Origin of the sequence: Agromyces sp. Root1464 (genome assembly GCF_001427265.1) — a bacterium.
GTDB classification, from domain to species: Bacteria; Actinomycetota; Actinomycetes; order Actinomycetales; family Microbacteriaceae; genus Agromyces; species Agromyces fucosus.
In genome coordinates this window covers 57,251-168,172 of the sequence record NZ_LMFU01000003.1, presented here as the reverse complement: position 1 = coordinate 168,172, position 110,922 = coordinate 57,251, and the positions used below count along the sequence as shown (strand labels likewise).

At 70.5% G+C, this 110,922-nt stretch carries 112 protein-coding genes (2 of these 112 only partly in view); 66 read left to right on the top strand and 46 right to left on the bottom strand.

The features are described 5' to 3' along the window. The 10 genes from ASD23_RS16440 to ASD23_RS16395 form a co-directional block, all read left to right on the top strand. Nucleotides 1–753, top strand: partial view of an MFS transporter gene (locus tag ASD23_RS16440; protein WP_056013897.1) — the 3' portion only. Its footprint begins 462 nt before the window's first position; 753 of the gene's 1,215 nt are visible here — the last part of the coding sequence; the start codon falls outside the window, past its left edge; its stop codon occupies nt 751–753. Between the two features lie 63 nt (nt 754–816). Next, nucleotides 817–1,236, top strand: coding sequence for a hypothetical protein (locus ASD23_RS16435; RefSeq protein WP_056013894.1), 420 nt, complete (start codon nt 817–819; stop codon nt 1,234–1,236). Between the two features lie 160 nt (nt 1,237–1,396). Then, nucleotides 1,397–2,341 carry a sugar-binding transcriptional regulator gene (locus tag ASD23_RS16430; RefSeq protein WP_056013891.1) on the top strand — a complete coding sequence of 315 codons (945 nt, stop codon included), beginning with the start codon at nt 1,397–1,399 and terminating at the stop codon, nt 2,339–2,341. Nucleotides 2,342–2,383: 42 nt separating this feature from the next. After that, a complete protein-coding gene (gene deoC, locus ASD23_RS16425) occupies nt 2,384–3,391 on the top strand; it encodes a deoxyribose-phosphate aldolase (protein ID WP_056013888.1) in 1,008 nt (335 codons plus the stop codon). A gap of 10 nt (nt 3,392–3,401) precedes the next feature. Then, a complete protein-coding gene (locus ASD23_RS16420; protein ID WP_082571610.1) occupies nt 3,402–4,988 on the top strand; it encodes an aldehyde dehydrogenase family protein in 1,587 nt (528 codons plus the stop codon). Beyond that, nucleotides 4,985–5,845: an aldehyde dehydrogenase family protein gene (locus ASD23_RS16415; RefSeq protein WP_056013884.1), complete on the top strand. Its 861-nt coding sequence runs from the start codon at nt 4,985–4,987 to the stop codon at nt 5,843–5,845. The genes ASD23_RS16420 and ASD23_RS16415 overlap by 4 nt, the downstream gene beginning before the upstream one ends. Nucleotides 5,846–5,852: 7 nt before the next feature. Continuing rightward, nucleotides 5,853–6,092, top strand: a complete 240-nt coding sequence (locus ASD23_RS16410) for a hypothetical protein (RefSeq protein WP_056013881.1) — start codon at nt 5,853–5,855, stop codon at nt 6,090–6,092. A 30-nt stretch (nt 6,093–6,122) separates the two neighbouring features. Then, on the top strand, nt 6,123–7,625 hold the full coding sequence (locus ASD23_RS16405; protein WP_200941745.1) for an SDR family oxidoreductase: 1,503 nt from the start codon (nt 6,123–6,125) through the stop codon (nt 7,623–7,625). Between the two features lie 180 nt (nt 7,626–7,805). Further along, entirely contained in the window at nt 7,806–9,002 is a 1,197-nt protein-coding gene (locus tag ASD23_RS16400) for a N(5)-(carboxyethyl)ornithine synthase (RefSeq protein WP_056013871.1), read from the top strand. Nucleotides 9,003–9,183: 181 nt separating this feature from the next. After that, nucleotides 9,184–10,062 (top strand): glycerophosphodiester phosphodiesterase, encoded by an 879-nt coding sequence (locus ASD23_RS16395; protein WP_129232281.1) that lies wholly within the window; start codon nt 9,184–9,186, stop codon nt 10,060–10,062. A 17-nt stretch (nt 10,063–10,079) separates the two neighbouring features. Here ASD23_RS16395 and ASD23_RS16390 read toward each other — a convergent pair whose 3' ends face one another. Together ASD23_RS16390 and ASD23_RS16385 are read right to left on the bottom strand one after the other, a co-directional pair. Continuing rightward, on the bottom strand, nt 10,080–10,628 hold the full coding sequence (locus ASD23_RS16390; protein WP_056013863.1) for an O-acetyl-ADP-ribose deacetylase: 549 nt from the start codon (nt 10,626–10,628) through the stop codon (nt 10,080–10,082). Nucleotides 10,629–10,636: 8 nt separating this feature from the next. Next, nucleotides 10,637–10,915: a metal-sensitive transcriptional regulator gene (locus ASD23_RS16385; protein ID WP_022893547.1), complete on the bottom strand. Its 279-nt coding sequence runs from the start codon at nt 10,913–10,915 to the stop codon at nt 10,637–10,639. Between the two features lie 71 nt (nt 10,916–10,986). Here ASD23_RS16385 and ASD23_RS16380 point away from each other — a divergent pair, with 71 nt between their 5' ends. Together ASD23_RS16380 and ASD23_RS16375 are read left to right on the top strand one after the other, a co-directional pair. After that, nucleotides 10,987–13,350 carry a heavy metal translocating P-type ATPase gene (locus ASD23_RS16380; protein WP_056013860.1) on the top strand — a complete coding sequence of 788 codons (2,364 nt, stop codon included), beginning with the start codon at nt 10,987–10,989 and terminating at the stop codon, nt 13,348–13,350. A 62-nt stretch (nt 13,351–13,412) separates the two neighbouring features. After that, the gene (locus tag ASD23_RS16375) at nt 13,413–15,386 is read left to right on the top strand and encodes a DUF2207 domain-containing protein (RefSeq protein ID WP_056013857.1); all 1,974 of its coding nucleotides are present in this window, start codon (nt 13,413–13,415) and stop codon (nt 15,384–15,386) included. Nucleotides 15,387–15,435: 49 nt separating this feature from the next. On the opposite strand, the gene ASD23_RS16370 is transcribed toward ASD23_RS16375, so the two are convergent. Next, on the bottom strand, nt 15,436–15,642 hold the full coding sequence (locus ASD23_RS16370; RefSeq protein ID WP_056013854.1) for a hypothetical protein: 207 nt from the start codon (nt 15,640–15,642) through the stop codon (nt 15,436–15,438). A 258-nt stretch (nt 15,643–15,900) separates the two neighbouring features. Here ASD23_RS16370 and ASD23_RS16365 point away from each other — a divergent pair, with 258 nt between their 5' ends. From ASD23_RS16365 to ASD23_RS16340, 6 genes are all read left to right on the top strand, one after another. Beyond that, nucleotides 15,901–18,024 (top strand): DEAD/DEAH box helicase, encoded by a 2,124-nt coding sequence (locus ASD23_RS16365; protein ID WP_056013851.1) that lies wholly within the window; start codon nt 15,901–15,903, stop codon nt 18,022–18,024. 171 nt (nt 18,025–18,195) lie between these two features. Next, nucleotides 18,196–19,227 (top strand): 6-phosphofructokinase, encoded by a 1,032-nt coding sequence (locus tag ASD23_RS16360; RefSeq protein WP_056013848.1) that lies wholly within the window; start codon nt 18,196–18,198, stop codon nt 19,225–19,227. Between the two features lie 2 nt (nt 19,228–19,229). Next, nucleotides 19,230–19,712 (top strand): 8-oxo-dGTP diphosphatase, encoded by a 483-nt coding sequence (locus ASD23_RS16355; RefSeq protein WP_056013845.1) that lies wholly within the window; start codon nt 19,230–19,232, stop codon nt 19,710–19,712. A gap of 91 nt (nt 19,713–19,803) precedes the next feature. Next, nucleotides 19,804–20,982, top strand: a complete 1,179-nt coding sequence (locus ASD23_RS16350) for an inorganic phosphate transporter (protein WP_056013843.1) — start codon at nt 19,804–19,806, stop codon at nt 20,980–20,982. 5 nt (nt 20,983–20,987) lie between these two features. Continuing rightward, nucleotides 20,988–21,323, top strand: a complete 336-nt coding sequence (locus ASD23_RS16345) for a hypothetical protein (protein ID WP_056014928.1) — start codon at nt 20,988–20,990, stop codon at nt 21,321–21,323. Between the two features lie 59 nt (nt 21,324–21,382). Beyond that, complete coding sequence (locus ASD23_RS16340; RefSeq protein ID WP_082571607.1) at nt 21,383–22,894, top strand: NCS2 family permease; 1,512 nt, start codon at nt 21,383–21,385, stop codon at nt 22,892–22,894. Nucleotides 22,895–22,979: 85 nt separating this feature from the next. Here ASD23_RS16340 and ASD23_RS16335 read toward each other — a convergent pair whose 3' ends face one another. Beyond that, the gene (locus ASD23_RS16335; protein ID WP_056013840.1) at nt 22,980–24,266 is read right to left on the bottom strand and encodes a uracil-xanthine permease family protein; all 1,287 of its coding nucleotides are present in this window, start codon (nt 24,264–24,266) and stop codon (nt 22,980–22,982) included. 139 nt (nt 24,267–24,405) lie between these two features. On the opposite strand from ASD23_RS16335, the gene ASD23_RS16330 reads away from it, so the two are divergent. Then, nucleotides 24,406–24,723, top strand: a complete 318-nt coding sequence (locus tag ASD23_RS16330; RefSeq protein WP_115962442.1) for a DUF4190 domain-containing protein — start codon at nt 24,406–24,408, stop codon at nt 24,721–24,723. Between the two features lie 115 nt (nt 24,724–24,838). On the opposite strand, the gene ASD23_RS16325 is transcribed toward ASD23_RS16330, so the two are convergent. The 5 genes from ASD23_RS16325 to ASD23_RS16305 are packed head-to-tail and all read right to left on the bottom strand — an operon-like array spanning nt 24,839 to nt 30,016. Then, nucleotides 24,839–25,645: a FadR/GntR family transcriptional regulator gene (locus tag ASD23_RS16325; protein WP_082571606.1), complete on the bottom strand. Its 807-nt coding sequence runs from the start codon at nt 25,643–25,645 to the stop codon at nt 24,839–24,841. A gap of 9 nt (nt 25,646–25,654) precedes the next feature. Continuing rightward, nucleotides 25,655–26,446 carry a 3-oxoacyl-ACP reductase gene (locus tag ASD23_RS16320; protein WP_200941744.1) on the bottom strand — a complete coding sequence of 264 codons (792 nt, stop codon included), beginning with the start codon at nt 26,444–26,446 and terminating at the stop codon, nt 25,655–25,657. Nucleotides 26,447–26,485: 39 nt separating this feature from the next. Next, a complete protein-coding gene (locus tag ASD23_RS16315; protein ID WP_056013837.1) occupies nt 26,486–27,856 on the bottom strand; it encodes an aldehyde dehydrogenase family protein in 1,371 nt (456 codons plus the stop codon). Next, nucleotides 27,853–28,668 (bottom strand): gamma-glutamyl-gamma-aminobutyrate hydrolase family protein, encoded by an 816-nt coding sequence (locus ASD23_RS16310; RefSeq protein WP_082571605.1) that lies wholly within the window; start codon nt 28,666–28,668, stop codon nt 27,853–27,855. Before ASD23_RS16310 ends, ASD23_RS16315 begins: the two co-directional genes overlap by 4 nt. Then, complete coding sequence (locus ASD23_RS16305) at nt 28,649–30,016, bottom strand: glutamine synthetase family protein (protein ID WP_056013834.1); 1,368 nt, start codon at nt 30,014–30,016, stop codon at nt 28,649–28,651. Before ASD23_RS16305 ends, ASD23_RS16310 begins: the two co-directional genes overlap by 20 nt. A gap of 223 nt (nt 30,017–30,239) precedes the next feature. On the opposite strand from ASD23_RS16305, the gene ASD23_RS16300 reads away from it, so the two are divergent. Both ASD23_RS16300 and ASD23_RS16295 read left to right on the top strand, forming a co-directional pair. Continuing rightward, a complete protein-coding gene (locus tag ASD23_RS16300; protein ID WP_056013828.1) occupies nt 30,240–31,802 on the top strand; it encodes an amino acid permease in 1,563 nt (520 codons plus the stop codon). A gap of 185 nt (nt 31,803–31,987) precedes the next feature. Beyond that, nucleotides 31,988–33,511 carry an aspartate ammonia-lyase gene (locus ASD23_RS16295; RefSeq protein ID WP_056013823.1) on the top strand — a complete coding sequence of 508 codons (1,524 nt, stop codon included), beginning with the start codon at nt 31,988–31,990 and terminating at the stop codon, nt 33,509–33,511. Nucleotides 33,512–33,521: 10 nt separating this feature from the next. Here the strand turns inward: ASD23_RS16295 and ASD23_RS16290 are convergent, their stop codons facing one another. The 3 genes from ASD23_RS16290 to ASD23_RS16280 form a co-directional block, all read right to left on the bottom strand. Further along, the gene (locus tag ASD23_RS16290; protein WP_056013820.1) at nt 33,522–34,397 is read right to left on the bottom strand and encodes a fumarylacetoacetate hydrolase family protein; all 876 of its coding nucleotides are present in this window, start codon (nt 34,395–34,397) and stop codon (nt 33,522–33,524) included. 125 nt (nt 34,398–34,522) lie between these two features. Beyond that, nucleotides 34,523–35,281: an SDR family NAD(P)-dependent oxidoreductase gene (locus tag ASD23_RS16285; protein ID WP_056013817.1), complete on the bottom strand. Its 759-nt coding sequence runs from the start codon at nt 35,279–35,281 to the stop codon at nt 34,523–34,525. A 31-nt stretch (nt 35,282–35,312) separates the two neighbouring features. Next, nucleotides 35,313–36,161: a fumarylacetoacetate hydrolase family protein gene (locus tag ASD23_RS16280; protein WP_056013814.1), complete on the bottom strand. Its 849-nt coding sequence runs from the start codon at nt 36,159–36,161 to the stop codon at nt 35,313–35,315. A gap of 128 nt (nt 36,162–36,289) precedes the next feature. Here ASD23_RS16280 and ASD23_RS16275 point away from each other — a divergent pair, with 128 nt between their 5' ends. Together ASD23_RS16275 and ASD23_RS16270 are read left to right on the top strand one after the other, a co-directional pair. Continuing rightward, nucleotides 36,290–37,588 (top strand): L-fuconate dehydratase, encoded by a 1,299-nt coding sequence (locus ASD23_RS16275; protein ID WP_056013811.1) that lies wholly within the window; start codon nt 36,290–36,292, stop codon nt 37,586–37,588. After that, on the top strand, nt 37,585–38,568 hold the full coding sequence (locus ASD23_RS16270; protein ID WP_056014917.1) for an aldo/keto reductase: 984 nt from the start codon (nt 37,585–37,587) through the stop codon (nt 38,566–38,568). The genes ASD23_RS16275 and ASD23_RS16270 overlap by 4 nt, the downstream gene beginning before the upstream one ends. 27 nt (nt 38,569–38,595) lie before the next feature. Here the strand turns inward: ASD23_RS16270 and ASD23_RS16265 are convergent, their stop codons facing one another. From ASD23_RS16265 to ASD23_RS16220, 10 genes are all read right to left on the bottom strand, one after another. Next, entirely contained in the window at nt 38,596–39,366 is a 771-nt protein-coding gene (locus ASD23_RS16265; RefSeq protein ID WP_056013808.1) for a GntR family transcriptional regulator, read from the bottom strand. Beyond that, nucleotides 39,363–40,235 (bottom strand): amidohydrolase family protein, encoded by an 873-nt coding sequence (locus tag ASD23_RS16260; protein WP_056013804.1) that lies wholly within the window; start codon nt 40,233–40,235, stop codon nt 39,363–39,365. The genes ASD23_RS16265 and ASD23_RS16260 overlap by 4 nt, the downstream gene beginning before the upstream one ends. Continuing rightward, nucleotides 40,232–40,573, bottom strand: a complete 342-nt coding sequence (locus tag ASD23_RS16255; RefSeq protein WP_056013796.1) for an L-rhamnose mutarotase — start codon at nt 40,571–40,573, stop codon at nt 40,232–40,234. Before ASD23_RS16255 ends, ASD23_RS16260 begins: the two co-directional genes overlap by 4 nt. After that, nucleotides 40,573–42,108, bottom strand: a complete 1,536-nt coding sequence (locus tag ASD23_RS16250) for a sugar ABC transporter ATP-binding protein (protein WP_056013793.1) — start codon at nt 42,106–42,108, stop codon at nt 40,573–40,575. The genes ASD23_RS16255 and ASD23_RS16250 overlap by 1 nt, the downstream gene beginning before the upstream one ends. Next, nucleotides 42,105–43,142, bottom strand: a complete 1,038-nt coding sequence (locus tag ASD23_RS16245; protein ID WP_056013790.1) for an ABC transporter permease — start codon at nt 43,140–43,142, stop codon at nt 42,105–42,107. Before ASD23_RS16245 ends, ASD23_RS16250 begins: the two co-directional genes overlap by 4 nt. Further along, nucleotides 43,139–44,212 (bottom strand): ABC transporter permease, encoded by a 1,074-nt coding sequence (locus tag ASD23_RS16240; protein WP_082571604.1) that lies wholly within the window; start codon nt 44,210–44,212, stop codon nt 43,139–43,141. Before ASD23_RS16240 ends, ASD23_RS16245 begins: the two co-directional genes overlap by 4 nt. Continuing rightward, the gene (locus tag ASD23_RS16235; protein ID WP_056013787.1) at nt 44,209–45,297 is read right to left on the bottom strand and encodes a mandelate racemase/muconate lactonizing enzyme family protein; all 1,089 of its coding nucleotides are present in this window, start codon (nt 45,295–45,297) and stop codon (nt 44,209–44,211) included. Before ASD23_RS16235 ends, ASD23_RS16240 begins: the two co-directional genes overlap by 4 nt. Before the next feature lie 20 nt (nt 45,298–45,317). Next, nucleotides 45,318–46,379 carry a sugar ABC transporter substrate-binding protein gene (locus tag ASD23_RS16230; protein WP_056013780.1) on the bottom strand — a complete coding sequence of 354 codons (1,062 nt, stop codon included), beginning with the start codon at nt 46,377–46,379 and terminating at the stop codon, nt 45,318–45,320. A gap of 153 nt (nt 46,380–46,532) precedes the next feature. Continuing rightward, a complete protein-coding gene (locus tag ASD23_RS16225) occupies nt 46,533–47,204 on the bottom strand; it encodes a FadR/GntR family transcriptional regulator (protein ID WP_056013777.1) in 672 nt (223 codons plus the stop codon). Between the two features lie 33 nt (nt 47,205–47,237). Beyond that, nucleotides 47,238–48,845, bottom strand: a complete 1,608-nt coding sequence (locus tag ASD23_RS16220) for a DNA-3-methyladenine glycosylase 2 family protein (RefSeq protein WP_082571603.1) — start codon at nt 48,843–48,845, stop codon at nt 47,238–47,240. 75 nt (nt 48,846–48,920) lie between these two features. Between ASD23_RS16220 and ASD23_RS16215 the strand changes: the two genes are divergently transcribed. The 4 genes from ASD23_RS16215 to ASD23_RS16200 all read left to right on the top strand — a co-directional run bounded on the left by ASD23_RS16215 (nt 48,921) and on the right by ASD23_RS16200 (nt 52,865). Further along, nucleotides 48,921–50,348, top strand: coding sequence for an FAD-binding oxidoreductase (locus ASD23_RS16215; protein WP_056013774.1), 1,428 nt, complete (start codon nt 48,921–48,923; stop codon nt 50,346–50,348). Nucleotides 50,349–50,357: 9 nt separating this feature from the next. Further along, a complete protein-coding gene (locus ASD23_RS16210; protein ID WP_082571602.1) occupies nt 50,358–51,527 on the top strand; it encodes a PrsW family intramembrane metalloprotease in 1,170 nt (389 codons plus the stop codon). 198 nt (nt 51,528–51,725) lie between these two features. Then, the gene (locus ASD23_RS16205) at nt 51,726–52,097 is read left to right on the top strand and encodes an FKBP-type peptidyl-prolyl cis-trans isomerase (RefSeq protein WP_056013771.1); all 372 of its coding nucleotides are present in this window, start codon (nt 51,726–51,728) and stop codon (nt 52,095–52,097) included. 75 nt (nt 52,098–52,172) lie between these two features. Continuing rightward, entirely contained in the window at nt 52,173–52,865 is a 693-nt protein-coding gene (locus tag ASD23_RS16200) for a lysoplasmalogenase (RefSeq protein ID WP_157377144.1), read from the top strand. Here ASD23_RS16200 and ASD23_RS18690 read toward each other — a convergent pair. Together ASD23_RS18690 and ASD23_RS16195 are read right to left on the bottom strand one after the other, a co-directional pair. Then, entirely contained in the window at nt 52,765–53,076 is a 312-nt protein-coding gene (locus tag ASD23_RS18690) for a protealysin inhibitor emfourin (RefSeq protein ID WP_082571601.1), read from the bottom strand. The two genes, ASD23_RS16200 and ASD23_RS18690, sit on opposite strands and share 101 nt — an antisense overlap. A gap of 43 nt (nt 53,077–53,119) precedes the next feature. Then, entirely contained in the window at nt 53,120–54,166 is a 1,047-nt protein-coding gene (locus tag ASD23_RS16195; protein ID WP_056013765.1) for a M4 family metallopeptidase, read from the bottom strand. Between the two features lie 72 nt (nt 54,167–54,238). On the opposite strand from ASD23_RS16195, the gene ASD23_RS16190 reads away from it, so the two are divergent. Next, complete coding sequence (locus tag ASD23_RS16190; RefSeq protein WP_056013762.1) at nt 54,239–55,129, top strand: hypothetical protein; 891 nt, start codon at nt 54,239–54,241, stop codon at nt 55,127–55,129. Between the two features lie 10 nt (nt 55,130–55,139). After that, complete coding sequence (locus ASD23_RS16185; RefSeq protein ID WP_056013758.1) at nt 55,140–55,991, top strand: CPBP family intramembrane glutamic endopeptidase; 852 nt, start codon at nt 55,140–55,142, stop codon at nt 55,989–55,991. Between the two features lie 18 nt (nt 55,992–56,009). Here the strand turns inward: ASD23_RS16185 and ASD23_RS16180 are convergent, their stop codons facing one another. Together ASD23_RS16180 and ASD23_RS16175 are read right to left on the bottom strand one after the other, a co-directional pair. Beyond that, complete coding sequence (locus ASD23_RS16180) at nt 56,010–56,381, bottom strand: DUF488 domain-containing protein (RefSeq protein ID WP_056013754.1); 372 nt, start codon at nt 56,379–56,381, stop codon at nt 56,010–56,012. 60 nt (nt 56,382–56,441) lie between these two features. Continuing rightward, complete coding sequence (locus ASD23_RS16175; RefSeq protein WP_056014911.1) at nt 56,442–56,636, bottom strand: hypothetical protein; 195 nt, start codon at nt 56,634–56,636, stop codon at nt 56,442–56,444. Nucleotides 56,637–56,753: 117 nt separating this feature from the next. Between ASD23_RS16175 and ASD23_RS16170 the strand changes: the two genes are divergently transcribed. After that, the gene (locus ASD23_RS16170) at nt 56,754–57,788 is read left to right on the top strand and encodes an NAD(P)-dependent alcohol dehydrogenase (protein ID WP_162248761.1); all 1,035 of its coding nucleotides are present in this window, start codon (nt 56,754–56,756) and stop codon (nt 57,786–57,788) included. Nucleotides 57,789–57,937: 149 nt separating this feature from the next. Further along, nucleotides 57,938–58,207, top strand: coding sequence for a 30S ribosomal protein S15 (rpsO, locus tag ASD23_RS16165; protein WP_056013748.1), 270 nt, complete (start codon nt 57,938–57,940; stop codon nt 58,205–58,207). Between the two features lie 246 nt (nt 58,208–58,453). Here the strand turns inward: rpsO and ASD23_RS16160 are convergent, their stop codons facing one another. Continuing rightward, nucleotides 58,454–58,999, bottom strand: coding sequence for a CGNR zinc finger domain-containing protein (locus ASD23_RS16160; RefSeq protein ID WP_056013747.1), 546 nt, complete (start codon nt 58,997–58,999; stop codon nt 58,454–58,456). 93 nt (nt 59,000–59,092) lie between these two features. On the opposite strand from ASD23_RS16160, the gene ASD23_RS16155 reads away from it, so the two are divergent. From ASD23_RS16155 to ASD23_RS16140, 4 genes are all read left to right on the top strand, one after another. Beyond that, on the top strand, nt 59,093–60,058 hold the full coding sequence (locus tag ASD23_RS16155; protein WP_056013741.1) for an EamA family transporter: 966 nt from the start codon (nt 59,093–59,095) through the stop codon (nt 60,056–60,058). A gap of 43 nt (nt 60,059–60,101) precedes the next feature. Further along, a complete protein-coding gene (locus tag ASD23_RS16150) occupies nt 60,102–61,304 on the top strand; it encodes a trans-sulfuration enzyme family protein (RefSeq protein WP_056013738.1) in 1,203 nt (400 codons plus the stop codon). 31 nt (nt 61,305–61,335) lie between these two features. Continuing rightward, nucleotides 61,336–62,223, top strand: coding sequence for an LLM class flavin-dependent oxidoreductase (locus ASD23_RS16145; protein ID WP_056013735.1), 888 nt, complete (start codon nt 61,336–61,338; stop codon nt 62,221–62,223). A 75-nt stretch (nt 62,224–62,298) separates the two neighbouring features. After that, nucleotides 62,299–62,913, top strand: a complete 615-nt coding sequence (locus ASD23_RS16140; RefSeq protein ID WP_056013730.1) for a hypothetical protein — start codon at nt 62,299–62,301, stop codon at nt 62,911–62,913. A gap of 24 nt (nt 62,914–62,937) precedes the next feature. Here the strand turns inward: ASD23_RS16140 and ASD23_RS16135 are convergent, their stop codons facing one another. Then, nucleotides 62,938–63,315 carry a thioredoxin family protein gene (locus ASD23_RS16135; protein WP_056013724.1) on the bottom strand — a complete coding sequence of 126 codons (378 nt, stop codon included), beginning with the start codon at nt 63,313–63,315 and terminating at the stop codon, nt 62,938–62,940. A 229-nt stretch (nt 63,316–63,544) separates the two neighbouring features. Here ASD23_RS16135 and ASD23_RS16130 point away from each other — a divergent pair, with 229 nt between their 5' ends. Beyond that, nucleotides 63,545–64,456, top strand: coding sequence for an alpha/beta fold hydrolase (locus ASD23_RS16130; protein ID WP_056014909.1), 912 nt, complete (start codon nt 63,545–63,547; stop codon nt 64,454–64,456). 27 nt (nt 64,457–64,483) lie between these two features. Here the strand turns inward: ASD23_RS16130 and ASD23_RS16125 are convergent, their stop codons facing one another. Next, nucleotides 64,484–65,299: a glycosyltransferase family 2 protein gene (locus ASD23_RS16125; RefSeq protein ID WP_082571658.1), complete on the bottom strand. Its 816-nt coding sequence runs from the start codon at nt 65,297–65,299 to the stop codon at nt 64,484–64,486. A gap of 196 nt (nt 65,300–65,495) precedes the next feature. Here ASD23_RS16125 and ASD23_RS16120 point away from each other — a divergent pair, with 196 nt between their 5' ends. From ASD23_RS16120 to ASD23_RS16110, 3 genes are all read left to right on the top strand, one after another. Then, nucleotides 65,496–67,073: a M28 family peptidase gene (locus tag ASD23_RS16120; RefSeq protein WP_235507790.1), complete on the top strand. Its 1,578-nt coding sequence runs from the start codon at nt 65,496–65,498 to the stop codon at nt 67,071–67,073. Between the two features lie 197 nt (nt 67,074–67,270). Then, entirely contained in the window at nt 67,271–68,419 is a 1,149-nt protein-coding gene (locus tag ASD23_RS16115; RefSeq protein ID WP_082571600.1) for an LLM class flavin-dependent oxidoreductase, read from the top strand. Between the two features lie 2 nt (nt 68,420–68,421). Continuing rightward, nucleotides 68,422–69,051 (top strand): FMN reductase, encoded by a 630-nt coding sequence (locus tag ASD23_RS16110; RefSeq protein WP_056013718.1) that lies wholly within the window; start codon nt 68,422–68,424, stop codon nt 69,049–69,051. Here the strand turns inward: ASD23_RS16110 and ASD23_RS16105 are convergent. Then, the gene (locus ASD23_RS16105; RefSeq protein WP_082571599.1) at nt 68,977–69,654 is read right to left on the bottom strand and encodes a DedA family protein; all 678 of its coding nucleotides are present in this window, start codon (nt 69,652–69,654) and stop codon (nt 68,977–68,979) included. The two genes, ASD23_RS16110 and ASD23_RS16105, sit on opposite strands and share 75 nt — an antisense overlap. A gap of 238 nt (nt 69,655–69,892) precedes the next feature. Here ASD23_RS16105 and ASD23_RS16100 point away from each other — a divergent pair, with 238 nt between their 5' ends. Next, nucleotides 69,893–70,378 carry a hypothetical protein gene (locus tag ASD23_RS16100; RefSeq protein WP_056013715.1) on the top strand — a complete coding sequence of 162 codons (486 nt, stop codon included), beginning with the start codon at nt 69,893–69,895 and terminating at the stop codon, nt 70,376–70,378. 75 nt (nt 70,379–70,453) lie between these two features. Here ASD23_RS16100 and ASD23_RS16095 read toward each other — a convergent pair whose 3' ends face one another. After that, nucleotides 70,454–71,971, bottom strand: a complete 1,518-nt coding sequence (locus tag ASD23_RS16095; RefSeq protein WP_056013709.1) for a DUF5979 domain-containing protein — start codon at nt 71,969–71,971, stop codon at nt 70,454–70,456. Nucleotides 71,972–72,200: 229 nt separating this feature from the next. Continuing rightward, complete coding sequence (locus ASD23_RS16090) at nt 72,201–72,407, bottom strand: dodecin family protein (protein ID WP_056013706.1); 207 nt, start codon at nt 72,405–72,407, stop codon at nt 72,201–72,203. Between the two features lie 198 nt (nt 72,408–72,605). Between ASD23_RS16090 and ASD23_RS16085 the strand changes: the two genes are divergently transcribed. Continuing rightward, on the top strand, nt 72,606–74,642 hold the full coding sequence (locus tag ASD23_RS16085) for a glycosyltransferase (RefSeq protein ID WP_082571598.1): 2,037 nt from the start codon (nt 72,606–72,608) through the stop codon (nt 74,640–74,642). Between the two features lie 6 nt (nt 74,643–74,648). Here ASD23_RS16085 and ASD23_RS16080 read toward each other — a convergent pair whose 3' ends face one another. Further along, nucleotides 74,649–74,840, bottom strand: coding sequence for a DUF5302 domain-containing protein (locus tag ASD23_RS16080; protein ID WP_056013701.1), 192 nt, complete (start codon nt 74,838–74,840; stop codon nt 74,649–74,651). Between the two features lie 363 nt (nt 74,841–75,203). On the opposite strand from ASD23_RS16080, the gene ASD23_RS16075 reads away from it, so the two are divergent. After that, the gene (locus tag ASD23_RS16075; RefSeq protein ID WP_056013698.1) at nt 75,204–77,486 is read left to right on the top strand and encodes a polyribonucleotide nucleotidyltransferase; all 2,283 of its coding nucleotides are present in this window, start codon (nt 75,204–75,206) and stop codon (nt 77,484–77,486) included. Nucleotides 77,487–77,665: 179 nt separating this feature from the next. Here ASD23_RS16075 and ASD23_RS16070 read toward each other — a convergent pair whose 3' ends face one another. The 4 genes from ASD23_RS16070 to ASD23_RS16055 form a co-directional block, all read right to left on the bottom strand. Continuing rightward, entirely contained in the window at nt 77,666–77,875 is a 210-nt protein-coding gene (locus ASD23_RS16070) for a hypothetical protein (RefSeq protein WP_056013695.1), read from the bottom strand. Continuing rightward, on the bottom strand, nt 77,872–78,549 hold the full coding sequence (locus tag ASD23_RS16065) for an ArsR/SmtB family transcription factor (RefSeq protein WP_056013692.1): 678 nt from the start codon (nt 78,547–78,549) through the stop codon (nt 77,872–77,874). Before ASD23_RS16065 ends, ASD23_RS16070 begins: the two co-directional genes overlap by 4 nt. A 50-nt stretch (nt 78,550–78,599) precedes the next feature. Further along, nucleotides 78,600–79,547, bottom strand: coding sequence for an ATP-grasp domain-containing protein (locus tag ASD23_RS16060; RefSeq protein ID WP_056013689.1), 948 nt, complete (start codon nt 79,545–79,547; stop codon nt 78,600–78,602). A 90-nt stretch (nt 79,548–79,637) separates the two neighbouring features. Continuing rightward, a complete protein-coding gene (locus tag ASD23_RS16055) occupies nt 79,638–80,663 on the bottom strand; it encodes a LacI family DNA-binding transcriptional regulator (RefSeq protein WP_056013686.1) in 1,026 nt (341 codons plus the stop codon). 210 nt (nt 80,664–80,873) lie between these two features. Between ASD23_RS16055 and ASD23_RS16050 the strand changes: the two genes are divergently transcribed. The 4 genes from ASD23_RS16050 (at nt 80,874) to ASD23_RS16035 (ending at nt 85,946) form a co-directional block, all read left to right on the top strand. Then, complete coding sequence (locus ASD23_RS16050) at nt 80,874–82,166, top strand: ABC transporter substrate-binding protein (RefSeq protein WP_056014907.1); 1,293 nt, start codon at nt 80,874–80,876, stop codon at nt 82,164–82,166. 98 nt (nt 82,167–82,264) lie between these two features. Then, nucleotides 82,265–83,179, top strand: a complete 915-nt coding sequence (locus ASD23_RS16045) for a carbohydrate ABC transporter permease (protein ID WP_056013683.1) — start codon at nt 82,265–82,267, stop codon at nt 83,177–83,179. Continuing rightward, nucleotides 83,176–84,051 (top strand): carbohydrate ABC transporter permease, encoded by an 876-nt coding sequence (locus ASD23_RS16040; protein ID WP_056013678.1) that lies wholly within the window; start codon nt 83,176–83,178, stop codon nt 84,049–84,051. The genes ASD23_RS16045 and ASD23_RS16040 overlap by 4 nt, the downstream gene beginning before the upstream one ends. Then, nucleotides 84,048–85,946 (top strand): glycoside hydrolase family 35 protein, encoded by a 1,899-nt coding sequence (locus ASD23_RS16035; RefSeq protein ID WP_235507789.1) that lies wholly within the window; start codon nt 84,048–84,050, stop codon nt 85,944–85,946. The genes ASD23_RS16040 and ASD23_RS16035 overlap by 4 nt, the downstream gene beginning before the upstream one ends. Nucleotides 85,947–85,987: 41 nt before the next feature. On the opposite strand, the gene ASD23_RS16030 is transcribed toward ASD23_RS16035, so the two are convergent. Beyond that, nucleotides 85,988–86,446, bottom strand: a complete 459-nt coding sequence (locus ASD23_RS16030; protein WP_056013675.1) for an Lrp/AsnC family transcriptional regulator — start codon at nt 86,444–86,446, stop codon at nt 85,988–85,990. A gap of 166 nt (nt 86,447–86,612) precedes the next feature. Here ASD23_RS16030 and pdhA point away from each other — a divergent pair, with 166 nt between their 5' ends. The 4 genes from pdhA to ASD23_RS16010 all read left to right on the top strand — a co-directional run bounded on the left by pdhA (nt 86,613) and on the right by ASD23_RS16010 (nt 90,627). After that, nucleotides 86,613–87,800 carry a pyruvate dehydrogenase (acetyl-transferring) E1 component subunit alpha gene (gene pdhA / locus ASD23_RS16025; protein WP_082571596.1) on the top strand — a complete coding sequence of 396 codons (1,188 nt, stop codon included), beginning with the start codon at nt 86,613–86,615 and terminating at the stop codon, nt 87,798–87,800. Continuing rightward, a complete protein-coding gene (locus ASD23_RS16020; RefSeq protein ID WP_056013672.1) occupies nt 87,797–88,807 on the top strand; it encodes an alpha-ketoacid dehydrogenase subunit beta in 1,011 nt (336 codons plus the stop codon). The genes pdhA and ASD23_RS16020 overlap by 4 nt, the downstream gene beginning before the upstream one ends. A 2-nt stretch (nt 88,808–88,809) precedes the next feature. Further along, nucleotides 88,810–90,249 carry a dihydrolipoamide acetyltransferase family protein gene (locus tag ASD23_RS16015; protein WP_056013669.1) on the top strand — a complete coding sequence of 480 codons (1,440 nt, stop codon included), beginning with the start codon at nt 88,810–88,812 and terminating at the stop codon, nt 90,247–90,249. Nucleotides 90,250–90,315: 66 nt separating this feature from the next. Then, entirely contained in the window at nt 90,316–90,627 is a 312-nt protein-coding gene (locus tag ASD23_RS16010) for a 4a-hydroxytetrahydrobiopterin dehydratase (protein ID WP_056013666.1), read from the top strand. A 64-nt stretch (nt 90,628–90,691) separates the two neighbouring features. On the opposite strand, the gene ASD23_RS16005 is transcribed toward ASD23_RS16010, so the two are convergent. Further along, nucleotides 90,692–91,174 (bottom strand): GNAT family N-acetyltransferase, encoded by a 483-nt coding sequence (locus ASD23_RS16005; protein WP_056013663.1) that lies wholly within the window; start codon nt 91,172–91,174, stop codon nt 90,692–90,694. Further along, nucleotides 91,153–91,821, bottom strand: a complete 669-nt coding sequence (locus ASD23_RS16000; RefSeq protein ID WP_082571594.1) for a TetR/AcrR family transcriptional regulator — start codon at nt 91,819–91,821, stop codon at nt 91,153–91,155. The genes ASD23_RS16005 and ASD23_RS16000 overlap by 22 nt, the downstream gene beginning before the upstream one ends. Before the next feature lie 104 nt (nt 91,822–91,925). Between ASD23_RS16000 and ASD23_RS15995 the strand changes: the two genes are divergently transcribed. From ASD23_RS15995 to ASD23_RS19355, 3 genes are all read left to right on the top strand, one after another. Further along, on the top strand, nt 91,926–93,533 hold the full coding sequence (locus ASD23_RS15995) for a carboxyl transferase domain-containing protein (protein WP_082571593.1): 1,608 nt from the start codon (nt 91,926–91,928) through the stop codon (nt 93,531–93,533). A gap of 217 nt (nt 93,534–93,750) precedes the next feature. Continuing rightward, nucleotides 93,751–94,278 (top strand): hypothetical protein, encoded by a 528-nt coding sequence (locus tag ASD23_RS19360; RefSeq protein WP_235507788.1) that lies wholly within the window; start codon nt 93,751–93,753, stop codon nt 94,276–94,278. Nucleotides 94,279–94,335: 57 nt separating this feature from the next. Further along, the gene (locus ASD23_RS19355) at nt 94,336–94,650 is read left to right on the top strand and encodes an endonuclease domain-containing protein (protein WP_235507787.1); all 315 of its coding nucleotides are present in this window, start codon (nt 94,336–94,338) and stop codon (nt 94,648–94,650) included. Nucleotides 94,651–94,866: 216 nt separating this feature from the next. On the opposite strand, the gene ASD23_RS15985 is transcribed toward ASD23_RS19355, so the two are convergent. After that, nucleotides 94,867–95,589: an MBL fold metallo-hydrolase gene (locus ASD23_RS15985; protein WP_056013660.1), complete on the bottom strand. Its 723-nt coding sequence runs from the start codon at nt 95,587–95,589 to the stop codon at nt 94,867–94,869. Between the two features lie 104 nt (nt 95,590–95,693). Between ASD23_RS15985 and ASD23_RS15980 the strand changes: the two genes are divergently transcribed. The 8 genes from ASD23_RS15980 to ASD23_RS15945 all read left to right on the top strand — a co-directional run bounded on the left by ASD23_RS15980 (nt 95,694) and on the right by ASD23_RS15945 (nt 104,367). Further along, the gene (locus ASD23_RS15980) at nt 95,694–96,335 is read left to right on the top strand and encodes a TetR/AcrR family transcriptional regulator (RefSeq protein ID WP_056013654.1); all 642 of its coding nucleotides are present in this window, start codon (nt 95,694–95,696) and stop codon (nt 96,333–96,335) included. A gap of 121 nt (nt 96,336–96,456) precedes the next feature. Further along, nucleotides 96,457–98,496 carry an ATP-binding protein gene (locus ASD23_RS15975; protein ID WP_056013651.1) on the top strand — a complete coding sequence of 680 codons (2,040 nt, stop codon included), beginning with the start codon at nt 96,457–96,459 and terminating at the stop codon, nt 98,494–98,496. Continuing rightward, entirely contained in the window at nt 98,493–99,671 is a 1,179-nt protein-coding gene (locus ASD23_RS15970; RefSeq protein WP_056013649.1) for an acyl-CoA dehydrogenase family protein, read from the top strand. Before ASD23_RS15975 ends, ASD23_RS15970 begins: the two co-directional genes overlap by 4 nt. Nucleotides 99,672–99,684: 13 nt before the next feature. Next, entirely contained in the window at nt 99,685–100,260 is a 576-nt protein-coding gene (locus ASD23_RS15965) for a MaoC family dehydratase (RefSeq protein ID WP_082571592.1), read from the top strand. After that, the gene (locus ASD23_RS15960; protein WP_056013646.1) at nt 100,257–101,072 is read left to right on the top strand and encodes an HpcH/HpaI aldolase/citrate lyase family protein; all 816 of its coding nucleotides are present in this window, start codon (nt 100,257–100,259) and stop codon (nt 101,070–101,072) included. Before ASD23_RS15965 ends, ASD23_RS15960 begins: the two co-directional genes overlap by 4 nt. Before the next feature lie 102 nt (nt 101,073–101,174). Then, nucleotides 101,175–102,260 (top strand): aldo/keto reductase, encoded by a 1,086-nt coding sequence (locus ASD23_RS15955; RefSeq protein ID WP_235507786.1) that lies wholly within the window; start codon nt 101,175–101,177, stop codon nt 102,258–102,260. Nucleotides 102,261–102,341: 81 nt separating this feature from the next. Beyond that, a complete protein-coding gene (locus ASD23_RS15950) occupies nt 102,342–103,727 on the top strand; it encodes a M16 family metallopeptidase (protein WP_056013642.1) in 1,386 nt (461 codons plus the stop codon). A gap of 37 nt (nt 103,728–103,764) precedes the next feature. Further along, nucleotides 103,765–104,367: a histidine phosphatase family protein gene (locus tag ASD23_RS15945; protein WP_056013639.1), complete on the top strand. Its 603-nt coding sequence runs from the start codon at nt 103,765–103,767 to the stop codon at nt 104,365–104,367. A 38-nt stretch (nt 104,368–104,405) separates the two neighbouring features. Here ASD23_RS15945 and ASD23_RS15940 read toward each other — a convergent pair whose 3' ends face one another. Beyond that, entirely contained in the window at nt 104,406–104,888 is a 483-nt protein-coding gene (locus ASD23_RS15940) for a GNAT family N-acetyltransferase (protein WP_056013634.1), read from the bottom strand. Between the two features lie 92 nt (nt 104,889–104,980). On the opposite strand from ASD23_RS15940, the gene dapB reads away from it, so the two are divergent. Next, nucleotides 104,981–105,724: a 4-hydroxy-tetrahydrodipicolinate reductase gene (gene dapB / locus ASD23_RS15935; protein WP_082571591.1), complete on the top strand. Its 744-nt coding sequence runs from the start codon at nt 104,981–104,983 to the stop codon at nt 105,722–105,724. Next, the gene (locus ASD23_RS15930; RefSeq protein WP_056013627.1) at nt 105,721–106,161 is read left to right on the top strand and encodes a hypothetical protein; all 441 of its coding nucleotides are present in this window, start codon (nt 105,721–105,723) and stop codon (nt 106,159–106,161) included. The genes dapB and ASD23_RS15930 overlap by 4 nt, the downstream gene beginning before the upstream one ends. 13 nt (nt 106,162–106,174) lie before the next feature. On the opposite strand, the gene ASD23_RS15925 is transcribed toward ASD23_RS15930, so the two are convergent. The 4 genes from ASD23_RS15925 to ASD23_RS15910 are packed head-to-tail and all read right to left on the bottom strand — an operon-like array spanning nt 106,175 to nt 108,475. Next, complete coding sequence (locus tag ASD23_RS15925; protein ID WP_056013624.1) at nt 106,175–107,080, bottom strand: TIGR01777 family oxidoreductase; 906 nt, start codon at nt 107,078–107,080, stop codon at nt 106,175–106,177. Nucleotides 107,081–107,083: 3 nt separating this feature from the next. After that, a complete protein-coding gene (locus ASD23_RS15920) occupies nt 107,084–107,509 on the bottom strand; it encodes an OsmC family peroxiredoxin (RefSeq protein ID WP_056013621.1) in 426 nt (141 codons plus the stop codon). A 53-nt stretch (nt 107,510–107,562) separates the two neighbouring features. Further along, nucleotides 107,563–108,051 carry a DUF4395 domain-containing protein gene (locus ASD23_RS15915; protein WP_056013618.1) on the bottom strand — a complete coding sequence of 163 codons (489 nt, stop codon included), beginning with the start codon at nt 108,049–108,051 and terminating at the stop codon, nt 107,563–107,565. Continuing rightward, nucleotides 108,035–108,475, bottom strand: coding sequence for a thioredoxin family protein (locus ASD23_RS15910; RefSeq protein WP_056013613.1), 441 nt, complete (start codon nt 108,473–108,475; stop codon nt 108,035–108,037). The genes ASD23_RS15915 and ASD23_RS15910 overlap by 17 nt, the downstream gene beginning before the upstream one ends. Nucleotides 108,476–108,595: 120 nt before the next feature. On the opposite strand from ASD23_RS15910, the gene ASD23_RS15905 reads away from it, so the two are divergent. The 3 genes from ASD23_RS15905 to ASD23_RS19350 all read left to right on the top strand — a co-directional run. Next, the gene (locus ASD23_RS15905; RefSeq protein WP_056013605.1) at nt 108,596–109,405 is read left to right on the top strand and encodes a thymidylate synthase; all 810 of its coding nucleotides are present in this window, start codon (nt 108,596–108,598) and stop codon (nt 109,403–109,405) included. Further along, a complete protein-coding gene (locus ASD23_RS15900) occupies nt 109,402–109,995 on the top strand; it encodes a dihydrofolate reductase (protein ID WP_082571590.1) in 594 nt (197 codons plus the stop codon). The genes ASD23_RS15905 and ASD23_RS15900 overlap by 4 nt, the downstream gene beginning before the upstream one ends. A 598-nt stretch (nt 109,996–110,593) precedes the next feature. Next, nucleotides 110,594–110,922: the 5' portion of a DUF559 domain-containing protein gene (locus ASD23_RS19350; protein ID WP_235507785.1), read on the top strand. 175 nt of this gene lie beyond the right edge of the window; the window shows 329 of its 504 coding nt (coding positions 1–329); it begins with the start codon at nt 110,594–110,596; the stop codon falls past the right edge of the window.

The following is a 110,922-nucleotide window of genomic DNA, read 5'->3' as shown; positions in this document are numbered from 1 at the left end:
CCGCTCATCGCCGTGCCGGTGGCGGAGGCCGCGGGCTGGCGGGTCTCCCTCGGCGAGTGGGCGTTCGTCGCGGCGATCTCGCTCGTGCCGTGGATCGCCGTGCTCGTGCATCCGAAGGCTCGCGCGATCGAGGCGCTGCCCGAGGAGGCCGATCCGGGCCTGCTCCGGTACGCAGTGCGCTCGCCGCTGGCCTGGTCGCTCATGATCGTCTTCGCCGTCTCGGGCTTCAACGCCTACGCGATATTCGCCTGGCTGCCGACGATCCTGCAGGACATCGCGGGCGTCTCGCCCGGTGAGGCAGGGGTGCTGCTCTCGCTGTACGCCGCCATGGGCCTGCCCGCCGGGCTGCTCGTGCCGCTCCTCGCCGCCCGCTACGGCAAGGTGGGGCTGCTCGTGGTCGTCTCGGTCGTGACGCTCGTGGTCGGGTACCTCGGCCTACTGCTCGTTCCGGGCACGCTGACGTGGCTGTGGGTCGCGCTGGCCGGCACCGGGCCGCTGCTCTTCCCCCTCGCCCTCGTGCTCATCAACCTGCGCACGCGAACCCATGCGGGTTCCGTCGCCCTCTCGGGCTTCGTGCAGTCCGGCGGCTACCTGATCGTCGCCATCGGGCCGCTCGTCGTCGGGCTCCTGCACGAGGCGACGGGCGGGTGGACCTGGCCGATCGTCTTCCTGCTCGCCTCCGCCGTGCCTGCGGCCATCGCCGGTGCGGTCGTCGCTCGCCCCGGCTACCTCGAGGACGAGCACACCGCCTGAGCGGCGGGCCTCCTCGGCTGCACCATTGCCGCGGTCGCGGTGCGGTCGTAGTATCCGGGTGCCATGGACACCTTCCTGCAACTCGCCGAGGTCGCCGCCGCACCGAAGGCACCGAACCTCTGGGGTGCGCTCGGCTGCGCATTGGCCTACAGCGGCGCGCTGTTCGCGACGATCGACTCGTTCGCCGACATCCTGCTCGCCGACGGTGACGGCCCGGGCGGCCGATTCTCGCCGGCGCTGAAGCTCAAGAGCGGGTCGAAGCTCGCCGCAGCCGGCATCACGGTCGTCTCGGCGGGCATCGTGCTCGGGCTCGACGCGAACTGGTTCGCGCTCGGCGCCCTCTCGATCGCCTTCCTGGTGCTCGTCGGCATCAGTGCCCTCGTGCTCGTGCGGCATCGCGGACGGGCGACGGCGTCCGCGAACGCGGTGGCGGCAGCGACGGCCGCGCGCGTGCAGGGGGAGCCGCCGCTGCTCGGCGGCTGAGGCCCGGATCGGACACCGTTCCGGCACCGTCGCGAGGTGCTCGCCTCGGTGTCGCTCGGGCGCGCGCGACATCCGCTCGTCTGCTCATATGAGCACGATCGCCTGCGAGTGTTGCTGATGCGCATCCACGTGCCTACGCTGGAGGGGAACGAGGAGGCGCATGGACGAGATCGACGAACTGCTCTCGATCAGGGCGGCTGAGCTCTACTACGAAGAGAACAAGACCCAAGACGAGATCGGGCAGGCGCTGCGCCTCACCCGGTGGAAGGTCGGGCGTCTCCTCGCACAGGCGAAGCAGCGCGGGTTCATCCGCATCGAGATCCTGCATCCGCGGGCCAGGCGCCTGCCGATCGAGCGGCGCCTCCGCGACGAGCGCGGGCTCGCCGACGCGATCGTCGTGTCGACGGCCGGGGTCACCTCGCCCGAAGAGCTCCAGGCTCGCACCGCCCAGGCGGCGGCCGACTACCTGACTGCGCTGCGGCCGGTGCCGCGCACCCTCGGCGTGAGCTGGGGCCGCACGCTCTTCGAGATCTCGCAGCACCTCCGTCAGGGCTGGGCGACGGGCGTCAACGTCGTGCAGATCAACGGCGGCGTGAGCCTCAACCGCCGGCCGGGCACCGCAGCGGCCACCGCGGTCGGCATCGCCCAGAAGGGCGGCGGCAGTGCCACGCTGCTGCCGAGTCCCGCGATCCTCGAGCGGCTCGAGACGAAAGAGGCGATCGAGTCCGACCGCGTCGTCGCCGGCGTCATCGAACTCGCCCGCTCGGCCGACGCGTACCTGTTCAGTGCCGGCGCCGCCGATCACTCCTCGGTGCACGTCGAGAGCGGGTACCTCTCGGCGCCCGACGTCGACCTGCTCGTGCAGAAAGGCGCCGTCGGCGACGTCGTGGGCCGCTACATCGACTCCGACGGCAACATCGTCGACCCGGCGCTCGACGCGCGCACCGTGGGCCTCACGCTCGACGAACTGCGCAAGGCGCACCTCGCGATCGCCGTGATCTCGGGGCCGGGCAAGCTCGCCGTCGCCGACGCGGTCGTGCGCAGCAGTCTCTGCTCGGTGCTCGTCACCGACGAGGCCACCGCCCTCCACCTCCTCGACGGCTGACGCCGTCCCATCGCACCTCTCACGAAAGCCAGGTCACCTCTCATGTCAGGCACCTCCCTCGTCTCAGCCCGCGAGCGGGCCATCGCCGTGCTCGGCGGCGAGCCCGACGATGCGACCCTGCGGCGCTACCTGCACGGCATCGCGGGCGTCGACGCCGTCGGCCTCGAGCAGCGCGCTGCCGGGCTCGGCACGCGTTCGATCAAGACGAGCTCCAAGAAGTGGGCGCTCGACCGCATCATCGAGCTCATCGACCTCACGACGCTCGAAGGCGCCGACACTCCCGGCAAGGTGCGCTCCCTCGTCGCGAAGGCGGTCAACCCCGACCCGTCGGATGCCTCGACGCCTCGCGTCGCAGCCGTCTGCGTCTACGGCGACATGGTGCCATTCGCGGTCGACGCCCTCGGCGCCGCGCACGGCGACCCCGACGACGGCCTCATCTCCGTCGCCGCGGTGGCGACGGCCTTCCCGAGCGGCCGCGCCTCGCTCGACATCAAGCTCGCCGACACGGCCGAGGCCGTCGCAGCGGGTGCCGACGAGATCGACATGGTCATCGACCGCGGGGCGTTCCTCGCCGGTCGCTACGGCCTCGTCTTCGACCAGATCGCCGCGGTGAAGGCGGCGTGCGCCCGTCCAGACGGCACGAGCGCGAGCCTCAAGGTGATCCTCGAGACCGGCGAGCTCGTGACCTACGACAACGTGCGCCGCGCGTCGTGGCTCTCGATCCTCGCGGGCGGCGACTTCATCAAGACCTCGACCGGCAAGGTGGCCCCCGCGGCGACGCTGCCGGTCACGCTCCTCATGCTCGAGGTCGTGCGCGACTGGCACCTCGCGACGGGCCAGCGCATCGGGGTCAAGCCCGCCGGCGGCATCCGCTCGTCGAAGGACGCCATCAAGTACCTCGTGACGGTCGCGGAGACCGTCGGCGAAGACTGGCTGCAGCCGCACCTCTTCCGCTTCGGAGCCTCGAGCCTCCTGAACGACGTGCTGCTGCAGCGGCAGAAGATCGCGACCGGGCACTACTCCGGCGCCGACTACGTGACGATCGACTGAGACGGACAACATGAGCTTCCTCGACTACGCACCCGCACCCGAGTCGCGCGCGATCCTCTCGCTCCGCGACAGCTACGGCCTCTTCATCGACGGCGAGTTCGTCGACGGCCGCGGCGAACCGTTCCAGACCATCAGCCCGGCGACCGAAGAGCGCATCGCGATGATCGCGAACGCGAACCCCGCCGACGTCGACGCTGCGGTGGCCGCCGCCCGTCGCGCCTACGACCGCACCTGGTCGAAGATGAGCGGGCGCGACCGCGGCAAGTACCTCTTCCGCATCGCCCGCCTCGTGCAGGAGCGCGCCCGCGAGCTCGCCGTCGCCGAGTCCCTCGACAACGGCAAGCCGATCAAGGAGTCGCGCGACGTCGACGTGCCCCTCGTGGCAGCGTGGTTCTTCTACTACGCGGGCTGGGCCGACAAGCTCGATCACGCCGGCCTCGGCGCGAACCCGCGCTCCCTCGGCGTCGCCGCGCAGGTGATCCCGTGGAACTTCCCGCTGCTCATGCTCGCGTGGAAGATCGCCCCGGCACTCGCCGCCGGCAACACCGTCGTGCTGAAGCCCGCCGAGACCACGCCGCTGACGGCGCTCATCTTCGCCGAGATCCTGCAGCAGGCCGAGCTTCCGGCCGGCGTCGTGAACATCATCACGGGCGCGGGCGACACCGGTGCTGCCCTCGTCTCGCACGAGGGCGTCGACAAGGTCGCGTTCACCGGATCGACCGGCGTCGGCCGGGCGATCGCCAAGCAGGTCGCCGGCACCGACAAGAAGGTCACCCTCGAGCTCGGCGGCAAGGCCGCGAACATCGTCTTCGACGACGCGCCCATCGACCAGGCCGTCGAGGGCATCGTCAACGGCATCTTCTTCAACCAGGGGCACGTCTGCTGCGCCGGCTCGCGCCTCCTCGTGCAGGAGAACATCCACGACGAGGTCGTCGAGCGGTTGAAGCTGCGCCTGTCGACGCTCCGCCTCGGCGACCCGCTCGACAAGAACACCGACATCGGAGCCATCAACTCGAAGGAGCAGCTCGAGCGCATCCGCACGCTCTCCGACATCGGCGAGGCCGAGGGCGCCGAGCGCTGGACCGCGCCCTGCGAGATCCCCGAGAACGGCTTCTGGTTCGCGCCGACGATCTTCACGGGCGTGCAGACCTCGAGCCGCATCGCCCGCGACGAGATCTTCGGCCCGGTGCTCTCGGTCCTGACCTTCCGCACCCCGGCCGAGGCCATCGCCAAGGCGAACAACACCCCCTACGGCCTCTCGGCCGGCATCTGGACCGACAAGGGCAGCCGCATCCTGGCGGTCGCCGACCAGCTGCGCGCCGGCGTGATCTGGGCGAACACCTTCAACCGGTTCGACCCCGCGTCGCCGTTCGGCGGCTACAAGGAGTCGGGCTACGGCCGCGAGGGCGGCCGTCACGGCCTCGGCGCGTACCTCGCACCCGCCCCGATCGGGCAGTCGTCGACGAGCCACGCGGCGATCAGTGGCCGCGCATCCACCGCGGCCGTCGAAGCGGATGCCTCGGCGCCCGCGAAGCGCTCGCGGACCGCGAAGCCCGCCCGAACGCTCAAGAACGCGACGAAGGGATCGAAGCGATGAGCCGCCTCGCCGTGCCGAAGACGTACAAGCTCTACATCGGCGGAGCGTTCCCGCGCAGCGAGTCGGGCCGCACCTACGAGGTGCTCGCCGCCGACGGCTCGTTCCTCGCCAACGCCGCGCTGGCCTCCCGGAAAGACGCCCGCGACGCGGTCGTCGCCGCACGGGCCGCTGTCTCGGGCTGGTCGGGCGCCACGGCGTACAACCGCGGACAGGTGCTCTACCGCATCGCCGAACTCCTCGAGGGGCGCCGGGCGCAGTTCGTCGCCGAGATCGAGGAGGCCGAGGGGGTCACGCGCGCCGTGGCATCCGCTCAGGTCGACGAGGCGATCGACCGCTGGGTCTGGTACGCCGGGTGGGCCGACAAGTTCGCCCAGGTCGCCGGCAACGCGAACCCCGTCGCCGGACCGTACTTCAACATCTCGGTGCCGGAGCCGACCGGCGTCGTGGCGATCGTCGTGCCGCAAGACAGCTCGCTCCTCGGCTTCGTGTCCGCGGTCGCGCCGGCGCTCGTGGCGGGCAACGCCGTCGTGGCGGTCGCGAGCGAGCGCTTCCCGCTGTCGGCGATCAGCCTCGCCGAGGTGCTCGCGACGAGCGACGTGCCGAAGGGCGTCGTCAACGTGCTGACGGGCTCGCCCGCCGAGATCGCGCCGTGGCTCGCGAGCCATGCCGACGTCAACGCGCTCGATCTGGTCGGCGCGGGCGCGCTCGACTGGATCTCGCTCGAGGTCGACGCGGCCGACACGCTGAAGCGCGTGCTGCGACCGGAGTCGGGCCCGGATGCCGCGGCGCCCGCGCTCGGCCGCATCGCCGCGTTCACCGAGACGAAGACGGTCTGGCACACGAAGAGCCTGCGATAGGAGCACCATGTCCGGACGCAACGGCGCGTCAGACGAGCGGGGTCGCCTCGCGACCGACCCCTTCGAGTACCGCATCACGAAGCAGGGCGGCGTGACCGTGTTCCGTGGCGGCCAACCGGTGATGACCGTCGGCGGGCGCGAGGCGGCCAGGCTCGTGGCCGGCCTGCAGCGCGCCGACGATTCACAGGTGCAGCACCTTCTCGCGCGCGCGAGCGGCAACTATCGTCGAGGCAACGAACGCTCGTAGGTTCGTTCGTCGTTCGACGATCGTTGGGGGTTGCGTGTGCATGTGCTCGTCACCGGGGCGACCGGATACATCGGCGGACGACTCGTGCCCAGGCTCCTCGCCGCGGGGCACGAGGTCCGCGTGCTCGCCCGCCGGCCCGAACGCCTGCGCGACGTGCCGTGGCGTGGCGAGGTCGAGGTCGTCGAAGGCGACCTCCTCGATCCGGGCTCCGTCGATGCCGCGGTGGAGAGCGTCGACGTCGTCTACTACCTCGTGCACTCCATGGGCGGCCAGGGGGACTTCGAGGCGACCGAACGCCGCATCGCCGAGAACGTCGCGAGCGCAGCGCGGCGCAATGGGGTGTCACGGCTCGTGTACCTCGGTGGACTGCACCCCGAGGGCGAGCGGCTCTCGCGCCACCTGCGTTCCCGCGCGCAGGTCGGCGAGGTGCTGATCGCCTCCGGCGTGCCGACGATCGTGTTGCAGGCCGGGGTGATCATCGGTTCCGGCTCGACCTCGTTCGAGATGATCCGCCACCTCACCGAGGTGCTCCCGTACATGCCGGCGCCCCGTTGGGTGCGCAGCTTCATCCAGCCCATCGCAGTGCGCGACGTGCTCACCTACCTGGTCGCTGCGGCGGAGGCGCCGCTCGAGGCGAGCCGTGCCTTCGACATCGGCGGCCCAGACATCCTCCGCTACGGGCAGCTCATGAACGGCTACGCGGTCGAAGCCGGGTTGCCGCAACGACCGATCGCCGCCCTGCCCGTGCTGACGCCGTGGCTCGCCGGGCAATGGGTCAACCTCGTGACCCCGATCCCGCGTCGCATCGCCGTGCCGATCATCGAGTCGCTCCAGTTCGACTGCGTGATGCGCGATCATGACATCGACCAGGTGATTCCACCGCCTCCCGAGGGGCTGCTGCCCTACCGGGTCGCGGTGCGGCTGGCACTCGAGCGCGAGCGGGCAGGCGAGGTCGAGACGAGCTGGCGCAATGCCGAGGTGGCCGGGGCGCCGAGCGATCCGCTGCCGAGCGATCCCGACTGGGCGGGGCACACGGTCTACCTCGACGAGCGCGAGCGACGGACCCCGGCTCCCGTGCGCGAGCTCTGGCGCGTCATCGAGGGCGTGGGCGGCGAGAACGGCTGGTACTCGTTCCCGCTCGCCTGGGCGGTGCGGGGGTGGGTCGACAAGCTCACCGGCGGCGTCGGCCTTCGCCGGGGGCGGCGCGATCCCGACACGCTCCACGTCGGCGACGCCGTCGACTTCTGGCGCGTCGAGGCGATCGACCGCGGGAGCTTCCTCCGTCTCCGTGCCGAGATGCGCGTGCCGGGACGGGCGTGGTTGGAGCTCGAGGCGCGGTCGGCGCCGGACGGCGGTGCCGAGTACCGCCAGCGTGCGGTGTTCTTCCCGAAGGGTCTCTCGGGGCGCCTCTACTGGTGGGCGATCTTCCCGTTCCACGGCATCATCTTCGCGGGCATGGCCAATCGCATCACCGCAGAGGCCGAGGCGGAGACCGAGGCGGCGCGCGTCGCCCATCGCGTCGACGAGGACTGAGCTGTCGCCGGGTGCTCGTGGAGCGTGGTCCGCGTCGCCGGTTGCGGCGGGCATGACATGGCGTAGCCTCAGGGCAGGCCGTCGATCGCGCGGCCGGTGATTCGACGGCGACCCAGTTCCTCGCGGATTCCTCTGAGAGAATCCGTCGCGCACGCACCGGCGGGAGACAGGACGTCCGAAATGGCCGGCACGACGACCCCCCGACTCCTCACGCTCGGGGTGCTCGCGCACTCGCGCAAGCCCGACGAGAAGCGGCTTCCGCTTCATCCGTCGCACTTCGAGCGCATCGATCCCGACCTTCGGGAACGGATGATCCTCGAGCACGGTTACGGCGAGCTCTTCGGGATCTCCGACGGCGAGCTCGAATCGTTCGTGGGCTCGCTCGGCACGCGTGACGAGGTCATCGCGCAGAGCGACGTCGTCCTCCTGCCGAAGCCGCAGGCGGCCGACCTCGAACAACTGCGCGACGGCCAGGTGCTCTGGGGCTGGCCGCATTGCGTGCAGGACCGGGAGCTCACCCAGCTCGCCATCGACAAGCGGCTCACCCTCATCGCGTGGGAGGCGATGAACCACTGGACCGCCGGTGGGGGCTTCGGCCTGCACGTGTTCCACAAGAACAACGAGCTCGCCGGATACTGCTCGGTGCTGCACGCACTGCAGCTGTGCGGGTCGACGGGAGACTACGGGCGGCGCCTGAGCGCGGTCGTCATCGGCTTCGGGGCGACCGCGCGAGGCGCCGTGACGGCGTTGAACGCCCACGGCATCCACGATGTCCGGGTGCTCACCAACCGCGACACCGCCGCGGTGAGTTCACCGATCCCGTCCGTCGACATCATCCAGTTCGAGCACGATCCCGAGGCTCCGTTCGAGAGCACGGTCAACACCGACGATGGACCGGTCGCGCTGGCACCGTTCCTCGCCGAGCGCGACGTCGTGGTGAACTGCACGCTGCAGGACCCGAACTCGCCGCTCACCTACCTGCGCACGGAGGACCTCGGTCTCTTCCGGCCCGGCAGCCTCATCGTCGACGTGTCGGTCGATGCCGGAATGGGCTTCGAATGGGCCCGCCCCACGTCGTTCGAGGATCCGATGTTCACGGTCGGCGACTCGACCAACTACTACGCCGTCGACCACAGTCCCTCCTTCCTCTGGAACTCCGCCACGTGGGAGATCAGCGAGGCGTTGATGCCCTTCCTGCGCACCGTCATGGAGGGCCCTGACGCCTGGGCGGCGTCCGAGACGATCGACCGCGCCACGGAGATCGCCGAGGGGCGGGTCCGCAATCACGCGATCCTGGAGTTCCAGCGCCGATCGGCGGAGTATCCCCACGGCGCCGTCGAGACCGATGAGGTCGTGCCACCCGCGAACGGGAGGTAACGAAACGGTAACGGTGTTGCTAGAGTGACCTGCACCGATCGCGCAACGGCGCGCGACGGTGGAAAGGCCCGAACCCGTGTTCCACCCCCTCGACACGGTCGCTTCGGCGACCCGGCGTCGGCGGCCCGCCCCAGCCGCCCCTGCCACCCGAACGACCGAACCAGCCCGACCGCCACGCCTCTTGAGCCCGCCGCCCCGCGGGGTGCGGGTCAGCCTCGCGAGCCTCGCCGCCGCCCTGCTGGCCGGGCTCCTGCTCTTCGCCCAGGTGCCCCCGACGGTCTACGCGATCGACGTCTTCGGGGCGCTCCGCGAGCCGGGGGAGCCGGCCTTCACCGTCGGCCATCGCGGCGACCGTGCCGCCGCCCCAGAGAACACGATGCCGTCACTCGAACTCGCCATGGACGAGCTCGCGTTCGTCGAGACCGACGTGCAGCTCACGAGCGACGGTGTCCCCGTGCTGTTCCACGACACGACGCTCGAGCGCATCACGGGCGACACGCGCTCGATCGGCGAGCTCGACGCCGCCGCCGTCGAGCGGCTCGACGCGGGTGCATGGTACGGCGCGGAGTTCGCGGGGACCCGGGTCCCGACGCTCGACGCCTTCCTCGAGGCCCTCGCCGAGCGCGACGAGGCCCGTGCCCTCATCGAGCTGAAGGCCGACTGGGGCGCCGAGGGCATCCGCGCCGTGACGGGGCTCATCGAGCGCCATGGCCTCCGCGGTCGGGTCGTGCTGCAGAGCTTCAGCCTCGAGACGCTCTTCGCACTGCAGCGCGTCGCGCCGACGATTCCCCGCATCATGCTCATCCGGGAGCTCCCGGCGAACCCCGTGCCCATGGCCGAGCGCCTCGGGGTCATCGGGTTCGGCACCACCGCGGCATCCGTCACCGCGCAGCCCGGCGCCCTCGTCGCCCTGCACGATGCCGGCATCGCCGTGCTCTGCTACACGCTCAACAGCCATGAGCATTGGGAGGAGGTGAGCGCGCTCGGCGTCGACGGCATCATCACCGACGAGCCGAGCGAGCTCGACGACTGGCTGGCCGTCACGGCGCCCGGCACCTGATCGAGCGCGCCCGCTGCTCAGTCGACGACTGCCTCGTCGATGGCGAGGGATGTCGCTGCCTCGGCGAAGACGTCGCGCATGGCGGGGGAGAAGAGCACGAAGCGGATGGGCTCGGGAGCGGGTGCGTCGGCCGCCGTCGAGAGCGCCACGCGCGCGACGTCCGCTGCCGGCCAGCCGTAGACGCCGGCCGAGACGGCTGGGAGGGCGACCGATGTCGCCCTGAGCGACGCCGCGAGGCCGATCGAGTTGCGGTATGCGGCGGCGAGCAGGAGCCGGCGTGAGTCGGCCTCTGGCCCCGCGCCGGGCCAGACCGGTCCGACCGTGTGGATGACCCAGCGCGCGTGAAGCCGGCCGGCGGTCGTCGCGACGGCCTCGCCCGTCGGCAGGCCGCCGGGCAGCGCGGTCGCGCGGAGGCGGCGGCACTCGGCGAGGATGTCGGGTCCGCCGGCCGCGTGGATCGCGCCGTCGACCCCGCCGCCACCGAGGAGCGAGGAGTTCGCCGCGTTCACGATCGCATCGACCCGCTGCACGGTGATGTCGCCCGTGACCAGCTCGATGCGCGGCATCCGCTCGCCTACCCCCGGTTGTTGGAGAGTTCGAAGATGCGCACGAGTTCGGCCACCGCTGCTTCGCGCTGCTCGCCGCCCGCCTCGTACATCTCGGTGACGTGGGTGCGGAGGTGGTTCTCGACGAGGAGCTTGTTGAGGGAGCCCAGTGACTTCTGCACGGCGAGCGAGAGCGTGATGATGTCGACGCAGTAGTCGTCGTTCTCGATCATCTTCTCGATGCCGCGCAACTGGCCCTCGATGATCTTCGTGCGGTGCATGGCGCGCTTCTTGATGTCCTCGATCACCTCAATAGGATACCTCGTTTGCGCCAGATACCCCAGGGGGGTACTGTTGGGATCCGGAACGATGAAGGAGAGTGGCGGATTTGCTGCAGTACGAGACCCGGACGATCGACCTCGGCATCGAGGGCATGACGTGTGCGAGCTGCGTCTCTCGGGTCGAGAAACGCCTCGGCAGGCTCGACGGCGTCGAGGCCGAGGTGAACCTCGCGACCGAGAAGGCGCGCGTGTCGTTCCCGTCGACGACGTCGATCGACGAGCTCGTCGAGGCCGTGCGGGCCGCGGGGTACACCGCGATCGTGCCCGCCGCCCCGACCGAGCAGGGCCCCGGCGATTCAGGCGCAGGCTCCGAGACCGGTTCCGCGCGGCAGGGAGCCCCGGATCGGGGTTCCGTGGCTCCGTCCGCCGATGCGGGGGAGCGCACCTCTGCGCGGAGCGGTGAAGCGGGCGCCGCGGCATCCGACCCGCTCATGACCAGGCTCGTGGTCTCGGCGGTGCTCACCGTGCCGGTCGTCGTGATCGCGATGGTGCCCGTGCTGCAGTTCACCTACTGGCAGTGGTTCTCGCTCGCCCTCGCGGCACCGGTCGTGGTGTGGGGCGGATGGCCGTTCCACCGGGCCACGGCCGTGAACCTGCGGCACGGTTCGCTCACGATGGACACGCTGGTCTCGCTCGGCACGCTCACCGCGTTCGCCTGGTCGCTCTGGGCGCTCTTCTTCGGACACGCGGGCATGCCGGGCATGACGCACGAATGGACGTTCGGGGTCCGGGGCACTCCCGGCGGGGACATCTACCTCGAGGTGGCCGCGGGCGTCATCACGATCCTGCTGCTCGGGCGGGTGCTCGAGCAGCGGTCGAAGCGCCGTGCCGGTCAGTCGCTGCGCACCCTGCTCGAACTCGCCCCGCGCGAGGTCTCGGTGCTGCGCGGCGAGGGCGCCGAGGAGCGCGAGGAGCGGGTGCGCATCGAGAGCCTGCGCCCCGGCGACGAATTCGTCGTGCGCCCCGGTGAGCGCGTCGCCGCCGACGGCGTCGTGCTGCGCGGGGAGGCGGGAGTGGACGAGAGCATGCTGACGGGCGAACCGGCACCCGTCGACGTGGCGCCCGGCACCTCGGTGACCGCCGCGACCATCGTGCACGGCGGCAGCCTCGTCGTCGCGGCCGAGCGCGTCGGTGCCGACACCCGGCTCGCGCAGATCGCACGCCTCGTGGAGGACGCCCAGCTCGGCAAATCGCGAGCCCAGCGTCTCGCCGACCGCATCTCGGCGGTGTTCGTGCCGATCGTCATCGCGCTCGCCGCGGCGACCGCGATCGTGTGGGTCGCGACGGGCAGTCCCGTCGAGCAGGCCATCACCGCGGCCGTGGCGGTGCTCGTCATCGCCTGCCCCTGCGCCCTCGGCCTCGCCACGCCGATGGCGATCCTCGTCGGCACCGGGCGCGGCGCCGAACGCGGCATCCTCATCACGGGGCCCGACGCGCTCGATCGTGCGGGGGATGTCGACACGATCCTCCTCGACAAGACCGGCACGTTGACCACCGGCCGGATGTCCCTCACCGGCGTGACGACCGCCGACGGCACCATCGGTGCGGCCGACGCAGGCGGAGCCGCCGCCCTCGACCTCGCCGCGGCGCTCGAGCGGAGCTCGGAGCACCCGGTCGCGCGGGCGATCGTCGACGGGGCGGATGCCTCGGGGCCGGCCTGGCGCGCACTGCAGGTGACCGAATTCCGCGCCCACGCCGGTCTCGGCGTCACGGGCGAGGTCGAAGGCGTGCCGGCCGCAGCCGGGCGACCGGCGTTCCTGGTCGGACTCGGCTACCGCATGCCCGCGGCGCTCGAGGCGCGTGCCGCGGCCTCCGACGACACTCTCGTGGCCGTGGGGTCGGCCGGTGAGGTGCAGGCGCTCATCGAGGTCGGCGATCGCGTGCGCGACGGCGCCCGCGAGGCGGTCGACCGGCTCCGCGCCCTCGGCCTGCGGCCCGCGCTCGTGACGGGCGACGCCGAGCGGCCGGCGGCGCGGGTCGCCGCATCCCTCGGCATCGACGAGGTGCACGCCGGCGTCAGCCCGGAGGGCAAGCTCGCGATCGTCCGGCGCGAGCAGGGCGAAGGGCACCGGGTCGCGATGGTCGGCGACGGCGTGAACGACGCCGCGGCGCTCGCAGCGGCCGACCTCGGCATCGCGATGGGCGGCGGCACGGATGCCGCGGCCTCCGCGAGCGACCTCGCCCTCACCCGTGATGAGCCGGGTGCGATCGCCGACGCGATCTCGCTCGCCCGGGCGACGCTGCGCACGATCAAGGGCAACCTGTTCTGGGCCTTCGCCTACAACGTCGCGGCGATCCCGCTCGCGGCGGCCGGGTTCCTGAACCCGATGATCGCCGGCGCGGCGATGGCGTTCTCGAGCGTGTTCGTGGTGCTGAACAGTCTCCGGCTCCGCCGGGCATGACGCAGGGCGCGGGCCTCGGTCGGGGGAGACCCCGGGGTCCGCGCCCGCGCTAGCGTAGGGGCATGCGCCGCTCCCGTTCAGCAGCCGTCATCGGCTTCGCCGCCGTGACCATCGGCCTCATGGCCGCACTCGCGTCGGCCCTCCCGGCCATGGCGGCAACCCCCGCTGCGAGCGCCCCGGCCGCGGGTGCGCCGCACGCGCTCGTCGCGCCTGCGCCTGCGCCCGCGGTGATCGGTGTCGGCACCGGCGTCGGCGGCGAGGTCGCGAGCGGCCTCGACGACTTCACCTTCGATTCCTTCGACGCCGTCTACGAGCTCTCGCGCGACGAGGCCGGCCGCTCGGTGCTCGACGCGACCGAGACCCTCGTCGCCCGGTTCCCCGAGTTCGACCAAAATCGCGGCATCCGGCGTGTGCTCCCGAGGTCGTATCGCGGGCACCTGACGGACATCGAGCAGATCACGGTGACCGACGGCACGGGCGCGCCCCGATCGTTCGAGGTCGAGGAGGACGAGGACGACGACGGCTTCCTCTTCGTCACGATCCGCGCCGACGACTTCGTGCACGGCGAGCAGACGTACGTGATCAGCTATCGCCAGCACAACGTCACGCTGCAGCCCGACGATGCGAACATCGACGAGTTCTACTGGGACGTGAACGGCACCGGGTGGGCCCAGCCCTTCGGCCGGGTGAGCGCCGAACTGCGGCTCAGCGACGACGTCGCCGCCGCCCGCACGGATGCGGTGGCCTGCTACCTCGGGTACGAGGGCTCGAGCACGCCCTGCGACTCGCTCGAGGAGCAGCCGGAGCCGCCCGTGATCACGGCCGAGGCCCTCGACGTGCAGCCGTACCAGACCCTCACGCTCGCGGCGGGGTTCGCCGCGGACACCTTCGTGCCCCGCGACGACTCGTTCGGCTCCTCGCCGGCGGCGGTCGGCGGTGCCGTGGCAGCGGTCATCGCCGTACTCTCGGCCGTCACGGCGCTGTTCCTGCGCATCACGCGCTGGCGCAACCACCCCGGGCGCGGCACGATCATCGCGCAGTACGAGCCGCCGCAGGGCATCTCGACCTTGATCGCCTCCGACCTCGTCGGTGCGTCGGCGAAGGGGGTGACGGCGACGATCCTCGAGCGCGCGGTCGCCGGTCAGTTGCGCATCGTCGAATCCGGCAAGAAGAAGTACGCCGTCGAGTACGTCGGCGCCGGCGGCCCGGCGGACCCCGACGCCGAGGCGGTCGTCACCGCCCTCTTCGGGAACCGTCGCATCGGCGAGCGGCGCGAGCTCGCGAACGACACGGCGCTCGGCAAGCGCCTGTACGCGATCAATCAGGGCGTCGGCAAGCACGTGGTGTCGGCGGGACTCCGCCGCAGGCTGGCTGTCGGGCTCCGGGTGCTGCTGCTCATCGTCGCGTCCGTCGCCTCGACGCTCTCGTTCGTGCTCGGCATCATCGCGATCGAGAACCAGATGGGCGGGTTCTGGCCGGCCGTCTGCTTCGCCGTCGCGATCCTCGCCGCGGTGGTCACCCTCTTCACGATCGCCGTGGTCCGTCCGCTGACCGAGCAGGGCCGTGCGCTCCGCGACCACCTCGAGGGCTTGCGACTCTACATCCGCCTCGCCGAGGCCGACCGGCTCCGCGTGCTGCAGAGTCCGAGCGGGGCGCTTCGGGTGGAGCGGCCGGCGGTACCCGATGCAGAGGCGGCGACGGATGCCGCGGCCACGCCCGTCTCGACGGTCGCCCTCGACCCGGTCACGGTGCTGAAGCTCAACGAGCGGCTGCTGCCCTTCGCGGTGCTCTTCGGCCTCGAACGCGAATGGGCCGAGGTACTCTCGGCCCTGCACGAGCAGGTCGGCACGGAGCCCACATGGTATTCCGGCACGAGCGGCTTCAACGCCGGCGTGCTCGCGTCGGGCATCTCGTCGTTCTCCTCGGCCTCGAGTTCTTCGTGGTCGGGATCGGCCTCGAGCTCGGGGTCGAGCGGCTCCGGGGGCGGCGGCTCAGCGGGCGGCGGAGGCGGCGGCGGCGGAGGCGGCGGGGTCTGACCGTCGTCGGCCGGACGGCGTCGCCTCCGGCAGCTGAGTGCCGCGCACGCTACTCGTCTGCTGCGGCAGCCGGATCGTCGGCGAGATCGACCCGGCGCTCGGCGTCCACGCCGGGCACCTCGTCGTCGAGGCTGTCGTCGATCGACCGCTCGTCGTCGTCGGCGACGTCGCCCGGTTCGTCGAACTCCGTGTCCTGCGACACCGTGAAATCCTCATCGGGCGAGACGCCGTCGCCCACCCCTGCGAGACCGTCCATGAGGCAAGGGTAGGCCTGTCGCGCCGATCCTGCACGGGGTTGACGCTAGACTGTCCGTGCGCACGACGAATCCGTTCTTCGTCCGACCGCGTGAGCTGGGTCCGAATGATCCCGAGTTCGCGCGCTGCTCGGTTCGGGATTCGCGCACCGCGGGCCACCGACCAGTTCGGTGCCGCCGAGCGGTCTCGAACATCTCACGATGTCGAGGGGGGCGCCGGATCCGGCCCAAGCGGAATCGGCCCAGACACTGGAGGACCATTGGCCCAGACGAGGCAGCGGCAGCGGACGCGTTCACGCGACGATGACGCACCGATCATCCCGATCCTCGCGCGCAAGGTGCGCGAGGTGGAGCAGAAGGCGCAGAAGGGCAAGCTCGGCCCGACGAACCGCACGAAGTTCCAGGTGATCGCACTCCTCATGCGCGAGGAGCGCGCACGGGTCAAGGCCGACACCGAGATCACGGATGCCGCGCGCTCAGAGCTGCTCAAGCGCCTCGACGGCATCGCGCAGATCCTCGCGAAGACCGCGGCCCGCGACACGAGCCTCATCGCACTGCTCGAGCCCGACGCCTCGATCTCCACGGTCGCGCAGCGGTTCCGCCGCGACTGGCTGCTCGAGTCGGGCGCGGAGCTCTCGCCCGACGAGCTCATCATCACCCGCGAGGCCGAGGTGACGCCCGTGCTCAGCGAGAACCAGGTGATCCCGGCATCCGTTCGCTCGCGCCAGCTCGCGAACCCGTTCCTCGCGCCCGACTTCTCGAAGCAGGCCGCCCCGGTCGTGCCGGTTCGCCGGCTCGCCAACTGGGAGCTGCTCGGTCCGCTGTTCAAGTCGTTCGAGGTCGGCTCCGGCGGCCAGGCCGCCACGATGGAGCTGCCCGAGGAGCCGAAGGTCGACCGGCTCGCGCCGCGCGGCCTCGAGCTCATGAAGCACCAGGCCCGCTTCATCGAGAGCGCCCGCCTCGGTCACCGCACGTTCCTGCTCGCCGACGAGCCGGGCCTCGGCAAGACGGCGCAGTCGGTGCTCGCGGCATCCGTCGCCGGCGCCTACCCGCTCCTCGCGGTGGTGCCGAACGTCGTGAAGATGAACTGGGCGCGCGAGGTCGAGCGGTGGACCCCGCATCGCCGTGCCACGGTCATCCACGGCGACGGCGACACGCTCGACGCCTTCGCCGACGTCGTCATCGTCAACTACGACGTGCTCGACCGGCACATGGCGTGGCTGTCGACGCTCGGCTTCAAGGGCATGGTCGTCGACGAGGCGCACTTCATCAAGAACCTGCAGTCGCAGCGCTCGAAGAACGTGCTCGCCCTCGCCGACCGCATCCGCCGTGCCGCGCCCGGCGGAGACCCGCTGCTGCTCGCCCTCACGGGCACGCCCCTCATCAACGACGTCGACGACTTCCGCGCGATCTGGAAGTTCCTCGGCTGGATCGAGGGCGACAAGCCTTCTCCCGAACTGCTCGGCAAGCTCGAGGAGACGGGGCTCACCCCGGCAGAGCCCGGCTTCTACAGCGCCGCCCGCCGCGCCGTGATCGATCTCGGCATCGTGCGTCGCCGCAAGGTCGACGTCGCCGCCGACCTGCCCGCCAAGCGCATCGCCGACCTGCCCGTCGAACTCGACGACGAGCTCGGCCGATCCGTTCGCGCAGCCGAGCGCGAGCTCGGCAACCGGCTCGCCGGTCGCTTCCGTGCGCTCGTCGAGGCGCGGCACCTGCGCATCGGCGACCTCGACGAAGACCAGCGCGACCAGTTCATCCGCGCCGTCGCGAGCGCCGAGCTCGAGGAGTCGAAGGCGACGAAGTCGGGCGAGAACGTCTTCACGATGGTCCGCCGCATCGGCCAGGCCAAGGCAGGCCTCGCGGCCGACTACGCGGCCCAGCTCGCGCGCTCCGTCGGCAAGGTCGTGTTCTTCGCGAAGCACATCGACGTCATGGACCAGGCCGAGGCGGCCTTCGCCGCGCGGGAGCTGCGCACGGTGTCGCTCCGCGGCGATCAGACCGCCCTGGCGCGCCAGGCGGCGATCGACGCGTTCAACAACGACCCCGAGGTGGCCGTCGCCGTCTGCTCGCTCACCGCAGCCGGCGTCGGCGTGAACCTGCAGGCCGCGTCGAACGTCGTGCTCGCCGAGCTCAGCTGGACCGCCGCCGAGCAGACGCAGGCGATCGACCGCGTGCACCGCATCGGTCAGGACGAGCCGGTCACCGCGTGGCGCATCATCGCCGCGCACACGATCGACGCGCGCATCGCCGAGCTCATCGACTCGAAGCAGGGGCTCGCCGCCCGTGCCCTCGACGGCAGCGACGTCGAACCCGGCTCCGCGGACTCGGTGCAGCTGGACGCCCTGCAGCACCTGCTGCGTCAGGCGCTCGACGGCGCGCTGTAGGCCGCGGGGCGCCGCGTGCGCGGCCGGGCGCAGCGCCCGGATCGCGCGACCGCGGTGCGCCGCCCGACCGCGTCGGAACGGGAAGTCGAGGTTCGCTAGACTTCCGGAGTCGTGCCCCGATGAAGCGGCTCCGGCGACGCATCCCCCAGAGCAACAAGGAGTCCCACGAGCATGAAGATCGGCATCCTCACGTCGGGCGGCGACTGCCCCGGCCTCAACGCGGTCATCCGCGGTTCCGTGCTGAAGGGCGTCATCTCGTACGACACCGAGTTCGTCGGCTTCCGCAACGGCTGGCGCGGCGTCGTCGAAGAGGACATCGTGCCCATCGTGCGCCACGATGTGCGCGGCCTCGCCAAGCAGGGGGGCACGATCCTCGGCTCGAGCCGCACCAACCCGTTCGAGGGCGAGGGCGGTGGCCCCGAGAACATCCAGCGCATGCTCGACCGCAACGGCATCGACGCGATCGTCGCGATCGGCGGCGAGGGCACGCTCACCGCGGCCCGTCGTCTCTACGACGAGGGCGGCATCAAGGTCATCGGCGTGCCGAAGACGATCGACAACGACCTGGCGGCGACCGACTACTCGTTCGGCTTCGACACGGCCGTGCAGATCGCGACCGAGGCCATCGACCGCCTTCGGACCACGGCGGACTCGCACGGACGCTGCATGGTGCTCGAGGTCATGGGCCGCCACGTCGGCTGGATCGCCCTGCACTCGGGCATGGCCGGTGGCGCGCACGCGATCCTCATCCCCGAGCAGCCGCAGTCGATCGAGCAGATCGCCGAGTGGGTCGAGTCGGTGCGCGACCGCGGCCGGGCTCCGCTGGTCGTCGTCGCCGAGGGCTTCACGTTCTCCGACATGACCGAGGCGCACTCGCACAAGGGGCTCGACGCGTTCAACCGCCCCCGTCTCGGCGGCATCGCCGAGCTCATCGCACCCATGATCGAGGAGCGCACGGGCATCGAGTCCCGTGCCACGGTGCTCGGCCACATCCAGCGCGGCGGCGAGCCGACCGCATACGACCGCGTGCTCGCGACGCGCCTCGGCATGGCCGTGGTCGACGCGGCCTACGACGGCGCATGGGGTTCGATGGTCACCCTCCGCGGCACCGACATCCAGACCGTCTCGATCGCCGACGCGGTCGGCACCCTGAACCGGGTGCCGCAGTCGCGCTACGACGAGGCGAAGATCCTCTTCGGCTGATCGTGCTGCTGCCCCAGGTGTGCGTCTGCTACCTCCTGCGCGAGCGCGAGGGGCGCGTCGAGGTGCTCCTGGGGCGCAAGAAGCACGGGCTCGGCATGGGCTACTTCGTCGCCCCCGGCGGCAAGCTCGAACCGGGCGAGTCGGCGACGGATGCCGCGGTGCGCGAGATCTTCGAGGAGTCCGGGCTCGTCGTGGCCGCCGACGACCTCGAGCCCCGCGGCATCCTGAGCTACGTCTTCCCGCACAAGGAGGCGTGGAGCCAGGAATCCAACGTGTTCGTGTGCCGCAGCTGGACGGGTGAGCCGGTGCCGTCCGACGAACTCGATCCCGAGTGGTTCGACGTGCGTGAGATCCCGCTCGACGAGATGTGGGACGACGCGAGCCGGTGGCTGCCGGGCGTCCTCGCGGGCGGCACGGTGCGGCGCACCTTCGTGTTCGGTGCCGACCTCGCTACGGTGGTGGAGGAGCCGGGTTCCGTCACGTAGTATCGATGGGTGCACGGCGAACGCCGCTTCTGCAAGGCACGTCCCCTGAACATCTGGTGAACCTCATCACCGATCCCAGAGAAAGACGCCGGTGGATCTCACCCTCATCGTCGTGCTGGTCATCGCACTGGCGCTCTTCTTCGACTTCACCAACGGGTTCCACGACACGGCCAACGCGATGGCCACGCCCATCGCCACGGGCGCGCTGAAGCCCAAGGTCGCGGTCGGCCTCGCCGCCATCCTGAACCTCGTCGGCGCGTTCCTCTCGACCGAGGTGGCCAAGACCATCTCGGGCGGCATCATCAAAGAGGGTGACGGCGGTGTGCTCATCACCCCCGAACTCATCTTCGCCGGCCTCATCGGCGCGATCGTGTGGAACATGATCACGTGGCTGCTGGGCCTGCCGTCGTCGTCGAGCCACGCGCTCTTCGGCGGTCTGATCGGTGCCGCGCTCGTCGGCTTCGGCGTCGGCGCGATCGACTTCGCGGTGGTGATGTCGAAGGTCATCCTGCCCGCACTGCTTGCGCCGCTCACTGCGGGGCTCATCGCGTACACGGCGACGAAGCTGGCCTATGCCATCACCCGGCGCTACGACGGCAAGCCCGACGGGCGCGACCGGTTCCGCCACGCGCAGATCTTCTCCTCGTCGCTCGTCGCCCTCGCGCACGGCACCAACGACGCCCAGAAGACGATGGGCGTCATCACCCTCACCCTCGTCGCCGCTGGCCTGCAGCCCGCCGGCGCCGAGGTGCAGCTCTGGGTCATCGTCACCTGCGCGATCGCGATCGCCCTCGGCACCTACATGGGCGGCTGGCGCATCATCAAGACCCTCGGCACCGGCCTGACCGATGTGAAGCCCGCACAGGGCTTCGCCGCCGAGACCGCGACCGCCGCGACCATCCTCGCCTCGAGCCACGTGGGCTTCGCCCTGTCGACGACGCAGGTCGCCTCCGGCTCGGTCATCGGCTCCGGCCTCGGCCGCCGGGGCTCGAAGGTGCGCTGGCGCACCGCGGGCCGCATCGGCGTCGGCTGGCTCCTGACCCTGCCCGCGGCCGGCGGCGTGGGCGCACTCGCCGCGGTCGTCGCCCACCTCGGCGTCATCGGCATCATCATCGACACGATCGTCGGCGTCTCCGTGATCGCCGGCATCTTCCTCTGGTCGCGCCGCAACGAGATCTCGCACCACAACGTGGTCAGCGAGGTCGCGCACTCCGGCCGCGCGGTGAAGATCAAGCGCAACCCGAAGCCGAAGAAGAAGGTGGCCTCGTGATCGACATGTTCGCGTTCCTCCTCGTCTTCATCTCCGCGATGGTCGCCACGGTCGTCGTGGTCTCCGCGTACTCGCTCGGGGTCCGGCTCCTCACGCTGTCGGGGCGCACGCCCATCGTGACGCCCGCCGAGTTCACCGACGCGATCACCGTGGTGACGCCCGCCGAGATCCGCCAGGCCGAGAAGCGTGCCGCCAAGGCGAAGAAGAAGAGCCCGTTGAGCGAGCGGCAGAAGCGTGCCGCGCTCGTGGGCGCGTGGGCGTGCTTCGCCCTCAGCGGCATCGCCGTGATCTTCGGCATCTACCTGATCGTGGGCGAGCACGTCATCAAGCTGTTCACCTGAGCAGCCCCAGTCCACCCGTCGTGCCGCACCCCGGCGCGTCCCTCATCGAAGGTTCCCGGATGACCACTGAAACGAGCCCTGAAACGACCCCCGAGACGACCGGCGGGGCGAACCCCGAGTCGGTCGCCGAGACGCCGCAGGCGAGCGGGAAGCCGTTGCACCCGATCGATCGATTCTTCGAGATCACGGGGCGCGGCTCCACCGTCGGCACCGAGGTGCGCGGCGGCATCGTGACCTTCGTCACGATGGCCTACATCGTGATCCTCAACCCGATCATCCTGTCGGCCGGCGTCGACGTCGACGGGAACCAGCTCGGGTTCGCCCAGGTCTCGGCCGTGACCGGCCTGACCGCCGGCGTCATGACGATCCTGTTCGGCCTCGTCGCCCGACTGCCCTTCGGCTTCGCGGCGGGGCTCGGCATCAACTCGTTCCTCGCGGTCTCCGTGGTCGGCCAGGTGACCTGGCCCGAGGCGATGGGCCTCGTGGTCATCAACGGCCTCATCATCGTGCTGCTCGCGGCCACCGGCCTGCGTCGCCTGATCTTCGACGCCGTCCCGATCCAGCTGAAGCTCGCGATCACGGTCGGCATCGGCCTCTTCATCGCGTTCATCGGCTTCGTGAACGCCGGGTTCGTCACGTCGACCGGCGCCGCGTCGCCGCCCGTCGGCCTCGGCATCGGCGGGTCCGTCGCGACGGTCCCCGCACTCGTCTTCATCTTCACCCTGCTGCTCACCGGCATCCTCGTCGCGCGCAAGGTCAAGGGCGGCATCCTCATCGGCCTCGTCTCCGGCACCGTGCTCGCGGTCGTCGTCGAGGCGATCTGGAACATCGGCCCCATGTTCGCGGGCGACGCGTTCAACGCGGGCGGCTGGAGCCTCTCGGTGCCCGAGCTCTCGGGTTCGATCGTGAGCCTGCCCGACCTCTCGCTCGTCGGACAGGTCTCGTTCGGCAGCTTCGAGCGCATCGGCGTGCTCGCGGCCGTCATGCTCGTCTTCACGCTCGTGTTCACGAACTTCTTCGACGCCATGGGCACGATGACGGGGCTCTCGAAGGAAGCGCAGCTCGCCGACGCGAAGGGCGACTTCCCGCGTCTCAAGTCCGCACTGATCGTCGAGGGCGTCGGCGCCGTCGCGGGCGGGTACGCCTCGGCGTCCTCGAACACGGTCTTCATCGAGTCGGGCGCCGGCATCGGCGAGGGCGCGCGCACCGGCCTCGCGAACATCGTGACCGGCCTGCTGTTCCTCGCCGCGATGTTCTTCACGCCGCTCGTCTCGATCGTGCCGACGGAGGTCGCCTCAGCGGCCCTCGTCATCGTGGGTGCGCTCATGATGGCGCAGATCAGGTACATCGACTTCTCGGAGTTCTCGGTGCTGCTGCCGGTCTTCCTCGCCGTCACCGTGATGCCCCTCACGTACTCGATCGCGAACGGCATCGGCGCGGGCTTCATCGCCTGGGTCGTCGTGCGCTCGCTGTCGGGCAAGGCCCGAGAGATCAGCCCGCTGCTCTGGGTCGTCGCGGCCGGCTTCCTCGTCTACTTCGCACGCGGACCGGTCGAGGCGCTCTTCTCCTGACCGTCGACTGAGACGCGGATGCCCCGGGGCCGATCGGCCCCGGGGCATCCGTCGTTCGTGGCTCGACTCGGTGCGAGCCGGCGGCTCAGTCCGTGCCGCGCGCCTTGGCGATGCCGTTCATGAGGTGGTAGATCACGATGGCGGCGATCGTGCCGAGCGCGATGCCGTTGAACGAGACGCCGCCGACCGCGAAGGTGAAGTCGGCGATGCCGATGATGAGCGCCGTGGCAGCCGTGAACTGGTTCACCGGCTTCGAGAAGTCGACCTTGTTGTCGAGCCAGATCTTCACGCCGATGATGCCGATGAGGCCGTACAGCGCCGTGGTGACACCGCCGAGCACCCCGGCGGGGATCGTGTTGATGACCTCGCCGAACTTGGGGGAGAGGCCGAGCAGCACCGCGACGATGCCGGCGACCCAGTACGCGGCGGTCGAGTAGATGCGCGTCGCGGCCATGACGCCGATGTTCTCGCCGTAGGTCGTGGTGCCCGAGCCGCCGAAGAAGCCGGCGATCGTCGTGGCGAGGCCGTCGGCGAAGAGCGCGCGACCCGTCGATCGGTTGACCGACGGGTCGGTCATCTGCGCGACGCCCTTGATGTGGCCCACGTTCTCGGCGATGAGCACGAGCACGACGGGCAGGAACGCGGGGAGGAAGCCCCACACGGCGGCGTCGGCGAACGGGTTCGCCGGGAGGTGGAAGGTCGGCAGGCCGATCCACGCGGCGTCCTCGATGCGCGCGAAGTCGATCTCGCCCTGGATCGCCGCGGCGACGTACCCGATCACGACGCCGACGAGGATCGACATGCGACCGAGGATGCCGCGGAAGGCGACGCTCGCGATGATGACCGCTGCGAGGGTGATGAGGGCGGTCAGTGGGGCGAGCATGAAGTTGTTCTTCGCGGCCGGCGCGAGGTTGAAGCCGATGAGCGCGACGATCGCACCCGCGACGACGGGAGGCATGAGCACGTCGATCCAGCGCGTGCCGACCCACTGCACGAGGAGGCCGACGAGTGCGAGCAGCACGCCGACGACGACGATGCCGAAGAGCGCGGCACCCATGGGGTCCCCGATGCCCTTCGCACCCATGGCGGCGCTGATCGGGGCGATGAACGCGAACGAGGAGCCCAGGTAGCTCGGCACCCGGTTCTTCGTGATCACGAGGAAGAGGATCGTGCCGATGCCGGAGAAGAACAGCGTCGTCGCGGGCGGGAAGCCGGTGAGGATCGGCACGAGGAAGGTCGCGCCGAACATGGCGACGACGTGCTGGGCGCCGAGGCCGATCGTGCGGGGCCAGCTCAGGCGCTCGCCGGGGGCGACGACCTCGCCGGGGGCGACGTTCTTGCCGTCGCCGTGGACGGTCCAGGGCAGAGTCATGCTGCTCCGTTTCATGGGAGTCGAAGGGTGGGGATCCATCCGATCGTATCGGGGGGATAGCCCCATACCGCGTGATTCCGCGGGTCCGTAGCGTGGAAGCACGCCCACAAACGGGCACCCACGAACAGGAGAGCACAACATGACCACCGTCACCGACACCGCAACCCAGGCGCCGTTCGCGGAGCCGAACCCGTACGCCGCGCCGGCCGCGGAGACGACCGGGTTCAGCATCGCGAGCCTCGTGCTCGGCATCGTCTCCATCGTGGCGAGCTCCACCTTCTTCGTGCCGGTGGCCGGGCTCGTGCTCGGAATCCTGGCACTGAAGCGCGAACCCGCGTCGCGCACCATGGCCATCTGGGGCATCGTGCTGAACGGCGTCATGCTCGCGGGCACCGTGCTCTTCGGGCTCCTCGCGATCGTCTTCGGACTCGCGATGCTGCCGTTCGCGTTCCTCTGAGTTCGCGCGTGAGCCCGCCCCGGGCTCGGGAACGGGTCGCCTCCTCCGGGAGGCGGCCCGTTTCCGCATTCCGGGCGGGCGGATGCCGCGGCATCCGCTCGGCCTGAGGAGCCGGTCAGGCGTAGAAGCCGCGCAGGAGCGCCTCGGTGCCCTCGAGGTGCTCGGCCATGGCGCTTGCCGCCTCGTCGGGGCTGCCGCGAAGGATCGCGCCGACGATCGCACGGTGCTGCTCGTTCGAGTGCGCGATGTTCGGCGCGAGCAGCGGGATCCCGTCGAGCAGTTCGTTGACGCGCATGCGCACGTCGGCGACGAGCGGGATCACGCTCGGCGCTCCGAGCACTTCGGCGATCAGCAGGTGCAGGCGCGAATCCGCCATGCGGTACTGGTCACCGGTGGACGCGCTGCATTCCTCGTAGGCCTGCCAGAGCCGCTCGCGGTCGTTGCCCGACAGCTCGCTCTCCGCCGCCCGCCTCGCGGCGCCGACCTCGATCACCGAACGCAGCGCCAGCGTGTCCTCGAGCTGTCCGGACGTCACGAACGGGTCGTCCGCCGTGCCCCGCGATGCGGGGAGCGCGACGGGCAGCTCGTCGGAGACGAAGGTGCCGCCGTAGCGCCCGCGCCGGGCCACCACCCAGCCGGCCTCGGCGAGCGAGGCGATCGCCTCCCGCAGCGTGTCACGGCTGACCTCGAGCATCGTCGCGAGCTCGCGTTCGGCGGGAAGTCGTTCGCCCGGGCCGATGAGCCCCAGGCGGATGGATTGCAGCAGTCGCTGCACGGTCTCCTCGAACGCGTTGGCCGGGCGCGCGGGCGTGAGCAGCAGCCCGGCGCTCAGCACCTCGGCGTTCGGCGCCTCCGCGCCGAACGCCCCGGCACTGTCACCCTCCGTGGGCTCCGCCTGCTCGTACCGCTCCGCATCCGACATGCTTCGAGCCTAGAGCGGAGTCACGTACGCCGAGCTGATGCCGCCGTCGACGAGGAACGTCGAGCCGGTGATGAACGAGGCGTCGTCGCTCGCGAGGAACGCGACCGCCGCCGCGAGCTCCTCGGGCTCGGCGAACCGGCCCACGGGGATGTGCACGAGCCGGCGCTGCGCGCGCTCCTGATCCTTCGCGAAGAGCTCCTGCAGAAGCGGCGTGTTCACCGGGCCAGGGCAGAGGGCGTTCACGCGGATGCCCTGACGGGCGAACTGCACGCCGAGCTCCCGGCTCATCGCGAGCACCCCGCCCTTCGAGGCGGTGTACGAGATCTGGGAGGTCGCCGAACCCAGCACCGCCACGAACGAGGCCGTGTTGATGATCGAGCCGCGCCCCTGTGCGACCATGTGCCGGAGTGCCGCTCGTGAGCACAGGTAGACCGACTTGAGGTTGACGTCCTGCACCTTCTGCCACGCGGGCAGCTCGGTCGTCTCGATCGAGTCGTCGTCGGGCGGGGAGATGCCGGCGTTGTTGAACGCGATGTCGACCGAGCCGTACACGCGGGCCGCCTCGTCGAAGAGGTGATCGACCTGCGCCTCGTCGGTGACGTCGACCTGTACGAAGAGTCCGCCGACGAGGTCGGCGGCGGCCGGCCCGGTCGTGGCGTCCATGTCGCCGATGACGACGCTGGCGCCCTCGGCGGCGAGGCGCTTGGCGGTCGCGAGGCCGATGCCCGAGGCGCCGCCGGTGATCACGGCCACGCGGCCGGCGAGGCGCTGGGTCAGGTCGATGCGGGGAAGGTCGGTCATGGTGCTCCTGTCGTAGGGTTCGGGTCTCGATACGCTTCGCTACTCGACCGACGGGGAATCGACGGCGAGGAAGACGTTCTTGGTCTCGGTGAACGCGAGCGGCGCGTCGGGGCCGAGCTCGCGGCCGAGACCCGACTGCTTGAACCCGCCGAACGGCGTCGAATAGCGCACCGACGAGTGCGAGTTCACCGAGAGGTTGCCCGAGTCGATCGCGCGGGCGACTCGGATGCCGCGGCTCAGGTCGCGGGTCCAGATCGAGCCCGAGAGGCCGTACTCACTCGCGTTCGCGAAGCGCACGGCGTCGTCTTCGTCGTCGAAGGGGAAGACCGAGACGACGGGGCCGAAGATCTCCTCGCGCGCGGTGCGCGAGTCGCGGGCCGGGGTGAGCACCGTGGGCGGGAACCAGAAGCCCGGGCCCGTCGGCGCTGCTGCGCGGAACGCGAGCTCCGAGTCATCCGGAACGAAGGAGCGCACGCGGTCGAGGTGGGCGGCCGCGACGAGCGGGCCCATCTCGGTCGACTCGTCGGCGGGATCGCCGACGCGCACCCCGGCCACGGCGGGCTCGAGCAGCTCCATGAAGCGCTCGTAGACGCTGCGCTCGACGAGGATGCGACTGCGTGCGCAGCAGTCCTGGCCGGCGTTCTCGAAGACCCCGTAGGGCGCGGTCGCGGCAGCGCGCTCGAGATCGGAATCGGCGAAGACGATGTTCGCGCTCTTGCCGCCGAGTTCGAGCGTGACGCGCTTCACCTGGTCGGCGCAGCCCGACATGATCTGCTTGCCGATCTCGGTCGAGCCCGTGAAGACGATCTTCCGCACGGTCTCGTTCGTCACGAATCGCTGGCCGACGACCGATCCCTTGCCGGGGATCACCTGGAAGAGGCCGTCGGGCAGGCCGGCCTCGAGGCCGAGCTCGGCGAGGCGCATGCTCGTGAGCGGGGTCCACTCGGCGGGTTTCAGCACCACGGCGTTGCCGGCCGCGAGCGCGGGTGCGAAGCCCCACGCGGCGATCGTCATCGGGAAGTTCCATGGAGTGATCACCCCGACGACGCCGAGCGGTTCCTGGAACGTGACGTCGAGCCCGCCGGCCACGGGGATCTGCCGGCCGAAGAGGCGTTCGGGGGAGGCCGAGTAGTACTCGAGCACGTCGCGCACGTGTCCGGCCTCCCACCGTGCCTGGGTGATCGGATGCCCCGAGTTGCGCATCTCGATGGCCGCGAGCTCCTCGACCGCACCGTCAACGGCGTCGGCGAAGCGGCGGAGGAGCCGAGCCCGATCGACGGGCGCGAGTCGCGCCCAGTCGCGTTGCGCCGCCGCCGCCCTCGCGATCGCGGCATCCGTGTCCTCGATCGAGGCGGCGGCGACCGTCGTGACGACGCTCTCGTCTGCCGGGTTGACGATCGTGTGGGTCACGGCGTGTTCCTTTCGGTGGAGGCGGTCGCGGAGCGTTCGGCGCGGTGCGCGCGTGCGGCATCGACGAGCCCGGCGAAGAGTCGGCGGTCGGCGGCGTTCTCCTCGGGATGCCACTGCACCCCGATGCCGAACGGCACCGTCTCGAGCTCGACCGCCTCGATGACGCCGTCGTCGGTGCGTGCGGTCACCCGGAGGCCGTCGGCCACCTCGTCGAGCGCCTGGTGGTGGTACACGTGGATCGGCAGGGGAGCGGCGGTCTCGCCGAGCACGGCCGCCAGCCGCGAATCGGGCTCGACCGTCGCCGAGGTCTCGCCGAACTGCGCCGGACCCGGCTGGTAGGCCTCGCTGCCGACGATGTCGGGCAGGTGCTGCACGAGCGTGCCGCCGAGCGCGACGTTCAGCATCTGCGCGCCGCGGCAGATGCCGAGGAAGGGCAGCTCGAGCTCGATCGCCGTCGTCAGCAGTCGATCCTCCCACTCGTCGCGGTCGGTGCGCGGGGCTCCCGTGCGGTCGTGCCTGGCCTGGCCGTAACGGGCCGGGTCGACGTCGGCGCCGCCGGAGACGATGAGCCCGTCGAGCGTGCCGAGCACGGCTCTCGCGATATCGGCGTCGGCGGGCTGCGGCGGCAGCAGCACGGCGATGCCGCCGGCGTCGGTCACGGCGTCGATGTAGGCCTTCGGCAGGAAGGAGGCCCGCACGTCCCAGACGCCCGTCTGCGCCTGCTCGAGGTAGGTGGTGATGCCGATCACCGGTGCCGGAGCGACTGGCGGGCGCGTCGGGATGCGCGTCGGCTCAGAGTCGTTCGAAACCACGCACCCGCTCCCAGTCCGTGACGGCCGCGTCGTAGGCGGCGAGCTCGATGCGCGCGTTGTTCAGGTAGTGGTCGACGACCTCGTCGCCGAAGGCCTCCCGCGCGATCGCCGACTCGGCGAAGAGCTCTGCCGACTCCCTGAGCGTGGCCGGCACGCGCGCCACGTCGCTCTCGTACGCATTGCCTTCGAACAGCTCGTCGAGCTCGAGTTCGCCGTCGATGCCGGCGAGGCCTGCGGCGATGAGCGCCGCGACGGCGAGGTACTGGTTGACGTCGCCCCCCGGCACCCGGTTCTCGACGCGCATGCCGAGCCCGCGCCCGACGACGCGCAGCGCGCACGTGCGGTTGTCGAGTCCCCACGCGATGGCGGTCGGTGCGAAGCTGCCGGCGACGTATCGCTTGTAGGAGTTGATGTTCGGCGCCGAGAAGAGCGTGAGCTCGCGCATCGCCGCCACCTGGCCCGCGAGGAACCGGCGGAAGAGAGTCGACATGCCGTGCGGGGCATCCGGATCGCTGAAGACCGCCTCGCCGTTCTCACCGCGCAGCGAGATGTGGATATGGCAGCTGTTGCCCTCGCGCTCGTTGAACTTCGCCATGAAGGTGAGCGACTTGCCGTGCCGGTCCGCGATCTCCTTCGCCCCGTTCTTGTACACGGAGTGGTTGTCGCACGTGCCGAGCGCGTCGGTGTAGCGGAAGGCGATCTCCTGCTGCCCGAGGTTGCACTCGCCCTTCACACCCTCGCAGTACATGCCCGCGCCGTCCATCGAATTGCGGATGTCCCGGAGCAGCGGTTCCATGCGCGTCGACGCGAGCAGCGCGTAGTCGATGTTGTAGTCGCTCGCCGGGGTGAGGTCGCGGTAGCCCTTCTGCCAGGCCGTGCGGAACGAGTCGTCGAAGACGATGAACTCGAGTTCGGTGCCGACGAAGGCGGTGAGACCGCGCTCGGCGAGGCGTTCGAGCTGTCGCTGCAGGATGCGCCGGGGCGAGGCCTCCACGGGAGTGCCGTCGAGCCACTCCAGGTCGGCCGTGACGAGCGCCGTCGCCTCGAGCCAGGGCGCCATGCGCAGCGTCGAGAAGTCGGGGATCATCGCCATGTCGCCGTAGCCGCGCTCCCAGCTCGACATCGCGTAGCCGTCGACGGTGTTCATGTCGACGTCGACCGCCATCAGGTAGTTGCAGCACTCGGCGCCGTGGGCGGCGACGTCCTCGAGGAACAGCCGCGCCGACACTCGCTTTCCGACGAGGCGGCCCTGCATATCGGTGAACGCGACGATCACGGTGTCGACGTGGCCGTCGGTGACCGCGCCGTGCAGGGCATCGAGGGTGAGGTATCCGGTGGGTGCCGTCATCCGCTGTGCCTCCGTTGGTCGTGAATGGTTGGTGATGCCGACCATTACACCACACGGTGGATGGAATGGGTTCGCCGATATCCGCATGGTTCTCGGTGGATTCATGCGTGTGCTTTTCGAAAAGGTCTGTACGGGCAACCATTGGGGGCCCTATAGTTCAGGCCAACGCATCCCACCCCCGCGCTGCTCCGGCCGCGCGCTTCGAGAGAGCAAGGGAACCGCCATGACCAAGGACACGCTGAAGGTCTCGGGAGTCAAGTACACGACCGCCGAGGCCGGGTACTTCGAGAAACGAAAGCTCACCCGCACCGCCGGTGTCTGGGGGCTCTGGGGCCTCGCCGTGGCGGCCGTCATCTCGGGCGACTTCTCGGGGTGGAACTTCGGGATCGACTTCGCCGGGTTCGGCGGCATGCTGATCGCCTTCGCGGTGCTCGTCGTCATGTACTACGGGCTCATCTTCTCGATCGGGGAGATGTCGTCGGCGATGCCGCACACCGGCGGCGCCTACTCCTTCTCGCGGGCCGCGATGGGCCCGTGGGGCGGCTTCGTGACGGGCCTCGCCGAGACCATCGAGTACGTCGCGACGACCGCGGTGATCGTGTTCTTCTCCGGGTCCTACGCCGACGCGATCACGAGCGAGCTGCTCGGGTTCTCGATGCCGCAGTGGATCTGGTGGGTGATCCTCTACCTCGTCTTCATCGGCATCAACGCGGCCGGTGCGAGCATCTCGTTCAAGTTCGCGATCGTGGTCTCGATCATCTCGATCGCGATCCTGCTCGTCTTCAGCGCGATGGCGCTCTTCTCGGGCCAGTTCTCGTGGGACAAGCTCTTCGACATCGTGCCCGACGCCGGGCAGACCGCCTTCCTGCCGCACGGCGTGCTGCCGATCCTCTTCGCCCTGCCGTTCGCAATGTGGTTCTTCCTCGGCATCGAGGAGCTGCCGCTCGCGGCCGAGGAGTCGAAGGACCCGGTCCGCGACATCCCCAAGGCTGGACTCATCGCGCGCGCCACGCTCATCGTGACCGGACTGCTCGTACTGTTCCTCAACACCGGCGTCGTCGGCGCGGAGGCCACGGGAACCGCGGGGGAGCCGCTGCTCGACGGGTTCCGGGCCATCGTCGGCGACGAGCTCGCCGCGGTGCTCGCACTGTTCGCGCTCATCGGCCTGCTCGCCTCGCTCCAGGGCATCATGTTCGCCTACGGCCGCAACATGTACTCGCTCTCGCGTGCGGGCTACTACCCGAAGTTCCTCTCGCTCACGGGCAAGCGCCAGACCCCGTGGGTCGCGCTCGTCGCGGGCGCCGTCATCGGCTTCGCCGCGCTCGTCGTGCTCGACGTGCTCGCGCAGGTCGACGCGGCGGGGGCCGGTGCCGTGGCCGGTGCCATCGTGCTGAACATCGCCGTGTGGGGCGCCGTGCTCGCCTACCTGCTGCAGATGGTCGCCTTCGTGATCCTCCGGCGCAAGTACCCGAACGCCAAGCGGCCCTACGTCAGCCCGTGGGGCGTGCCCGGTGCCGTGGTGGCCGCGCTCATCGCCGCCCTCATCTTCCTGGGCTTCCTCCTCAACCCGACGTTCGTGCCCGCGATCATCGCGATCGGCGTCGTCTACGCCGTGATGCTCGCGATCTTCGCCCTCTGGGGCCGGCACCGGCTGATCCTGTCGCCCGAGGAGGAGTACGCCGTCTCGGGCGGCCTCCACGGCGACCCGCAGGCCGAGGGGTACGGCGGCACCGTCGAGAGCGAGCTGCTCGCGACCGACGGCGTCGACGAGACCGACAGGGTCTAGCCTCCGGAGGGGATGCGGCGGGGCGTGGGGGCGCCCCGCCGCATTCGTCTGGTCGGGGCAGGCGGCGATAGGCTCGATGTCGAGTACGAGCGCGGCGATCCCGCGCAGACCCCAGGCGATGGAGCCGGCTGCGGGGCGTCGACACCCCTCGACGTCCACTCGCGCGCGACTCCGTGGAGGAAGACATGCACGAGCCCCAGCCCACCGGCGATCAGTCCACCGACGACACGTACATCGACCCGACGCTCGCCGGAAACGGCACTCACCCGCCCACCCGCACCGAGACCGACTCCCTCGGCTCGGTGGAGGTTCCCGCCGACGCCTACTGGGGCGTGCACACGATGCGGGCGCTCGAGAACTTCCCGATCTCCAAGCGCCCGATCTCCGTCTACCCCGATCTCGTCGTCGCGCTGGCCTCGGTCAAGCAGGCCGCGGCGCGCGCCAACCGCGAGGTCGGCGTGCTCACCGACCAGAAGGCCGCGTGGATCGACGACGCCTGCCAGCGCATCATCGACGGCGAGCTCCACGACCAGTTCGTGGTCGGCGTGATCCAGGGCGGCGCGGGCACCTCGACGAACATGAACGCGAACGAGGTCATCGCGAACCTCGCGCTCGAGATCGCCGGCTACCCCAAGGGTCGCTACGACGTGCTGCACCCGATCGACGACGTCAACCGGAGCCAGTCGACGAACGACACGTATCCCACCGCGGTCAAGCTCGCGATGACGTTCTCGCTCACGACGATGATGCGCGAGCTCGACCTGCTGCGCGTCTCGTTCGGCCGCAAGGGCCAGGAGTTCCACGAGGTGCTGAAGGTGGGTCGCACCCAGCTCCAGGACGCCGTGCCCATGACGCTCGGCCAAGAGTTCCACAGCTTCTCGACGACGCTCGGCGAAGACCACGAGCGCCTGAACGAGACCATCAAGCTCCTCTCCGAGGTGAACCTCGGCGCGACCGCGATCGGCACCGGCATCACGGCCGACCCCGGGTACGCGGCGGCCGCCGTGCGGCACCTCAGCGCGATCACCGGGCTCCGACTCGTGTCGGCGCCCGACCTCATCGAGGCGACGAGCGACACGGGCGTCTTCATGACGTTCTCGAGCGCCCTCAAGCGCAGCGCGATCAAGCTCTCGAAGATCTGCAACGACCTGCGCCTGCTCTCTTCCGGGCCGCAGGCCGGCTTCGGCGAGATCAACCTCCCGCCGCGACAGGCGGGCTCGAGCATCATGCCCGGCAAGGTCAACCCGGTCATCCCCGAGGCGGTCAGCCAGGTCGCCTACGCGGTGGCCGGAGCCGACGTCACCGTCATGATGGCGGCCGAGAGCGGCCAGTTGCAGCTGAACGCCTTCGAGCCGGTGATCGCCCACTCGCTCCTGCAGTCGATCACGTGGATGCGCCAGGCGTGCTGGACCCTGCGCGTGAACTGCGTCGACGGCATCACCGCGAACGTCGAGCGACTCGAGGCCATGGTCGCCTCGAGCGTCGGCGTCATCACGGCGCTCATCCCGTTCATCGGCTACACCGAGGCATCCAACCTCGCCAAGCTCGCGCTGAAGACGGGCCGGCCCGTCGCCGACCTCGTGGTCGAGGCCGGGCTCATGAGTCGCGAGGCCGTGATGGCGCAGCTGCAGCCCTCGAAGCTCTCGGGCATCCGCCCGATCACGATGGCCATTCCGCTCATCGACCTGCAGGGCGAACCGAGCGAGTAACCCGGCCGGGTCAGATGACCCGGCAGTGCGTGGTGAGCGAGCCGATGCCCTCGACGCTGACGGTGACGGTCGAGCCGTCGCGGAGGAACACCGGGGGCTTCCGCGAATACCCGGCGCCGCCGGGGCTGCCGGTCGAGATGAGCGTGCCCGGGGGGATCGTGGCCGAACGCGAGAGCAGCGAGATGATCTCGGCGACGCTGCGCACCATCTCGTTCGTCGAGGCGTCCTGCATGATGTGGCCGTCGAGGTTCGTGGTGAGCCAGAGGTTCTGCGGGTCGGGGATCTCGTCGGCCGTGACGACGACGGGCCCCGTCGGGGTGAAGCCGTCGAACGACTTGCAGCGCGACCACTGGGCTTCGCTGAACTGGATGTCACGCGCCGTGATGTCGTTGACGACGGTGTAGCCCCAGACGTGGTCGAGCGCGTCGCGCACGTGCACGCCGCGGGCGGGGCGCCCGATGATGACGCCGAGCTCGGCCTCGTAGTCGACCTGGGTCGTGAGGTCCTCGGGCCACGTCGTCGTCGCGCCGTGCGCCGTGAGCGAGTTCGGCCAGAGCGAGAAGATCGTCATCGCCGTCTCGGAGCGCAGCTTCAGCTCGGAGGCGTGCGCCGCGTAGTTCGCGCCGATCGCGATGACCTGTGCTGGGCGGAGCACCGCGGAGGAGTGCCGCAGCGCGGCCACCGGCGTGAGCTCGGCCTCGAGCATGACGGCCGTTTCGACCACCTCGCGGACCTCGGCGAGCCCCTCGGGGCCGCGTTCGATGAGATCTTGCAGGTCGCGGGGCGGCTGCTCCATGAACTCGTCGAGGAAGAGCGCCGAGTCCGCGATCACCGCCGCGAGCCGAGGGGTCGTCTGGCCTTCGGCTCTCAGGTGCGCGAACTTCACCTGTTCAGGCTATCGGGCGCGACGGCGATCCGGCTGTGCACGTTGTACAACGAACACAGCCGGATGCACCATCACGTCGACAAACGGCAGCGGATGCCGCGTCAGCAGCGGTGGCGGACGCCGCGTCAGCTCGCCGCGGGTCGGAGCCGCAGCTCCTGCATGCCGCCGTCGACCGCGAGCTCGACGCCGGTCGTCGAACCGGACGCCGGGCTCGCGAGGTACGCGACCGCGCCGGCGACCTCGTCGGCCGAGACGAGGCGTCCGTGCGGCTGGCGCGCTTCGAGTGCCGCGCGCTCGGCGGCGGGATCGGCTGCCGATGCCAGCAGCCGGCCGATCCACGGAGTGTCGGCGGTGCCGGGGTTCACGGCGTTGACCCGGATGCCCTCGCGCAGATGGTCGGCGGCCATGGCGCGGGTGAGCGAGGCGACGGCGCCCTTGCTCGCGCTGTACAGCGCGCGCTCGGGAAGGCCGGCGGTCGCCGCGATCGAGGCGGTGTTGACGATCGAGGCCGAGGGGGAGTTGCGGAGGTGCGGCAGCGCGGCGCGCGCGACCCGCATCATGCCGAGCACGTTGATGTCGAAGACCCGGTGCCACTCCTCGTCGGAGTTCGCCTCGATCGTGCCCTGCGCGCCGATGCCGGCGTTGTTCACGACGATGTCGATGCGCCCGAGCTCGCTCGCGACCCGCTCGACGCCGGCGCGCACGCTCGCATCGTCGGCCACGTCGACGGCGATGGCGAGATCGGCGTGCGCCGCGGCATCCGGCTGCAGGTCGAAGACGGCCACGCGGGCGCCGCCCTGCTGCAGCCGGTCGGCGATCGCGGCGCCGATCCCCGACGCACCGCCGGTGACGATCGCGACCAGGCCGCTGAATTCGTTGCTCATGGGAGTGTCCTTCCGGGTCGTACTGGTCGGGTCAGGCTGAGATGTACTGCTGGCGCTGGGCGCCGAGGCCCTCGATGTCGAGTTCGACGACGTCGCCCGCGGAGAGGTAGGGGAAGCGACCGGAGAGGGCGACGCCCTCGGGCGTACCGGTGAGCACGAGGTCGCCCGGCTCGAGTACGAGGTACTGGCTGAGCGTCCACACGATCGTGTCGATGTCGAAGATGAGGTCGCCGGTGCGCGAGTCCTGGCGGGGCTCGCCGTTCACGAAGCTGCGGAGGCGCACGTCGTCGGCGTTCAACTCGTCGTCCGTGGCGAGCCAGGGGCCGGTCGGGCAGAAGCCGGGCGCGCTCTTGCCCTTCGACCACTGGCCGCCGGAGACGGCGATCTGCCAGTCGCGCTCGGAGAGGTCGTTGGCCATCACGAAGCCGGCGACGTGGGCGCGGGCGTCGGCGGGGGAGCCGAGGTAGCTCGCTCGGCGACCGATGACGATGCCGAGTTCGACCTCCCAGTCGGTCTTCTCGCTGCCGCGCGGGATGGCCACGTCGTCGTACGGGCCGACGATCGTGTTCGGGGCCTTCATGAACATGACGATCTGCTTCGGCGGCTCCGAACCCGACTCCGCGGCGTGCGCCGCGTAGTTCATGCCGACGCAGTAGACGGCCGACGGGCGGGCGATCGGGGCGCCCGTGCGGAGGGCTGCGGCGTCGGCGACCTCGGGCAGTTCGCCGGCGGCGACCGCGGCGCGAGCGCGCTCGACGCCGTCGCCGCTCAGGAACGCTCCGTCGATGTCCGCGGTGATCGATCGCAGGTCGAGGGAACGGTCGCCGTCGATGACGACGGGGATCTCGGTGCCGACGTTGCCGAGGCGGGCGAATCTCATGCTGTGCTCTTTCTGGTGGCTGATCGTTCCGACGAATTCGCGGGTACATCGCCGATTCTGGCACATGTTCCCGAGATTGACACCCTATACATCCGATGTTTAGGATCGAACTGTCACGAAAGGACACCATGACCGCAATCGTCGCCGTCGATACCCACGACATCAGGTTCCCGACCTCGCTCGCCCTCGACGGGTCGGACGCGATGAACCCCGATCCCGACTACTCGGCGGCGTATCTGGTGATCCGAACCGACGCCGCAGACGGCCTCGAGGGGCACGCGTTCGTCTTCACGATCGGGCGGGGCAACGACGTCGAGGTCGCTGCGCTCGACACCCTCCGCGGCCACCTCATCGGCCGTGACGTCGAGGAGATGCTCGCCGACATGGGCGCGGCATCGCGCCTGCTGCTGCACGATTCGCAGTTGCGCTGGCTCGGCCCCGAGAAGGGCGTCATGCACATGGCCATCGGCGCCGTCGTGAACGCGCTGTGGGACCTCCGTGCGAAGCGTGCCGGCCAGCCGCTGTGGCTGCACCTCGCGAGCCTGAGCCCCGAAGAGCTCGTCTCGCTCGTCGACTTCCGCTACCTGAGCGACGCGATCACGCCCGACGAGGCGCTCGAGATCCTCCGTGCCGCCGAGCCCGGCCGTGCCGAGCGCATCGCGCGGCTGCAGGAGACCGGGTACCCCGCCTACACGACGAGCCCGGGGTGGCTCGGCTACTCCGACGAGAAGCTCGAGCGCCTCTGCCGGGAGGCGGTCGCCGACGGCTTCCCGCAGATCAAGCTGAAGGTCGGCGCCGACCTCGACGACGACATCCGCCGCCTCGCCATCGCGCGCAAGACGGTCGGCCCCGACTTCCCGATCGCGATCGACGCGAACCAGCGCTGGGACGTCGCCGACGCGATCGCCTGGGTGAACGCGCTCGCGCAGTTCGACCTCGCCTGGATCGAGGAGCCGACGAGTCCCGACGACGTCCTCGGCCACGCCGCGATCGCCCGCGGCGTCGCACCGATCCGGGTCGCCACCGGCGAGCACGTGCAGAACCGCGTCATCTTCAAGCAGCTCCTGCAGGCCGGCGGCATGGACGTGATGCAGATCGACGCCACCCGTGTCGGCGGCGTGAACGAGAACATCGCGAACCTGCTGCTCGCGGCGAAGTTCGGCGTCCCCGTCTGCCCGCACGCCGGCGGCGTCGGACTCTGCGAGGCCGTGCAGCACCTCTCGATGTTCGACTACGTGGCCGTCTCCGGCACGATGGAGGGTCGCATGGTCGAGTACGTCGACCACCTCCACGAGCACTTCGTCACCCCGACGGTCGTGGAGCGCGGTCGGTACCGCGCCCCGAGCGCACCCGGTGCCGGCACCGAGATGTTCCCGGCCTCGATCGCGGAGTTCGCGTGGAGCGCGCCGCAGATGGTCGCGCGATGAGCGGCTCGACGCCGGCTCCGATCGACCTCGGCCCGCTGAGCTTCGGGTGCGCCTCGATCGGCAACCTCTATCGCGAGATCGACGACGAGCGCGCGCAGCTCGCCCTCGAGGCGGCGTGGGACGGCGGCATCCGCACCTTCGACACCGCGCCGCACTACGGGCTCGGCCTCTCGGAGCGGCGCCTCGGCTCGTTCCTCCGGCAGAAGCCGCGCGACGAGTTCGTCGTCTCGACGAAGGTCGGCCGGCTGCTGGCGCCGAATCCCGACTTCGACGGCGGACGCGACCTGGACCACGGCTTCGACGTACCCGACGACCAGGTGCGGGTGTACGACCCCAGCCTGTCCGGGATCCGGCGCAGCCTCGAGGCATCCCTCGAGCGCATGGGCCTCGACCACGTCGACGTGCTGTACCTGCACGACCCCGACGCCTACGACCTCGAGCGGGGCCTCGCCGAGGGCTTGCCGGCACTGGCGACCCTGCGCGACGAGGGCCTCGTGCGAGAGATCGGCGTGGGCGTGAACGACGCGGATGTCGCGGCGCGCGCCGTGCGCGAGGGCGACCTCGACCTCGTGATGATCGCCGGCCGGTACACGCTGCTCGAGCAGCCGGCGCTCGCCGAGCTGTTCCCGGCATGCCAGGAGCGCGATGTGCGCGTCGTCGATGCCGCGGTGTTCAACTCGGGCTTGCTCGCGACCTCTTCCCCGAACAGCGAGGCGACCTACAACTACGGCGCCGTGCCCCGCGACGTGCTGGAGCGCGCTCAGACGCTCGCGGCGACGTGCGCGGAGTTCGGCGTCGAGCTTCCGGCGGCGGCGCTGCAGTTCCCGTTGCGGAACCCGCTCGTGGCCACCGTCGTCGTCGGCACCTCCCGCCCCGATGCGGTGCGGGAGAACGTCGGGCACATGTCGGCGGCCATCCCAGACGAGCTCTGGACGGCGCTCGAGGAACGGGGCCTCATCCCGGCCGATGGCCGGCGCTGAGTGGAGAACGGATCGCGAATGGGCCGATCAGCCGAGCGATGCGATCATCTCGACGACGGGGAGGAAGCGGACGCGCGAGAACTCGATGTGCTCGCGCATGAGCTGCGACGCCCCGTCGGCATCTCCGACGATGATGGCCTCGGCGATGGCGGCGTGATTGTCGATCGTGCGCGAGACCTGGCCCGAGCGGTCGTACTCCTCGAGCACCGCGTTCAGGCGCCGGTGGTCGGCGTCTCCGTCGGCGTCGGTGGAATGCGACGCGAGATAGAGCCGCAGGAAGTGCAGGTGGAAGTGCGTGCGTTCGAACGACTGGGCGATCAGGTCGTTGCCGGCGGACTTCGCGATGAGCGCGTGGAAGCGCGCATCGTGATCGGTCAGCGCACGGAACGCATCGGGGCCGGCCTCACGTGCGCCGGTGGTCGCGCGTCCGGCCGCGAGTTCCGCGCGGAGGGCCGCAGTCGTCTCGGGACTGATCGACGCCGACGCCTGTGCGGCGGTCCACTGCTCGATGAGCACGCGGAACTGCGTCAGCTCGACGAACTCGCGGACGGTCAGCAGCGGCGTCGTCGAGTACCCGCGAAGCGGCACCTTCACCACGAGTCCGTCGGACTCGAGCCGGGCCAGCGCCTCCCTGACCGGCGTCGGGGAGACCCCGAGCTCGGCCGAGAGCGAGTCGATGTTCACGCGACTGCCGGGCGCGATGCGGTGCTCGAGGACGAGATCCCGGATCACTCCGTACGTCTCGTCGGACAGCACTGAGCGAGCGATGCGCGCCCCCTCGGGAAACGTCGTGCTCATTCGTGCCCCAATGTCGTCGAACGGTAGAAACGGAGAGCGGTGCCGCGATCGAGCTGTTCCCGTTCCGACCCGGTCGCGCCCGTCACACGGTGCACCCGGTCGATCCAGTCCGCGAACGTTCCGCCTGCACCAAGGTACCGGCTCACGGGCCAGTCGCTGCCGAGCATCGCCCGCGACGCACCGAATGCGGTGACGGCGTGTTCGATGAAGGCGTCGGCGTTCGCCTCGAACGCCTCGGTTCCGGATGCCTCGGCCGACAGTCCCGAGACCTTGACGGTCGTGGCGGGACGGGCCGCGAGCCGGGTGATGCCCTGCGCCCAGGCCTGACCTGCCTCGGTGGCGATGCCGGCGTCGACGGGCGGCTTGCCCAGGTGGTCGAGCACGACGTCGAGCTCCGGCACCTGGTCGAGGAGATCGATCAAGTCGGTGAGCTGGGAGTGGGTGATGCAGGCGTCGAAGGTGAGGCCCCGCGCCGCGAGCAGTCGAAGGCCCTCGAGCAGCACGGGATCCGAGAACACCGCCGGTGACTCGCCCTGGAGCAGGTGACGGATGCCGACCACGCCGCCGAGCGCGTCGAGGGCGTCGAGATGGGCCTCCAGCGCGTCGGGGTCGAGGAGATCGGCAGCCGCGACGATCGCGATGAGCTCTGGCCATTCGTCGCCGAGGCCCGCGATCCATCGTGCTTCGGCGAGCCCCTGCTCGGGGGCGCATCCCGCCTGGATGAAGACCGCCCCGGTCACCTGCCCGTCGGCGCGATCCAGGTCGGCCGGCAGGCGCGGTCGATCGAGCGCCTCGAAGTCGGCGAGCCACGGATAACTCAGTCGCGTCGTGTCCCACACATGCGCGTGCGCGTCGACGATGCCCGTCATGCTCGGTGCTCGTCGTTCCGCTGGCGGCGGAGGTCCCAGACCTCTTCGATCGGGCTGAATCCGACGTCGCCGTCGGCGTCGCGGAACAGCTCGACGAACTCGCCGATGCGCTGCTGCCAGGCGACGTTCGCCGGATCCGAGTCGAGCGCCAGCATCGCGGCATCGAAGTCGTCGCATTCGACGACGTGGAAGAGCCGGTCGCCGGAACGCCAGATGGTCCAGTCGTGGATGCCGAGCCGGGCGAAGGATCCCTCGAGGTCGGCGGGGATCTTCGCGTGCTCCGTCCGATACCCGTCGATGGCTCCCGGCCGGATGATGGAGTGGAGTGCGACTCGCATCAGCCCTCCACCACGTCGATGCGCTCCTCGTGGATGAGGCGGATCACCGACTTGCTCATCTCATCGTACTCATGGGAGTTCAGGACGCTTCCGGTGACCTCGAAGTCCTGCATGACGACGATCCGGTCGACCAGGGTCACCATCTCGGCGAGGTCGCTGGAGATGACGAGCACGGCCTTGCCCTGCTCGGCGAGCGCCCAGATCAGCTGGTAGAACGCGCCCTTCGTGCGGACGTCGATTCCCACGGTCGGCTCATCGATGATGAGGATGTCGGTGTTGGCCGCGAGCCACTTGCCGAGCGAGACCTTCTGCTGGTTGCCGCCGGAGAGCTGGCCCACGAGCTGATCGCGGTTCGACACCTTGACGTCGAGCGAAGCGATGTACTCGTCGGCGGTCGCGCGAGCGGCGCGCTCGCGCACGAACCCGAACGCGTTCGACAGGCGCTTCAGCACCGTGACCGTCAGGTTGCGGGCGACGGTCTGGTCGAGGAAGAGGCCCTCGGCCTTCCGGTCCTCGGTCACGTACCCGATGCCGTAGCGGCCGAGCGCATCGCCCACCGAGCGGATCTGCGCGGCGGTGCCGTTGACCAGCACCTCGCCCTCGGTGATGCGGTCGAGCCCGAGGATCGCCTTGGCCAGCTCGGAGCGCCCGGCGCCGACGAGCCCGTAGATGCCGACGATCTGGCCAGGGTGCACCGCGAACGACACGTCGCGGTGTCCGCTGAACGTCGAGACGTCGCGCAGTTCGAGCGCCGGCGTGCCGCGCTCGGACGGAGAACGGTCGGGCACCTCGAGCTTGGCGAGGGTACGTCCCACGAGCAGGTCGACGATCGTGTCCTTGGAGTAGTTCGAGAGCGGCTCCGACTCGGCCACCGAACGCCCGTCGCGGAAGACGGTGACGGTGTCGCAGTGCGCGAACACCTCTTCGAGCTTGTGGCTGACGAACAGGATCGCGCGTCCCTGCGCAGAGAGGCGGTGCACGACGTCGAACAGCAGCTTCGACTCGGTCTCGCTGATCGACGCGGTCGGCTCGTCGAGCAGGAGCACCGCACTGTCGGTGTAGAGGCCACGGGCGATCTCGACCAACTGGGTCTGCGCCGGCGAGAGCAGGCTCGTGGGCGTCGCCGGGTCGATCGGGAAGTCGAGCAGGTCGAGCACGCGCTTGGCACCCTCCCTGACCTCGCGCCACTGCACGCGTCCGCCCTTCACGGGGGTGTTGCCGAGCACGATGTTCTCGGCGACCGTGAAGTCGGTGATGACGTTGCGCTCCTGGTGCACCACGCCGATGCCGGCACGGGTCGCCTCGTGCGCCGAGCGGAACGAGCGCGCCTCGCCGTTGACGATGAGCTCGCCTGAGTCCTGCGGCTGGATGCCGGTGATGATCTTGATGAGCGTGGACTTGCCCGCGCCGTTCTCGCCGAGGAGCGCGTGCACCTCGCCCGGCTTCAGGCGGAGGTTGACCTCGTCGAGCGCCCGGACTCCTGGGAACGTCTTGGTGATGCCGCGCACTTCGAGCGCGTAGGCCGTGTCGGTCATGCCGGTGCTCCTGGGTCGATGGCTCGCGCTGCCGCGGTCGGCGGTGCGTCGGGCGGTGGGCGGCGGCTGCGCTGACGGGTGGCTGGGCGCCGGGTCCGAACGCGGTCGAGTGCCACGGTGCCGAGCACGACGGCGCCGATGACGAAGTTCACCCAGCTGGGCTCCAGCTGGAACTGCGCGCGTGCGCTGTCGACCAGTCGCACGATGGTCGCTGCGAGCACGGTGCCCAGCACGGCGACGGTGCCGCCGGTCAGCGAGACGCCACCGATGATCGGCGCGGCGAAGCTCGACAGCAGCCAGTCCTCGCCGATGCTCTTGTTGGCACCCGGCAGCGAGGCGAGCACGAGGAACGCGGCGACGCCGCACAGGAGCCCGGACAGGCCGTGGGCGGTGACGAGGCTCTTGTTGTTCGAGATGCCGGAGAGGGTCGCAGCGAGCGGGTTGCCGCCGCTCGCGAGCATGTTGCGGGCGAAGAGCGTCTGCCGGTACGCGACGGCGAGGAGGATGGCGATGCCCACGGCGATCCAGAAGATGAGCGGGATGCCGAGGGGCCGCGCCGTGCCGATCGCCGCGATCTCGGGCCAGTTGGCCGAGGTGATCGTGCGGGTGCCGACGATCGCGTACTGGGCGCCCGAGAGGATCGTCATGGTCGCGAGGGTGACGATGAAGCCGTTGATCTGCGTGAGCACCACGATGAGGCCGTTGAGCACGCCGGCGGCGAGGCCGATGAGGATCGCGATGATCCCGCCGAGCCACGGGGGCACGCCGAAGTCGGCGATGAGCACGGCGGCGGAGCAGGCCGCGAACCCGCCGATCGCGCCGACGGCGAGGTTCATCTGGTTGACCGCGAGCGCTGCCATCTGCGCCAGGCCGATGACGATCGGGATCGCGAGGAACTGGAAGAACGTCTCGATCGAGATCGGGGAGAGGAACCCGCCGCTCGAGCTGATCGTCAGGACGATGACGCCCGCGACGATCACCGCGGCGAGGATCGTGTTCTGGTCGCGGGCCAGTCGTGCGAGACGCGCGCTCATGACACCACCGCCTCTTCTTTGGACTTCGCGGGCGACTGCTGTCGCGACGCTCGCAGACGGGATCGGGCTCCGGCGACCGAACGGATGCGGTCGGCGGAGAGGGCGATCAGGAGGATGGTGCCGAGCAGGATGTTGAGTCCTTCGATGCCGACGCCGAAGAGCAGGAGGCCCTGGCGGATCACGACGGTGATCGTGATGCCGAGGAAGGTGCCGATGACGGAGACGTAGCCGCCGGCGAGCAGGGTGCCGCCGAGGATCGGTCCGAGGAAGGACTGCAGCATGAATTCCTGGCCGATGCCGGGGGTGAACGAGCCGGTGCTCGCTCCGAGCATGAATCCGGCGAGTGCTGCGAGCATGCCCGAGAGCGTGTGCACGGTGATGATGCGACGGGGAACGGGGATCGCCGAGAGCAGTGCGGCGCGATCGCTCGAACCGGTCAGCAGGATCTCGCGGCCGATGCGCGACTTGGAGAAGAGCAGGCCGATCACGATCATCGCCGCGACGGCGACGAAGAGGATGAGCGGGACGCCGTCGGGACCGCAGGTGTCGCCGATGCAGAGGTCGGAGAGCTTGGAGCGCCCGAGCTCCGCGAGCCCGGGCGTCTGCACGGTGATCGCGTTGCCCGTGCTGACCCACGAGTAGACGGCGGGAACGAGGCCCAGCAGGGCGAAGCTCATCGCGAGCGTCACGACGAACGAGTTGACCCCGGCGTAGGCGATCAGCACGCCGCAGAGTGCGCCGACGGCGCCGCCGACCACGAGGCCGACGGCGATGCCGACGATCAGCGGCACGTCGAAGGCCTGGAAGACGATCGCGGAGCCCATCGCCCCGATCGCGGCCATTCCGCCGACGGCCAGGTTCATCTGCCCGACGGAGAGCACGACCATCTGGGCGAGGCCGACGACGGTGAAGATGGCGATGCTCGTGAGCATCGGGCCGATCACGAATGCGGGGGAGAAGAACATCGGCTTGAGGCTGCCGATGAGGACCACGAGCACGATGATGAGGAGCAGGAGCCCCACGCGGTTGTCGCTGAGCACGCTGGTCAGCCGGTTGGATCTGCTCGTCATGCGACTCGCCTCCGATCGATCTCGTCGGCGTCCCAGTCGATGCCGAGGCCCGGCGTCGAGGGAGCGACGGCGGAGCCGTCCTCGACGACGAGCTCGGTCTTGGTGATGCCGCGGAGCTGCGGGATGTGCTCGACGTAGGCGCCGTTCGGCACCGCGGCGACGAGGCTCACGTGCAGCTCCATGAGGAAGTGCGGGCAGACGGCGACGTTGTACGCCTCTGCGAGGTGTGCGACCTTGAGCCAGGGGGTGATGCCGCCGACACGGGCGACGTCGACCTGGACGATGCCGGCGGCATCGCGGTGCAGGTAGTCGCGGAACTGGGCGATCGAGTACATCGATTCGCCGACCGCGATCGGGATGCTCGTGGACGAGGCGAGGCGGGCATGGCCGCTCACGTCATCGGCGGGCAAGGGCTCCTCGAACCAGTAGAGGTCTGCGTCCTCGAACGCCGCCGCGCGCCGGATGGCCTCGGCGGAGGTCATCGACTGGTTGGCGTCGACCATGATGTGCAGGTCGGCGCCGACCGCCTCGCGCACTGCGAGCAGGCGATCGCGGTCTTCGCGGATCGAGGGCTTGCCGACCTTGAGCTTGACGCCGCGCAGGCCCTTCGCCTGCGATGCGAGTGCACCGGCCACGAGGTCGTCGGTGGGCAGGTGGAGCCAGCCGCCCTCGGTGTCGTAGAGGGGGACGCGCTGGCGGTAGCCGCCGGCCACCTGCCAGAGCGGCTCGCCGGCACGGCGGGAGCGCAGGTCCCAGAGGGCGGTGTCGACCGCCGCGAGGGCGAGCGACGTGATGGCGCCGACGGTGGTGGCGCGGGTCGAACGGAACAGTTCCGTCCAGATGCCTTCGACGTTCCTGCTGTCGAGGCCGGGGAGGAGGGGGACCAGGTGGTCGCGCAGCATGGAGAGTACTGCGCGACCACCGGTTCCGATCGTGTAGGAGTAACCGACACCCGTGAGCCCGTCGGCAGTGTCGATCTCGAGGAAGATCGTCTCCTGCTTGATGAAGCTCTGGACGGCGTCGGTGCGCATCGTCTCGACCTCGAGGTCGACGAGTGACGCGCGTGCCGCAGTGATGGTGGTCATGGTGTCGGTTGGCTCCGTGGTTACTTGCAGTCGAGCAGGTCGTTCTTGAACAGGTCCATGATCGTGTCGGACTCGGCGTCCTGCTCGTCGGTGTAGGTCTCGAGGTTGTCGGTCGTGACGACGAACGAACCGGAGTCCACGATCACGCCGGGGTCCTTGACCGTGCAGGCCTTGGTCTGCAGCTGGGCGAGCACCCAGGAGCCGACGAATGCCTGGCCGGTCGGGTTCTGCACGACGGTCGCCGAGACGGAGCCGTCGGCGATGCCGTCGAGGATGACCTCGTCGTCGTCGATCGCGACGACCTTGATGGGCAGGCCCGACTCCTTCACGGCGGAGGCCGACGCGACTGCGGGGTTGTACGCGGTCGAGACGAATCCGTTGATCTCGGAGCCCTTGGCGGCGAGGAGGTCGGCGACGGCCTTCTGCGCCGTGCCGAGGTCGACGTCGATGTCGGTGACGGTGCTGAGGAGCGTGACCGCGCCGCCCGTCTCCTCGACGGCCTTCTCGACGCCGGCGATGCGACGCTGCGTGTTCGAGTCGACGTTGTTGCCCGTCAGGTGCACGAGGTTTCCAGCGCCGCCCATGGCTTCGATGGCTGCGACCGCAGCCTTGTATGCGGCGACCTCGGTGTCGGTCGAGAGGCAGAAGTCGGCCTCGTTCACGTCACCCGCGGGGCACGATGCGATGGAACCGACGGCGAAGCCCTGGTCCTTCAGCATCTTGAAGGTCGTGTTGATGTCGGTCGGCGAGACGCCGAAGATGCCGAAGGCGTTGACGCCCTGGGCGGCGAGCGAGTTCAGGACCTCGTTCTGCTTGGCCTGGTCCCACTCGGCGGTCTCGTTGAAGACGGTCGAGCCGAGGCCGAACTCCTCGGCGGCAGCCTCTCCGGCGGCCTTCCACGGCTGGAAGTAGGGGTGCGAGCCGCCGGGGACGAGTGCGACGTTCACCGATGCGAGATCGCCGGCTTCACCGGAGTCTGCGCCGGTGTCGGCCGCCTTGCTGGTACATGCCGCTGTGGTGAGTGCGAGTGCGATTGCCGCGGTAGCGAGCAGCCCGCGAGCGGCCTTGGTGCGAACAGCCATGGTGTTCCTCCACGTTGAGAAATGAAATATCCAATAGGATCATGACCAACGATGGGCGAACATCAGATCATTGTCAAGCTGTCCGCATCACAAGTTCGTCACGGTCGCCGAATCGGCGGACTGCGCCCACGGTGCTGACCTCGAGGTGCCGATTCACAACGCCGCACGCAGCCAGTTCTCGACGCCGGCGATGTGGGTCAGCGTCAGCGCGCGCGCCAGCTCGTGGTCGTGCTGCTCGAGGGCCGCGAGGATCGCGCCGTGCTCCGCGATGGTCCGCCCCGTCGCATCCTCCTGCGTGATGCCGCGCCAGATGCGCGCGCGCACAGTGTGGCTCGACATCGATTCGAGCAGCCCCGCGAGATACGAGTTGCCGGCTGCCGAGGCGATGCCGCGATGGAAGTCGAGGTCGTGCGCGACGAGCGTCTCGATGTCGGATGCCGCGTCGACGCTGCCGAGCAGTTCGTGCAGGTGGGCGAGGTCCTCGGGTTCCGCGTTCTGAGCGGCCAGCGCCGAGGTCGCCGGCTCGAGCACCCGGCGCACCGCGAAGATCTCGAGCACCGACTGATCGCTGTGCAGGTCCACCACGAAGCTCATCGCCTCGAGGAGCAGGGTCGGCTCGAGGCTCGTGACGTAGGTTCCGTCGCCTCGACGCACGTCGAGCACCCGGATCACCTCGAGCGCCTTGACGGCCTCGCGGAGCGATGACCGACTGAGTCCGAGTCGTTCGCTCAGCTCCTTCTCGGGCTCGAGCCGATCGCCGGGGCGCAGTTCGCCCGACACGATCATCGCCTTGATCTTCAGGATCGCTTCGTCAGTGACCGCCATGACGGCGATCTTAGCCGACCGTCGACCGAGACATCAGATCTTTCTCGCAGCGGCGCGCCAGAGGTGCATCGAGGCGTAGCTGCGCCACGGCGCCCAGCGCGTGCCGAGGGTCGCCAGCTCGCTCGCGGTCGACGGAAGCCCCAGGATCTCGGCGCCGTTGCGCAGCGCCAGATCGCCTGTGAGCAGCACGTCGGGCGCCCGTGTCACGCGCATCGCGACGTAGCCGGCCGTCCAGGGCCCGATGCCGGGAACGGCGAGCAGATCGGCCTGCAGTTCGATGCGCTCGCGCTCGGAGGCGACGACGAGCGACCCCGACGCGAGCCGATTCGCGACGTCGACGATGGTGCGCACGCGAGCCGCCGGACCCCTGAGCACCTCGTGGCCGTGCTCGGCGATGGTCGAGGCGGACGGGAAGAGCGTCGTCGGCGCCCCGTCGGAGTACGGGGCGACTCGCTCGCCGAGCTCGGCGGCGAGCCGGGCGAGAGCGGTGCGGGCCGCCTTCACCGAGATCTGCTGCCCGATGAGCGCGCGGAACACGAGTTCGTGCGGATCGAGGCATCCGGGCACGCGGATGCCCGGTGTCTCGGCCACGGATGCCGCGAGCGCCGGGTCGCGGGAGAGTGCGGCGTCGATCGCCACGGCGTCGGCGTCGAGGTCGAAGAGCCGCCGCACCCTCGCGACGAGCGGCGGCAGGTCGGCGAGTGTCGCGAGGCGCGCCTCGACCTCGATCGCGGGCGCTACCGCGTCGCCCGAAGCGGTGAACGCCACGACCGCCGGGCCGCCCGGCAGGCGGAGGGTGCGCTCGTAGTGGTCGTCACCGGCCCGCTCGACGCCGTCGAGGGCGCGAGCCGAGAGCCAGTCGAAGACGCCGGCGGCGTCGAAGGGCGGCCGAGCGGGCAGCTTCAGTCGCACCACGCCGCCGTCGATGGCGGCGTGAGCCGAGCCGGCTGAACCGCCCGCCGTCGACGCCGCGGTCGTGGTCGCACGGACGGCGCCGGCCGAACCCGGCCGCCGCTCGCGCACGCGAGCCGCGGCACGCAGCTCGAGCGGGCTCCGCTCGTAGACCTCACGGATGGTGTCGTTGAACTGCCGGATGCTCCCGAAGCCCGAGGCGAAGGCCACGTCGGCAGCGGGGAGCGCCGTCGAGGTGAGCAGCGCACGCGCGGTCTGCGCCCGATGGGCCCGAGCGAGGGCGAGCGGTCCGGCACCGAGTTCTGCCGTGAGCACGCGCGTGAGGTGCCGCGGCGTGTAGCCGAGCCGGGCGGCGAGCCCCGGCACGCCCTCGCGCTCGACGACGCCGTCGGCGATGAGGCGCATGGCGCGTGCGGCGAGGTCGTCGCGCAGATCCCACTGGGGAGATCCGGGCACCGCGTCGGGCAGGCAGCGCTTGCAGGCCCGCAGCCCGGCCTCGTGCGCCGCGGCGGCGGTGAGGTAGAAGCTCACGTTCGACGCCTTCGGGGCGACCGCCGGGCAGCTCGGCCGGCAGTAGATGCCCGTCGAGTGCACGCCCGTGATGAACTGCCCGTCGAAACGGGCGTCGCGCGCCTGCATCGCACGGTACCGCTCGGCGAACTCGGGGTCGTCGAGCGGGTCGCCGTGCAGCCGGCGACGGGCGGAGGCGGTGCTGGCGGTGCTCGTCATGCGACCAGCCTGTCATGACCGGCCGACACCGACCAGCGGGAATCGGACATGAGCGCCGAGCCGTATGGTGGTGGGATGCCGCCTGCCGTCGTGACCCTCCTGCGAGACGCCCTCGGTGTCGCCGTCTCGACCGCGTCCGCTGATCTCGACGCGGTTCGCGAGGACCGATCGGGGTGGCGCAGCGCCACCCCGCCGATCGCGGTCGTGCACGCGGCATCCGTCGCCGAGGTGCAGGCGGTCATGCGCATCGCGCACGAGACGTCGACTCCGGTCGTGCCCCGCGGCGCCGGCACCGGTCTGGCGGGCGGGGCCATCGCGAGCCCCGGTGCGATCGTGCTCGACCTCTCGCGCATGAACCGGGTGCTCGAGATCTCCGAGGCCGACGAGCTCGCGGTCGTCGAGCCGGGCGTGCTGAACGGCGACCTCAACGACGGGCTCGCCCCGCTCGGACTGTGGTTCGCCCCCGACCCGGCGAGCCGGGCCATCTCCTCGATCGGCGGCAACATCGCCACGAACGCCGGAGGGCTCCTCTGCGCGAAGTACGGCGTGACCCGCGAGGCCGTGCTCGGCCTCGAGGTGGTACTCGCCGACGGGCGCCTGCTGCGCACCGGCCACCGCACCGTCAAGGGCGTCACGGGGTACGACCTCACCGCGCTGTTCACGGGCTCGGAAGGCACGCTCGGCGTGATCGTCGAGGCGACCGTGCGGTTGCGGCCGATCACGCCCGGCGAGACGGTCACCGTCGCCGCGGTGCTCCCCGACGTCGAGGCCGCCGCCGCGGCATCCGCTGCCGTCACCGCGGCGCGTCTCCGGCCCGCCGTGCTCGAACTCATCGACGCCGCCGGGCTCGCGCGCGTCGCCGCGTACCTCGGCGCCGACGGCATCGCGGGCACGCCGCTCGAGTCGCTCGGCGCAGCCGAGACCTTCCTGCTCGCCCAGTGCGACGGCGCGGGCGCCGCCGACGAGGCCGACGAGATCGCCGGCCTGTTCGCCGCGGCCGGCGGCCGGGTCAGCCTCTCGGCGGATGCCGCGGCCGGCGACCGCCTCCTCGGCATCCGCCGCGCGATGCACCCGGCGCTCGCCGCCTCGGGCCAGGTGCTCATCGAGGACGTCGCCGTGCCGCGTTCGCGCCTGCCCGAGATGTTCCGCGCGATCGAGGAGATCGGCCGGCGCCACGGCATCGAGATCCCGACGATCGCGCACGCCGGCGACGGCAACCTGCACCCGAACTTCGTCTTCACCGGCGACGAGGTGCCCGAGCACGTGTGGGCCGCGGCCGACGACATGTTCCGGACCGCCGTCGCTCTCGGCGGCACGCTCACCGGGGAGCACGGGGTCGGCATCCTGAAGCGGCGCTGGCTCGCCGACGAGCTCGGCGACGACTCGTACGAACTGCAGCGCGGCATCAAGGCGCTCTTCGACCCGCGAGGCATCCTGAACCCGGGTGTCATGTTCGACGAGCGCGTCGCGACCGACGTGTCCGAGGACCCCGCCGCTCGATAGGCTGCCCCGGTGACCTCCGTGGCCCCGCAGTCAGCCCCTGAACCCGCCGTGAACCCGTCGCCGGCGCCGCCGATCTGGACGGCGCCGCCGAAGGCGCGCAGCGGCGGGCTGGTCTTCGCGGTCATCGGGATCGTCGTCGCGGGGTTCGTCGGCCTGCTGGTGCTCGCCTACCTCGCCGTGGGGCTCGGGGTGTCGACGCTCCTCATCGGTTCGCTCCTCGCCCTCGTGCCGCTCGCGCTCGTGCTCCTCGCGGTGCGCTGGGTCGATCGCTGGGAACCCGAGCCGCGTTGGGCCCTGTGGTTCGCCTTCCTCTGGGGTGCTGCCGTGTCGGTGGCGATCGCGCTCGCCGTCGACCTCGGGCTGCAGCTCGCGATGGCGTTCGCCGAGCCCGGCGGTGCGACCGACGAGGCGCTGCAGGCGGTGGTGCAGGCGCCGATCGTCGAGGAGGTCGCGAAGGGCCTCGGGGTGCTCCTGATCTTCGCCTTCTCGCGCTCGCACTTCGACGGCCCTGTCGACGGGCTCGTCTACGCCGCGACCGTCGCCGCCGGCTTCGCCTTCACCGAGAACGTGCTCTACTTCGGCGCCGCGCTCGCCGAAGGCGGCGCAGAGACCCTCGGTGCCACCTTCATCGTGCGCGGCCTCTTCTCTCCCTTCGCCCACGTGCTCTTCACGGCGTGCACGGGCCTCGCGATCGGCATCGGCGCCAGGCGCGGCGGGGGAGCCGGCGTCGTCGGATGGTTCCTGCTGGGCCTCCTCGGCGCGATCGCCCTGCACGCCCTCTGGAACGGTTCGCTCACCTTCGCCGACGACGCGATCGGCCTCTACTTCACGGTGCAGGTGCCGATCTTCATCGCCGCGATCGTGCTGACCGTGCTGCTCCGGCGGCAGGAGGTGCGGGTCACCCGCCACCGGCTCGCCGAGTACGGCGCCGCCGGGTGGTTCAGTCCGGCGGAGGTCGAGATGCTCGCCACTCCGGCGGGCCGCCGCCAGGCGAAGGCGTGGGCGAAGTCGCAGACGCCCGCGCGCACCCGCGTCATGCGGAAGCTCGTCACGGATGCCACGCACCTCGCGTTCACCCGCCAGCGCATCGCCACCGGGCTCGCCAACGAACGCACGTTCGCCGACGAGCAGGGCCTGCTCGACGCCATCGTCGTCGACCGCCGGGTGCTGCTGAGCTGAGGCATCCGCTGCCCGGTGGACGAAACAGCCGGATCTCGGGGCAAAAAACTCGCCGCCCTGTGGTGTGGCATGGCCGACATCTCTACGGGGCGACGAGTTCTAGGTCTCAAGCGTGCAACGTGTTCGCAGTCAGCGCAAGAGGGGGGTGGACGTTCGTCCGCGATTGCGACGAGCCCGCGAACCTGCTCAACTTGATGCATGACCGATACGAACAGCAAGCCCGAGATCGACGCTCCCGAGGGGCCGGCCCCCGTCGAGCTGGTGATCGAAGACATCGTCGTCGGCGACGGCGCAGAGGCGCAGCCCGGCTCGACCGTCGACGTGCACTACCTCGGCGTCGAGTACGACAGCGGCGAGGAGTTCGACTCCTCGTGGGGTCGCGGCCAGTCCATCAACTTCCCCCTCCAGGCGCTCATCAGCGGTTGGCAGGAGGGCATCCCCGGCATGAAGGTCGGCGGCCGCCGCAAGCTCACGGTTCCCCCGCACCAGGCATACGGCCCCGCCGGCGGCGGACACCAGCTGTCGGGCAAGACCCTCATCTTCGTGATCGACCTGCTCGGCGTCAGCTGAGCCGACTCCCGATCACTCCGAAGGCCGGTGGGCGCGAGCCCACCGGCCTTCGTCGCGCTCGGCTACGATTCGGGGGTGCTGCCTGCGTTCATCCCGTACCTCCTCGTCTCGGCGCTGCACCTCGTGCTGCTGTACGTCGGGCCGGCGTGGAGCGTGACGGCGACGAAGACGCTGCTGATGCCGCTGCTCGCCCTCGCGGTCGTGCTCCTCGCGCGGCCCCTCCGCGCGCCCGCGCCGCTGCTCCTGGCGGGCATCGCCTTCTCCTGGGGCGGCGACGTGCTGCTGTCGTTCCCCGGCGATGGATGGTTCGTGGCGGGCCTCTCCTCGTTCCTGCTCGCGCATGTCGTCTACATCGTGCTCTTCCTGCGGATGCCGCGTGCCCGTCGCCGCCCTCCCGTCTGGTCGTACGTCTACTGGGCATGGATGATCGTCATGCTCGGCCTGCTCCTGCCGCACGCGGGCGCGCTCGCCGCCCCGATCGTGCTCTACGCGGCGGCCATCGGCACGATGGCGATGTGCGCGTCGATGCACGGCAGGTGGGTCGTGCTCGGCGGAGCGTTCTTCATCGTCTCCGACTCGGTGCTCGCCCTCGGCAGGTTCCTGCCGGGGTACGAGTTCGCCGCGCACGACTTCGTCGTCATGTCGACCTACTTGGCGGCGCAGGGCCTCATCGCATGGGGCGTGGTGGCCGCGATTCGGGCGCGCCGAGCCGCTTCGGATCCGTCGTCTCCTGCACCCGATCGACGAGCTGACGCCACGGCCCCGTGAGCTGGCGCTCGGCGAGCGTCGCCTCATGCGGTTCGCAGCGGATGCGGTAGACGAAGCGGTCGGGCTCGGGAGGCACCGGTGGCGGTTCGCCCCACGGGATCTCGTCGATGAGGATGTACCACTCGTCGGGGTCGGGCTGCTCGTCGACGCGAACCTCCCAGGTGAGCCGGGTGCCGGCGAGGCCCCCGCTCCGGGACACGATGACGTCCATGGGGTGATCGTACTCCGCGGTCGACGAACGCGGCCGGTGAACGCTACCCGGCGGGCGGCACCTCGATGCCGACCGCAGACCAGCCGTGCATGACGGCCAGCTCCTCGCGGCTCTCGGGGCCGAAGCGCTCGCGCGCCGAGCGCACGGTCTCCGCCGCGAATCCGGCGAAGTCCTCGTCGGGCGACAGCCGGCCCGAGGTGAGCACGTCGTACCAGATGCGCCCGACGTGCTCCCAGGCGAAGCCGCCGAGCTCGGTCGCGGCGAGCGCGAACGCCCGGTTGGGGATGCCCGAGTTCAGGTGCACGCCGCCGTTGTCGTCGTCGGTCTCGATGTAGTCGCGCAGGTGCCCGGGCTGCGGGTCGCGGCCGAGCACGTCGTCGTCGTAGGCGGTGCCGGGCTCGATCATCGAACGCAGCGCCCGCCCCTGCACCTCGTCGGTGAAGATGCCCTCGCCGATGAGCCAGCTCGCCGCCTCGGCGTCCTGGCCGAGCGCGTACTGCTCGACGAGCGCGCCGAACGCGTCGGAGACATGCTCGTTGAGCGCGCCCGATTGCCCCTGATACCGCAGTTTCGCCGTGTGCTCGGTGACCCCGTGGGCCAGCTCGTGGCCGATGACGCTCAGCGAATCGGTGAAGCCGCGGAAGATCTCGCCGTCGCCGTCGCCGAAGACCATGCGCTCGCCGTCCCAGAAGGCGTTGTCGTACTTGTCGCCGAAATGCACGGTCGCCTCGAGCGGCATGCCCGCGCCGTCGATCGAGTCGCGGCCGAAGACGCGCTCGAACATGCGATGCGTGTCGCCGAGGCCGTCGTAGGCGTCGTCGACCGCCTCGTCGCCCGTCGCGCGCTCGCCCTCGCGGCGCACGAGGCGACCCGGCAGCTTCTCGCGGCCCTCGGCGTCGGAGATGCGACGGTCGGGCGCCGAGGGGGCGTCGGGGAGCACGCTCGGCAGTTCGGGCAGCGGCTCGATGCCGAGACGCGCCGGAGGCTCGCGCAGCAGCGCGCGCCTCGCGGCCTCGGCCGCGATGGGGAATCGCGGGGCGGCAGCCTGGGCGATGCGGTCGAGCAGGTAGGGAGGCACGATCTGCTGCATGGGTCGATGCTCGCACCAGCCGGCGACATCGGCGAGGAGCCGCACCGTGCATGCCGCCCATAGGCTTGACGTGTGACGACCTCCCCGCTCCTCGGCCTCCTGCTCGACGTCGACGGCCCCATCGCGAGCCCCGTGACGCGTTCGATCGCGATCCCGTCGATCGCCCGCGACCTCGCGGAGCTCGCGAACGCCGGAAACCCCGTGATCTTCAACACGGGCCGCTCCGACGCGTTCATCGCCGAGCAGGTCGTGCCGCCGCTGCTCGCCGCGGGTCTCGAGCCGGGTGCGCCCGTCTGGGCGATCTGCGAGAAGGGCGCGGTCTGGGCCGCGATCGACCGTGACGGCCTCGGCGAGGTCTTCGTCGACCTCGACCTCGCGATGCCGGCCGACTTCGCCGCCGACATGCGCGCCTACGTCGAGGCGCACTTCGACGAGTTCGCCTTCTTCGACGACACCAAGCGCGCGATGGTCTCGGTCGAGCAGCACGTGCACGTGGCATCCGCCGACTATCTCGAGGCCCAGCCCCGCTTCGACGCCCACGCGCACGACGGGCTCGCCGCGCGCGGCTTCGGCACGGTGCGTGAGGGCGACGAGCGACCGGATGCCGCGGGGCGCGTGCACTGGCGCATCGACCCGACGATCATCTCGACCGACGTCGAGTCGGTGCGGCTCGGCAAGGACCTCGGGGCGGCACGAGCGGTCGAGCTGCTCGAGGCGCGCGGCATCCGCCCGCTGCACTGGCGCACGATGGGCGACTCGCGCGGTGACTACCGCATGGCCGACTGGCTCGCCGAACGCGGGGAGCAGGTGCGGCACGTCGACGTGCGACCGGCCGAGGGCATTCCGGCGACCTCGTATCCCGTGCTGACCGCGGGCGAGCTCATCCACGACGAGGCGGGCGCCGTGTTCCTGTCGCGCTGGGCGGCGGCCTCGCGTCGCGGCGACCTCGGCGACGACGAGTAGCCGGCCGCCGATGCCGAGCGCGAACCTCGTCGAGGCCGTCGAGCAGCCCGAGCTGCGGACGCATCCGATCGCCCTCGTGCCGGCCCTGCTCGTGTGCGGGGCGGCGGTGCTGCTCTTCGGGTTCATGGTGCCGATCGCCGGCTACGCGATGCTCGCGGTCGGCCTCGTGGCAGCGTGGCTCTGCGATCGCTCGGGCCGCACCGAACGCCTCCTCGCCGACCTCGCGCTCATCGCCGTCGGCCAGGTCATCATCTCGACGGTGTCGCTGAAGGCCGACCTCAGCGACGAGGGCATGGTGCGATTCGCGGTCGTGCTCGGCCTCGCCGTGCTCGTGCCCTACGTCATCTCGCGGTTCGTGTACCGCGAGCACGTCATCCGCTTCCCGTGGCGCACGGGCCGCCGCTGGAACCGCACCCAGTGGCTCTACCTGATCTTCGTGACGCTCGCGGGCTGGCTGATCCTGCCGTTCTACTTCATCACCTCTGGCGTGTACGAGAACTGGCCGACCGTGACCGAGCCCGATACCATCGCGCGCCTCTTCGTCGGCGTCGCCGCCGTGGGAACGTGGGACGAGCTCTTCTTCATCTGCACGGTCTTCGTGCTGCTGCGCCGGCACTTCCCGTCGTGGCAGGCGAACCTGCTGCAGTCGATCGTGTTCGTGTCCTTCCTGTGGGAGCTCGGGTACCAGTCGTGGGGGCCGCTGCTCACGATCCCGTTCGCGCTCATCCAGGGGTACACGTTCAAGCTCACGAAATCACTCACGTACGTGTTCGTCGTGCACATGCTCTTCGACGCGGTCGTGTTCGCGGTCATCGTGTACGCGCACACGGGGTGGCCGGCGATCTTCCTGCTGGCCCCGTAGCGTCAGGGCCGGCAGCGGTCAGTCGCCGCGATCGACGGATGCCCCGTGCTCTCCGAGCCACTCGAGCAGCACCGCCGCGTGGTTGACCTGCTCGTCGCGGGCACCGAAGAGCAGCGTGACCCGGTCGTGCTTCTCGCCGAGGTCGACGAGCTCCCGGGCAGCGGCGTTCTCGTCGAGCTCGCCGAGATATCGCGCGGCGAACTCGTCGAATCGTTCGCGGTTCTGATGCCATTCGGTGCGGAGGTCGGGGGAGGGCGCGACATCCTTGTCCCACAGGTCGAGCTCGGCGCGCTCCTTGCTCACGCCGCGCGGCCAGAGCCGGTCGACGAGCACGCGATAGCCGTCGGATGCGTCGGCCTGGTCGTAGACCCGCTTGATGACGAAGACCATGGGGTCAGTCTGCCCCGGGGCATCCGTCGTGCCAAGCGGTGTGCGACCCCGTGCCGGAGCTCAACTCTTCGGCCGGCTCCGCAACCCGATCACGATGAGCGCCACGCCGCCGAGCGCGATGATGGGCCCGAGGATCGCCCAGAGCGTCGAGCCGGTCATGGCGCTACCGCCGATGAGCCCGAATCCCTGCAACATGAAGACGACGCCCATGATGACGACGAGCGAACCGATCGCGACGAGAACTGGCTTCCGCATGCGGGCAGCATCCCGCACCGGCGGCGGCGCCGCAAGCACCGGTGCCGTCCAGCCGCGCGATCGGTAGTCTCGGACCATCGGGAGGTCGCTCCTGAGTACGACGAGAGGATGCCGCGCATGCGCGCGATCGTGCTCGACCGCTACGGCCCGTCCGAGCGGGTCATGCGTCTCGCCGAGCTGCCGGATCCGGTGCCTGGAGCGGGCGAGGTGGTGGTGCGGGTCGCCGCCGTGTCACTCAACTCGTGGGACGTCGACCTCGCCACCGGGGCGACGCTCGTGCGCCTCGAGTCGCCGTTCCGCCCGAAGCGTCGGGTGATCGGCTCGGATGTCTCGGGCACCGTCGTCGCCGTCGGGCCGGGTGCGAGCCGCCATCGCGTCGGCGATGCCGTGTTCGGGGAACTCTCCGCGGCGGGCTGGGGCGGCTTCGCCGACCTCGTCGTCGCGCGCGAGGACGCGGTCGTGGCGAGGCCGGTCGGGCTCGACGACCTCACGGCCGCCGCGTTGCCGCAGGCCGCGAGCATGGCCTGGCAGGCGCTCGGAGGTGCAGAGGCCGTGGCGCCGGATGGCTCGTCGGACGGTTCACTGCGGGGCCGGCGCGTGCTCATCGTCGGCGCCGGCGGGGGAGTGGGCACGTTCGCGATCCAGCTCGCGAAGCGCGGCGGCGCCCACGTGACCGCCGTCGAGCGTGCGGTCTGGAAGCTCGACGCGCTCGCCGAGCTCGGGGCCGACGTCGTCGCCGCTGGTGGACCCGACGGTGCAGACTCGCGCCACGCCTTCGATCTCGTGCTCGACGTCGTCGGGGCACTGCCGCCGGCTCGGGCGAAGGAGTTGCTCGCCGACGGCGGGCGAGCCGCGTACATCGGGGGGAGTCCGGGACGTATCGCCCAGGTGCTCTTCGCGGGGGCTCGCCTCGACCGTCATGCCGGTGCCGGTGATGATGACGGTGCCGAAGTCGTTGCCGAGCCCGCCCGCAGCATCTCGCTGCTCGCCGCCGTGCCGAACCGCGACCTGCCCGCGATCGCCGCGCTCGCCGCGGCAGCGGAGCTGCGCGCGATCATCGACGGCCCGCACCCGCTCGAGCAGGTGCCGCACCAGCTCGCCCGGCTGCAGTCGGGCGCCGTGCTCGGCAAGGCGGTGATCGAGCTGGGCTGATTCGAGGCGAGCCGGCGAACCGCGCAGGTCGGCCGCGAGGCATCCGCTCTGGTAGAGTATTGAGGTTGCCGTCATGACGGCCGCGCACAAAGAGAGCCCGGGCAATCTGCTACGGGCAGCGCGCAACTAGAAGAAAGGGGATCCCATCTATGGCACTTGAATCCGATGTCAAGAAGGCGATCATCGAAGAGTACGCGACGCACCCCGGTGACACTGGATCCCCCGAGGTCCAGATCGCGCTCCTCACGAAGCGAATCAAGGACCTCACCGAGCACCTGAAGGAGCACAAGCACGACCACCACTCGCGTCGTGGCCTGCTCCTCCTCGTCGGTCAGCGTCGTCGTCTGCTCGGCTACCTCGCCGATGTGGACATCAACCGCTACCGCAAGCTCATCGAGCGTCTCGGCCTGCGCCGCTAAGCAGCTTCACCGCTGCGGCTCTCGTTGATACCGCGAGCTTCTTGCGAAAGCCCCCCGCCACCCAGTGGCCGGGGGCTTTCGTCATCCCCGGGGTGGCCCGCCGGATCGAGGCGACCGGACATCTGCGAGTCAGCGGATGCTTCGCGCGACACGCCGTGTCGGTGAGGTCGCGTGCGGCGTGTCGCTGGGAATGTCCGCCGACTCGCGGGGCGAGGGGCCGACGGTCGAGCGCGTACTCCCTACTCCCTACTCGACGCGTGCGCGGTGCGCCCGAGCGGCCATGCGGTTGCCGCAGCGAGTGCTGCAGTAGCGGCGCGAGGCGTTCTTCGACAGGTCGGCGTAGATGCCCGCGCAGTCGTCGGCCTGGCATACCCGCAGGCGATCCATGCCGTCTGCGCGGATGACGTCGACGAACGCCATCGCCGCCTCGACGAGGATGCGGGAGGCGAGCGGGGCGTCCTGACTGGTCGCGTGCACGTGCCAGTCGAGGTCGTCGTGCCGCACGAGCCGGGGCAGGGCGTTGGCCTCGTCGAGGATCGCGTTCACCTCGTTCACCGCGTCGTCGCGATCGAGGCGCCAGAGCACCCGCAGCCGGTCGCGCGCTGCGGCGACCTCGGCGACCTCGGCGGCGGTGCCGTCGCGCCGGCCCGAGTACCACCACGCGTCGAGGATCGCGCTCAGCTGCTCGGGCGTCGAGAGTTCGTCGGCGCCTGATTCGGATGCCTCGGGCACGGTGTCGGCCAGGGCGGCGACGAAGCCGAGTGCCGCGATCGTGTCATCGGTGAAGATCATTTGACTCCTGACATCCGTTGGCGGTACTGTCACGAGCATAACGTCGTTCGGTCATGACATGGCCACGAATCCCCGACTGAGAAGGAGACGCCGATGCGCGGCTCGAAGGGTGTCCTCGGCATCGTCCTGGGTCTCGCCGCAGGTCTCGCCTTCGGCGCCGGCGGCGTGGTCGTGAAGCCCCTCCTGGAGTCGGGCTGGTCGCCCGGCGCCGCCGTCTTCGCACGTATCAGCGTCGCAGCGCTCGCCCTCATCGTTCCGGGCCTCATCGCCCTGAAGTTCGACCTCCGGCCGCTCTGGCGAGCCCGCTGGACCGTGCTCGCGTACGCGCTCATCGCCGTCGTCGGCACCCAGGTCGCCTTCTACGCCTCGATCGCGCTCATCCCCGTCAGCACGACGCTCCTGATCGAGTACCTGGCGCCGGTCGCGCTCGTGCTCGTCGCGTGGGCTCGCCAGCGCCGGGCGCCGCAGTTCGTCGTCATCGCGGGCTCGGTGCTCGCGATCACGGGCCTCTACCTCGTGATCGGTCCGGGCGGCGGCGGCCTCGACGTCCTCGGACTGCTGCTGGCGGGCGTCGCAATGGTCGGCGTCTGCGTCTACTACGTGCTCGGCGAGCGAGCGGATGCCTCGGTCCCCCCGATCTCGCTCGCTGCGAGCGGCTTCGTGGTGGGTGCCATCGTGCTCGGTGCGCTGGGCATCGTCGGCGTGGTTCCGTTCTCGGCGGAGCTCGTCGACGTCCAGTACTTCGGCACGGTCGCGCCGTGGTGGGTGCCGGTGCTGACGGTCGGCCTCGTCTCGACGGCGTTCGCCTACGTCGCCGGCATCAGCGCCATCCGCCTGCTCGGTACGCGCCTCTCGTCGTTCCTCGGGCTGTCCGAGGTGATCTTCGCGGCGATCGTCGCGTGGTTCGTGCTGGGCGAGGCGATCGGTCCGCTGCAGGCTGCGGGCGGGCTGCTCATCCTCGGCGGCATCGTGCTCGTGCGCTTCGAGCGTCCACGCGACGCGGCGTCGGTCGCGCTCGACATCGATCTCGTGCCGGTTGCGGTGGACGCCCGCGACTAGCAACCGGCCGTAATACTCGGCGACCCGGGCGTAGCGTCGAGACATGACACGCGCCGACTGGACCGAGCTCGCCGACACGACCCAGGCGGTGCACGCCGGCAATGCCGTCGACGGCGGCTCCGGGGCGATCCGCACGCCGATCGTCATGGCGAACTCGTACGCGCTGCCCGACGACCCGTCGACCATGAGCTGGTCGGGCACCGAGAACCCGCTCTACACGCGCAACTCCGGGGCGAACCAGATCGGGTTGCAGGCGAAGCTCGCGGTGCTCGAGCACGGCGAGGACTCCGTGGTGCTCGCGAGCGGCGTCGCGGCGCTGCACGCGGTCTTCTTCACCTTTCTGAGGTCGGGCGACCACGTCATCGTCTCGGACGTCTCGTACGAGGCGACCTATCGGCTCTTCACCGAGCTCTTCCCCGAGAAGTACGGCATCGAAGCCGACTTCGTCGACACGAGCGACCTCGACGCCGTGCGCGCGGCGCTCCGCCCGAACACCCGCCTCGTGCACATCGAGGCCATCGCGAACCCCACGACGAAGGTGACGGATGTCGCGGCCGTCGCGGTGATCGCGCACGAGGCCGGCGCCCTGCTCAGCGTCGACTCCACGTTCACTCCGCCGCCGTTCTTCCGCCCGCTCGATCACGGCGCCGACCTCTCGGTGCACTCGCTCACCAAGTACATCAACGGCCACGGCGACGCGATGGGCGGCGCCGTCTCGGGGCGCCACGAGCTCATCGCGCAGCTGAAGGCCGACGCGATGGTCGACGTCGGCGGCGTCATCAGCCCCTTCAACGCCTGGCTCATCATGCGCGGCTCGGTGACGCTGCCGCTCCGCCTGCGGCAGACGTTCGCGACCGCCCTGCGCGTCGCCGAAGCGCTCGACGCCGATCCTCGCATCGCGTTCGTCGCCTATCCGGGACTGGCCGGGCACGAACAGCACGAGCTCGCCACGGCGCAGTTCGGCGGCGCCTACGGCGGGGTCATGTCGTTCGCCATCGACGGCGGTCCCGAGGTGCAGAACGCCTTCGTCGCGGCGCTGCGCATCGTGACCTCCGCCGTCTCGCTCGGGCACGACGAGTCGCTCATCGTGCACGTCGGCACGACGGGACCGCGCGTGGCGTTCTACCCCGACGGTTTCAAGGCCCTCGGGCACCTGCGCTTCTCGATCGGCCTCGAAGACGCCGACGACCTGATCGCCGACCTGCTCCAGGCGCTCGACACCGCAGTGGGGCCGCTCACGGTCTGAGCGGCGTGGCGGTGCTGCCTAGACTCTGAAGATGCGATTCGGCGTCATCATCCTTCCGCAGTACGACTGGCCCGAGGCGGTGCACCACTGGCGCGGCGCCGAGGAGCTCGGGTTCGACCACGCGTGGACCTACGACCACCTCTCGTGGCGGGGCCTCGCCGGGGAGCGCTGGCACGCGACGGTGCCCACGCTCACGGCTGCGGCGATGGTCACCGAGCGCATCGGGCTCGGCACGTTCGTCGCGAGCCCGAACTACCGGCATCCGGTGCCCTTCGCGAAGGATGCCGCGACGCTCGACCAGATCTCCGGCGGCCGCCTGCTGCTCGGCGTCGGCTCGGGCGGCACCGGGTTCGACGCGTTCGTGCTCGGCCAGCCCGAGTACACGCCGCGGCAGCGTCTCGCGCGCTTCGTCGAGTTCGCCGAGGCGCTCGACGTGCTCCTGCGGTTCGAGGAACCCGGGTCCGGCGGCATCTCGTTCGAGGGGGAGTGGTTCACCGCATCCGGTGCTCGCATGGTCGGTGAGCCGGCGCAGCGGCCGCGGATGCCGCTCCACCTCGCGGCGGAAGGACCGAAGGGACTCGACCTCGTGGCCCGGCTCGGCGACGGCTGGGTGACGACGGGCGGCACGATCGAAGACACCGACGCGTGGTGGCGACGCCTGGCCGAGCTGAGCGACCGGCTCGATGAGGCGTGCGGTCGGGAAGGCCGCGATCCGTCGAGTCTCGAGCGCATCCTCTCGCTCGACTCGGAGCCGCGGTACAGCCTCGAGAGTGCCGCTGCGTTCGAGGACGCCGTCGGGCGAGCAGCCGAACTCGGATTCACCGATGTCGTCGCGCACTGGCCGCGCGAGCAGGGCCTGTACGCGGGCGACGAGTCCGTACTCGACGAGGTGGCCGAGCTCATGCAGCGGCTGCGCTGACGCGCCGCAGGTCGACACCTCGGCCGAGGCATCCGGCGGGCTCGAGACATCCGTGCCCGCGATAGCCTGAAGCACATGCCCGCGCTCCGCTCGAAGCCGTTTCTCGCCTGGGAGCCGCTCCCGTACCTCGTCGTGTTCGTGCTGCTCCTGCTGACGGGCGTCGTGCGACCGGATGGCCCGCCGTGGCTGCTGTGGCCCTTCCTCGTGGTCCTCGGGGCGGCGGTCGCGTGGCTGGTCGTCGGTCTCGTGCGCGGGTCACGGCGCTCGAACCCCGATCAATGGGGAGACCTCACGACGATCGACGGGCTCGAGCTCGTCGACGCACCGCGTGTCGAGCGCGAGGTGCGCGCCGTGGTGCCGGTGGCCGATGCACACCGCCGCCAGCCCGCGATCGAACTCGCTCGGCTGTACGGCGGCACGGAACAGCTCGCAGTGCTCGTGCCGCGCTCGAGTCGGTGGCTCTCGCGGCGGTACCGCGTTGGGGTGCAGCTCGTGGGCGGCGACCGACCCCGTCATGCCGGCTTCCTGAGCCCGGCCGCCGACGACCGATGGCGCGGGTTGCTCGACGGCATGCGCGAGCAGGCTCGATACGCACGTGTGCCCGCGCTCATCACGGGCGGTTCGCGGCCCTACGGCGTCGAGGTCGACCTCAGTGGACTCGAGCGGCTCGAGGGCACGGCGGCGGAGTGATCCGTCGACGCTGGCCGACGCGGCTCAGGCCGAGGCCTCCTCGGCTTCCTGCTTCGCGAGGTCCGCGCGCACCTGCTCCATGTCGAGCGCCCGCACCTGGGAGATGAGCTCGTCGAGCATCGGCCGGGGGAGCGCGCCGGGCTGTGCGAAGACGCCGATGCCGTCCTTGAACGCCATGATCGTGGGGATCGACGTGATGTTCATGGCCGCGGCGAGCTGCTGCTGGTCTTCGGTGTCGACCTTGGCGAAGGTGAAGTCGGGGTTCGCCTCGGCGGCGGCCTCGTAGTTCGGCGCGAACTGCAGGCACGGGCCGCACCAGCCGGCCCAGAAGTCGACGAAGACGGTGCCGCCCTCGAGGATCGTCTTCTCGAAGGTGTCCAGGGTGAGCGCCACGGTAGCCATGCTGCAAGCCTATTCCGCGTCGCTGTGGACGTGCTCGGTGTTCGCTCTGCGCGAGCTGTGCGCCGGCGCCTGCTGCGGGAAGCGGGATCGCATGCGAGTGTGCAGCCCCGCCCCGCCCCGGCGCCGGTATCGTGAAGGCGTGGTCGCTTTCGGAGACGCGCTCGGTTCGTTCCGTCGCCGCGGCTCGGTCTCCGACGAATCGTCGGAACCGGAGGTCGCGGTCGATGTCGTGCGTCCGCATGGGACCGCGCAGCCCGACCCGGCACGTGCCGCCGACGACGCGATCCCCGACCTCGATTGGCGGGTGTTCCCCCAGGGCGCTGAGCACTCGATGTTCGAGGCGCCGAGCGGCATGCTCGCACGCGTCGCGCTCGGACCTCCGTCGGCCCCGCGCATCGTGCTGGTCCCGGGCGCCACGGGCTCGAAAGAGGACTTCGTGCTCATGATGCCGCTCTTCGCCGAGGCCGGATACCGCGTCGAGTCGTTCGACCTCGCGGGCCAGTACGAGTCATGGCGGGCAGGTCCGTGGAACCTCCGCCCGCCGCGGCAGCGCTACGACGAGCGGCTCTTCCTCGACGACTTCCTCGCGGTGCTCGACGACGGCACGGCGCCCGCGCACGTGCTCGGCTACAGCTTCGCAGGCACCCTCGCCGAACTCGCGCTCCTCGCGCGGCCCGAGCGCTTCGCGAGCCTGACGCTCCTCAGCGCCCCGCCCGAACCCGGCCAGTCGTTCCGCGGGGTCAAGCGCATCGGACCGATCAGCGCTTTCACGTCGCCCCGCCAAGGTGCAGGCCTCATGCTCTGGGGCATCCGCAACAACCTCAACCGGGTGCCGCCGCGTCGACTCGAGTTCGTGCGCGATCGATTCGCGCTCACGCGCCGCGAGAGCGTCGACGACATCATCGCGCTCATGATGCAGACGCCCGACCTCCGGGCCGAGCTCGCGGCATCGTCCGTCCCGAAGCTCGTCGCGGTCGGGGAGCACGACCTCTGGCCGCGAGAGCTGCACGAGCGATTCGCTCGCGAGATCGGGGCGCACCTGTCGGTCTATCCCACCGGCCACAGCCCGTGCGAGACCGCGCCGCATCAGCTCGTGCGCGACATGCTCGCGTTGTTCGAGGCGACGGAGCTCACCCCGTAGCCATCGCGGGCGGCGACGGGCGGATGCTCACGCGGGCAGCGGATCCTCACCGTCGGGTTCGGCCGCATCGACGACGACGGCATCCGTGGGCGATGCGTTCGCCTCCCATACCCAGACCGGCGCGCGGCGTCGTTCGGCCCGCCGGGTGAGCGGCGGCCACTCCCGCGACTCGACCGACATCGTGTGGAACGCCATGCGCACCCGTCGGGCAAGGCCGTCGAACGTGTCGAACGGGCGCGCCGAGACGCCCACGAGCATGCGGCGGTCGCGCACGACCGTCATGCCGGGCTGCATCCACCACGCGAGGTCGAGGTCGTCGTGCACGTCGGCTCGCTCGCGGTGCACGAGGTCGCGGAGACGTGCCCACGCGTCGGCCCGCATCGCGTAGTTCGAGCCGAAGATGGGCGGATGCCCGAGCAGCGCACCGATCACGGTGAAATAGCCGCCGATGTAGATGTTCCGTGCGATCCAGCGCACGACGGAGTTGCGACCGTAGAACGTGCCGCCGTTCGTGACGACCGCGGGGCGGTCGGAGGCGGCCATGCGCCGCTCGATCTCGGCGATCCAGTCGGGTGCAGGCACCGAGTCGGCGTCGAGGCGGGCGAGGAGATCGCCGGTGGCCGCGTCGAACCCCGCGGCCGTCGCCGGCCAGATGCCGCGCAGCGGCTCGTGCACCACTCGCACGCCGGCGGCGAGGGCGACGTCGGCCGTGGCATCCGTCGAGCCGTTGTCGACGACGATGACCTCGTCGGGGAGCCGGGTCTGGCTCGCGAGCGCGTCGAGGCATGCGGCGAGGAAGTCCGCGTCGTTCAAGCTCGGAATGATGACCGAAATCGTGCCCATCACGGCGAGTCTAGCCACGAGGCGCGCCGGTCACGCTCGATCCGTGCGCCGATGCGCCGAATCGGAAGCAAGGGCTGTCTTCTGCGCGACGCACCACATATGCTGGCCCCCGACCGGGGGTCAATGGAGACGGACCGGCACGGAAGGGGAGACGATGTACCCATCTGCAACACTTTCCAAGCGCGCCAGGACGGCGGTGATCGCAACCGCGGCGATCGCCGGGCTGGCGCTCGTACCGACCAGCGCGGCGCTGGCGGCGCCGGCGGGCGCCGGGTGCGACAACCGCACGAACAACACCTACACCAAGCTGCTCGAGTGCGTTCGCGTCGACGGCGTGCTCGAGCACCAGCAGGCGCTGCAGGACATCGCCGATGCCAACGGCGGGAACCGTGCGGCCGGGACCACCGGCTACACCGAGAGCGTCGACTACGTCGTCGACACGCTCGAGGCTGCAGGCTGGAACGTCGAACTCGACGGGTTCGACTTCACCTACGTACCGCCGCCAACGCTGCAACAGCTCGCACCGACCCCCGCGACCTACGAGTCGGCGGTCTTCACGGGCACCGGCTACGGCGACATCACGGGCAACGTGGTGCCCGTCGACATCGTGCTCGCACCCCCGCGGGACCCCGTCACGAGCGGTTGCGAGGACAGCGACTTCGTCGGCTTCCCGGCCGGGTCGATCGCGCTCATCCAGCGAGGCACGTGCGAGTTCGGCGTCAAGGCCGTCAACGCCCAGGAGGCCGGCGCGGCGGCCGTCATCATGTTCAACCAAGGCAACACCGAGCTCCGTTCCGGGCTGCTGACGGGCACGCTGTTCGGTGTCAACCAGACGCCGCTGTCGATCCCGGTCGTCGGCGCGAGCTTCGCCGATGGCGCCAAGCTCGCGCAGGCGGGCTCGACCGCCCACGTGGTCGTCTCCTCGCCGGAGTCGCGGCCCCAGGTGAACGTGATCGCCGAACTGCCGGGCAAGAACGACGGGAACGTCGTGATGGCCGGAGCGCACCTCGACTCGGTGCAGGCCGGCCCCGGCATCAACGACAACGGCAGCGGCTCGTCGGCGCTGCTCGAGATCGCGCAGCAGATGTCGAAGCTGCAGCCCGAGAACACGCTGCGGTTCGCATGGTGGGGTGCTGAGGAGAGCGGACTGCTCGGCTCGCGGGCCTACGTCGCCGACCAGGTGGCTGCGGGCACGCTCGACGACGTCGCGCTGTACCTGAACTTCGACATGGTGGCGTCTCCCAACTACATCTTCATGGTGTACGACGGCGACGAGTCGGGCTGGGACGCCCCCGAGGGGGTTCCGATCCCCGAGGGCTCGACGCAGATCGAGGACCTCTTCGAGAGCTACTACACGTGGGCGGGCGTGCCGTATGACGACGCGCAGTTCAGCGGGCGCAGCGACTACCAGGCGTTCATCCAGAACGGCGTGCCGGCCGGTGGCCTGTTCACCGGCGCCGAAGTCGTGAAGACCCCGGCGCAGGCGGAGATCTGGGGCGGCACCGCGGGTGCGCAGTACGACCCGTGCTACCACCTCGTCTGCGACACGATCGACAACCTCGCGCTCGATGCGCTCGACGTCAACTCCGACGCGATCGCGACGGCGGTGCTCACCTACGCGTACTCCACCGAGTCCGTGAACGGCGTGGTCGGCGCGAAGGTGCCCGGGAACTTCGTGCTGCCGGCACCTGGCACTCCCGAGGGCACGGTCAACCTGCCGGGCGGCGGCGGGCTCGCGCCCGACCACGGCCACGAGCACGACGAGCTCGACTGACACCGATCGAGCGCGGTTCCAGGGGCGGACAGGCATCGGGCCTGTCCGCCCCGTTCGCGTGCACGGACGGTGCTCGGCGCCTGATCCGTGCGGGGCGCACCGATCGGGAATACTGTGCAGGAGGCATCCGTTTGCTCAGATGTATGCAAAAGCATGCAACACGGAATCTCCCACGAGGATGAGCCCAGGAGGGCACCATGCAGTTCGGAATCTTCACCGTCAGCGACATCACGCAAGACCCGACGACGGGGCGTACGCCGAGCGAGCACGAGCGCATCACCGACGTGCTGACGATCGCGCAGCACGCCGAAGAGGTCGGCCTCGACGTCTTCGCACTCGGCGAGCACCACAACCCGCCCTTCTTCTCCTCCTCGCCGACCACGACGCTGGCCTACATCGCAGCGAAGACGTCGAAGATCCAGCTCACGACCTCCACGACGCTCATCACGACGAACGACCCCGTGAAGATCGCCGAGGACTTCGCGATGCTGCAGCACGTCGCCGACGGCCGCGTCGACCTCATGCTCGGCCGCGGCAACACCGGCCCCGTCTACCCGTGGTTCGGCAAGGACATCCGTCAGGGCATCAACCTCGCCCTCGAGAACTACGGGCTGCTGCACCGCCTGTGGCGTGAGGACTTCGTCGATTGGGACGGCCAGTTCCGCACGCCCCTCCAGGGCTTCCAGTCGACGCCGCGCCCGCTCGACGACGTGCCGCCCTTCGTCTGGCACGGCTCGATCAGGAGCCCCGAGATCGCCGAGCAGGCCGCCTACTATGGCGACGGCTTCTTCGCGAACCACATCTTCTGGCCTGCCTCGCACACCCAGCGCATGGTGGCGCTCTACCGCCAGCGCTTCGAGCACTACGAGCACGGCACGGCCGAGCAGGCGATCGTCGGACTCGGCGGTCAGGTGTTCATGCGCAAGAACTCCCAGGACGCCGTACGCGAGTTCCGCCCGTACTTCGACAACGCGCCCGTCTACGGCCACGGCCCGAGCCTCGAGGAGTTCACCTCGCAGACGCCGCTCACGGTGGGCAGCCCCCAGGAGGTCATCGACAAGACGCTCGGCTTCCGCGACTACGTCGGCGACTACCAGCGTCAGCTCTTCCTCATGGACCACGCCGGCCTGCCGCTGAAGACCGTGCTCGAGCAGCTCGACCTGCTCGGCTCGGAGGTGGTGCCGGTGCTGCGCAAGGAATTCGCGAACAACCGACCCGCGACGGTTCCGGATGCCCCGACGCACGAGTCGCTCGTCGCCGCGCGCAATGCGGCGAAGGCCGACGGCGGCACGATCGCAGCTCCGAAGGGCGCCGCGTTCGGCGCCGCAGCAGTGAAGGGAGCCTGACGATGACCACGCGCACCCTCGCCGTCGTCTCGGCCGGCCTCAGCCAGCCGTCGTCGACGCGCATGCTCGCCGACAAGCTGAGCGACGCCACCGTCGCCAAGCTCGCCGAGCAGGGCATCGACACGACCGTCGAGACATTCGAGCTGCGGGATGTCGCGACCGACATCATGAACCACATGCTCACGGGCTTCCCGAGTCCGAAGCTCGAGGCGGTCATCGAGGCCGTGACCGGCGCCGACGGGCTCATCGCCGTCACGCCGATCTTCACGACGAGCTACTCGGGACTGTTCAAGTCGTTCTTCGACGTGATCGACAGCGCCGCGCTCGCCGAACTGCCGGTCGTGATCGGCGCGACGGCCGGGACGCCTCGGCACTCCCTCGCGCTCGACTACGCACTGCGGCCGATGTTCACCTACCTGCACGCGATCGTCGCGCCGACTGGCGTGTTCGCCGCGACGGGCGACTGGGGCGAGTCGGCAGACAGCGTGAAGACGCTCCCGGCCCGTATCGACCGGGCCTCCGGCGAGCTCGCCGCGCTCGTCGCCGCGAGCGACCGTTCAGCGAACGTCAGGGACCCCTTCGCCCTCGACCGGCCCTTCGGCCACCTCATCGGCGGCCTCACTGGGGAGTGACGCCTCTCTGGCCGTGCGACGGCGGTCGAGCAGCGCCATCGCCCGGTCGACGGCGAGGCCGAGCACGATCGCGACCGGAACGGAGACCGCGGTCGCGAGGAGCGGCGAGTCGAGGAGCAGGCCTCCGACGACCGCGCCGATCCCGATGTTGAAGCACGCCCACACGGCCCCGGCAGCCGCTGTCAGCGGGAGGTAGCGCCGGAGCGGGACCCGACCCGCTCCGGCCGCCATATTCACCGCGATGCGGGCGAACGGCACGTAGCGCGCCGTGAACACGAGCAGCGCGGTCCGGCGGTGCACGGCGACCCGGACCCGTTCGATCGCGGCTGCGGTCCGGCGCGTGCGCTGCCAACGCCACCGGTCGAGGCCGACGCGCCGACCGATCAGGTAGCAGAGCCCGTCGCCGACGGCCGCGCCGACGGCCGCCACGGGAAGGAGCAGCCAGAGCGGCGGTGATCCGGTCGTGGCCGACACGGCGCCGAGCGCCACGACGACCGTCTCGCTCGGTAGCACGACCAGGAACGCGTCGGCCACGACGAGCGCGAAGACCGCGGGCAGGAGCCACGGCGACGCGGCGAGCCCGGTGAGCCACGCGTCATCCATGTGCCCGTTCTAGTGGCCGGAAGTGAACGGAAGGCGACGTCGGGACCTCGTCACGAGGGATCATAAAGTGAATGAACCTCATTTTGGGGATGTCGGACGCGGCCCGTGAAGCGTACCGTCGGCGACAGGACGTGGTCAGGTGCGACACCGTCCACGCGGACCGATCGGGGGGCGACCCGTGTGAAGGCCGGTGCCTGCGCAGTCCGGCCGCGCACACCCACCCGAAGGGAAGCAGATCATGCTCATTCGCCGAACACTCGCCGTGCTCGCAGCGACCGCCGCGCTCGTACTCGTGGGCGCCGGTGCCGCCTCGGCCGCCGGCAGCCCGCACTTCATCAAGAACGCCACGGGCGCATCGCTCTCGGGCACCTCGCTCGTGGTCCAGTTCAAGGAAGCGGGACTCTCGTCGGGTTCCACGGAGACCATCACGGCCACCGCGCAGCTCGACGCGACCTATTCATGCGTCAACAACGGCGGCCACGTGCCGTCCGACCCGAAGAAGACGACGATCAGCACCGACGTCTCAGAGAGCGGGGAGTTCACCGCCGGGAAGAACGGGAGCGTGACGGGGATGCTGACCCTCAGCGCGCCGGCAGCAGCCGATGTGCTCGACTGCCCGGGTGGACAGACGTCGACACTCGTCTCGGGAATGTGGTCGAACGTCTCGATCTCCGATGAGGACAGCGGGGCGTTCCTCGCCCTCGCCGGCACGTTCGCCTTCTAGCCGGGGGGGTCGCCTTCCAGATCGAAGCACGAGGAGCGGGAGGGCTCGCCCCTCCCGCTCCGCGTCGCGCCCGCCTCAGCCCGCGTGCGCCCGACGTCGGACGGTCACGAGCGCCGCACCGCCGAGCAGCACCAGGACGATCGCGCCCGCGAGCGGCCAGCCCGGCTCGATGCCCGTCGAGGCCAAGCCGGCGCCCGTCACTGCGGGCGACGGCGTGGAGACCTGCGGGGTCGGCGGGGTCGACTCGGTCGGCACGAGGGCGACCGGGTTCTCGAGGGCCACGGCGATCGTCGTGCGGTCGCCGATCACGAGCTCAGCAGAGCCGGCATCCGTGCTGACGCCGTCGCCCGAGAACCGGGGCGTCCCGTAGGTCGCTCCGCTGATCGCCTCGGGTTCCGCTTCGCTCAGCGTCACGACGGTGCCCGTCGGCAGGCCGGCGATGCCCTTCGGTGATCCTGGCGAGAGCGTCAGCGATCCGGTGACCGGCTGGCCGTCGCGCAGGTAGGAGTACGTCACCGTGTAGGTCGTGTCGTCGGGCACCGTGGCTGCGCCGTTGCCCGAGAGCGTCTTGGCCACGGTGAATCCGCCGAGCTTTCCGGTTCCGCCGCCCTCGCCGCCTGCGGTGACGAACTCGACGGGCCACGTGGTGAACTCCTCGCCGGAGGCCGTCACGGTGTTGCCGAAGAGGTCGCCCTCGCGCGCGTCCGCGGGCAGCGTCGTGCGGTACTTCAGCATGTAGACGCGATCCTCCGAGGTGACCGGCTCATTGAAGGTGAACTCGAAGGAGTGCGTGGCAGGCGAGTCGACGAGCGTGAAGGTCTCGGGACCGGTGCCCGCGACGAGCTCGTGGTACTCCCACGAGTCCCACCTCGATGCGGGGACCCAGCCTGCCGTGAGGCTCGAGGCGTCGAAGCCCATGCGGGCGTCGTAGACGTCGACGAGCACGGGCGACGGGTCGGCGGCGAGCACGTCCGACGGGACGACGACCTGCCATGTGATCGACGTGCCGTCGTCGTTCAGCCAGCCCCACTTCTTCGGCGAGGTCGGGGCGGTGCTGGGCTCGCCGCCGCCCTCGACGATTCCGCCGCCGGGGATCGGGACGCGGATCTCGAGGCCGTTGCCGGTCGTGAAGACGTACGTGTCGTCGTCGGTCGCGGCCGACGACTGCGCGAAGAAGTGCAGCGAACCGTGCACGTCGTCGTGCGACTCGACGTAATCGCCGAGCGTGCAGACGATGCTCGATTCCGAGACGACGCACTCGCCGACGTCGGCTCCCGCCGAGTCGCGGAGCACGAAGTTCGCCGAGTAGGCGCGCACCGGGCTCGGGAAGTCGAGGCGGAAGGTGTCGCCCGCGACCGCGGTGGCCGGGACGGCCCAGGTCGCATCGACGGCATAGCGCTGCCCGACCCCGATGGGGCCGTTCGGGGCGTCGGCGTTGATCGCGACGCTCGTGATGGCGTCGAGCTCGCTCGCCTGCGCCGAGGTCGGCACGGCGACGGCCATCGCCAATGAGGCGAGCGCCGCGGCCGCGACGGCCGCGATCGTGCGGAATCCTCGGTGTGGTCGGACGGGGGTGTGCGCATGCGGGTGCACGGTGGATCAGCTCCTTCGGGTGGAAAGCGGAGGGGCTGTGGGTGCAGCCCTCCACCCGAAGAGACGGCCGGGGCCGCGTTCGATGACGTCGGTCCGGCGATGCTCATGGAACTCTCAGCTACCGCGAGCGGCGCGGCGCCGCGGTCGCACCGGCACGCGCGCCGGGCATGCCGGATGCCGGTCGCCCGTTCGGTGATCGGACGATCGGCGCGTGCTCGTCGCCGGGCGCTCAGTCGTCGAGTACGAAGGTCACCTCGAGCGTGACCGACCACGACGTGACGGCGCCGTCGGTGACGTCGACCTTCTGCTCCTTGACCCAGGCGCCGGTGACGTTGCGCAGGGTCTCCGACGCCCGGGCGACGCCGGCGGCGACCGCGTCGTCGAAGCCGGTCTCGGAACGAACGGTGATGGTGGTGACACGTGCGACGGAAGTCATTGCATTCCCCCTCGAATCTGTGCGTGCGTACCGACTCATCTTGCGCCTCCGCCGTGCGGAAAGCGAGGGGCTTGCGGAGTCTCCGAACCCCCCGCCTCGTCGACGGGGCGGCGAACGGCAGTCGACGAGACGATGAATCCTCGGTTCCCGGAGGTGATTCCGTCCGTTCTTCGCCGGAGCACCCCTCACGCTGGAGTCGTGAAGGTCGTCCTCCTCGCAGAATCGTTCCTCCCGCACATGAACGGCGTGACGCACTCGCTGCTGCAGGCGCTGCGCCACCTCGAGCGACGGGGGCACGATGCCCTCGTGATCGCCCCGCGCTCCGGGCCGATCGACCACACCCTCTACGGCGCGCGATCCGTGCTGCTGCCGTCGGTCCCGCTCCCGAGCTATCCCGACGTTCGCGTCACGCTCGCGGGCGCGCATCGTCTGGCCGAGGTGATGCACGCGCACGGGGCCGAGGTCGTGCACCTCGCCTCGCCATTCGTGCTCGGCTGGCGCGGCGTGCTGGCCGCCGAGTCGCTCGGCATCCCGAGCGTCGCGGTCTACCAGACCGACATCCCGTCATATGCGGAGCGCTACGGCGTCCCGGGCGCGGCGCCGGCGCTCACCCGCCACCTCGGGCGCCTGCACCGGCGCGCCACGCTGACGCTCGCACCCTCGTCGTCGGCCGTCGAACGGCTCGAGTCGCTCGGCGTCGACCGGCTTCGGCTCTGGCGCCGCGGCGTCGACACCGAGCGGTTCGCGCCAGGCCGGCGCGACGAGGGCCGGCGCCGCGAGTGGGCGGCGAACGGCGAGATTCTCGTCGGCTACGTCGGGCGCCTCGCACCCGAGAAGCAGGTCGAGGACCTCCGCGCGATCGCGACGCTGCCGGGCGTGCGGCTGATCGCCATCGGCGACGGACCGTCGAGGCTGCAGCTCGAGCGGATGCTGCCCGAGGCCCGCTTCACCGGGTTCCTCGGCGGCGACGAACTCGCGCGGGCGATGGCGAGCCTCGACGTCTTCGTGCACCCCGGCGAGAGCGAGACCTTCTGCCAGACCGTGCAGGAGGCGATGGCGAGCGGCGTGCCGGTCGTGGCGACCGGGCGCGGCGGGCCGCTCGACCTCGTGCAGAACAGCGTGAACGGATGGCTCTACCGCCCGGGCGACCTCGACGACCTGCGGGATCGCGTGCGCGATCTCACCGGTGACGATGCGAAGCGCAGGGCGTTCGGGGAGCGCGCACGCCAATCCGTCGCCGGGCGAGGATGGGACCGGCTCGGCGACGAGCTCATCGGCCACTACGAGTCGGTGATGGGGCACGCGACGGTCACTGCGACGGATGCCGCGGCGCTTCCGAGCCTCGTCCAGGATCAGGGCCCCGTGGCATCCGCACCGCCCGCTCCTGCCCCGCGCCGCTGGAGTCGCTACGTCGCCGTCGGGGACTCGCTCACGGAAGGGCTCTGCGACACGTCTCGCGCGCCAGCGGGGGAGTACCGAGGCTGGGCCGACCGCCTCGCGATGCTGCTCGCGGTCGCGAGCCGCGATGCACCGGTCGGATACGCGAACCTCGCCGTGCGCAGCCGCAAGGTGCGGGACGCGATCGACGTGCAGCTTCCCGAGGCCGCCGCGCTCGGCGCCGACCTCGTCTCGGTGCTCATCGGGGCCAACGACCTCGTCGGCCGTCGAGTCGATCCCGAGCGGCTCGCGCGCGACCTCGGCGCCGCCGTCTCACGCCTGCGGTCGACGGGGTGCGACGTGCTGCTCGTGACGCCGTTCCTGCCGCGACGGCCGGTGGCCCGGTTCTACCGCCGTCGCTTCCGGATCTACAACGCGAGGCTGCGCGAACTCGCCGCGGCGACGGGATCGATGCTCCTCGACGTCGAGGCCGACCCCGAGCTCATCGACCTCGAGCGCTGGGCGGAGGATCGCGTGCACCTGAACGCCGCCGGCCATCGCGGCATCGCGTACGCTGCGGCTCGCGTGCTCGGTGTGCGCCATGCCAGCGTGCTCGGCGAGCTCGAGCACGCGGTGCACCATCAGGAGGAGGACCTCGGCCTCACCGCGGTCGGCGACGCCGAGTGGCTCGTGCGACACGCGGTGCCGTGGCTTCGTCGTCGGCTCGCCGGACGTGCCGCGGGTGACGGGCGAACGCCGAAGCGTGCGCAACTGGTGCCCGTCATCGTGCCGACGGCCGAGCGCGAGCCTCGGAAGACGCAGCTCGTCACCGTCCAGGGGACGGTGACGAGGGAGTGAGACGGATCAGCCGCTCTTGCGGCGGAACTCGCGCTTGTGGTCGGCCGGGCCCTGCGTGTGCTGTGCTGCGCCGCCCCCGTCGAGGTGGGATTCGCCGGAGCGCTTCTTCGCCGCGCTGTTCTTGCGATCGAGGGCCTCGCGGAACTTGCGCTTCGCCTCGTCGGACGGGCCCTGGTTGGTCTGCTCGTCTGAACTCATGGGTTCGAGTCTGTCACGGATGCCTCGCGCCCGCGCACGTGCAGGCGGTGCCGAGCGGGCTCGCGCCACGCGACATCCGCTGTTCACCGGCCGAAAACGGACGCTCTGCTAGCATTGGGGGAGGTTGCCCGTGCTTTTCGTGCGGGCGATCGCTGGAGCAGGCCGGCAGGAAGCTGGTCCCCTGTGGTGGATTACCGATTGTTGATCGAGTGCGACGAAGTCGTGTTTCGAGATCCGAGCGGTGGACTTCTACTGGTGGCCAGCGTGAACGCGTCGACCGACGCGATTCGTATTGCCTGTTCCTGCTCCTCTGGATGAGTCGCGCCCACACGGGGTGCGACGGTAAACAAAGGAGACGACCTCTTGGAAGGTCCTGAAATCACGTTCGCCGAAACGGTCATCGACAATGGCAAGTTCGGCACCCGCACCATCCGCTTCGAGACCGGCCGTCTCGCCCAGCAGTCGCAGGGCTCCGCCGTCGCCTACATCGACGAAGAGACTATGCTGCTCTCGGCGACCTCGGTCTCCAAGCAGCCGAAGGAGCACTTCGACTTCTTCCCGCTCACGATCGACGTCGAAGAGCGCATGTACGCAGCTGGCCGCATCCCGGGCTCGTTCTTCCGTCGCGAGGGCCGCCCCTCGACCGAGGCGATCCTCACCTGCCGCCTGATCGACCGCCCCCTGCGTCCCTCGTTCGTCGAGGGCCTCCGCAACGAGGTGCAGGTCGTCGTCACCGTGCTCGCGATCGAGCCCGACGAGTTCTACGACGTGCTCGCCATCAACGCCGCGTCGCTCTCGACGCAGCTCTCCGGTCTCCCGTTCTCGGGCCCGGTCGGCGGCGTCCGCGTCGCCCTCATCGACGGCCAGTGGGTCGCGTTCCCGAAGTACTCGCAGATCGAAGAGGCCGTGTTCAGCATGGTCGTCGCCGGTCGCGTGATCACCGAGGCCGACGGCTCGCAGGACGTCGCGATCATGATGATCGAGGCCGAGGCGACCGACAACGCGTGGAACCTCATCCAGGCCGGCGGGGTCAAGCCCGACGAGGCCGTCATCGCGCAGGGCATCGAGGCCTCGAAGCCCTTCATCAAGCAGCTCGTCGAGGCGCAGCAGTCGGTCGCGAAGACCGCCGCGAAGCCGACCGCCGACTACCCGACGTTCCCGCCGTACCAGGCCGAGGTCAAGGCGGCGGTGGAAGCGTTCGCGAGCGCCGAGCTCAAGGACGTCTACAAGATCGCCGGCAAGGTCGAGCGCCAAGACGCCGATGACGCGCTCAAGTCGCGCGTCAAGGAGCACGTCGCGGCCAAGGTCGAAGCGGGCGAACTGCCCGATTCGGCCAACGCCGAGGTCTCCGCGGCCTACAAGTCGGTCACGAAGCACGTCATGCGCACGCGCGTCCTCGAAGAGGGTGTGCGCATCGACGGCCGCGGGCTCGCCGACATCCGCCCGCTCGACGCAGAGGTGCAGGTCGTTCCCCGTGTCCACGGCTCGGCCATCTTCCAGCGCGGTGAGACCCAGATCCTCGGCGTCACGACGCTGAACATGCTGAAGCTCGAGCAGTCGATCGACTCGCTGAGCCCGGTCACCAAGAAGCGCTACATGCACAACTACAACTTCCCGCCCTACTCGACCGGTGAGACCGGTCGCGTCGGGTCGCCGAAGCGTCGCGAGATCGGGCACGGCGCACTCGCCGAGCGCGCCCTCGTGCCCGTGCTGCCCACGCGCGAGGAGTTCCCCTACGCGATCCGCCAGGTGTCCGAGGCTCTCGGCTCCAACGGCTCGACGTCGATGGGCTCCGTCTGCGCCTCGACCCTCGCGCTCCTGAACGCGGGCGTGCCGCTGCGCGCACCCGTCGCCGGCATCGCGATGGGCCTCATCTCCGACACCGTGAACGGCGAGACGCGCTACGCGGCCCTCACCGACATCCTCGGCGCCGAAGACGCCCTCGGCGACATGGACTTCAAGGTCGCCGGCACGTCGGAGTTCGTCACGGCGATCCAGCTCGACACGAAGCTCGACGGCATCCCCGCCTCGGTGCTCGCCGGCGCGCTGACGCAGGCGAAGGACGCTCGCACGACGATCCTCGCCGTGCTGAACGCCGCCATCGACGGCCCCGACGAGATGGCTCCGACCGCGCCCCGCGTGATCTCGGTGCAGATCCCCGTCGACAAGATCGGCGAGCTGATCGGCCCGAAGGGCAAGACGATCAACGCGATCCAGGACGAGACCGGCGCCGACATCTCCATCGAGGAGGACGGCACCGTCTACATCGGCGCGACCGACGGCCCCTCGGCCGAGGCCGCCCGCGCCCAGGTCAACGCGATCGCGAACCCGACCAACCCCGAGGTCGGCGAGCAGTTCCTCGGAACCGTCGTCAAGATCGCGGCGTTCGGCGCGTTCGTCTCCCTGCTCCCGGGTAAAGACGGCCTGCTGCACATCAGCGAGGTGCGCAAGCTCGCCGGTGGCAAGCGCGTCGAGAACGTCGAAGACGTGCTCGGCGTCGGCCAGAAGATCCTCGTCGAGATCACGAAGATCGACGACCGCGGCAAGCTGTCGCTCGCCCCGGTGCTGGCCGAAGACGCCGACACCGAGGGTCGCGAGACCGCAGGCACGCACGCTGAAGAACCCGCAGAGGGCGCCGACGCGTAGGTCGCAGTCACAACAGCGGATGCCCCGCCCGATTCGTTCGGGCGGGGCATCCGTCGTTTTCAGGCGGTGCTGCTGCGACGTGCACCGCCACAGATTCGGAGATCTCCATCCTCTCGGCGAGATCCGGCTGATCGGAACCGATCGGATGGTGAGCTCCGCCGTTGTGGCGGCGGAGCGGCTCACATGGGCAGGAAGCCGGCGCTGCGGTGCAGTGCATCGCGCTCGGCGAGTGCCGCCTCGGCGGTGGCTCGTGCATCGATGCGGCGCTGCAGACGATCTCGATCGTTGCGTCGAGCTGCGCGCTGCAGTCCCCAGCTCGCAAGGCTGAGACCGCTGCGCACCGCCCAGCCGGAGAGGAGTCCGGAATCGGGGGAGAGGAGAGTGGTCATCGTTCCTCCTTCGGAGAGGTGTCGTTCTTCAACGGGTCTTCGGTGACCTCCCCGCGCACGAGCGGGAAGGCGTTGACGTGCAGCTGCACGGGCCGGGAGCCGGTCGACGGTGTGCGCTTGTAGGCCGCGACGTACTTCGCGATCGCCGCGTCGATGTCGGCGACGAGGCCGCTCAGTTGCTCGGGCGTCAGGCGCAGGTTGATGGTGTCGCTCGTCGCGACGTCGAGCCACGCGTCGTCGAAGACGTGCTCGCCCTCGCTGAGGAACTCGCGGAAGTTCTGTTCGCGCTTGCGGAACCACTCGTCTTCGACGAGCTTGACCGCGAGACGGTCGGCGCTGCCCGGCGGCAGCGAGCGGGCATCGGGAATCGCGATCGAACCCGGCGTGCGCTCCCACCAGCGCTCGCGGCCCTTTCCTCGCGTGGTGTCTTCGCGCACGAGCCCGGCGCCTTCGAGCTGCCGCAGGTGGTAGCTCGTCGAGCCGCTCGATTCGCCGAGTCGTTCGCCGAGCCCGCTCGCGGTGAGCGGGCCGTATGCCGAGAGCTCGTCGTAGATGCGGACGCGCAACGGGTGCGCGAGGGACTTGAGGCTCGCCGACGGCAGCACGTGGTCGATGCCGGGGTGGCGGCTGCTGCTGGGCTGGGCCGTGATGTCGGCGGGTTTCGTGGTTGCCATGTTGCAAAGGTATCGCTGCAAAGAAATCTTTGCAAGCATTTGTTTGCAACTTATCGCGCAGGGCGTGTGCGACGTTCGAACCGGAGGAGGGTCGCCTCGGCGAATCTCGCCGCGCTGCCCGGCGCGAGGCCGAAGTAGAGCATCGGTTCGATGAGCTCCAGTTCGAGCACGGCGAGCCGGACATCGACGCGCACGACGTCGACGCGCGCATACAGCAGGTCGTACGGCAGGCGAGTGAGCATCGCCCGCACCTCCGCGACATCCGAATCGGCGACATCGCTCACCTCGACGGTGCCGCCGTAGATTCCGTGCGCGCGGAAGTCGCCGATCGCAGGTCGCTTGCGCAGCACATGGCTCAGGGATCCGCCGATGAAGATGAACGAGAGCTCGCCCTCGTCGAGGATCGCGTCGGCGAACGGCTGCACCATGACCTCGGCATCGGGTGGGAAGGCGTCGAGGGCCTGCTGAAGGGTTGCGGCGGTCGTGCGCACGACCCCTGATCCGCCGACGCCGACCGCGGGCTTCACGACGAGCGCCTCCCAACCCGACTCGGAGATGTCCGCGCTGAGACGCGCTCCGGTCCTCGGGGTTCCGCGCACCAGCGGCACGATGGGAACGCCCAGGCGATCGAGGTCGTCGAGGTAGTGCTTGTCGGCGTTCCAACGCACGGCCCGCTCGGGGTTCAGCAGCAAGGCGCGCGATCGCTCGATCGCGGCGACCGTCTCGAGGAACTGCGGCAGGTGGTCGACGTAGTCCCACGTGCTCCGGATCACGACGGCGTCGTAGGCGTTCCAGTCGACCTCCGCGCTGCTCCACGCGACGAGCTCGGCGTCCACGCCGCGCTCGGCGAAGGCATCGAGGAGTCGGTGGTCGTCGTCGAACAGCGACTCGACGTCGGGGATCTCCCACGTCACGAAGCGGGGGAGTCGCTCGCAACGCAGCACGGCGATGCGCAGTCGTCTCGCGAGCGATGCCTGATCGGAGCCGGTGCCCGTCATGGCGCCAGACGCTACCACGGGCGCGATCGAGCGGCGGGTGTTCGTCGTCGGGTGGTCGGCGTCGAGTGGTCAGGCGCGAGGCGTTCGGCGTCAGGCTGGCGGTGCCGTGCTGCCGCGCACGATGAGCGTCGCGTCGACGGTGGTCTGCTCGGGTGTCGAATCGGGGTCGGCGATGACCTCGATCAGATGGCCGACCGCGAGGCGACCGATCTCTTCGAACGGCTGCGCCACGGTGGTCAAAGCCGGGCTGCAGTAGGCGGCGAGGGCGATGTCGTCGACGCCGATGACCGAGACGTCGTCGGGCACGCGGCGCCCGTGTTCGTGCAGGGCCCGGATGACGCCGAACGCCATCTCGTCGCTCGAGGCGAAGATCGCCGTCACCTCGGGCATGCGGGCGAGGAGGAGTCCGGCCTGGTAGCCCGACTCCGGTGACCAGTCGCCGCGCAGGATGGGGGGTGCGTCACGACCCGCGGCCGCGAGCGCCGCGCGCCATCCGCTCTCGCGTTCGCCGGCCTCGACCCACTCGCCGGGCCCCGCGAGGTGCCACACCGTCTCGTGTCCGAGTGAGAGCAGGTGCTCGGACGCGACCCGGCCGACGGCTGCCTGGTCGACGGCGACGACCTGCGTCGACGCGGACCTCGATCCGTCGATCGTCACGGTCGGGATGCGGCGGCTGATCTCCTCGGTCGCATCGCTGCCGACGAGCAGCGGTACGACCAGCACGATGCCCTCGACGGCCTGCTCCGCCAGGCGGGACATCGCCTCGGCGATGGCCTCGGGGGAGAGCGAGGTCGTCGTGGCCATGCTCACGGCGTAGCCGGCCGTTCGAGCGGCGCGCTCCATGCCGTAGCTGATGACGGCGCTCGAGTAGTTGAGGGTGGGCATGCTCACGACGCCGATCGTTCGGCTGCGCCCGGAGGAGAGCATGCTGGCAGCGGCGTTGCGCCGGTAGCCGAGTTGGGCGACGGCCTCCTCGACCTTCGCGCGGGTGCGCGCGGTGACGTTCGGGTGATTGCTGAGCGCGCGGGAGACGGTCTGCTTCGAGACGCCCGCGAGTGCGGCGACGTCGGCCATGTCGGGGGCCCGACCGGCGGGAGATCTCGGTGTGCTGCTCATGCTCGCTCCATCGGGGCGTCAGTGCGCATGGACCCTCCATCCGCGTCGATGTTACCGATCATACCCATCCGACAGATTTCGGTGGGGATATCGAGAGGTTCCTTGTTTCATTGGGGGCTCGAGTTGTTGAGATCGGTAACAATCTGTGTAATGCTGTCCGACGACGGCCCCTCGGCCAGCACCTCTGCATTCACATTCAAGGGAGATTCAGTGAAGAAGACAGCACTTCGCTCGGCCGGTCTGGCCGGAGCCGTCGCGGTGGGCCTCGCGCTCACGGCCTGCTCGAGCGGGGGCGGCGCGACCGCCGACGGCCCCGCCGAGATCGACTTCTGGGGCTGGGCCCCGGGCTACGCCGACGCGGTTGCGGCGTACAACGCCTCGCAGGACGAGGTGAAGGTCAACTACGAAGAGGTTTCCCCCGGAGCCAAGGGCGGCTACGAGAAGATGCTCAACGCGGTCACCGCGGGCAACGCGCCGTGCCTCGGCCAGGTCGGCTACGAGACCCTCACGAGCTTCGCCGCTCAGGGCGCCCTCGAAGACGTGTCCGACATCGCCGCCGACGACGAGGGCGACTTCAGCGCAGCCACCTGGGCGGCGATGAGCGTCGGCGACGCTGTCTACGGCGTGCCCGTCGACCAGGGCCCGATGGCCCTCTTCTACAACACCGAGGTCTTCGACGCACTCGGCATCGCCGTGCCGACCACGTGGGACGAGTACAAGGCGGCAGCGCAGCAGATCCACGCGGCCGACCCGTCCAAGTACATCTCGGCGACGTACCTCAACTACGACTACGCCGGATTCGACTGGCAGGCACAGGCGCCCTGGTTCGGCGTCGACGGCGACTCGTGGAACGTCTCGATCGACTCGCCCGAGGGCGGAGAGGTCGCCTCGTACTGGCAGGGCATGGTCGACGAGGGCCTGCTGAGCCCCGCCCCCATGTGGGACCAGTCCTGGTACACCGGCCTCGGCGACGGCAGCATCGCCACGCACGTCGGCGCCGTCTGGATCGCCGGCATCCTGAAGGGCAGCGCCCCCGACGGCGCTGGCAAGTGGGCCGTTGCGCCGATGCCGCAGTGGAACGCCGGCGACGAGATCACCGGCAACGTCGGCGGATCCGGCACGGCCGTGCTGAAGGGTTGCGACAACCCCGAGGCCGCGTGGGACTTCGCTCACTTCATGAGCACCGACGCCGACACCTACTCGGCGCTCGTCGAGTCGGCTGGCCTCTACCCGGCCGCCACCGACCTGCTCACGCTCCCGGTGCTCAGCGAGGGTGACGACTACTTCGGCGGGCAGAACATCTACGAGGTCTTCGCCGAATCCTCCGAGCACGTCGCCGATGGGTGGGTCTGGGGCCCGAACATGCCCGAGACCGTCGGGTTCCTCGACGACGGGCTGAGCGGGGCGTGGGCCGGCACCGGCACCATCGCCGACGCGCTCGCGACCACCCAGCAGAAGACCGTGGACGCGCTCGAGGCCCAGGGCCTCTCGGTCTCCGAGTAGAGCAGGGGTTCCGCGGCGATCGCCGCGGACCCGCGGGTGGCGGACCGGGTCGACCGGCCCGCCACCCGGCCCATGATGCACGCACGACAAGGAGCGACATGACCGCGGTCACCACGAACGGAGCAAGTGCGCGCGTGCGCAGGTGGCGCACGCCATGGCTCTTCCTCACCCCGTTCCTCCTGCTGTTCGTGGCGATGTACCTGGCCCCGATCGCGTTCGCGTTCATCCAGAGCCTCTTCACCCTGCAGCGCGACGGACTCGGACTCACCGCGCCGACCCTCGCCTTCGATCCCTTCGCCAACTACGCGAGGGTCTTCACCGACGACGAGTTCATCGCCTCGCTCGGCCGGGTGCTGCTGTTCGGCGTCGTGCAGGTGCCCGTCATGCTCGGGCTCGCCCTCTTCATCGCGCTGCTCATCGACTCGAAGTCGGCGCGAGGCCGGGGCTTCTTCCGCCTCGGCAGCTTCCTGCCCTTCGCGGTGCCCGGCGTCGTCGCCGCGGTGATGTGGTCGTTCCTGTACTCGCCCGTCACGAGTCCGATCAACGGCTTCCTCGAGTCCGCGTTCGGGTTCACCATCCCGTTCTTCAGCGATGCGCTCGCCCTCTGGTCGGTCGCGAACGTCGTGACGTGGTGCTGGACCGGGTACAACATGCTCATCATCTACTCGGCACTGCAGACCATCCCCGCCGAGACGCTCGAAGCGGCGAAGATCGACGGCGCCTCGTCGTGGCGCACCGCCTGGAGCATCAAGATCCCGATGGTGCGGCCGGCCCTCATCCTCACGACCGTCTTCTCGATCATCGGCTCCGCCCAGCTCTTCAACGAGCCGACGGTGCTGAAGCCCATCTCGGGTGGTGCGATCACCTCGACGTACACGCCGCTCATGGCCGCACAGGCGCAGGTGGCGGCGCAGAACTACCCGTACGCCGCCGCGGAGTCCGTCGTGCTCGCCGTGCTCGTCGGCGTCACGTCCTTCGTCTTCTTCAAGATCACCGGAAGGGGAGACCGTTGACCCCGACCCTCGCGTCCGCCACCCGCCCCCGCGGTCAGCGCGACACCACGCCGGCCAGCCGCACCGGCGTCATGGCGGTGCTGCTCCTCGCCGCCTTCTACTTCCTGATGCCGATCTGGTGGCTCATCGTCGCGGCGACGAAGCCCGCAGGTCACCAGTTCAGCGGCAGCGGCCTCTGGTTCGACGGCTTCGGCCTCGTCGACAACATCGCCCTCGTCTTCGACGTGAACAACGGCATCTTCGGCAGGTGGATGCTGAACAGCATCTTCTACTCGGGCACTGCCGCGCTCATCGGCACGGTGGTGTCGGCCATGGCCGGCTACGCCATCGCGAAGTACGCGTTCCGCGGGCGCGGCGTCGTGTTCGGGGTCATCCTCGCCGCGGTGTTGATCCCCAAGGTCATGTTCACCCTGCCGCTCTTCCTCATGTTCAACCAGGTCGGGCTCCTGAACACCCCGCTCGCGATGCTGCTCCCGTCGATCGTGAGCCCGTTCGGCGTGTACCTCGCGAGCGTCTTCGCCGCGCAGTCGGTGCCCGACGAGCTCATCGAGGCCGGTCGTCTCGACGGCGCGGGGGAGTTCCGCATCTTCCGCTCGGTGTCGATGCGCATCATGACTCCCGCCCTCGTCACGATCTTCCTGTTCCAGTTCGTCGAGGTCTGGAACAACTACCTCCTGCCGGCGATGGTGCTGAACGACACCTCCCTGCAGCCGGTCGTCGTCGGGCTCGTCGGCTGGTCGGCCTCCAACGGCAACGTGCCAGCGGGCACCGTCGTCGTCGCCGCCTTCCTCTCGATCATCCCGCTCGTCATCGCCTTCCTCTCCCTGCAGCGCTTCTGGCGCGCGGGCCTCACCGCCGGAGCCATCAAGTGACCCGCCCCGCTCCATCCGACACCACCACCGCGACCGTGATCGCAGCCGGCGAGCCCGTCGCGTCGGCGGCGCGACCCGGTCGCGACCTTTCGCCCATCCTCACGTTCCGCGACGGCGAGCTGTTCCGCGACGGTGCGCCGCACCGCGTGCTGAGCGGATCGATCCACTACTTCCGCGTGCACCCCGAGCTCTGGCGCGACCGGCTCGAACGCCTTGCGGCGCTCGGCCTCAACACGGTCGACACCTACATCGCGTGGAACTTCCATCAGCGCGGCCAGGACGCCGCCGACTTCAGCGGATGGCGCGACGTCGAACGCTTCATCGAACTGGCCGGCGAGCTCGGCTTCGACGTCATCGTGCGACCCGGCCCCTACATCTGCGCCGAGTGGGACAACGGCGGCCTGCCGTCGTGGCTGACCGGCGTGCCCGGACTCCGCCCGCGCTCGAGCGACGCGCAGTACATGGCCGCCGTCGAGGAATGGTTCGACGAGCTCATCCCGCGGCTGGCCGCACTGCAGGCGAGTCGCGGCGGACCGATCGTGGCCGTGCAACTCGAGAACGAGTTCGGCAGCTACGGCGACGACTCGGGATATCTCAGCAGGCTCCGTGACGCGCTCGTGCAACGCGGTGTCACCGAACTGCTCTACACCGCCGACGGGCCGACCGAGCTCATGCTCGACGGCGGCACCCTGCCCGAGGTGCTCGCGACCGCGACCTTCGGCTCCCGCGCCCGCGAGGCGGCCGAGCTCCTCCGCTCGCGCCGCGACGGCGAACCGTTCCTCTGCGCCGAGTACTGGAACGGCTGGTTCGACCACTGGGGCGAGCACCATCACGTGCGCGAGCCCCGCGGTTCGGTCGGGGTGATCGACGAGATCCTCGAGGTCGGCGGCTCCGTCAGCATCTACATGGCGCACGGCGGCACGAACTTCGGGCTCTGGTCGGGAGCGAACCACGACGGCCGCGTGCTGCAGCCGACGGTCACGAGCTACGACTCCGACGCCCCGGTGAGCGAGCACGGCGCCATCACCGAGAAGGGCCGGATGCTTCGGCAGCGACTCGAGGCCTTCACCGGTGTCGTTCCGCCGGCCGTACCCGAGGATCGACCCGTGCTCGCCGCCCGACGGCTCTCCACGACGCCGGCCGCGGCGCTGCTGCCGGCGATGCGGGCGGCGGGCGGCGACGAGGCATCCGTCTCCGTGTCGCCCGCGAGCTTCGAGTCGCTCGGGCTCGACGCCGGACTCGTGCTCTACGAAGCGACCCCGATCCTGCCGAACGGCGCGAGCGCGTTCTCGATCCGGGGCCTGCACGACCGCGCCCTGGTCTGGGTCGACGGCCGGTTCGTCGGCGCCCTCGACACCGTGAGCGCGGCTGCAGGTCTCGAGCTCTCCGGTCACGGCGAGCGCGTGCGCCTCGAGGTCCTCGTCGAGAACCATGGCCGCATCAACTACGGGCCGCTGCTGGGCCAGGGCAAGGGCATCCTCGGCGCAGTGCAGGTCGACCGCCGGATCGTGCAGGGCTGGCGGAGCCGACCGATCGCGCTCGCCGAGTGGACCTCTGCCGAACTCGAGGCGGCTGTCGCGGGCGGCGAGGGGGTCGAGGGGGCCGAGCCAGGTGCCGCGGGGTTCACCACCGCTGTGCTCGAGATCGAGGCCGCCGCCGACACCTTCCTCGCGCTGCCCGGCTTCGTGAAGGGCTTCGTCTGGGTCAACGGCTTCCTCCTCGGCCGGTACTGGGAGATCGGACCGCAGGTCACGCTCTACGTGCCGTCGCCCGTGCTGCGTGCCGGTGTCAACACCGTGACCGTGCTCGAACTCGAGCGGAGCGGCGAGGCGATCGAACTGCGCGAGGTTCCCGAGCTCGGGCCTGCTGAGGAGTACATCGAGTCGTTCGGCTGAGTGCGGGCCCGCCGCCCAGTGCGTCCGGCGCGCGCAGCGGGTCAGCGCTCGAGCAGCGGCGCGAGCCGGTAGGGGATGAGCTCGCCCATCGCGAGCGAGGTCTCGGTGCGCTCGACGCCGTCGATCGCGAGGATCTCGCCGTCGATGCGGAAGAGGTCGTGCGCGTCGCGGCAGACGACCCGCACGAGCAGGTCGATCGACCCCGAGAGCCCGTGCGCCTGGATCACCTCGGGAATGCGCCCGATCTCGTCGACGACCTCGCCGAGCAGCTTCTGGCGCACGTGCACGGAGATGAAGGCCTCGATCGGGTAGCCGAGCGGGGCCGGGTCCATGCTGCGCTCGAATGAGAGGAACGCGCCGGATGCCTCCAGGCGCGCCATGCGCGCCTGCACCGTGTTGCGCGAGAGCCCGAGGCGATCGGCGAGCGCCACCACGGTCGCCCTCGGGTCGGGGGCGAGCGCCGTGAGCAGCGCCTTGTCGACAGCGTCGTAACCGGTCATAACGCCACACGATAGCAGCCGACCGGGTGCTGTAACCGTGCAACATGCTCAACGGGGCTTTGCTTGGTTGAGCTGTGTGCGAGATCGACGTACGCTCAGGGTATCCGGCAGTGCCGCCGGGCGCGGGCAGCCCACGAAGCGAGCCCGCCGACAGCGAGGATCGACGATGACCCCATCCGACCGAGACGCCACCGGGCTCCTGACGCCGCGCGAGCTCACCCGGCCCGACGACGACTTCGTGCAGCTCGTGACCCCCACGGGCGAACGCCACGCGAACGCGGAGTTCGATCCGTGGATCGCCGACATCGACCTCGGCGCCCTCGGCCGCCTCTACCGCGACATGGCGATCGTGCGGCGCATCGATGCGGAGGCCACCGCGCTGCAGCGTCAGGGCGAACTCGGACTCTGGCCGCCGCTCGCCGGCCAGGAGGCCGCGCAGATCGGCTCGGGCCGCGCGCTCCGCGACGACGACTTCATCTTCTCCAGCTACCGCGAGCACGCGCTCGCGTGGGTGCGCGGCGTCGAGCCTGCCGAACTCCTCTCGGTCTGGCGCGGAACCGCCGCCTCGGGCTGGAACCCCTTCGAGCACGGCATGGCCGTGCCGCAGATCATCATCGGCGCCCAGGCGCTGCACGCGACCGGTTACGCCATGGGCGCGGCATGGGAGGGCTCGGATGCCGCGGCGATCGCGTTCTTCGGCGACGGCGCCACGAGCGAGGGCGACGTCAACGAGGCATTCGTCTTCGCCGCGAGCTTCGACGCCCCGGTCGTCTTCTTCTGCCAGAACAACCAGTGGGCGATCTCCGAGCCCGTGGGCCTGCAGTCGAAGCAGCACCTCGCCCGTAGGGCTGACGGCTTCGGCATGCCGGGCGTGCGCGTCGACGGCAACGATGTGCTCGCCGTGCTCGCCGCGACCCGCATCGCACTCGACCGCGCTCGCCGCGGTGCCGGCCCGACGCTCATCGAGGCGGTCACCTATCGCATGGGACCGCACACGACGGCCGACGACCCCAAGCGCTACCGCACCGACGACGAGCTCGCCGAGTGGCGCGAGCGCGACCCGCTCGCACGAGTGCTCGCGTTGCTCGAGGCATCCGGAGTCGACATCGCGGGCCTCGAGCGCGATGTCGCGGCCGACGCCGACCGCGCCGCGGCGGAGCTCCGCGCCGCGATCACGACGATCGCCGATCCCGAGGCGCTCACGGTCTTCGACCACGTCTACGCCGAGCCCAACAGCCACCTCGAGCGGCAGCGCGACCACTACACGCGCTATCTCTCGATGTTCGACGACGGGTCGACGCAGAACAGCACGGGCGCCGCGGCATCCGAGACCGCCGAAGGAGGCGCACGATGACCACGCTCACGCTCGCGAAGGCCCTCAACGCCGGACTCCGCCGCGCGCTCGCCGACGACGACAAGGTCGTGCTCATGGGCGAGGACATCGGCACGCTCGGCGGCGTCTTCCGCGTCACCGACGGCCTCAAGGCCGAGTTCGGTGCGAAGCGGGTCGTCGACACGCCGCTCTCCGAGGCCGGCATCGTCGGCACCGCCGTCGGCCTCGCCTACCGCGGCTTCCGACCCGTCATCGAGATCCAGTTCGACGGGTTCATCTACCCGGGGTTCGACCAGATCGTCGCGCAGGTCGCGAAGCTGCACTACCGCTCGCGCGGGAACGTCCGCATGCCGATCACGATCCGTGTTCCGTTCGGCGGCGGCATCGGCGCGGCCGAGCACCACTCCGAGTCGCCCGAGGCGTACTTCGCCCACACCGCGGGCCTCCGGGTCGTGGCGTGCTCCGATCCCGCCGACGCCTACATGATGGTGCGCCAGGCGATCGCGAGCGACGACCCCGTGCTGTTCTTCGAGCCGAAGCGTCGCTATCACGTGAAGGGCGAGGTCGACGAGACGGCCAGCCTCGCCGACGCCCGGCCGATGGGCGTGGCGACGACCGTGGCGACCGGCACCGACGTGACGCTCGTGACGTACGGCGCGCTCGTGCAGACGGCGCGCGACGTCGCGACGGCGGCAGCCGAAGACGGCGTGTCGGTCGAGGTCATCGACCTGCGATCGATCGCGCCCGTCGACTACGCGACGATCGAGGCCTCCGTGCGCCGCACCGGGCGACTCGTCATCACGCACGAGGCCGGCCAGCAGGGCGGAGTGGGGGCGGAACTCGCCGCCTCGATCACCGAGCGCTGCTTCGAGTTCCTCGAGGCAGCTCCCGTGCGCGTCACCGGCCACGACATCCCGTACCCGCCCGCGAAGCTCGAGCGGCACCATCTGCCCGACCTCGACCGCATCCTCGACGGCATCGACCGGGTGCTCGGCCGGCCGAATTCGCTGAGCGGGGTGGAGGCGTGAGCATGATCCGCGACTTCCCGCTGCCCGACCTCGGCGAGGGACTCACCGAGTCCGAGCTCGTCGCCTGGCGCGTCGCCGTCGGCGATCGGGTCGAGCTCAACCAGATCATCGCCGACGTCGAGACCGCGAAGGCCGTCGTCGAACTGCCGTCGCCGTACGCCGGCGTCATCACGGCGCTGCACGCGGCCGAGGGGGAGACCGTCGACGTCGGCGCCCCGCTCTTCTCCTGCGACACCGGCGAAGCGGATGCCTCGAGCCCGGCTCCGAGCGCCGGCTCCGCGTCGCCCGCTGCGCAGACCGCACAGCCCGCTCCGGTCGCCCAGGCGTCGCCGGCATCGTCGGGCCGCGACGCGGATGCCGCGGCTGACTCATCCGCGGCCGACGCCGCGCCCGGTCCGAACCTCGTCGGCTACGGTGCTGCTGCCGAGACCGGCCCGAAGCGACGCGTCCGCCGCTCGGCGCTCGCGGCCGACCTCGTGCCGCCGGTTCCCGAGGTGCAGCCGGCCGAGCCCGCGGCCGTCGCAGCGCCGGCCGCCGCAGCGACCCGCTCCGAACGACCGCGGTCGACGCCGCCCGTGCGCAAGCTCGCTCGCGACCTGGGCCTCGTCCTCGAGACCATCGAGGGCAGCGGCGCTCGCGGCCTGATCACGCGAGAAGACGTCGAGCGCGCGGCATCCGCTCTCGCGATGCCGGTGCCCGACGACGTGTCGTCGCTCACGGCACCCGGCCGCACCGATGCGCCCGCCGAGACGCGGATCCCCATCAAGGGAGTGCGCAAGCACACGGCGGCGGCGATGGTGCGGAGCGCGTTCACCGCGCCGCACGTCACCGAGTTCCTCACCGTCGACGTGACGGCCACGATGGAGCTTCTCCGTTCGCTCCGTGACGATCGCGAGTTCGCCGGGCGCAAGGTGACACCGCTCACGGTCGTCGCGAAGGCGCTGTGCCTGGCCGCGCGGCGCACCCCCGAGGTCAACTCGCGCTGGGACGAGGAGGCGCAGGAGATCGTGCGGTTCGGTGGGGTCAACCTCGGCATCGCCGCGGCGACCGAGCGCGGCCTCGTCGTGCCGAACGTGAAGGCGGCCGACCGGATGTCGCTCGGCGAACTCGCCGACGCGATCGCCGCGCTCGCCGAGACCGCCCGTGCCGGGCGCACGAGCCCGGCCGACCTCTCGGGCGGCACGATCTCGATCACCAACATCGGCGTCTTCGGCATCGACGCGGGCACGCCGATCCTGAATCCGGGGGAGGCGGCGATCCTCGCGATGGGCGCCGTACGCCGCCAGCCGTGGGAGTACCGCGGCGAGATCGCGCTCCGCGAGGTCATGACGCTGAGCCTGTCGTTCGACCACCGGCTGGTCGACGGGGCGCAGGGCTCGCGCTTCCTCGCCGACGTCGGTGCGGTCCTCCGGGAGCCCGGGCGCGCGCTGACCATGATGTGAGGAGCCGGCCCGGCCCGACGTGATCGCCGCTGGCGGCATCGGCACCCCGGCGAGAGGATGGTGGGCATGAACGCACGCAGCATCCTCTCGCCCGGGGAGACCGCCGACGAGCTCGCCGGCTCGGCCTTCGTCCATGACGGCGACCGGCTCGTCGCGACGTACTCGACCGCCGACTTCGCGAGCGCCGTGCGCGTGCTCGACGCCGTCGCCCTCGTCGCCGACGAGCTGAACCACCACCCCGACGTGCAGCTCGGCTGGGGACGCATCGGCTTCGAGCTGAGCTCTCACGACGTCGGCGGCGTCACCTCGCGCGACCTCGAGCTCGCGGCGCGCATCTCGGGCATCGCCGCGGAGCACGGGGCTCGCGCGGGCGATTGAGCCCGTCGAGCGGAGCGGCACTCGAGCGGGGCGCCGCATGTCGAGCCGCGGCATCCGCTCGCCGTCAGTCGAGCGTGTAGACGCGTTCCTCGATCTCGACGTCGCGAGCGTTCGCGAAGCTCGACCCGGCGCCGACCTGGCGGAACCCGAGGCGCTCGAGTATCGCGATCGAGGGTGCGTTGTCGCTCGCGACGCGGGCGCGCAGCGGTCGTTGCGGCAGGGTCTCCACGAACAGGTGCACGGCGCGAGTGGCGATGCCCTCGCCCCAGTGTGAGGGGTCGATCCAGCACGTGATCTCGGCCACGCCGTCGTCGAACCACTGGGCGACGCTGCCCGCGATCTCGCCGTCGGCCCGCACCGTGCGGGCATCGACCGTCGGGTCGTCGAGGAGCCGCCGCCAGTGGGCGTCGAACATCGCGCGATCGCTCGGGTCGGGCGGGGTGAACGCGGCCATGCGCACGGCGGTGGGATCCTGCTCGAATCGGAACAGAGCGTCGAGATCGCCCACGCGGGTCGCGCGCAGGGTCACGACATGAGGCTCGCCCATGTCATTTCCTCCAGGATGCCGCGGATGGTGCCGTCGGCGGGTCTGCGTCCAGGGATGCGGGCGCTGTGCGGAGTGGAGTTCAGGAGACCGAAGGCGGCGTGTGCCCGGATCCTGAGCTCCGTCTCGGCCCGATCGGGCCGGAGTCTTGCGAGGGTGTCGACCCAGTGCTCGACGTACTGTCGCTGGAGGAGGCGCACCTCGTGCCGGGCGCCGAGGTCGAGCTGCTCGAGCTCCCGGTCTTGCACGAGGATGACATCGGCGTCGCCGAGGGCGAAGTCGACATGGAACGCGATGAGCTCGCGGAGCGAGACAGCCGGGTCGGATGCCTCGACGAGCACGCGTTCGGCTCCGTCGAGGAGCGTGCGGCTCGCGCCCTGGAGGATCGCGGCGAGCACCGCGGCCTTGCCCGGGAAGTGCCGGTAGACGGCGGGGCCGCTCACGCCGACCGCAGCGCCGAGGTCTTCGATGGTGACACCGGCGTACCCCCGCTGGGCGAAGAGCGTCGCAGCGGCGGTGAGGATGGCCTGACGCCGGTCGGCTTTCTGGCGGCTGCGTTCGGTCGCGGTCGCTGCGACGGTGACCGCCGCGGGTGACTCGTCGGCGCGCGCGTCGCCGAGGATCTCGGCCGTGCTCGGTGTGGTTGCCATCTCGGTTAATGCTCGCTAACATCGGGAATCGAGTTAGTGCACACTAACCGAAATCCTGCGCCGGCCACAAGTGGGCGCGCCGTCGACGAAGACTGGTGGCACGAATGCCGATCCTGCAGACGAGCATCGACCCGAGCGGCGATGCCGCGCGTTCCAACGCCGAGGCGCACGCGACGCTCGTCGCCGACCTGCGCGAGCGACTCGCTGCTGCCGCGCTGGGCGGCCCCGAATCATCCCGCGACCGTCACGTCGCGCGAGGCAAGCTGCTGCCGCGCGACCGGGTCGACCGCCTGCTCGACGAGGGCAGCCCCTTCCTCGAACTCTCGCCGCTCGCGGCCGAGGGCCTCTACGGCGGCGACTCGCCCGGGGCCGGCATCATCACGGGAGTGGGCCTCGTGCACGGTCGCCCCGTGCTCGTCGTCTGCAACGACGCGACGGTCAAGGGCGGCACCTACTACCCGATGACCGTGAAGAAGCACCTGCGCGCGCAGGAGGTCGCGAAGGAGCAGCGCCTGCCGTGCATCTACCTCGTCGACTCGGGCGGCGCCTTCCTCCCGCTGCAGGACGAGGTGTTCCCCGACCGCGAGCACTTCGGCCGCATCTTCTTCAACCAGGCACAGCTCTCGTCGATGCGCATCCCGCAGCTCGCGGCCGTGCTCGGCTCCTGCACGGCGGGTGGCGCCTACGTTCCGGCGATGAGCGACGAGACCGTGATCGTGCGCGATCAGGGCACGATCTTCCTCGGCGGACCGCCGCTCGTGAAGGCCGCGATCGGCGAGGTCGTCACCCCCGAAGAGCTCGGCGGCGGCGAACTGCACTCACGTGTCTCAGGGGTCACCGACCACCTCGCCGAAGACGACGAGCACGCGCTCGAACTCGTGCGCGACATGGTCGCGACGCTCCCCGAGCCGGCGCCGCGGGCTTGGGCGGTTCGCGAGCCCCGGCCACCGGCCGTGGACGAATCGACGCTCACCGCCGCCGTGCCGGTCGACGTGCAGCAGCCCTACGACGTGCGCGAGGTCATCGCCCGCCTCGTCGACGGCAGCGAGTTCGCCGAGTTCAAGCGCGAGTACGGCGACACCCTCGTGACGGGCTTCGCCCACATCGACGGGCACCCCGTCGGCATCGTCGCGAACAACGGTGTGCTCTTCTCGGAGTCGGCGATGAAGGGCGCGCACTTCATCGAGCTCTGCGACCAGCGCGGCATCCCGCTGCTGTTCCTCCAGAACATCTCGGGCTTCATGGTGGGCCGCGACGCCGAGGCCGGCGGCATCGCCAAGCACGGGGCGAAGATGGTCACCGCGGTCGCGACGACCCGGGTGCCGAAGTTCACGGTCGTCATCGGCGGCTCGTTCGGGGCCGGCAACTACTCGATGTGCGGCCGGGCGTACTCGCCCAGGTTCCTCTGGATGTGGCCGAACGCCCGCATCTCGGTGATGGGCGGCGAGCAGGCGGCATCCGTGCTCTCGACCGTCAAGCGCGACCAGCTCGCGGTGAAGGGCGAGACCTGGTCGGATGCCGCGGAGCAGGCGTTCAAGGATCCGATCCGTGCCCAGTACGACGACCAGGGCAGCCCGTACCACTCGACCGCGCGGCTCTGGGACGACGGCATCATCGCTCCGGAAGACACGCGCACGGTGCTCGCCCTCGCGCTCGAGCTCGCAAGCCGCACCCCGCTGCCCGAGCCGGCGTTCGGTCTCTTCCGCATGTGAGTCGCAGCGCCGCACCCTGTGCGTCCCGCCTGCGTCCTGCAGATTCGAGGAGATCGGTGATTCCGAGGACGCGAGTCTCGCGTTTCCACCTCGGAATCGCCGATCTCCTCGGTATCGCGTCAGTCGACTCTCCCGTCACAGCGTTCGGTCGGCCGAGGCGTCCACCGATCACGCCACGCTGCAGCGCGGTCGCTCTCCGGACGCCATGCTCGATGGGGTGAACACGACGCGGCCCGAAGCGGCCCCATTCGATCGCACGCCCCGGGTCCGGCCTGCGGCTTCCGGTGGCCCGGCCGACCCTGTCGCCGCGACGACTCGGAGTGCCGGAGGGGTCGTTCGTACCCGGTTCCTGCAGCAGGCGGGCTTCAGTCGCCACCGCATCGAACAGAGTCTCGCCGCCGGGCGACTCATCCGGGTCCGCAAGGGCTGGGTCGCGGTTCCGTCGGCCGACGGCTATCTGATCGGGGCTGCCCGCGACGGGGTCGTGGTCTCCTGCATCACCCAGGCCGAGCGCCTCGGGTTGTGGGTCCTCTCCGGCGACCGTCCGCACGTCGCCGCGCCTGTGCACTCCGGGGTCTCGCTTCGCAGGGTGACCGTGCACTGGGCGAAGCCGCTCGTTCCGCGGCATCCCGATGCCCTCGTCGACCCGATCGAGAACGTATTGGCCATCGTGGCGGCATGCCAACCGTATGAGTCGGCCCTCGCCGTTTGGGAGTCCGCGCTGCGGAAGGGGCTCGTCGATTGACATGCGCTCGGGCGGATGCCGCTGTCGTCTACAGCGCGAAGAATCCTCGACGCCGCGGTGCCGTACTCGGACTCGGGACTCGAGTCCTTCGTGGTGCCGCGGTTGAGCTGGTTGAAGGTGCCGATCACACCGCAGGCCTGGATCGCGGGACACCGCGTCGACTTCCTGATCGGGGATCGCCTGGTGCTGCAGATCGACGGCGGACACCATGTCGGTCCGCAGCGCGAGGCCGACATCGAGCACGACGCGGCGCTCATGCTCCTCGGGTATCGCGTGGTGCGGGTCGGCTACCGGCAGATCATCGACCGCTGGCACACCGTGCAAGACATGATCGCGCGTGCCGTGGCCCAAGGGCTGCATCTCGCGCGCTGAGGCGCCGGGTCGCTTCGATGCCGGATGTCGCGCTCGGTCTCGATCCTCGGCGAAGGCGCGTTTCCGAGGAGATCTGCGATTCCGAGGATCGTGGAGCCCGGGTCCAGCCTCGGAATCGTCGATCTCCTCGGAATCGTCGATCTCCTCGTGACGGAGGTGACCGGAGTCGGAGGGGACTGAGACGCGGCTGGTCGCGACATCCGCGGGGTGCCGGAGTCAGGCCTGACGCGCCGCTGCAGCCTCGACCTCGCGGATCGCCTCGTCGACGCCGCGGTTCCACGGGGTGCCGTGGCCGGGCAGCACCCAGCTGGCCCCGAGCCCCTCGAGCCGGCGCAGGGACGCGAGCGCCTCGGCCGGGTCGTCGGTGAACGGCGCGGGCTGCGGGCCGGTGGCGCCCGTGAGCACGTGGCGGGTGGTGAGCGCGTCGCCCACGAAGACGGCGTCGGCCACCGGAACGTGGACGGCGATGCTGCCGGGGGAGTGACCTGGCATGCTGATCACCCGTGGTGCGCCCGGCAGGTCGAGCACGTCACCGTCGCTCACGGCGACGACCTCGGTGAGCGGGGTCGTTCGAAGGCCGTTGCGGGTGAGCGCGTACCAGAGGAACTTCGTCGTCGCCCCGAGCTTCATGCCGCCCCATTCGGGCTTCGTCGACTCCTCGCCGCGGGCGCGTGCGGCGTCGGCGGCGTGCACGAAGACCGGCACGCCGTGCTCGCGGCGCAGGCGCTCGGCGAAGCCGATGTGGTCGGAGTCGCCGTGGGTGAGCACCACGCCGCGGATGTCGGCGAGCGAGCGACCCATCACGGCGAGCTCGGCGGTCAACTCCTTCCACTGCCCCGCGAGCCCCGCGTCGATCACGGTGACGCCCTCGGGAGTGTCGACGAGATAGACGGCGACGATGTCGGAGCCGATGCGGTGGAGGGAGGGGCCGAGCTTCATCAGATGCCTCGCTTGTCGTGATGGGATGGTTGATGGCTATGCTACATAGCCATCAAGGCTAAGCGCAATAGCCTAGAGTCGAATGGTCGAAAGGAACCCCGCCGATGCCGACACCCGAACGAACCTCGCTCGACGCCATCGTCGCCGCCGGGCGAGACATCCTCGAGGCCGAGGGGCTCGGCGGGCTCACGATGCAGGCCGTCGCCGAGCGCGTCGGGGTCCGCGCACCGTCGCTCTACAAGCGGGTGCGCAACCGCAGCGACCTCGTACGCCTGATCGCCGCATCCGCGGTCGCAGAGCTCGGGCGGCGCCTCGACGCCGAGACGGTTCCGGTCGCCGGCGGCGTCCGCAGTCGCGAGGCGACGGGTGCGACGGATGCTTCGGCGAGCACGGATGCCTCGACGAGCACGAGTGCCGAGATCGCCGAGGTCGCCCGCCTCGCCCGCGTGGTGCGCAGGTTCGCGCACGAGCAGCCGGCGTCGTATCGTCTCGTCTTCTCGCCCGGCGAGGAGTCGGGCCTCGAGGTCGAGACGCTCCGCGAGGCGAGTGCACCGTTGCTCGCCGTCGCGAGCCGGCTCGCCGGCCCCGATCATGCGCTCGACGCCGCTCGCACGCTCACGGCGTGGATCACGGGCTTCGTCAGCATGGAGCTCTCGGGGGCCTTCCGCCTGGGCGGTGACGTCGACCGGGCGTTCGAGTTCGGCGTCGATCGCATCGCCGCGGCACTCGCACCGCGTTCGGGGTGACGGTTCGCCCTCGTGCTTGCGCCCGTGCTCGTGCTTGTGATTTGAGTTAATGCCCGCTAACATCGACTCCAGTTAGTGCGCGTTAACTGAGTTCGCGCACCTCGAGCGCAGGGAGGCGCGAATGGGCACGGTCGACGCCGTCGATGAGGCACGGTCGACTCGTCCGTTCGACCGGGTGCTCGTCGCCAACCGCGGCGAGATCGCCGTACGAGTGATCCGCACGCTTCGGCGCCTCGGCATCCGCTCGATCGCCGTCTTCTCCGACGCCGACGCCGACGCGCCGCACGTGCGCCTCGCCGACGAGTCCGTGCGCATCGGTCCCGCCGCTGCCGCCGAGAGCTACCTCGACCCCGCCCGCATCATCGCGGCGGCGCGTGAGACGGGCGCCGAGGCCATCCATCCCGGCTACGGGTTCCTCTCCGAGCACGCGGGCTTCGCCGAGGCGTGCCGCGACGCCGGCATCGTCTTCGTCGGCCCCGGGGTAGAGGCCCTCGACGTCATGGGCGACAAGATCCGTGCCAAGCGCCACGTCGAGGCATCCGGGGTGCCGACCGTGCCCGGCGTCTCCGATCCTTCGCTCGACGACGCCGCGCTCGCCGCGGCAGGCGAGGCCGTGGGCTTCCCCCTGCTCGTCAAGCCGAGCGCCGGCGGAGGCGGCAAGGGCATGCAGATCGCCCGTGACGCCCGGGAGCTCGCCGCCGCCATCCCCGCGGCCCGGCGCGTCGCACTCGCCGCATTCGGCGACGGCACGCTGCTGCTCGAGCGGCTCATCGAGCGCCCCCGCCACATCGAGGTGCAGGTGCTCGCCGACGACTTCGGCGCGGTCATCCACCTCGGCGAGCGCGAGTGCTCGCTGCAGCGCCGTCACCAGAAGGTCATCGAAGAGGCACCGTCACCGCTTCTCGACGCCGAGACCCGCGCGCGCATCGGCACGGCCGCGTGCGACGCCGCCCGCAGCGTCGACTACCGAGGGGCGGGCACCGTCGAGTTCCTGGTGTCGGATGCCGCGCCCGACGAGTTCTTCTTCATCGAGATGAACACCCGGCTCCAGGTCGAGCATCCCGTCACGGAGCTCGTGACGGGAGTCGACCTCGTCGAGCAGCAGTTGCGGGTCGCGGCCGGTCAACCGCTCACGGTCCGCCAGGCGGACATCGAGCTCACTGGTCATGCGATCGAGGCGCGCCTCTACGCCGAGAGTCCCGAGCGCGGATTCCTCCCGTCGATCGGCGAACTCCTCGTGTGGCGGGAGCCGAGCGGTGCCGGGGTGCGCGTCGACGGGGGCATCCGCTCGGGGCAGGAGATCACGGCCGACTACGACCCGATGCTCGCGAAGGTCATCGCCTACGGCGCCGACCGCGGCGAGGCGATCGCTCGCCTCGACGCGGCGCTCGCCGACACCGTCGTGCTCGGCGTCGAGACGAACCTCGGATTCCTTCGCCGGCTCCTCGCCGACCCCGCCGTGCAGCGCGGCGACCTCGACACTGGTCTCATCGACCGCATGCCGGACCCCGAGTCGGATGCCGCGCCGCTCGAGGTGCTCGCCGCGGCCGCGCGGTTCCGCGCCACCGAGGCGATCGACGCCGCACGTGCGGCCGGCGCCCATGCGTGGCAGACGTCGCGGGGGTGGCGCCTCGCCGGCTCGAGCGACGACGCCGTCGCCCTCGGGGCCGCCGACCCCTCTAGTGATGACACAGCACCCGACGTCATCGCGGCCGCAGCCGACGGCGCGGTCTGGCTCCACGCCGCCTCGGGCATCTGGCGAGTGCCCGCCACAGGTCGTCGAGCCGCACTCGATGCGCGCCTCGCCATGATCGAACGGGGCGGCCTCGCCGACCCCGAGCTGCGCGCGCCGATGCCCGGCACCGTCACGGCCGTGCTCGTCGCCGATGGCGACCCTGTGGCACCGGGCGACGCCGTCGTCGCCATCGAGGCGATGAAGATGGAGCACCGCGTCACGGCATCGGTCGGTGGCATCGTGCGGCTCGCGGTCGCGGTGGGGGAGCAGGTCTCGCGAGACCAGTCCGTCGCCCGCGTCGAACCGCAGCCCGAGGCATCCGAGACCGTCAGGTCGAACACATTGCACGAGGCATCCGAGCCCGTCACCGCACCGTCGAACGCGCCCCACGAAGTCGCGCACCCGACTCCGTCCCACCAGGAATGAGGAGCACCACCGTGAGCACCGAGTTGACCGCCGAGGAACAGCAGCTGTACGACATGGTCTGCGAGTTCGCCGACACCGTCGTCGCCCCGCAGTCGTACGAGGCCGATCGCACCCACACGCTCTCGATGGACGTCGTCGCGCAGATGGGCGACCTCGGGCTCTTCGGCCTGCCGTTCCCCGAAGAGGTCGGCGGCCAGGGCGGCGACTACATGGCGCTCTGCCTCGCGATCGAGGCGCTCGCCCGCGTCGACCAGTCGATCGCCATCACCCTCGAGGCCGCGGTCGGCCTCGGTGCCATGCCGGTCTTCCGCCACGGCACCGACGAGCAGAAGGCCGAGCTCCTGCCTGACCTCGTCGCGGGCCGCGCGCTCGCCGGGTTCGGCCTCACCGAGTCCGAGGCCGGGTCCGATGCCGGCGCAACGCGCACCACCGCGGTGCTCGACGGCGACGAATGGGTCGTCAACGGCTCGAAGCAGTTCATCACGAACTCGGGCACGCCCATCACGAAGTTCGTCACGGTCACCGCGGTGACGGGCGAGCGCACGCGCCCCGACGGTTCGGTGTCCAAGGAGCTCTCGACGATCATCGTTCCGAACGGCACGCCCGGCTTCACCGTCGACCCGGGCTACGACAAGTCGGGCTGGCGTGCGTCCGACACGCATCCGCTGACCTTCGAGGACGTGCGGGTGCCCGCCGCGAACCTGCTCGGCGAGCGCGGCCGCGGCTTCGCGAACTTCCTCCGCACGCTCGACGAGGGGCGCATCGCGATCGCCGCGCTCGCGACGGGCGTCGCGCAGGGCTGCCTCGACGAGGCGCTCGCCTACGCGAAGACCCGCAACGTCTTCGGCGTGCCGATCGCGTCGCACCAGTACATCGCCTTCACGATCGCGAACATGCAGGCACGCGTCTACACGGCGCGCCTCGCCTGGCACGACGCGGCCCGCCGCGTCGACGCCGGGCTGCCGTTCAAGAAGGAGGCGGCGATGGCCAAGCTCGTCTCGAGCGACGCCGCCATGCTGAACTCGCGCGATGCCACGCAGATCTTCGGCGGCATGGGGTTCATGAACGAGTCCCTCGTGGCGAGGCACTACCGTGACTCGAAGATCCTCGAGATCGGCGAGGGCACGAACGAGGTGCAGCTCATGGTCATCGCACGCGAGCTGGGCATCGGCTAAGGGGGAACAGACGATGACGGATGCTTCGGCAGAACGGGCGCCGCTCCGCGACGTCGTGCAGCGCGGGCTCTGGTTCGAGGAGTTCGAGGAGGGCGTGCGCTACCTGCACCGCCCCGGCCGCACGGTCACCGAGGCCGACAACGTGCTGTTCACGACGCTCACGATGAATCCGCAGCCGTTGCACCTCGACGCGGCGTGGTCGGCCGAGCAGCCGTTCGGTCAGCGACTCGTCAACTCGCTCTTCACGCTCTCGACGCTCGTCGGCCAGTCGGTCGGCCAGCTCACGCAGGGCACGCTCGTCGCGAACCTCGGGTTCGGCGCCGTCGCGTTCCCGCACCCCGTCTTCGTCGGCGACACCCTCTACGGCGAGAGCGTCGTCGAGTCGAAGCGCGAGTCGGCCTCCCGCCCCGGTCAGGGCGTCGTGGTGCTCGCGCACACCGCTCGCAACCAGCACGGCGAGGTCGTGGCGACCGCCTCGCGCACGATGCTCGTCTGGCTCCGGGAAGCGGGGGAGCGCATGCCCGCGACCGGTTCGACAACCGGCGCCGACGATGCGAACGGTGGGAAGAATGCAGAGGTGAGCGGATGACGCACCCGCCCTTCCGCTTCGGCCCGGCCCTGCTCTTCTGTCCGGCCGACCGGCCCGATCGCTTCGCAAAGGCCCTCGATCGCGCCGACGCCGTGATCCTCGACCTCGAAGACGCCGTCGCGGCCGACGCGAAGCACGCGGCGCGACTCGCGCTCCTCAGCACGCCGCTCGAACCCGAACGCGTGATCGTTCGCGTGAATCCGGCATCGAGCCCGGAGTTCGCCGACGACCTCGCCGCGCTCGCCCAGACCGGCTACCGCACGGTCATGCTCGCCAAGTGCGAGGGCACCGCCGACCTCGTCGACCTCGCCGAGTACGAGGTCATCGCGCTCTGCGAGACCGCGCGGGGGGTGCTCGCGGCGAACGAGATCGCGGCGCTCCCGAACGTGTCGGCACTCATGTGGGGCGCCGAAGACCTCGTCGCCTCGCTCGGCGGTTCCTCGAGCCGCTTCGACGATGGTCGATACCGCGACGTCGCGAGGCATGCCAGGTCCCAGGTGTGCCTCGCGGCGGCAGCGCACGACGTCGCCGCGATCGACACCGTGCACCTCGAGATCGGCGATCTCGACGGGCTCCGCGCCGAAGCCGAAGACGCCGTCGCCGTCGGATTCGCGGCAACCGCGTGCATTCACCCGGGTCAGGTCGAGGTCGTGCGCGAGGCGTACCGACCCGATGCCACCCGGTTGGAATGGGCGAGAGCGGTGCTCGACGCCGCTGCCGAGCAGGGCGGCGTGTTCGCGTTCCGGGGCGGGATGGTCGACGAGCCGGTGCTCCGTCAGGCCCGATCGCTCACTCGTCGGGCCCGCGACTGAGCGAAACGATTCGATAACGGTTCACCCGCCGTTCCACGGATCGCACCCTTCGAACGTCGATCGAGACGTATTCTCAGAGTCAATCCTGGGGAGGAGGGGCACGTGGCACGACGACACGTCTATCGGGCGAACGATGCGAGCGGTGCGGGGGCAGCGCTCGCGCTCGCCGAGTCGCCCGCGCGCGACGAGCCGGCCACGGCCGCCGACCTCTTCGACGGGCTCCACGTCGACGTCATCGCGTCGAACCCGCTCTCCGGCCCCATCATCGTGCCCCAGCGGGTCTCGATCGGCGACTCCGGCATCGAGGTGCACCCGCTCGCGCTCGGCGCCAGCACCTTCGGCTGGACCCTGAGCACCGAGCAGGCGTTCGACGTGCTCGACCGTTTCGCCGGTCTCGGCGGTTCGCTCGTCGACACCGCCGACAGCTACGCCGCCGGTCGCAGCGAATCGATCATCGGCAAGTGGATGGACTCGCGCGGCACTCGCGACCGCATGGCCGTGGCCACGAAGATCGGCCACCACCCCGATCATCGAGGACTCTCGCCCGCCGAGATCTCGGCGGCCGTCGACGACTCGCTGCTGCGCCTCGGCATCGAACGCATCGACCTCCTCTACTTCCACGGCGACGACGGCGAGGTGCCGCTCGAAGAGAGCCTCGGCGCGGTCGACGCCCTGATCACGGCCGGCAAGGTCGGCTCGATCGGTGCCGCCGACTTCACGCCCGACCGTCTCATCGAGGCCCGCGTGCTCGCGGCCAACGGACTGCCGCGGTTCCAGGCGCTCACGACGAAGTACAACCTGATGGAGCGTCTCCCGTTCGAAGGCGCCCCCGAGCTCGTCGCCCACGCGCAGGGGCTCGCCGTGCTGCCGTACTTCGGTCTCGCCAGTGGATTCCTCGGCGGGCAGGTGCGACGACGCGCCGACGTGCGGCACGACGCGAGGGGCGAACGCCAGGCGCGATACCTCGGTCGACGCGGCCACCGCGTGCTCGCGGCGGTCGACGAGATCGCCTTCGCCCACGGCGTGCAGCCGGCAACGATCGCGCTCTCCTGGCTGCTGGCCAAGCCCACGGTCGTCGCGCCGGTCGTCAGTGCGTCGAGGCCTGACCAGGTCGATGCGCTCATGGCCGCGGCATCCGTCGAACTGCAGCGCTCGGAGATCGTCGAACTCGACCGCGCTTCCGCCTGAGCGGCGCGGTGCGCACGCCTCGGCGCGCCCGGGCGTTCGCCCCCCGAGCGCGCCCGACGCGGGTGGCATAGGCTGATCGGGATGAACGGCGCTGTCGACCTCCCACTCGGCCAGACCGAGCTCTCCTTCACCGCAGCAGGCGACGCGCGAGTTCGGCGCAGCGTGCTCCCATCGGGGGTCCGAGTGCTCAGCGAACAGGTGCCCGGCAGTCGCAGCGCGACCATCGGCTTCTGGGTCGCGGTCGGTTCGCGCGACGAGCAGCGAGCGGATGCCGCGCACCCCGCCACGTACGGATCGACGCACTTCCTCGAGCACCTCCTCTTCAAGGGCACGGCCACGCGGTCCGCGCTCGACATCGCGATCTCCTTCGACGCCGTCGGCGGCGAGCACAACGCGATGACGGCGAAGGAGTACACCTGCTACTACGCCAAGGTGCAAGACCGAGACCTGCCCATGGCGGTCGAGGTGCTCGCCGACATGTTCACCTCGTCGCTGCTCGACCCGACCGAGTTCGAGAGCGAGCGCGGGGTCATCCTCGAAGAGCTCTCGATGGCGGGCGACGACCCGGGTGACGTCGCCAACGAGCGCTTCTTCGAGGCGGTGCTCGGCGCCCATCCGCTCGGCCGGCCGATCGGCGGCAACCCCGAGACGATCCGCAGCGCCACGCGCGACGCCGTGTGGGAGCACTACCGTGCGAACTACCGCCCGCAAGACCTCGTCGTCACGGTGGCCGGAGCGGTCGACCACGACCTGCTGCTGTCCGAGCTCGAGCAAGCGCTCGCAACGGCCGGATGGGATCCGTCGGCCGCGGGGCAGCCGGTCGAACGTCGCTCGATCGAGCCCGCGGTGCTCGCCCCTGGAGCCGAGATCTCGGTCGTCGCCCGCCCGAACGAGCAGGTGAACCTGCTCCTGGGCGTTCCCGGCCTCGTGGCGACCGACGAGCGGCGCCCGACCATGAGCGTGCTGAACGCGATCTTCGGCTCGGGCATGTCGTCACGCCTCTTCCAGCAGGTGCGAGAGCGCCGCGGGCTCGCCTACTCGGTGTACTCGTTCGCTCCGGGTTACTCCGACGCGGGGCTCTTCGGCATGTACGCGGGGTGCGCTCCGGCGAAGGCCGGCACGGTCGCCGCACTCATGCGCGACGAGCTCGAGCGACTCGCCGAGCACGGCGTGACCGCCGAAGAGCTCCGTCGAGCCTCCGGCCAGCTCGCCGGCGCCTCCGCGCTGGCACTTGAAGACTCCGACACCCGGATGTCGCGGCTCGGCCGCGCCGAACTGACCCTCGGCGAGTTCGTCGACCTCGATGAGGCCCTCCGTCGCATCTCACTCGTCACCGCCGACGACGTGCAGCGACTGGCCGGCGACCTCGTCGCGCGCCCGTTCTCGCTCGTCGCCGTCGGCGCGATCGACGAGACGGCCTTCACCGGAGCGACCGCCGCGGTCGCCCCGCACTCCGACGTCGCCTGACCGCGACTCCCGCCCTCCATCAGAGGAACCGATACCTGTGGCCCATCACCTCTACCTCGTCCGTCACGGCGAGCAGCTCGACGCCGAGCACGGCCTGCCCGACGGTCCGCTCTCGCCGAGGGGTCGTCGTCAGGCCGAACTCCTCGCCGAACGCCTGGGCGGCGTGCCGTTCGACAACGCCTGGCACTCGCCGCTGCAGCGGGCGACCGAGACGGCGCAGATCATCGCGGCGAAGATGCCGGCGCTGAGCCTCGAGCCCTCGCCGCTGCTCTTCGACTGCATCCCGACGGGCCCTGCGCCCGAGACGCCGAAGGCCTACGACGCCTTCTTCGGCTCGGTGACCGAAGCCGAGATCGAGGCCGGCAGCGCGCAGATGGAGGACGCGGCCTCCGAGTTCCTCCGCTCGCACCGCGAAGACCGGCACGAGCTGCTCATCACCCACAACTTCGTCATCGGATGGTTCGTGCGCGAGGTCCTCGGCGCACCCGCCTGGCGATGGGTCTCGATCAACCAGGCGAACTGCGGCCTCACGGTGCTCACGCAGCGGCCGGGCCGCCCCTGGAGCCTCGTCGCCCATAACGACATCGCGCACCTGCCGCCCGAGCTGCGCACCGGCCTCGCGGAGCCCTACGCGATCTGAGCGATCGCGCACGGGCACGCGCGCGTCGCGCTCTCGCGTCAGCCGACGCGCTTGCCGTACCAGTTCGTCGCGTTGGGGTTGGCGTTGTAGGGCTCGATCTCGACGTACCCGCTCGAGCGGTACAGACCGCCGGCGGCCTCGAGGCTCGCGTTCGTGTCGAGCAAGATTTCCTGCGCGCCGTACTCGATCGCCCGGCGTTCGAGCTCGGCGAGGAGTCGCCGCCCTTCGCCGCCGCCACGGGCAGCGGGCGCGAGCCAGAGGTGCTTGACCTCGAAGCGCACCTCGAACGTCTCGGGCCGGCGCTGGATGCGTCGCACCCCGCCGCATCCGACCGCTGTACCCGACTCGTCGACGACGATCAGGAAGACACCTGCGGGCGGCGTGAACTGCTCCGCGGCCGGCCAGGTCGGCCGGTACTCGCCCTGCGCGGCGGGGAACCCTACGGCACGCTCGGCGAAGTAGTCGGCGAGCAGGGCGTGCGCGTCGGCGTCGGTCACGGAGGCGTCTCGGTAGCGCAGCATGCCTCCACACTATTTGCGAATACGGCGGATGCCTCGTGGCCGACGCCTTTCGGCGAGGCTGTCGCCCGGCTCCCGCTTGCTAGGGTGAAGCCGTGACGATACGGGTCGCCGTGGCGGGAGCCACCGGCAAGATGGGGCAGCTGGCGCTTCGACTGATCGAGGAGGCCGAAGACCTCGAACTGCACGCCGCGCTCGATTCGAAGTCGAGCCTCGACCTCATGCTCGGCGCCGACGTGGCGTTCGACGTCACGCACCCGGGCGCGAGCGCCGAGATCGTCGAGTTCGCGGCAGGCGCCGGCATCCCGATCGTCGTGGGCACCTCCGGGTGGTCGAGCGAGCGAATCTCCGAGATCTCCGCGTTCGTGCGCGGTCATGCCGACGCCGGAGCCGTCCTCTTCATCCCCAACTTCTCGATCGGCAGCGTGCTCGGCACCGCCTTCGCGAAGCTCGCTGCGCCGTTCTTCGACTCGATCGAAATCGTCGAGGCCCACCACGCCGGCAAGGTCGACTCGCCCTCGGGCACGGCCGTACGCACGGCGGAGCTCATCGGTGCGGCACGTGGACCGGTCGCCGCTCCGCACGCCGACCAGCGCGCCCGCGGCCAGCTCGTGAGCGGGGTGCCCGTGCACAGCCTGCGCCTCGCCGGCGTCGCGGCCGAGCAGCGCGTCGTCTTCGGCGGCGACGGCGAGACCCTCACGATCACCCACTCCACGCTCTCGCCGAGCTCGTACGAGGCCGGCATCCTGCTCGCGCTCCGCAGCGCCCCCGAGGCATCCGGTGTCACCGTCGGCCTCGACGCCCTGCTCGACCTCGGAATTCCCGGCACCGTTCGATGACCACGAAGCTCGGCGCGCTCATCATGGCCGCGCTCCTCGTGCTCTACCTCGCGCTCGTCGGCTGGCGCGCCGTGCAGTTCATGGCGACGGGGGAGCCGGTCGCGATCGCGATGGGCGTCGCGCTCGTCGTGCTGCCGCTCATCGGCCTCTGGGCGCTCTGGCGCGAGATCGACTTCGGCATCCGTTCGCACGAGCTCGTGAAGCGACTCGATGCCGAGGGCGGGCTCGACCTCGAACTGCCGCTCCTGCCGAGCGGGCGCCCCGAACGCGCCGCTGCCCGTGGTGCGCTCGACGGGTTCCGCACCTCGGCCGACGCGGCTCCCGAATCGTGGCAGGCCTCGATGCGGCTCGGACTCGCGTACGACGCCGCCGGCGACCGCCGCAACGCGCGGCAGGCTGTGCGGCGCGCCATCGCGCTGTCGCGCGACGCTCGCTGAGACCCGAACCGGCCTAACGCGTCGACGTGCGCGGCGCCGCGAGCATCGCGTCGATCGCCGACTCGACGGTGGCGTGCCGGAACCGGTAGCCGTCGTCGATGAGACGCTGCGGGCGCACCTTCTGGCTCGAGAGCAGCAGCTCGTCGGCGGCACGGCCGAGGGCGACCTCGAGCACGCGCTCCGGCACGCCGAGGGCGTGCGGCCGATGCATCCGCTCGGCCATCGCCGACATCACGCGATCGGCCGTCGCCGGTGTCGGACCGGCGATGTTCACCGGGCCCGACAGCGACGAACCGAGCAGGTGCACGATGGCGGCGACCTCGTCGTCGAGCGCCACCCAGGGCCAATGCTGGCCGCCGGTGCCGAGCCTCGCCGAGACGCCGAGGCGGGTGAGGGCGCCGACGCGCTTCATGGCCCCGCCGTGCCCGACCACCATGCCGCTGCGGAAGACGACCGTGCGGGTCTCTTCGGGGGCGAGCCCTGCCGCCGCCTCCCAGCGGCCGACGACCTCGGCGAGGAAGCCCGTGCCGGCGCTCGAGTACTCGGTGAGCAGTTCGCCGGGGCGGTCGCCGTAGTAGCCGACCGCCGAGGCGCTGAGGAAGACCGTCGGCGGTTGCCGCGCCTTGCGCATCGCGTCGGCGAGCGTGCGGGTCGCCGTGATGCGCGACTCGAGGATCTCGCCTCGGTACGACTTCGACCACGGCAGGCGGGCGAGCGAGGCGCCCGAGAGGTTCACGACCGCGTCCACGCGATCCATCACGGTGAAGTCGATGATGCCCGCCGCCGGTGACCAGGCCGCCTCATCGGCGCCATGGGCGCGCCGCCGCACCAGACGCACGACCTCGTGCCCGTCGTCGGTCAGAGCGGTGACCAGTGCGGTGCCGATGAATCCGGATGCACCGGCGACGAGTACCCGCATGGATCAGGCGAGTTCGGCTTCGATCGTGATCGGAATCCCGGCGAGCGCCTGCGAGATCGGGCAGTTCTTCTTGGCGTCCTCGGCGAGGGCCTCGAACTGCTCTTCGCTGAGCCCCGGCACGCGGGCGCTCACGAGCAGGTGGCTGCCGAGCACGCCCTTGCCGGCCTCGAAGGTGACGGCCGCGGTGGTCTGGATGCTCTCGGCCGGCGTGCCGGCCTGGGCGAGGCCCAGCGACAGTGCCATCGAGAAGCACGAGGAGTGAGCTGCGGCGAGCAGCTCTTCGGGGTTCGTGGTGCCTTCGGCGCCCTCGGCGCGGGCCTTCCAGTTGACGGGGAAGGACGCGAGACCAGAGGAGTCGAGGGCGACATCGCCCGATCCCTCGAAGAGCGTGCCCTTCCAAACGGTGGTCGCTTCACTCGTGACTGCCATGTTTCCTCCTCGTCGAGCCGGGCTCCCAGCCTATCGGCGAGGGACGCCGCAGGTCAGACCCCGGGGACGATCCGGGCGCGTGCGAGCAGCAGGTAGATCTGGCAGCCGAGGCAGAAGTCGAAGGCCGCGTTCAGGAACGCGGCGAAGAAGGCGATCGCCGCGGCGATCGGCACCGCGTACTCGAGGCCGAGGAGCGAGAGCAGCACCCCGGCGAGGCCGACGGCGAACCCGATGCCCTGTGCGAAGGTCGGCGGGCGCGGGTCCTCGAGCTCGGCCGGCGGCGCGAGTCGCGGTCGCACGAGCCTCGCGAAGATGAGGCCGTACGGGTGCCGCCGGATACCCGCGAACGCGCCCCAAGCGAAGAGCGCCGTGATCGCGACGAGCAGCCAGAAGGCCGCGGCATCCGCGCCGGCGACGGCGAGCACGACGGTGATGAGGAGCAACGCCGCGGTGATGGCGGCGCCGAAGCGCGGGCCGCGGGGGTCGATGCCCGCCGATGCGCGGTCGGCGCTCGATGCCGAAGGATCAGCCGGAGATGACATGGGGGCTCCTCAGAAGATCGTCGAGTCGTTCGCGCACGGCGCCGGCACGGGGGAGGCCGGCGATGCGGGCGCGCACCGCGCCGTCGGCGTCGAGCAGCAGCGTCGTCGGCGTCTCGGTCACGCGGAAGCGGCCGGCGAGGTCTGGGCGATGCGTGAGGTCGACCTCGACGTGCGCCGCGCCGTCGCGCTCGCCCGCGAGCTCGGTGAGCAGGCGCCCGGTCGCCGGGCAGCGGGCGCAGAACTCGGTCGAGAACTGCACGAGGGTGGCCCGTTCGCCGAATGCAGTGACGCCGAGATCGGCGGGCCGCACCACGTCGCCGGAGACGCTGCGGGCGACACCCTGACGAGAGCGCCAGACGAGGCCGAGCGCGGTCGCCGCCGCGAGCAGCGCTGCGCCGGTCGCGAGTGCCGGGAGCCAGTCCATGCGGTCGAGCGTACGCAGGCCGCGACGCCCCGTGCGGAGTGTGACCGACGATGACGGGGATGCCCGCAGCATCCGCTCGCCTTCGCCGAAGTGTCGCAGGTGAGGGTTAGCCTTGTGGAGATGGCCGAGACGATCTCAACCCCGTACGAAGACCTGCTGCGCGACGTGCTCGAGCACGGCGCCGTCAAGACCGATCGCACGGGCACCGGCACGCGCAGCGTGTTCGGCCGCCAGCTGCGGTTCGACCTCTCCGAGGGCTTCCCGCTCGTCACCACGAAGCGCGTGCACTTCAAATCGATCGCGTACGAGCTGCTGTGGTTCCTGCAGGGCTCGTCGAACGTCGGCTGGCTGCGCGAGCACGGCGTGACGATCTGGGACGAATGGGCCGATTCCGAGGGTGAGCTCGGCCCCGTCTACGGCGTGCAGTGGCGCTCGTGGCCGACGCCCTCAGGCGAGCAGATCGACCAGATCTCCGACGTCATCGAGCAGATCCGCACCAACCCCGACTCGCGCCGGCTCATCGTCTCGGCGTGGAACCCGGCTGACATCCCGTCGATGGCGCTCGCGCCGTGTCACGCGCTCTTCCAGTTCTACGTGGCCGACGGCAAGCTCTCGTGCCAGCTCTACCAGCGCAGCGCCGACCTCTTCCTCGGCGTGCCGTTCAACATCGCCTCGTACGCACTGCTGACCCACATGGTCGCGGCGCAGACCGGCCTCGAGGTCGGCGACTTCGTCTGGACCGGCGGCGACTGCCACATCTACGACAACCACGTCGAGCAGGTCACCGAGCAGCTCACCCGCGAGCCCTTCGCACCGCCGACGCTGCGCCTCGCGCGCACGCCCGACTCGATCTTCGACTACGAGTACGAGGACTTCGTCGTCGAGGGCTACCAGCACCACCCGCCGATCCGCGCGGCCGTCGCGGTATGAGCGAAGCGGATGCCTCGGGGGCCACGGCCTCCGGGGCCACGGATGCCTCGACCACTGCTGAAGCCACGGGCGCCTCGACCCCGGCCGCACCGAAGCTCGGCCTGATCTGGGCCGAGGCGTATCGCGGCGTGATCGGGGCCGGCGGCGTCATGCCGTGGCACGTGCCCGAAGACCTCGCCCACTTCAAGGAGATCACGCTCGGCAGCCCGGTCGTGATGGGCCGCAAGACCTGGGACTCGCTGCCCGAGCGGTTCCGCCCGCTGCCGGGGCGCGCGAACATCGTCGTCACCCGCAACGAGGAGTGGGCGGCCGAGGGCGCGACGCGCGCGGGGTCGATCGACGAGGGGCTCGCGCTGGCCGCGGCATCCGACCCCGAATGGATCTGGGCGATCGGCGGCGGCGAACTCTTCGCCCGGCTCATCGACCGGGCCGACCGCCTCGAGGTCACCGAGCTCGACCTCGACATCCCGGGCGACGCCTACGCCCCCTCGATCGACATGAGCTGGCGGCTCGTCGAGGCCGACGGCCCCGCGACCCACGTCTCCCGCACGGGCGTCGGCTACCGCTTCCGCCGCTACGCCCGCCCCTGACACTGACCCCTCGCTTGACGCCTGCGCAGTCACCCTGCCACGGGTACGGCCCGCCAGTCGGCGGAAGAATCGCGTGACACGCCGACCCGACCCGGCGGGTCCTGAGAATCATCCGCCGACTCGCGGCAGCCCTGACTTCGCCTCGACATAGTGAGCCTGGACGAAGCTCTCCCCAAGCGCACCGGGCTGCTCCGAATGGACGAGGCGCCACGAGCAGAGTCTGATCATGCCCGTCGAGCCCGCCCGAATCCAGCAGCTCTGCGCCGAACTGAAGATCGCTCGTACGACGGACTTCGCCGCAGCCGGCGTCTCGCGGCATGCATTGGCGGTAGCCGTGCGAGATGGCGTCGTGCTCAGGGTGCGAGAGGGCGTGTTCGTTCCGAGCGATGCGCTCCCTGAGGTTCGCACGGCCGCGGCGCACGGCGGTGTGCTCGGCTGCATCAGCCGGTTGCGACTCGCCGGACTCTGGTTGCTCGATGACGACGAAGGCTCGGTCCACGTCGTGCTTCCTCGCAACGGCCATCGACACCGCCATCACGGTGAGTGCACGTGCGTCATGCACTGGGGCGGAGTCCCTGTTCGCGGCGACCGCACGTCGTTGGTCGACGCCCTCGGCTGTTTTCTGGCCTGCCGCGGCGAGGAGTCGTTCTTCGTGGCGCTTGAATCGGCGCTGCGCCGGCGGCTGGTCACCCGAAAAGGCCTGGCTCGATTGCGCGACGTGGTGCCGTCGAAGTGGCGATGGCTCGTCGACTTCGCGCGTTGGGATGCAGACAGCGGGCTGGAGTCTCTGCTCCGGTTGAGGTTGCGGGCGCTCGGCATCTCGCTCGCGTCTCAAGTCGTGATCCCCGGCGTCGGTCGGGTCGACTTCGTGCTTGGCGATCGTCTGATCCTCGAGGTCGATGGGCGGCTGAACCATGAGGGTGCGTC

Excerpts from the sequence above, each read along its gene's own strand:
- ASD23_RS16435 (WP_056013894.1), top strand. The coding sequence starts at position 817 with ATGGACACCTTCCTGCAACTCGCCGAGGTCGCCGCCGCACCGAAGGCA.
- ASD23_RS16430 (WP_056013891.1), top strand. The coding sequence starts at position 1,397 with ATGGACGAGATCGACGAACTGCTCTCGATCAGGGCGGCTGAGCTCTAC.
- deoC (WP_056013888.1), top strand. The coding sequence starts at position 2,384 with ATGTCAGGCACCTCCCTCGTCTCAGCCCGCGAGCGGGCCATCGCCGTG.
- ASD23_RS16420 (WP_082571610.1), top strand. The coding sequence starts at position 3,402 with ATGAGCTTCCTCGACTACGCACCCGCACCCGAGTCGCGCGCGATCCTC.
- ASD23_RS16415 (WP_056013884.1), top strand. The coding sequence starts at position 4,985 with ATGAGCCGCCTCGCCGTGCCGAAGACGTACAAGCTCTACATCGGCGGA.
- ASD23_RS16410 (WP_056013881.1), top strand. The coding sequence starts at position 5,853 with ATGTCCGGACGCAACGGCGCGTCAGACGAGCGGGGTCGCCTCGCGACC.
- ASD23_RS16400 (WP_056013871.1), top strand. The coding sequence starts at position 7,806 with ATGGCCGGCACGACGACCCCCCGACTCCTCACGCTCGGGGTGCTCGCG.
- ASD23_RS16390 (WP_056013863.1), bottom strand. The coding sequence starts at position 10,628 with ATGCCGCGCATCGAGCTGGTCACGGGCGACATCACCGTGCAGCGGGTC.
- ASD23_RS16375 (WP_056013857.1), top strand. The coding sequence starts at position 13,413 with ATGCGCCGCTCCCGTTCAGCAGCCGTCATCGGCTTCGCCGCCGTGACC.
- ASD23_RS16370 (WP_056013854.1), bottom strand. The coding sequence starts at position 15,642 with ATGGACGGTCTCGCAGGGGTGGGCGACGGCGTCTCGCCCGATGAGGAT.
- ASD23_RS16360 (WP_056013848.1), top strand. The coding sequence starts at position 18,196 with ATGAAGATCGGCATCCTCACGTCGGGCGGCGACTGCCCCGGCCTCAAC.
- ASD23_RS16345 (WP_056014928.1), top strand. The coding sequence starts at position 20,988 with ATGTTCGCGTTCCTCCTCGTCTTCATCTCCGCGATGGTCGCCACGGTC.
- ASD23_RS16340 (WP_082571607.1), top strand. The coding sequence starts at position 21,383 with ATGACCACTGAAACGAGCCCTGAAACGACCCCCGAGACGACCGGCGGG.
- ASD23_RS16335 (WP_056013840.1), bottom strand. The coding sequence starts at position 24,266 with ATGACTCTGCCCTGGACCGTCCACGGCGACGGCAAGAACGTCGCCCCC.
- ASD23_RS16330 (WP_115962442.1), top strand. The coding sequence starts at position 24,406 with ATGACCACCGTCACCGACACCGCAACCCAGGCGCCGTTCGCGGAGCCG.
- ASD23_RS16325 (WP_082571606.1), bottom strand. The coding sequence starts at position 25,645 with ATGTCGGATGCGGAGCGGTACGAGCAGGCGGAGCCCACGGAGGGTGAC.
- ASD23_RS16320 (WP_200941744.1), bottom strand. The coding sequence starts at position 26,446 with ATGACCGACCTTCCCCGCATCGACCTGACCCAGCGCCTCGCCGGCCGC.
- ASD23_RS16305 (WP_056013834.1), bottom strand. The coding sequence starts at position 30,016 with ATGACGGCACCCACCGGATACCTCACCCTCGATGCCCTGCACGGCGCG.
- ASD23_RS16300 (WP_056013828.1), top strand. The coding sequence starts at position 30,240 with ATGACCAAGGACACGCTGAAGGTCTCGGGAGTCAAGTACACGACCGCC.
- ASD23_RS16295 (WP_056013823.1), top strand. The coding sequence starts at position 31,988 with ATGCACGAGCCCCAGCCCACCGGCGATCAGTCCACCGACGACACGTAC.
- ASD23_RS16285 (WP_056013817.1), bottom strand. The coding sequence starts at position 35,281 with ATGAGCAACGAATTCAGCGGCCTGGTCGCGATCGTCACCGGCGGTGCG.
- ASD23_RS16280 (WP_056013814.1), bottom strand. The coding sequence starts at position 36,161 with ATGAGATTCGCCCGCCTCGGCAACGTCGGCACCGAGATCCCCGTCGTC.
- ASD23_RS16275 (WP_056013811.1), top strand. The coding sequence starts at position 36,290 with ATGACCGCAATCGTCGCCGTCGATACCCACGACATCAGGTTCCCGACC.
- ASD23_RS16270 (WP_056014917.1), top strand. The coding sequence starts at position 37,585 with ATGAGCGGCTCGACGCCGGCTCCGATCGACCTCGGCCCGCTGAGCTTC.
- ASD23_RS16265 (WP_056013808.1), bottom strand. The coding sequence starts at position 39,366 with ATGAGCACGACGTTTCCCGAGGGGGCGCGCATCGCTCGCTCAGTGCTG.
- ASD23_RS16260 (WP_056013804.1), bottom strand. The coding sequence starts at position 40,235 with ATGACGGGCATCGTCGACGCGCACGCGCATGTGTGGGACACGACGCGA.
- ASD23_RS16255 (WP_056013796.1), bottom strand. The coding sequence starts at position 40,573 with ATGCGAGTCGCACTCCACTCCATCATCCGGCCGGGAGCCATCGACGGG.
- ASD23_RS16250 (WP_056013793.1), bottom strand. The coding sequence starts at position 42,108 with ATGACCGACACGGCCTACGCGCTCGAAGTGCGCGGCATCACCAAGACG.
- ASD23_RS16245 (WP_056013790.1), bottom strand. The coding sequence starts at position 43,142 with ATGAGCGCGCGTCTCGCACGACTGGCCCGCGACCAGAACACGATCCTC.
- ASD23_RS16240 (WP_082571604.1), bottom strand. The coding sequence starts at position 44,212 with ATGACGAGCAGATCCAACCGGCTGACCAGCGTGCTCAGCGACAACCGC.
- ASD23_RS16235 (WP_056013787.1), bottom strand. The coding sequence starts at position 45,297 with ATGACCACCATCACTGCGGCACGCGCGTCACTCGTCGACCTCGAGGTC.
- ASD23_RS16230 (WP_056013780.1), bottom strand. The coding sequence starts at position 46,379 with ATGGCTGTTCGCACCAAGGCCGCTCGCGGGCTGCTCGCTACCGCGGCA.
- ASD23_RS16225 (WP_056013777.1), bottom strand. The coding sequence starts at position 47,204 with ATGGCGGTCACTGACGAAGCGATCCTGAAGATCAAGGCGATGATCGTG.
- ASD23_RS16220 (WP_082571603.1), bottom strand. The coding sequence starts at position 48,845 with ATGACGAGCACCGCCAGCACCGCCTCCGCCCGTCGCCGGCTGCACGGC.
- ASD23_RS16215 (WP_056013774.1), top strand. The coding sequence starts at position 48,921 with ATGCCGCCTGCCGTCGTGACCCTCCTGCGAGACGCCCTCGGTGTCGCC.
- ASD23_RS16205 (WP_056013771.1), top strand. The coding sequence starts at position 51,726 with ATGACCGATACGAACAGCAAGCCCGAGATCGACGCTCCCGAGGGGCCG.
- ASD23_RS18690 (WP_082571601.1), bottom strand. The coding sequence starts at position 53,076 with ATGGACGTCATCGTGTCCCGGAGCGGGGGCCTCGCCGGCACCCGGCTC.
- ASD23_RS16195 (WP_056013765.1), bottom strand. The coding sequence starts at position 54,166 with ATGCAGCAGATCGTGCCTCCCTACCTGCTCGACCGCATCGCCCAGGCT.
- ASD23_RS16185 (WP_056013758.1), top strand. The coding sequence starts at position 55,140 with ATGCCGAGCGCGAACCTCGTCGAGGCCGTCGAGCAGCCCGAGCTGCGG.
- ASD23_RS16180 (WP_056013754.1), bottom strand. The coding sequence starts at position 56,381 with ATGGTCTTCGTCATCAAGCGGGTCTACGACCAGGCCGACGCATCCGAC.
- ASD23_RS16175 (WP_056014911.1), bottom strand. The coding sequence starts at position 56,636 with ATGCGGAAGCCAGTTCTCGTCGCGATCGGTTCGCTCGTCGTCATCATG.
- ASD23_RS16170 (WP_162248761.1), top strand. The coding sequence starts at position 56,754 with ATGCGCGCGATCGTGCTCGACCGCTACGGCCCGTCCGAGCGGGTCATG.
- rpsO (WP_056013748.1), top strand. The coding sequence starts at position 57,938 with ATGGCACTTGAATCCGATGTCAAGAAGGCGATCATCGAAGAGTACGCG.
- ASD23_RS16160 (WP_056013747.1), bottom strand. The coding sequence starts at position 58,999 with ATGATCTTCACCGATGACACGATCGCGGCACTCGGCTTCGTCGCCGCC.
- ASD23_RS16155 (WP_056013741.1), top strand. The coding sequence starts at position 59,093 with ATGCGCGGCTCGAAGGGTGTCCTCGGCATCGTCCTGGGTCTCGCCGCA.
- ASD23_RS16150 (WP_056013738.1), top strand. The coding sequence starts at position 60,102 with ATGACACGCGCCGACTGGACCGAGCTCGCCGACACGACCCAGGCGGTG.
- ASD23_RS16145 (WP_056013735.1), top strand. The coding sequence starts at position 61,336 with ATGCGATTCGGCGTCATCATCCTTCCGCAGTACGACTGGCCCGAGGCG.
- ASD23_RS16140 (WP_056013730.1), top strand. The coding sequence starts at position 62,299 with ATGCCCGCGCTCCGCTCGAAGCCGTTTCTCGCCTGGGAGCCGCTCCCG.
- ASD23_RS16135 (WP_056013724.1), bottom strand. The coding sequence starts at position 63,315 with ATGGCTACCGTGGCGCTCACCCTGGACACCTTCGAGAAGACGATCCTC.
- ASD23_RS16125 (WP_082571658.1), bottom strand. The coding sequence starts at position 65,299 with ATGGGCACGATTTCGGTCATCATTCCGAGCTTGAACGACGCGGACTTC.
- ASD23_RS16115 (WP_082571600.1), top strand. The coding sequence starts at position 67,271 with ATGCAGTTCGGAATCTTCACCGTCAGCGACATCACGCAAGACCCGACG.
- ASD23_RS16110 (WP_056013718.1), top strand. The coding sequence starts at position 68,422 with ATGACCACGCGCACCCTCGCCGTCGTCTCGGCCGGCCTCAGCCAGCCG.
- ASD23_RS16105 (WP_082571599.1), bottom strand. The coding sequence starts at position 69,654 with ATGGATGACGCGTGGCTCACCGGGCTCGCCGCGTCGCCGTGGCTCCTG.
- ASD23_RS16100 (WP_056013715.1), top strand. The coding sequence starts at position 69,893 with ATGCTCATTCGCCGAACACTCGCCGTGCTCGCAGCGACCGCCGCGCTC.
- ASD23_RS16090 (WP_056013706.1), bottom strand. The coding sequence starts at position 72,407 with ATGACTTCCGTCGCACGTGTCACCACCATCACCGTTCGTTCCGAGACC.
- ASD23_RS16080 (WP_056013701.1), bottom strand. The coding sequence starts at position 74,840 with ATGAGTTCAGACGAGCAGACCAACCAGGGCCCGTCCGACGAGGCGAAG.
- ASD23_RS16070 (WP_056013695.1), bottom strand. The coding sequence starts at position 77,875 with ATGACCACTCTCCTCTCCCCCGATTCCGGACTCCTCTCCGGCTGGGCG.
- ASD23_RS16065 (WP_056013692.1), bottom strand. The coding sequence starts at position 78,549 with ATGGCAACCACGAAACCCGCCGACATCACGGCCCAGCCCAGCAGCAGC.
- ASD23_RS16060 (WP_056013689.1), bottom strand. The coding sequence starts at position 79,547 with ATGACGGGCACCGGCTCCGATCAGGCATCGCTCGCGAGACGACTGCGC.
- ASD23_RS16055 (WP_056013686.1), bottom strand. The coding sequence starts at position 80,663 with ATGAGCAGCACACCGAGATCTCCCGCCGGTCGGGCCCCCGACATGGCC.
- ASD23_RS16045 (WP_056013683.1), top strand. The coding sequence starts at position 82,265 with ATGACCGCGGTCACCACGAACGGAGCAAGTGCGCGCGTGCGCAGGTGG.
- ASD23_RS16030 (WP_056013675.1), bottom strand. The coding sequence starts at position 86,446 with ATGACCGGTTACGACGCTGTCGACAAGGCGCTGCTCACGGCGCTCGCC.
- pdhA (WP_082571596.1), top strand. The coding sequence starts at position 86,613 with ATGACCCCATCCGACCGAGACGCCACCGGGCTCCTGACGCCGCGCGAG.
- ASD23_RS16020 (WP_056013672.1), top strand. The coding sequence starts at position 87,797 with ATGACCACGCTCACGCTCGCGAAGGCCCTCAACGCCGGACTCCGCCGC.
- ASD23_RS16015 (WP_056013669.1), top strand. The coding sequence starts at position 88,810 with ATGATCCGCGACTTCCCGCTGCCCGACCTCGGCGAGGGACTCACCGAG.
- ASD23_RS16010 (WP_056013666.1), top strand. The coding sequence starts at position 90,316 with ATGAACGCACGCAGCATCCTCTCGCCCGGGGAGACCGCCGACGAGCTC.
- ASD23_RS16005 (WP_056013663.1), bottom strand. The coding sequence starts at position 91,174 with ATGGGCGAGCCTCATGTCGTGACCCTGCGCGCGACCCGCGTGGGCGAT.
- ASD23_RS16000 (WP_082571594.1), bottom strand. The coding sequence starts at position 91,821 with ATGGCAACCACACCGAGCACGGCCGAGATCCTCGGCGACGCGCGCGCC.
- ASD23_RS15995 (WP_082571593.1), top strand. The coding sequence starts at position 91,926 with ATGCCGATCCTGCAGACGAGCATCGACCCGAGCGGCGATGCCGCGCGT.
- ASD23_RS15985 (WP_056013660.1), bottom strand. The coding sequence starts at position 95,589 with ATGAAGCTCGGCCCCTCCCTCCACCGCATCGGCTCCGACATCGTCGCC.
- ASD23_RS15980 (WP_056013654.1), top strand. The coding sequence starts at position 95,694 with ATGCCGACACCCGAACGAACCTCGCTCGACGCCATCGTCGCCGCCGGG.
- ASD23_RS15975 (WP_056013651.1), top strand. The coding sequence starts at position 96,457 with ATGGGCACGGTCGACGCCGTCGATGAGGCACGGTCGACTCGTCCGTTC.
- ASD23_RS15970 (WP_056013649.1), top strand. The coding sequence starts at position 98,493 with ATGAGGAGCACCACCGTGAGCACCGAGTTGACCGCCGAGGAACAGCAG.
- ASD23_RS15965 (WP_082571592.1), top strand. The coding sequence starts at position 99,685 with ATGACGGATGCTTCGGCAGAACGGGCGCCGCTCCGCGACGTCGTGCAG.
- ASD23_RS15960 (WP_056013646.1), top strand. The coding sequence starts at position 100,257 with ATGACGCACCCGCCCTTCCGCTTCGGCCCGGCCCTGCTCTTCTGTCCG.
- ASD23_RS15950 (WP_056013642.1), top strand. The coding sequence starts at position 102,342 with ATGAACGGCGCTGTCGACCTCCCACTCGGCCAGACCGAGCTCTCCTTC.
- ASD23_RS15940 (WP_056013634.1), bottom strand. The coding sequence starts at position 104,888 with ATGCTGCGCTACCGAGACGCCTCCGTGACCGACGCCGACGCGCACGCC.
- ASD23_RS15930 (WP_056013627.1), top strand. The coding sequence starts at position 105,721 with ATGACCACGAAGCTCGGCGCGCTCATCATGGCCGCGCTCCTCGTGCTC.
- ASD23_RS15925 (WP_056013624.1), bottom strand. The coding sequence starts at position 107,080 with ATGCGGGTACTCGTCGCCGGTGCATCCGGATTCATCGGCACCGCACTG.
- ASD23_RS15920 (WP_056013621.1), bottom strand. The coding sequence starts at position 107,509 with ATGGCAGTCACGAGTGAAGCGACCACCGTTTGGAAGGGCACGCTCTTC.
- ASD23_RS15915 (WP_056013618.1), bottom strand. The coding sequence starts at position 108,051 with ATGTCATCTCCGGCTGATCCTTCGGCATCGAGCGCCGACCGCGCATCG.
- ASD23_RS15910 (WP_056013613.1), bottom strand. The coding sequence starts at position 108,475 with ATGGACTGGCTCCCGGCACTCGCGACCGGCGCAGCGCTGCTCGCGGCG.
- ASD23_RS15905 (WP_056013605.1), top strand. The coding sequence starts at position 108,596 with ATGGCCGAGACGATCTCAACCCCGTACGAAGACCTGCTGCGCGACGTG.
- ASD23_RS15900 (WP_082571590.1), top strand. The coding sequence starts at position 109,402 with ATGAGCGAAGCGGATGCCTCGGGGGCCACGGCCTCCGGGGCCACGGAT.